Here is a 109,973-nt window from a genome sequence, read left to right as displayed (position 1 = left end):
GGATCCCGAGCAGCGCCGTCGTTTCGACGCCGGCGAGATCGACATGCAGGGGCAGGAGCGTCCGCAGCGGCGCAGCTATCGCGAACAGGCCGAGGCGGCGGGCCACCCCTATGCCCGCGGCTACGGCTTCGAGTCGGATCCCGACCTGTCTGATGTCTTTGCCGACCTGTTCGGCCGGCGCGGCGGGCCGCAGGGCGGGGGGCACGACTTTCACATGCGCGGGCAGGACTACCGATTTGGCCTCGAGGTCGATTTCCTGACCGCCGCGCGGGGCGGCAAGACCCGCATCAGCCTGCCCGAGGGCGGCGATCTCGAGGTCGCGATCCCGCGCGGCGTGCGCGACGGCCAGACCATCCGCTTGCGCGGCAAGGGCGGCGCCGGCATGGGGCAGGGCGGTGCGGGCGACGCGTATCTGACCGTCTCGGTCGCGCCGCATCCCGATTTCCGCCGCGAGGGCGACGACATCCTCGTGGTGCTGCCGATCGGCCTTGACGAGGCGGTTCTGGGCGGCAAGGTCGCGGTGCCGACCATCGACGGGCCGGTGAACATGACCATACCCAAGGGCGCCAGTTCCGGCCGGCGGCTGCGGCTGCGCGGCCGCGGTATCAATGGCGGCGACCAGCAGGTCGAGCTGCGGATCGTCATGCCGCCGAAGGTGGACGACGAACTGGCCGCCTTCTTTGAGGAATGGCGCGGCCGGCATGGCTATGATCCGCGCGCAAGGCCGAAGGCGGGAGGCTAGGTGGATGGTCAGATACTATTCCGAGACCGAGGTGATCACGCTGATCGAGGACCTGTCGCCGCCGCGCCTGAAGGCCTATCTGAGCGCGCGGATCGTGCATCCGGTGACAACGCCGCAGGGACTCGGCTATCGCGACGCCGATCTGGCGCGGCTGCAATTGCTGTGCGATCTCAGCGAGGCCTATGACCTGCCCGAGGATGCGCTGCAGATGGTGATGTCGCTCGTCGACCAGCTGAACACCGCGAGGGGCGACCTGCGGGCGCTGATGCGGGCGGTCTCGTCCGAGCCGGACGAGGTGCGCCGGCGCATCCAGGCCTGCCTGCGCGACGAGCGCGGCTGACACGGGATGTGCCGGGCGCCGCCTGTCGCGGCGCCCGGTCCTTCGGTCAGGCCAGGTCGAAGCGGTCGGCGTTCATGACCTTGTTCCAGGCGGCCACGAAATCCTGCCGGAACTTGCCCGCGGCATCGTCGGCGGCATAGACCTCGGCCAGCGCCCGCAGCTGCGAGTTCGACCCGAACACCAGATCGACGCGCGTCGCCGTCCATTTCGCCTCGCCGGTGACGCGGTCGCGACCCTCGAACAGATCCGGCGATCCCTCGACTGGCTTCCACTCGGTCCCCATGTCCAGCAGGTTGACGAAGAAGTCGTTCGTCAGCTGGCCGGGGCGGTCCGTGAACACGCCATGGCTCGACCCGCCGTGGTTGTTGCCCAGAACCCGCAGGCCGGCCAGCAGCACGGTCATCTCGGGCGCGGTCAGCGTCAGTAGCTGGGCGCGGTCGATCAGCAGCTTTTCTGTGGGAACGCTGTAATCGGTCTTCAGGTAGTTGCGGAAGCCGTCGGCCTCGGGCTCCAGCACCGCGAAGCTGTCGGCATCGGTCTGGTCCTGCGTCGCATCGGTGCGGCCCGGCGTGAAGGGCACGCTGACCGACCCGCCCGAGGCCTGCTCGATCGCGGCGGCGCCGCCCAGCACGATCAGATCGGCCAGCGACACGGCCTTGCCGCCCGTCGCAGCGGCATTGAACGCATCGCGTACGCCTTCCAGCGCGGCGAGGACGCGGGCCAGCTGTTCGGGCTGGTTCGCCGCCCAGTCCTTCTGCGGGGCCAGCCTGATCCGCGCGCCATTGGCACCGCCCCGGCGATCGGAACCGCGGAAGGTCGAGGCAGAGGCCCATGCCGTCTGCACCAGTTCCGGCACCGAGAGCCCGGTGGCCAGGATCTGCTGCTTCAGCGCGGCAATCTCCGGGGCGTCGATCAGCGGGTGATCGGCCGCCGGGACCGGGTCCTGCCAGATCAGGTCCTCGGCCGGCACGTCCTTGCCCAGATAGCGGGCCTTCGGGCCCATGTCCCGGTGGGTCAGCTTGAACCAGGCGCGGGCGAAGGCGTCCCGGAAGGCGGCGGGGTCCTGATGGAAGCGGCGCGAGATCGGCTCGTAGATCGGGTCCATGCGCATCGCCATGTCGGCGGTGGTCATGATCGTCTTGACCTTGCGCGAGGGGTCGTGCGCGGCGGGCGCCATGTGGTCCTGATCCACACCCACGGGCGTCCACTGATGCGCGCCGGCCGGGCTTTTCGTCAGTTCCCACTCATAGCCGAACAGCATGTCGAAATAGCCGTTGTCCCAGGCGATCGGGTTCGGCGTCCAGGCCCCTTCGATGCCCGAGGTGATCGTGTGGTCGCCCGATCCGCTTTCGAACCTGCTGATCCAGCCCAGCCCCTGCGCGGCGATGTCCTCGCCCTCGGGTTCGCGGCCGACCAGCCCGGCGTCGCCCGCCCCGTGGCATTTGCCGAAGGTATGGCCGCCGGCGGTCAGCGCCACGGTTTCCTCGTCATTCATGCCCATACGGCCGAAGGTCTCGCGGATGTCGCGGCCCGAGGCGACAGGGTCGGGATTGCCGTCCGGGCCTTCGGGGTTGACGTAGATCAGGCCCATCTGCACGGCGGCCAGCGGGTTTTCCAGCACGCGCTCGCCGGAATAGCGGCTGTTGGGCTTGTCGCTGGTGGCCAGCCATTCCTCTTCGGTGCCCCAGTAGATGTCCTCTTCCGGTTCCCACACATCGGCGCGGCCGCCGCCAAAGCCGAAGATCGGGCCGCCCATCGATTCGATGGCGCAATTGCCGGCGAGGATCATCAGGTCGGCCCAGCTGAGAGCCGCGCCGTATTTCTGCTTGATCGGCCACAACAGGCGACGGGCCTTGTCGAGATTGGCGTTGTCGGGCCAGCTGTTCAGCGGCGCGAAACGCTGCGTCCCCGAGGTCGCGCCGCCGCGCCCGTCGCCGGTGCGATAGGTGCCGGCGCTGTGCCAGGCCATGCGGATGAAGAACGGCCCGTAATGGCCGTAATCGGCCGGCCACCAGGGCTTGGAATCGGTCATCAGCGCGAACAGGTCGCGCTTGACCGCGTCCAGATCCAGTTTCCGGAAAGCGGCCTTGTAGTCGAAATCGCCGCCCATCGGGTCCGACAGGGCGGTGTTCTGATGCAGGATCCTGAGGTTCAGCTGGTTGGGCCACCAGTCGCGATTGCTTCGCCCGCTGAAGCGATCCTTGCGCATGCCGCCATGGTTCACCGGGCAGGTGCCCGCCGCCAGATCGTTGCCGTCCATCTTCGCCTCCTGAAATGCCTGAGACGGGCCACCCGGGGCCCGCGCGATGACTTAGTCTAGCAAATGCAGCCAATCAGAATAAGTTGATTATTCTGATTGCGACGATAATATTCGCTTATGGCAAACATCACGCTGCGACAGCTGCGCTATTTCGACGCCCTCGCGCTGCACGGGCATTTCGGTCATGCCGCCTCGGCCTGTTCGATCACCCAGCCGGCGCTATCGGTGCAGATCAAGGAACTTGAGCAGGAACTGGGCCTTGCGCTGTTCGAACGCGGGTCGCGGCAGGTGCGGCTGAGCCTGTTCGGCGAGGAATTCGCCCCGCGCGCCCGCGCGATCCTGCGCGCGATGGACGAGTTGGGCGACATGGCCCGCGCGGCCCAGGACCCCCTGGGCGGGCGGCTGCGGCTGGGGATCATCCCCACCATCGCGCCCTATCTGCTGCCGGCGATCATCCGCAGCCTGTCGACCTCGCATCCCGGTCTTGACATCCATGTGCGCGAGACGATGACCTCGCGGCTGTTGCAGGAACTGGCCGACGCCCAGCTTGACGCCGCCATCGTCGCGCTGCCGGTGTCCGAACCGTCGCTGACCGAGGTTGCGCTGTTCGCCGAAAGCTTTGTTCTGGTCCGCCCGCCCGCAGATCAGGGCAAGCCGGTGCCCGACCGCGACAGCCTGCGCGAGATGCGCCTGCTGCTGCTGGAAGAGGGGCACTGCTTTCGCGAACAGGCCCTGTCCTTCTGCAATCTGGGCGCTGCCAGCCCGCGCGAGATGATGGATGGCAGTTCCCTGTCCACGCTGGTCCAGATGGTCGGGGCGGGGATCGGCGTGACCCTTTTGCCGGAAATGGCCGTGCCGGTCGAGACGCGGGCCGCCGAAGTCGCGATCTCGCGCTTTGCCGCGCCGCAGCCGTCGCGCACGGTCGGGATGATCTGGCGCAAGACGACCCCGCTGGCCGAGCGGCTGACCGGCATCTCGCAGGTGGTCAGGGATTGCGGGGCGGCGCTGATCGGGCCGGGCTGCGCGGCATCCTGACCTGCACCATCCCGTCGCGGATGCGCGCCGGAAAGACGATCATCGGCCGGGTCGCCGGCGCGCCGAGGGGCCGGCCGTCGCGGACGTCGAAGGCGCCCTGATGCAGCGGGCATTCGATCAGGTGGCGGTCCAGATAGCCATCGCACAGATCGGCCCCGCCGTGATTGCACAGCGCCAGCGAGACATGGATGCCGCTGGGCGTGTCATAGACCGCCAGCCGCCGCGCGCCCAGCATGGCGGGCGTCACCCAGCCCGTCTCAAGCCGGTCCAGCGCGATCAGGTCGTGCCAGTCGCCATCCTGCGGCGCCGGCCGGTCAGTCACGCGAGCCCGCCCGCAGCCGGGACAGGATGTCGCGATGCGCGCCCAGATAGCCGCCGGGTTCGACATGCAGGTAGTCCTTCAGCTTCTCGTGCAGGCGCGGCAGGGCATGATAGGGCACCGAGGCCGCGTAATGATGTTCGGCGTGGAAATTCATGTTCCAGCACAGGAAGCGCAGCGGCCGCGACACCAGATTGGTGCGCGTGTTCAACCGCATCTCCGCCACGGTCGGCCTGCCGACATGCTCGGTCATGCGGATGAAGCGCATCACCGGTTCGCCCAGGATCAGCGGGACCAGCCAGAACCACAGCGGCGCCCACCAGCCCAGCAGGGGCATCGCCGCAAGGATGGCTGCGTAAACGCCCAGCATCAGCCGCGCCTCGCGGATCACCGCGGCCTCGGCCACCTTCGGGACGAAGCGGCGCTCGGCGGGCGTCAGCCGGCCGGCGGCGTGGCGCAGCAGCTCGGTCAGCTTGCCGCGCCAGTAGGGAATGGCCGACAGATACCACAGATATTCGCCCAGCGTGCGCGGCATCTCGATCAGTTCCGGGTCGTCGCCGGGCAGTTGCGTATGGTTGTGGTGGTCGCAATGCTCATAGCGGAAGAACTGGTGCGGCAGGCCGATCACCAGCCCGCACAGGTTGCCGGCCAGATCGTTCAGCCAGCGGGTGCGGAACACGGTGTAGTGGACGCATTCATGCTGAAGCGAGAAGTGATGCACCAGCACCACGCCATGCAGGAACATCGCGGGGACCAGCCACCAGCTGCCCAGCGCAAGCCAGACCAGTGTCGAGGTTGCGGCCAGAAGCAGGAACCACAGGGCGAGGTGAATCGCGGCCGGGCGATCCGAGCGGGCCATCAGCGCCCGCAACTCGGCGCGGGTCAGACGGCCTTCGGACAGGGCCTGGGTCAGCGGCGTGACGGCGGCTTCGGGCATGGGCCTGATCCCCTTTCATGACCCGCAGGATAGCGCGGACGCAGGCGGATGCCATGCGTCATTCAAGCCGCCGGAACAGCAGCGACAGGCACAGGCACAGCAGCCCGTAGAGGATCGCCGTGGTGATCCAGGCCTCGAAGATGGCGCGGGTCGATGAGACCAGCTCGACCGTGCGATAGGTCAGGTCGTGGACCGAGATCAGCGACACGATGGCCGAGTTCTTGACCAGCGCGATGAACTGGCTGGCCAGCGGCGGAACCACCTTGCGCATCGCTTGGGGCAGCACGACGAAGCGCATCTCGTCGCGCCAGCCCAGCCCGATCGCCCGCGCCGCCTCGCGCTGGCCCTGCGGCACCGACTGGATGCCGGCGCGGACGATCTCGGCCACGAAGGCGGCCTCGAACAGCGCCAGCACGAGGATGCCCGAAACCAGCGAGGGAAAGCGGCGCATGTCCCCGAAGGCGATCTGCCACAGCCAGGCATTCTCGCCCCGCGCGACCTCGCGGGCCCATGCCTCGACCTCCAGCGCGGCGATCAGCTGTTCCGAGAGGAAGAAGTAGAAGATGAAGATGACCACGACCGAGGGGATGTTGCGCAGCAGCTCGACATAGCTGCGCGCCAGCATCCTGACCGTCAGCTGACGGGCGCATCGCGCGATGCCCACGACCACCCCCAGCAGCAGCGCCAGCGCCGCCGCCATCACCGAGATGCGCAGCGTGTTCAGCAACCCCACCATCAGCGTGCCGGGCACCCATCGCCCCGCCTCGTCGTCGAAGCGCAGCAGGTATTGCGGCATGATCTGCCAGCGCCACTTGTAGTTCAGCGCGCCGTCGATCTGCGCCCAGACATGCCAGGCAAACAGCCCGATCAGCGCAAGCAGCAGCCAGTCCAGCCAGTGCAGCCGGGCCAGCCCGCGCCCGATCACTCCGCGACGGGCCCGCCCTGCCGGCGCGGCAGGGCGGGGTGGTCTGGCGTCATTCGACCTGATCGGCCCAGTCCTCGGTGGTGAACCAGTAGTCGTGGCGTTCCTTCAGCCAGCCCGAGCGCCAGTTCTGCGCGATCCAGTTGTTGAAATAGTTCAGCGCGTCGGGATCGCCCTTGCGCAGCACGAAGCCTTCGCCGCTTTCGTCAAAGACCTGGTCGCTGAAGACGGCCAGCGTCTCGGGATGGGTGCGGGCGTCGCGCGAGGGCGTCGGCTCGGCCGACATGGTGGCATGGGCATTGCCGTTCAGAACCTCCTGCGTGGCGGCGCCATCCTCGTCGAACAGCAGCAGTTCGGCCTCGGGGAACAGCCGGGCGATGACGGCGGCCGGTGTGGCGCCGCGCCGGGCGGCGAAGGTGATCGCGGGATCGTTCAGCCCCTCGAGCGTCAGGCCCTCGGTCATCTGCTTATTGGCCACCACCTTCAGCCCCGAATAGGCATAGGGATCGCTGAAATTGACCGTCAGGTTGCGCTGCGGGGTCCAGCTCATCCCCGAGATGATGACGTCGAACTTGCCGGCCACCAGCGCCGGGATGATGCCGTCCCAGGCGGTTTCGACGAATTCCACCTCGACGCCCATGTCCTGGGCCAGCTTGCGGCCGACATCCAGTTCGAAGCCGATCAAATCGCCATTGGTCGCGCGCATCGACCAGGGCACGAACAGCGACAGCCCGATCTTCACCACGCCGCGTTCCTTGATGCCCTCGATGACGCTTTCGCGCGACAGCGCCTGCGTCGCCTCCTGCGCGGTGGCGGCAAGGCCGGTCAGCAGTACCCCGGCCATGGCCAGCGCGCCGGCCAGCAGGTTCCTTCTTTTGTTCATCGGTTCACTCCCGGTTATCGGTTCAGGTTGCGACGGCGAGGCGTCGTTCAAGACGAGACACGCACAGCGACAGAAAAAGGGTCACGAAAAGATACAGCGCCGCAACCGTGAACCAGATCTCGAAGCTGAGATAGGTGTCCGAGATGATGTTGCGCCCGGCGGTGGTCAGTTCCGCGACCGCGATCACCGAGACGATGGCCGAGCTTTTGATCAGGTTCACCGCCTCGCCGGTCATCGGCGGCAGCATCAGCCGCACCGCCTGCGGCAGGATCACGAAGCGGTAGGTCTGCCCGCGACTGAGGCCGATGGCGGCGGCGGCCTCGCGCTGGCCGGTATCCACCGAATTGATGCCGGCGCGCACGATCTCGGACACCAGCGCGGCGTGATAGACGCCGAGGCAGAGGATCGAGGCGAGATAGCGGTCAAGCCCGAAGATCGGCCCCATGACGTAATAAAAGACATAGAGCAGCACCAGCAGCGGCACGTTGCGCACGATTTCCAGATACAGCCGGGCAACGGCGCGCCCGACCACCAGGTCCGACAGCCGCAGCAGTGCGACCACCAGCCCAAGCCCAAGCGCCAGGGAAAAGGCCGCGGCCGACAGCAGAATCGAGGCGCCAAGCCCGGTCAGCAACTCGCCGGCCTGCCAACCGTCCGCGCCGCGCGTCCACAGATATTGCGGAATTCGATACCATTGCCAGTTATAGCCCATCGCCGCCGCGCCGTTCAGCGCCGTGCGGACGATCAGCCCGACCACCAGCAGGTACAGTGCCACCGCCATGATCCGCGAGGCGATGAGCCGGCGCATGGCGCGCGAAACGGACGACGTGCGGCCCCTCACCCGTCAATGCTCCAGGATCTGGTCCAGGAACGCGCGGGCGCGGCGGCTGGCCGGGGCGGTGAAGAACCGCGCGGGCGGGGCGATCTCGACGATCTTGCCGGCCGCCATGAACACCATCCGGTCGGCAACCTTGCGGGCAAAGCCCATCTCATGGGTGACGCAGATCATCGTCATGCCGGTCTGGGCCAGTTCGGCCATCACGTCCAGCACCTCGCGGATCATCTCGGGGTCCAGCGCCGAAGTCGGCTCGTCGAACAGCATGATGGCAGGCTCCATGCACAGGGCCCGGGCGATGGCCACGCGCTGCTGCTGGCCGCCCGACAGCCGCGAGGGCAGCTTGTCGGCCTGTTCGGGGATGTGCACGCGGTCAAGATACTGCCGCGCAAGCGCCTCGGCGGCGGCCCGGTCCATGCCGCGCACGCGCATCGGACCCAGCATCAGGTTGTCCAGCACGGTCAGATGCGGAAACAGGTTGAACTGCTGGAACACCATGCCGACATCCTGCCTCACTGCCCGGATATTGGCGGTCTCGTCGCCCAGTTCGATCCCGTCCACGACGATGCGTCCGGAATCATGCGCCTCGAGCCGGTTCAGACAGCGGATCAGCGTCGATTTTCCCGACCCCGAAGGGCCGCAGATGACCACCCTTTCGCCCCGGTCCACCGACAGGGTCACATCGTCCAGCGCCTTGAATTCGCCGAAATACTTGGTGACGTTCGTCATCTCGATCACGGGCCGGAGCGGCGCCATCCTGCGGATCTCCTGCAATGGTCCTTGCGACATGTTAGCGGCAATCCGGGCGGGACATAAGCCTGTCCGGTGTCGCACAGGTCGCGCGCACGCACAGGCGGGCGGGCCGCGATGATTCGTTCAGATGCTGCAACCTCACGAAAGGCAGGCCGGCCGGCGCGCAGCCCCCGGTTGTCAAGATTGCGGGAATAAAGCGTTCCAAATGAGGGGGTTGCGCCAGGTCGGCAAAAAAACGCTTGTCTCACGAAATCGAGAGAATCACACTGATGCATCAGGTTTCTTTCCCAGTCACGCGCTGCGCCAGCGCACGGTTTACCGTGGAGTTTCCCCATGCCCGATCCCATCCTGAGCATCGCGCCGGCGTCGGCGGTCGAATTTGAATACATCACCTTCTTCGTGACCCTGTCCGAACCGGTTCTGGATGCCGCGACGGTCGAATACCAGGTGCTGTCCGGCAGCGCCGAGCGCAACGACGACGTGGTCAATGGCACAAGCCCGATGAATGGCGTGCTGACCTTCGCGCCGGGAGCGGACAGCGCGACGATCGTCCTGCGGGCCGACTGGGAGTCAACTGATGAGCTTGACGAAAACTTTGTGCTGCGCCTGTTCAATGCCGACGGCGTCAGCCTGGGCGCCAATGTGCACAGCCTGACGACCGTGGGGTGGGTGCTGGACAATGACGGCCCGGGCCTGAACCGCGCGCTTGCCGTCTCGGCCCCGGTGGTCACCGAAGCGGCGGGCGGCAAGGCGATCTTCACCGTCAGCCTGTCCGAGGCCTTCGACACCGACCGCAGCTTCAGCTACCAGACCCATGACGGCACGGCGAAGGCCGGCTCGGACTACACGGCGCGCAGCGGAACGGTCACCTTCCTTGCCGGTCAGACCACCGCGACGATCGAGGTCGATCTGCGCAACGATTCCGTGGCGGAACTGTCCGAACGGTTCGGGCTGTCGATCACCGGGGCGCATAATGTCACCGGCGCAACGGCACTGGCCGAGATCGTCGATACCGATGGGGCCCTGCCGGTGATTTCGGTCGAGGGCACGGCCGCGACCGAATTTGAATACATGATCTACACCATTCGGCTGTCCGAACCCGCGCTGGACGCGGTGACGGTAGACTACAACACTCTATCAGGTTCCGGGGAGCGAAACGGTGCAGTGGTCAGCGGGACCAACGCGCTGTCGGGACAGGTCACCTTCGCCCCGGGCGAGACCACCAAGACCATCAGCCTGCGCGCCAGTTGGGAGTCCGTGGACGAGCTTGACGAAAGCGTCATGCTGCAGCTGTTCAATCCCGTCGGCGCGACCTTCGGCGGCAACATTCACACTCAGACGGCGATTGGCTGGGCCCTCGACAATGACGGGCCGGGCAATAATCGCGCCATGGATGTCAGCGATATCGTGGTGACCGAGGCGGCCGGCGGCAAGGCGATCTTCACCGTCAGCCTGTCCGAGGCCTTCGACACCGACCGCAGCTTTACCTTCACCACCCAGAACGGCAGCGCGAAGGCGGGATCGGATTACGCCGCCAAGTCTGGCAGCGTGACATTCCGCGCCGGCCAGACCGAGGCGACCGTCGAGGTCAACCTGGCGAACAACTCGGTCGCCGAGATCGGCGAGCGGTTCGACCTGGTCGTGAATGGCGCGCATGGCGTGGGCGGGGCGACGGGCACGGCGCTGATTCTCGATGACGATGGCGGCGCACCGATCATCTCGATCGAAAGCTCCACTGCCGTCGAATTCGACTATGTGGTTCACACTGTGCGGCTGTCCAAACCCGCTGCGGATGCGGTGACCGTCGGCTACACGACGCTAGCGGGATCGGCCGTGCCCGGAGCCGACGTGTATGCAGGCACCTCGCCGCTGACCGGAACGGTGACCTTCGCGCCGGGACAGACGACGCAGCAGATCACCCTGCGTGCCTCGTGGGATAGCACCGATCAACTGGACCGCAGCTATTTCGTGCGACTGCAGGACCCCAGCGGGGCAACCTTCGCGGGCGGCAATCGCAGCATCTCGGCGACCGGCTGGGTGCTGGACAATGACGGGCCGGGGCTGAACCGGACCGTCGCCGTCTCGGGCGCCGAGGTGCGCGAGGGACCGGGCGGCAGGGTCGCGGTTTTCGCGGTCGAGATCTCGACCGCCGCCACCTCGGATGTCACGCTGCGCTATCAGACGGTCGAGGGCTCGGCCCGCGCCGGCAGCGACTTTTCGGCGCGGTCGGGCAACATCACCTTCAAGCCCGGCCAGACCCGGGTCGAGATCGAGGTGCCGATCCTCAACGACCTGATCCTCGAGGGCAACGAACAGTTCCTGCTGCGCGTCGTACCGCCCTTTCCCGGCACGCTGTCCTCCAGCGCCACCACGGCGATCGGCACGGCGACCATCCTGGATGGCACGATCCGCGGCACGGCGGCCGACAACACCCTCATCGGCACCAGCGTTGCCGACCGGATCGAGGGCCTCGGCGGCAATGACGTGATCTTCGGCCAGGCCGGCAATGACCTGCTGTCGGGCGGCACGCAGAACGACCGCATCTACGGCCAGGGCGACAACGACCGGCTGTTCGGCGGCGACGGCGCCGACCTGCTGGACGGCGGCGCGGGGCGCGATACCATGGCCGGCGGAACCGGCAATGACCGCTATGTGGTGGACCCGACCGATGTGATCGTCGAATCCGCCAATGCCGGAATCGATCTGGTGATCGCGTCGCATTCGCGGACGCTTGGCAGCGACTTCGAGAACCTCGCCCTGCAGGGTGGCGCAAACCTGAACGGAACCGGCAACGCGCTGGCCAATTCGATCACCGGCAATACCGGTAACAACGTGCTGACCGGGCTTGGCGGTAACGACCTGATGTCGGGCCTGTCTGGCAATGACCGGCTGCTGGGCGGCGACGGCAACGACCTGCTGAATGGCGGCGCGGGGCGCGACACCCTTGTGGGCGGCCGCGGTGACGACCGCTATGTGATCGACGCGAGCGACGTGATCGTCGAGGCGGCCAATGGCGGCATCGACCGCCTTTTCGCGAGCCATTCGGTGCGCCTTGCCGCCGGGATCGAGGACCTGACCCTGACCGGCACTGCAGGGGTAAGCGGCACGGGCAACGGTGCGGCGAACGGCATCAACGGCAATGGCGGCAACAACCGCCTGTCCGGTGCTGGCGGCAATGACCGGCTGGCGGGTCTGGCCGGGAACGACCGGCTGCTGGGCGGGGGCGGCAACGACCTTCTGGATGGCAGTCTTGGCCAAGACTTCATGCGCGGCGGCGGCGGCAGGGACACGATGCGCGGCGGGTCGGGCAGCGACACCCTGGCCGGGGATGGCGGCACCGACCTGCTGTATGCCGGGCTGGACGGCGCGACGCGCGACGTCTTCGTCTTCCGCAAGGAGGGCCACAGCGACACCGGCAGCGGCCGCGACCGGATCTACGAGTTCCGCTCGGGCAGCGACGAGATCGACCTGCGCGGCATCGACGCCAACCGGGGCCAGTCCGGCAACCAGAGCTTCGACTTCAACGGCGGGCGCGCCGATGACTATTCGGTCTGGGTCGTCCGTCAGGGCGGCAACAGCATCGTGCGGGCCGATAACGACGGCGACGGCCGCGCCGATCTGGAGATCCTGATCGCGGGCGTCACACGGCTGGGCGAGGGCGACTTCCTTCTGTGACGGTTTGCCCTTCGTGCCGGCGCGCCTCTGGCGCGGGCGGCGCGCAGCCCCCATCTCGGTGCTGACGCGCGGGTGGAGGTCGCAACGGGGCAGGTGGCAGCATGACCGTCGATCAGGATGTCGAGGCGGCGCGACGGCGCGCGGTCGAGGGCTTCGTGCGGGCACGCTATGGCCCGCGCGGGACGCTGCGGCTGCATCGCGCGGCCTTGGGCCTGGACCTGCTGCGGGCGCCCGTCAACGTGATGCTGTCGCCGGTCTTCCTGCTGTCGCGGCTTATCGCCTGGGGGCTGGGCCGTCTGGGGCTGGCGGGGCCCGCGCGCTGGCTGGCCGCGCGCCAGATCTTCCTGCAATCCGATCTGGCGCGGACGCTGAACCAGGACCTGACCGCCTTTCTCGATGCCATGCAGGCGCAGCGGCTGATCCCGCAGTTGCCGTCCGGTATCCGGCGTCCCATCGTCGATGCCTATACCGAGACGCGCAACGCCGTGGCCGAGATCACCACCTCGCTGATCGTGCTGGGGACCGGGCTTTTCATGTTCGGCGCCGCGACGCCGGGGGTCATCTCGCTGGCCGGACCGCTGGCCGAGCAGCGCGCCCGCAACCGCGCCATCGAGGAGTTCGTGCTGGGCAACGGTCTCGGACGGTTGTGGACCGGGTTGTTCCCGGCCGAGCCGACGACGACGCAGGTGGTGCTGACCGGGTTGGTGCTGGCGGCGCTGGCCTCGCTGGTGACGACCTTCGCGGGGCTGCTGGCCGATCCGGCACAGGTCTGGACCGGCATCCATCGCCGGCGGCTGATGCGGTTGATCGCGCGCATCGACCGGGGCGCCGAGACGCAGGGCCTGGCGGGCGAACACCTGCTGGCGCGCAGCGGCGATCTGGCCGACGCGGTGCTGACGCTGTGGCGCAGCCTGCGCGGCTGATCAGCCGGTGGCGGAGGCGGCAGCGGCGCCCAGGCCGAGCGGACCGCGACCCCGCAGCGCGGGCGCCAGAAAGGGCAGCACATCATCCTTGGTCTGGACGAAATCCGCCTCGGGCCGGGCCAGCAGGGCATCGCGCCGGGACCGAAGATCCTCGGGGCGCAGCGCGGTCAGGAAAGCCGCCAGTGCCTCGGGCGTGGCTCGGTCGATCGTCCAGCCCAGGCCTTGCCGCAGGATCTGCCGGCCCGTCTGTGTGTCCGACAGCGCCAGCGAGGGGCAGCCGCACCAACTGGCTTCGTAGATGCGATTGGGTAGCAGCCAGTCGGAATTGGTGCCGCGCTGCCACATGTCCTGCGCCCAAACCAGATCGCAGCAATCATAGGCGGCGGCCAACCCTTGCGGATAGGCGTAGCGGCCGGTCCAGTCGACATTGCCGCGCGCGGCCAGCGCCGCGGCAAAGCCGTCAAGCGCGTGGTCGTGCAGCGCCCCGGCGATCCTCACGCGCAGCCGGTCGCCCATCAGATCGGCAGTGCGCATCAGCAGGTCGACCGAGGCCTGACAGCGGATCGACCCGACCAGCCCGATGGTCAGCGGCGCGCCGTCCGGGCGGCGGGGCGCCGGGCGCGGAGGGCGGGCACCGGCGTCAAGGCCCAGCCACAGCTTGTTCTCGACCACGGCCGAGGGGCCGCGATAGCGTTGCACCGGCGTGAAATGATTTTCCAGAAATCCGGGCGACGAGACCACCAGCAGTTCGGCCTGCGACAGCACATGCCGCTCGGCGCGGCGCATGATCCGGCCGATCCGGTCTCGGCGGGTCATCAGGTCGTGGATGTCGAGGCACTCATAGACCAGGGGCGCGGCCTGCCGCCCGGCGCGGATCGCGGCCAGGCGGCGTGCCGTCAGGGCGATCATCGCAAGGTCGAGGTTGCGCGCCACGATCAGCCGCGCCCCGGCGATCCGCCGCCAGCCGACCAGCGCCCGCCCGACCGCCCGGGCCGCCCCCGCCGCACGGCCGCGGATGTCGTTGTGCCGCACCAGCCCCAGATCGACATTGCGCCATTCAGGGGTGAAATCGGGGCTGCCCTCGCGCCGCTGGCAGAAGGATGTGACGTCGCAGCCCAGCGCGATCAGCGACCGGATGCGCCGGATCTGCGCGGCCTCGGCAAGATCGAAGCCGAAGACCGCGACCGGCAGTCCGGCGATGGGGGCGCTGTCCGGCATCGGCGTCACACCGGGTCGCGGCCGTACAGCTGCGGCGCCGGCCGGTCCAGCAGGCCCGCGCAGACTCCGCGATGCAGCTGTCCGCGCAGGAACCAGAAATTGCGCCGCGTCTCGTCGCCGGCGGTCAGCCGCTGCATGGTGCGGCACCACCCGGCCTTGGCGGCTGCGGTCAGGAACAGCCGTGCCCGCCCGGCCGGGCCACGCGCGGTGACGATATGCGTCTGGCCCATGCGATAGCGGCGCAGCGACAGCCATTCCAGCGTCTGGCGCGCGGGCGGAACGGGTTCGGTGACGACCGCCCTGGGCGCCGCGACGAAGCGCAGGCCCATGTCGCTGAGCCGCAGGAAGAATTCGGTATCCTCGCCGCCGGTGGTGCCGCGCGACAGGTCGTATCGCTGGTCCTGCCATGCCGTGCCGCGCCAGCGCAGCGCCGCATTGCCGCTGTTGCCGGTGCGCAGCCGCGACCGGCCGCGTTCGGGGTGGCTGGAATGCAGGTCAAGCCGGCTGACCCATTCGGGCGCGTCCTCGGGATAGATCGCGATCACCTTGCCAAAGCCGCCATCCGCGCCGCTGGACAGCACCGCCTCCATCATTTCGACCAGCCAGTCCGGATGGACCGTCTCGTCGTCGTCGAGGCTGGCGATCCAGTCGGCGCCGTGCGCGGTTGCCGCGTCAAGACAGGCGTTCCGTGCCAGCGAGATGTTGCGGGCCGGGGCATGCAGATAGAGGCAGGGGAAGGGAAGGGTGGCTGCGGCCTGCCTCACGACCGCGCGGGCCGTGTCGGTGTCGTCATTGTCGGCGATCACAAGCCGGATATCGGCATCGGCGGGCAGGCGCAGCCTGCCGACCGCCTCGATCGCCTCGCCCACCTGCGGGCGCCGGAAGGTGCACATCAGGATGTCGATCTTCATGGTGCCTTCGGCTCCCTCCTTCTCAGCAGTCCCGTCAGGAATCCCGCCCCCCAGGGCAGATGCATCGCCGCCAGTGCAGGACCGGCCCAAAGCCCGCAGGGGCTGGCGTGGCGCAGTGCCATCCAGGCCGATGCCGCCGCCAGGGCCGACAGATAGACCATCGGCCACAGCGAACCGGCCACCATCATCGCCGGGCTGCCGGCCAGCGCGCCAAGCACTCCCAGGAGCGCGCCAAGCGCCAGCAGCAGCAGGTTGATCGCGGGTGCGACCTGTCGCAGCCGCGGCCGCACGGCGTGCTTGCGAATCGTGCGGGCACGGCCGCGCCCGTAATTCCAGTATTGCCGCGCCAGCGCCGCGGCATCGGGGCGCATCCGGTAGTCGAGGCGCAGGTCCGCTGCCAGCCAGATCCGTCCGCCCTGATCGCGCAGGCGCAGGTCCAGTTCGGCATCCTCGTTGTGGCTGAAGCCGTCGTCATAGCCGCCGATCCGGTGGAACCAGTCAAGGGCCATGCCCGCGTGATGGCCGTGATCGACCTCGCCCGAGCGTCGCCCGCCGCGATGTGCCGACCCGCCCGAGCCAAGCGGCGTGTCGACGATCCAGGCGGCCGCGCGCTGGAAACAGCCCGTCCCGCGCGAATCCATCGGCACGACGACCGACGCCGCGCCGGTCGCTGCCAGCCGGTCGGCCACCCGCATCGCGTAGCCCGGCGGATACAGCGCATGGGCATCTGCGCGCACAAGATAGCGATGGCGCGGCCGGGCGGCGTGCCGCACGGCGCGGTTGATGCCGGCCGATTGCAGGCGCTGCGGATTGTCGATCAGGCTCAGGCGCGGGAAACTGGCCTGCATCCGGGCGACGATGCGCCGGGTGTCATCGACGCTGCCGCCATCGGCGACGACAACATCGACCTCGGCCAGCCGCGGATCGCCCGCCAGCAGCGACCGCAGGCAGGCTTCGATCCCGGCCGCCTCGTTCAGCGCCGGAACGACCAGCAGCACCTCGCGGCCGGTGACGACAGGGGTTGCGACCAGTCTTGTGTCGGGTCCGCGCGCGGTCATGTGGCGGCCCGCGACAGCCGCGGCGCCGGCGCAAGATGGCGCAGCGTCGCGAGGCTGGAATCGATGCCCAGCCGCCGGCGGCACAGCCCGGCCATGATTGCCTGGGACAGCAGATGACCGGCCGCCGCGCCCGCCGCCGCGCCGGTCAGCCCGCTCAGGGCGCTGCCCGCCGCAACGACGCCGACCAGCAGCGCCGCCCCAAGGACATTGCCAGTGAAATCAGCCCGGCCCATGCCGCGCGAGGACAGAAGGACCGAGGCAGGACCGAACAGGATCGACCCCGCCGGAATCGCCATCAGGACCAGCAGGGCGGGCCAGGCGGCACGGTATTCGGCGCCGAACAGGTCCAGCGCCCACCTCCCCAGCAGCGCCAGGAGGACGGCGGCAAGCAGCAGGCCGGCCAGCTTGATCGCGCCCGAGACGGCCAGCATCCGGTCGCGCCGCGCCGGATCGTCGGCGGCCATCGCCCGCGCGATCCGCGGGCTGAAGGCCACGTCGACGGCGACCACGCCGAAATTCACGATGTTCATGATCGACAGCGCCACCGCGAACAGGCTCAGCTGCGCCGAGGGCAGCAACAGCCCGGCCGATGCGATCAGCACAGCCTTGCGGTATTCCGTCATCAACAGGCCGGGCGACAGCCACAGCCCCAGGGACAGCCAGTCGCGCCACGCCGTCGCGGCCGGGCGCCTGCCGGCAAAGGGCGCGAAGGCGACCCGCAACAGGCGGCGCTGGACCAGCACGGTCAGCGCCTCGGACAGGCCGAACAGCGCCGCGACATGCCAGGGCATCAGTTGAAGGCCCAGCAGCAGCGCAAGGCCCAGACCCGCGCTCAGCACCAGCGGGCCTGTCAGAAGCCGGGGCAGCAGGCCCTTGCGCATGACCCCCAGCGCCGTCGCATGCCGCGCGGTCATCCGGGCGACCGCGCACATCACCATCGCCGCGGCGATCGCCAGCGTCAGGGCGGGGCTGGCACCGCCGATGCCGGAGAGGTGCCAGAGGGCGGTCAGCGCAGCGAGGATCGGCAGGCTCGTCAGGATGATCCGCCGGTTGAAGCGCAGGAAGCCCGCGGCCTCGTCCAGCCGACCGGCCTGCATCGCCGGCACCAGGGCGCGCACCGAGCCGCTTTCGACATTCATCGTCAGCAGGATCGACCCGATCTGCGCCATCGCGATTGCCCGAAAGGCGATGCCGGACAGTTCGGGCTGGATCATCCGCACCAGCAGCATCGTCCAGACCAGGGCCAGCAGGTTGGCGCCGATCCGCGCGCCGATCAGCAGCAGGGAATCGACAAGACCCGCCGCACCTTCGCCGGACCGCGCGGCTGTCGTCGCGCGGCCGATCATGTCGAGGCCGATCCCGGTGCTTTGCGGCTGGCAAATGATCCCGCGGCGTGGTCAATGTGGGTGATGCTGCTTGGTTCGCTGATCATCGGATTGTCGGTCGGGGCGTTTGCCTGGGCGATCCTCTTTCTTGTGCTGGATGTCGCTGGCTGGTCGGCCCTGCTGGGGGCCGTCGCGGCAGCGAATGTCGCTGCCGTGGTCGCGCTGCTGATCGCGCGGCGTTGCGGCTGAGCGCGGCTCACTTGCCGGTCGCGCACAGCACGACGCGAACCGTGCGTGCCAGCAGGCCCAGATCGCCGATCAGCGTAAAGCCGCGGGCATAGCGGTCGTCCATGGCGACGCGCGCCGGGTAGCTGATGTCGTTGCGCCCGCTGACCTGCCAGCTGCCGGTCAGCCCGGGACGCAGCGCCAGGTACGAGGCCGACGCATCGCCGTAGTAGCGGTGCAACTCGACTGCCGTCACCGGACGCGGCCCGACCAGGCTCATGTCGCCGCGCAGGACATTGATCAGCTGCGGCAACTCGTCAAGGCTGGTGCGCCGCAGCAGCGCGCCCGTCGCGGTGATTCTCGGGTCGTTTTCCAGCTTGCGATGCGCGTGCCACTCCGCCCTTGCCTGCGGATCGCGGGCCAGCAAGGCTTGCAGTCGCTCATCGGCATCGACGACCATGGTGCGGAATTTCAGGCAGTTGAAGATGCGGCCCTGCCGTCCGACGCGCTGATGCCCGAACAGCATCGGGCCGCGCTGCGTCATCATCAGCGCCGCGATCATCAGGATCATCGGCAGGAACACGATCAGCAGCGCCAGCGCCCCGATGATATCAAGCACCCGCTTGCCACCGCGCGCATAGAGCCCCTCCGGCATGGGAAAGCGGGCCCGGGCATGCGGCGCAGGCCGCGAATCGGCCGTGACGGCAAGTGGCCGGCCATGGGTGTCACGCTGGGGGTGGACGGCGTCGAGGGCCATGGGTGCACTTTCTTGACGACGATGGGTGTCGGATCGCGGCGTCTCGCGACCTCCTTCCGCCATCCAAGATCGCAGCGCCCCGCACCTGTCAATTGATCCACAGCGGTGTCACGAGGCATGGGCAATTTGTTGCTGCATCGCAGAAAAAGCCCCGCGTCAGATGCATTTTAATCAACCTTTAGAGACATGAGGCCCTGACGATCCATCACAGGTTGAAATCAGAAATGTGGCTTCGGACCCTAAGGTTCGGACGGCGCCGCAAATTTCCCGGGTTCCGCACAGGTCCATCACTTCTTGCGCTAACAGGCCCGTCGGCGAATCTTTGCCTGTCGGGTCTGGGAAACAGGCAGTTTCCATGACGGATTTGTGCCGTGCACCTCACAAGACGATGAAAAATAAACTGTATGGTGCAAATTATGACGGCGACACTGCGCCGAAAATCGGCATGGTGCGCGCGAGCGGATGGGCCGGTCCTGTCACCGGACCGCCCCTTCTTTCGCGACGGAACGGGCCAAGCAGCGACGAATGACGATGATGACAGATGACCGCGGCGAACGAATCGTGATGACCGTGTTCGCCCATCCCGACGATGCCGAGCTGTGCTGCTTCGGCCTTCTGGCCAAGCTGCGCAAAAGCGGCTGGCGCGTGGTGCTGGTCATCGCGACGCTTGGCGAGAACGGGGCCGATGCGACGGCATGGAGCCGCGAGGCCGAGGCCCGTGCCGCCGCCGAGGGCCTGGGCGCAGAGATCGTCTTCGGGCAGTTCCGCGACGGCTATGTGCCCCGCTCGGCCGAGTTGGTCGGCTGGGTCGAGGCGTTGCTGGAGGCCTATCGCCCGCAGATGATCATCAGCCATTTCAGCGGCGACAGCCGGACCACGCATCAGGATCACGCCGCCGTCGAGGCCGCCGCCCAGATCGCTGCCCGTCGCGCCTGGTGGCGGCCGACCCTGCTGCTGGCCGAGGGGCTTGATAATGACGTGTCATTCCGCCCCAACTGGTTCGTCGATATTACCGATGAATTTGCTTCGAAGATGATCGCGATCGGCCTGCATGCCTCGCAAGGCGGCAAATACTATATGGCGCCGGATTATCTGGAGGTCAGGGCACGAAAATGGTCGCTGAATTTCCGGATTCCCCCGGGACAGCCGCTGTCGAAATGCTACTGGGAGGCATTTCAGCTGGTCCAGCATGCGATATGAGGCCGGATATGGGCAGTGAGATGCAGGGACGGCGCGTCCCCGACGCGCAGGCGCGCGACCGTGCCGCGATCGACTTCGTGGTGATCGGGGCGATGCGCGCCGGCACCACCACGCTGCACACGCTGCTGACGCGGCACGGCCAGATCGCGATGTCGCGCGACAAGGAAACCGACTTCTTCATCGCCACCAAGAATTACGGCCGCGGCCTCGACTGGTATCACGCGCAATTCGATGCGCAGCGCCCGATCCGCGGCGAGGCCAGCCCGAATTACAGCAAGCGGCGCGATTTTCCCGGCGTGCCCGAAAGGCTGCTACGGCACGCCCCCGAGGCGCGGCTGATCTATGTCGTGCGCGATCCAGTTGCGCGGGCGGTGTCGCAATATGGGCATCAATGGAACATGGGGCTGATCGTAGACAGCCCCGAACAGCTTGCCGGAACCGACGAATATCGCAGCCTGATCGACATCAGCAGCTATGCCCGCCAGATGCAGGCCTGGCTGGACCATGCCCGCTCCGAACAGCTGCTGGTCGTCGATTTCGACCAGCTTGTGGCGCAGCCTCAGCCCCAGATCGACCGCATCCTGTCCCATGTCGGCGCGGCACCGATGATGCTGGGGACCATGGCAGAACATAACTCGGGGGCACAGTTGTCGCGGGTGCCGCGGCCGCTGCTGCGGCTGGCGCAGGGGCCGATGCGGCCGCTGCTGACCCGCGTGCTGGACCAGCGGATGCGGGACCGGCTGCGCAGGCTCAGCGCCGTCGGCCCGCGCCGCAGGCCGCCTGCCTTCCCGCCCGACCTGCTGGCGCGGATGCGCGGCGACCTGGCCGCCGATGCCGCCCGTTTCCGCCAGATGACCGGCATGGACTTCGCGCATTGGTCGGTCTGATCGCATCCCCCCCGGCACAGCCCCTGCGGATAGGCCAGCGGGCCATGTGGCTGGGCTATGACGTGGTGCTGGCGTTGCTGTTCATGGCGACGGCGGCGGACATTCCCTTCCGGTGGGGCGTCAGCCCGCTGGCATGGGCGGTGATCTATGCGGCGGCGACGCTGCGGTTCCTGTCGGTCTGGCCGGGCTTCTTCCGGTTGCTGGCGCGGAACTGGGTCTATCTGCTTTATCCTGCCGTCTGCCTTGTCTCTCTGCTGTGGTCGGCCGCGCGCGGGGCCACCCTGGTCGGCGGCATCCAGATCGCCATGACGATCTGCCTGGCCTGCTATCTCGGTTGGCGATTCGCGCCCCGGCAGCTGCTGATCCTGGCCTTCGTGACCCTGATGATCGGCACCACCGGCTCGATCCTGAACTTCAGCCTGGGGCTGTTCGGCGGCGCGAATTTCAGCGCCGTTGGCGGACTGACCGGGATCTATGCCAACAAGAACACCCTTGGGCACACGGCGCTGATGCTGATGCTGCTGGCGACGACCCTGCTGCTGATGCCGGCAGGCGCCGCGCCGCGCCCGACGCGCTGGCTGGCACCGGCCGCGATCGTCATGGGCGCGGTCGCGGTGGTGATGTCGCGATCGATGACCTCGGTGGTGCTGATGCCGCTGTATCTGGGACTTCTGATGCTGCTGAACCGGCGGCGGCTGCCCGGCTGGATGCGGCACCTGGCGGTTGTCGCGGCCGTGCTGACGCTGGCGCTGGCGCCACTGGCCCTGTCGCTGGCAGGGATCGACCCGATGGCCGCACTGCTGGACGCGACCGGCAAGGACGCCACGCTGACCGGACGCACCGACCTGTGGGCGATCGCCGCGGGCGAGATTGCACGGGTGCCGATGACCGGCCACGGCTTCGGGGCCTTCTGGGCCGCCCCGCAATTCGAATCGCAGCGGTTCGAGGTGCTGCGGGCCGGCGCCACCTCGGCCTCGTTCCACAATGTCATCGCCGATGTCGCGGTCGGCACCGGACTGCCCGGCCTTGTGGCGATCCTTGCGCTGATCGTGACCACGCTGCGTCGCGTCGCCCGCAACTGGCGCATGGATGGCGGGCCGCTGGCAGCCGGGCTGCTGGTCAGCGTCCTGCTGCCGCTGAACCTCGCGCTGGCCGAACCCTACCTCTATCGCCAGCACGAATTCATGCTGAGCTGGCTGGTCATGCTGGGCATCAGCCTGGCGCCGCGCCGACCGAAACCGCCTCAACGAGGACAGGAAAGACCATGAGAGAACTTCCCCCCTTCGCCCGCTTCAAGCAGCGCTCGCGCCTATACGCGGGACGTTCGCTGCGGACCATGGCGGGGCAGAGCCTGCGCCATCCCTGCGTGTTCCTGCATGTGCCCAAATGCGGCGGCACCTCGGTCTCCGAGGCGCTGTATGCGACGGTGCCGCTGCACCGCAAGATCGGCATTCTCGATTCGCCCTCGATCCGACGGGCGCTGGCGATCCAGCAGGCCGGTCGCGACGACCTGTCCTTCCATGACGAAGGCCCGCATGCCGACGAGATCACCCGCTTTCGCGAGGCTCTGGTGCTGATGCACATGGCGCATCAGGCGACGCTGATCCATGGTCACTTCCTGTTTTCCGAGGCTGCGTGGCGGCATTTCGGCGGACGCTATCGCTATGTGACGATCCTGCGCGATCCGGTCGCGCGGACCGTCTCGAACTTTCGGATGGACCAGCGGACCGGCACCTTCACCGGCGATTTCGACGCCTTTCTGGACAGCGCCGAGGGGCGGCGCAAGGCCCTGCACAAGCTGCGATATTTCAGCGGGATGGCGACCGTCGCGCCCGAGGACGAGGCCGGGGCGCTGGCGCTGGCGCGACGCAACATCGAACGGTTCTCGCTGATCGGCTTCCTGGACGACCTGCCCGGATTTGCCGACGGCTTTGCCGCGCTGTTCGGGCCGCGCCCGCGGATTGCCCATTACAACAAGGCCGACGAGGCGCCCTTTGCCATGACCGACGCGCAGCGCGACCGGCTCGAGGCGTTGTGTGCGCCCGACATCGCGCTGTATCACCATGCCCGGCAGGTGGCGCCCGGGCTGGCGGCACGGGCAGCGGGCGCGCAGCGCCCCGAGGAGGCGGCATGATCCAGGATGACACGAAGGGCTGGCGGCGCGATGACGGCCCGCGCGACGACGTGCCCGATGTCGATCTGGCCTCGACCCTGCGGGCGCTGCGCGGCGGCCTTGCACGGCAATGGCGCCTGATCGCGGCGGTGACCTTGGCACTGCTGCTGGCGGTGGGGGCCTATGTGCTGCTGGCCACGCCGCAATATACCGCCCGCGCCGAGGTGGTGATCGACCCGCGCATCGCCAATTCGCTGTCGGGACCCGAGGCGCCGACGCTGCTGCTGTCGGATGCGCTGGTCGTGGACAGCGAACTGAAGGTCATGTCCTCGCGCGAGGTGACGACCGCCGCGGCCGAGGCGCTGGGCCTCTTCGATGCCGTGCCCGAGGAGGACGAGGACGGCGCCTTCGACGCCGTGCGCGAGCTGTTGCAATCGGCGCTGTCGCAGCCCGGCGACGCGGCGGTCCCGCCGCCTTCGGACGCCAACGAGGAAACCAGCCGGCGCGAGATGATCCGCCGCACGTTGATGGAAGGCTTCGACATCCGCCGCGACGGCGGCACCTATGTCATCGGCATTGCCTATACCTCGCCCGATCCGGTCTTCGCGATGCAGGCGGTGAACACGCTGATCGACGCCTATTTCCGGGTGTCGGCCAACGCGTCGCTGGCCGACACCCGGCGGATCGCCAGCTGGCTGGACCAGCGCGTCCAGGTGCTGGCGGGCGAGGTGGAACAGGCCGACCGCGCTGTCGCCGCCTATCGCCGCGAGAACGAGCTGTTCACAATGCGCGAAGGCATCCTGCCCTCCGAGGCGGAACTGACCAGCGCCACGGACCGTCTCATCGGCCTGCGGTCCGACCTGATCGGGATCCAGACGCGGCAGGACAAGATCCGCGACATCGTCGCCTCGGCCTCGGCGGGGGCGCTGATGGACGGAACGTTGGGCGGCGATGTGGCCAGTCCGGCGTTGCGCGATTTCCAGACCCGCTATGCCGGGCTGGTGTCGGAGGAACGCGACCTCGTCACGCGATGGGGCGCGAGCAGCGACATCGTGGCCCGCAACCGCGAGGATCAGGCGCAGCTGCGCGACCTGATGCTGGAAGAGGCCGGCCAGATCGGCGAGCGGATGGACACCCAGCAGGAGGCGATCCGCCGCGAGATCGTCGCGACCGAGGCGCAGGTGGCGCAACTGCGCGAACGCGCCAGCGCCGATGCCGAAAAATCGATCCGGCTGCGCGAGCTCGAACGCGACGCCGAGGCCAAGCGCAGCCAGTATGGCTCGATGCTGCAAGAGATGATCTCGGCGGCGCAGCGCGAAACCTTCCAGCGCGCGCCGGCGCGGGTGATCGCCCGCGCCGTGCCGCCCGACCAGGTGTCGTCGCCCCGCGCCAAGCGGCTGCTGGCGCTGAGCGTCTTTGCCGGCCTGATCCTCGGATCGGGGCTTGGATTCCTGCGCGAGGTGACCGACGACCGGTTGCGGCGGCCGGGCGATCTGCGCGAGGGGCTGGGCCTGCGGCCCCTGGGCTTCATGCCGGGGATCCCCGCGCCAGGGCGCAGGCTGCGCGATCCCTCGGCGCTGCTGCGCCTGCCACCGGGCAATGCCGAGGCGCGGCGAAGCCTGCGCGGGCTGATCGCACGGATGCAGCGGCTGAAGCCCGATCAGGGGGCGCTGGTGACCGGCATCGGCGCGATCTCGCGCGGGGCAGGGCGCGGCGGGCTTGCCGCGCTGCTGGCCGGCAGCATGGCCGAGGCGGGCGAGCGGACCATGCTGATCGACCTTGACCCTGCGACGGGTGGCCCCCTTGCGCAGTTGCCGGGCCGGATCGTTCTGTCGGGGCTTGGCGGGCGGCTGGATGCGGATGCCGAACTGGACCGGCTGGCACTGGCGGCCGAGCCGGACCGCCCGCTGATCGTCGCGCTGGCGGCGGATGCCGACCTGCTGTCGCCCGCGCAGCAACGCGGCCTTGCCGCGCTGCTGACCGCGCTGCGTCCGCACCTGGACCACATCCTGCTGATCCTGCCGCCGCAGTCGGAACGCGCCGAGGCCGAGATCGCCGGCGCGCTTGCCGATCGGGTCGTTCTGGCGCTGCGCTGGGGCGCGACCGGTCAGCCCGAGGCGGCCGAGGCGCTTGCCGCTGCCGGCACCCTGCCCTCGCGGCTGATCGGGGCGATCTTCACGGCCGAGGACCGGCGCGGCTTCGCCCGCTACAACCGCTAGGGGTTGGCGGGGCCGCCGCTGTCGCGCCGCCCCTGCCGCCCGCCGCGGCGCTGCTTCAGCCGGGGCTTGCGGGCGGGCAGTTCGGCCAGGATCAGCGCCCGTGCCGATGCAGGCAGGCTGGCCCATGCGGCGATCTCGTCAAGGCTGCGCAGGCAGCCCACACACAGCCCCTCATGGGGGTGCATCACGCAGATGTTGATGCAGGGGCTTTGGGGTTCGTCCCGGCTCCAGAGGGGTGCGGCGTCGCTCATGCCCGACATCTAGGCCGCCGCCCGCAAGCCCACAAGCCGCCAGGCGACCCGCGCGGGCGGAAAGCGGCGCCGTCTCAGCGCAGGTGCCGCAACCGGTCCAGCGCGCCCTGAAGGATATAGCCCGCCGCCACCTGGTCGATGACCTCGGCGCGGCGCTTGCGCGATGTGTCGGCCTCAAGCAGGGCGCGTTCGGCGGCGACGGTGGACAGGCGCTCGTCCCAGAAGCCGATCGGCAGCGGGGTCAGGGCAGACAGGTTGCGGGCGAAGGCGCGGGTGGACTGGGCGCGCGGCCCCTCGCTGCCGTCCATGTTGCGCGGCAGGCCGAGGATCAGCCCGACCAGCCCGCGCCGCGTCGCCAGCGCCAGCAGGTCGGCCGCGTCCAGCGTGAATTTCCGGCGCCGGATGACGGTCAGCGGCGAGGCGATCTGGCGCAGCGAATCGCTGACCGCGACGCCGATCGTCTTGGTGCCCAGGTCCAGCCCCGCGACCGCGCCCATCGGCGGCAGCACCGCGGCGAAATCGGCGATCTCGGGATGGATCACTCGACCAGCCCCGCCGCCTGTGCCGCGGCCCGGATCGGGGCCAGCGCCTCGGCCGATTGCGCGAAACGGTCCTGCGCCTCGGCCCAGATCTTGCCGGCGTGATCGGCCCGCCCCATCACCGCGAGGGCCGAGATCAGCCGCGCCCATTCCTCGGGCGTGCCGCCGTTCTCCGCCAGTCGCGCTTCCAGCCTCTCGACCATGCCGGCGATCATCTGCTGACGCTCTTCGGGCGTCATGTCCTCGGCGGCCGCCATCGCCTCGGCATCGGGGCCGGGCAGGGCGGGGGCTGCCGGGGCCTCGGGCGGGGTATAGTCGGGCTGGCCGGCCAGCCAAGCCAGATCGGCGATGGTGGCGCGGATCGGCGCGATCCAGGGCGCAGTGGGCGGCCCCTCCTCCAGCAGGCGCCGCCAGATCGGAAAGGCGCGGTCGGGGCGGCCGTTCTGCAATTGCAGCATTCCCAGCAGATAGCGCGACTGCGGCAGGGCCGGATCGGCGCGCAGCGAGCGGGCCAGATAGGCCTCGGCCTCGGGGGTGATCAGCCCGCCCGCGGCCTCCATCATCAGCGCCGCCAGCTGCATCAGCTCGTCGGCGCGGGCCTCGTCGCCGCGCAGATCGACAAGCCGCTGCTGGGCGTCGCGGGCGGCGGCCAGATTGCCAAGGCGCATCTCGCTGGTGGCCAGCAGGGCAAGCCCCTGCGGATCGTCGGGATTGCGCGCCATGGCCTTCCGCAATTCCTCGACCAGGGCGACATAGGACGGGTCGGGATCGGGGGCGGGCTGGCGCGCCGAAGTCCCGGCATCGGCTGCGGCGGCGGCCTCGGCCGCGGCCTGGCTGGGGCGGTCGGCATAGGCGCGTTCGGCCGCGGCGATGCGCCCGGCCAATGGCAGGTCGGGCGCGCCGGGGGCGCCCTCGCGCAGATACAGCGCGACGGCCCCGGCCAGCGCCGCCAGCATCGCAAGCGCGGCCAGCGGTCCGGCATGGCCGCGGGCGCCGGTGCCGGGATCGTCCAGGCGGCGGTCGGCCTCCAGGACCTTACGGCCGATCTCGGTGCGCAGCCGCGCCGCGTCCTCGGCGCCGATCACCCCGCGTTCAAGGTCGCGATCCACCTCGCGCAGCTGGTCGCGATAGACGCGCAGATCATAGGCCGCCGCCGGCAGCGAGTCGCCCGCCGCCCCCCGCGCCCGCCAGACCGGCCCGAGGACCGCGGCGGCCACGGCCAGCACCAGCACCGCGCAGATAATCCAGAACATCGCGTTCCTCCCGTCCGCCCAAGCTGTAGCGGTGTTTCCGCCCGACCGAAAGCGGCGCCGTGCCGCAGCGGCGCGGCGTGGCGGCCGGCCTGCTTCAACTCGCCGCGAGGGGCGATGGCCCGTGATGTCGCAAATTGCCGCGAACTGACGCATCATGTCTTGAGCATGCGGCGGCGGCCCGCCATTCTGGCGCCACCGAACCCGGAGGAACCCCATGACGACTGCGACGCGGTCCGGCCGTTATTCCGTCTTCGCGATCGCCCGCGAGGCGTTTCGCCAGCATCAGGGATGGCAGCGCGCATGGGCCGATCCGCAGCCGAAGGACCGCTACAAGGTGGTGATCGTCGGCGCCGGCGGGCACGGGCTGGCGACCGCCTACTACCTCGGGCGGAATTTCGGCATCACCGATGTGGCGATCCTGGAAAAGGGCTGGCTGGGCGGCGGCAATACCGGGCGCAACACGACGATCATCCGCAGCAACTACCTGCAGGACGCCTCGGCCGCGATCTACAACAAGTCGCTGACGCTTTACGAGACACTGTCGCAGGACCTGAACTACAACATCATGTTCAGCCCGCGCGGCCTGATCATGCTGGCGCAGACCGAACACGAGGTGCGGGGCTACAAGCGCACCGTCTATGCCAACATGCTGCAGGGCGTGTCGACCGAGTGGATCGAGCCGGCCCGCGTCAAGGAGCTGGTGCCGATCATCAATCTCGACGGGCCACGCTATCCGGTGCTGGGCGGGCTGTATCAGGCGCGCGGCGGCACCGCGCGCCATGACGCTGTGGCCTGGGGCTATGCCCGCGCCTGTTCCGACATGGGCATGCATGTGATCCAGAACTGCGAGGTTCAGGGGATCGAGACCGAGGCCGGGCAGGTGCGCGCGGTCAATACCACCAGGGGCCGGATCGGCTGCGACAAGCTGGCCCTTGTGGTAGCCGGTCATTCCTCGCATCTGGCCGACATGGCGGGGTTTCGCCTGCCCATCGAAAGCGTCGCGCTGCAGGCGCTGGTCAGCGAGCCGATCAAGCCCTGCATGGATGTCGTGGTCATGGCCAACACCGTGCATGGCTACATGTCGCAATCCGACAAGGGCGAGATGGTCATCGGCGGCGGCACCGACGGCTTCAACAACTTCACGCAGCGCGGGTCCTGGCATCATGTCGAGGAAACCGTGCGCGCGCTGGTCGAGACCTTCCCGATGATCTCGCGGCTGAAGATGCTGCGGCAGTGGGGCGGCATCGTGGACATGACGGGCGACCGCTCGCCGATCCTGTCCACCACGCCGGTCGGCGGCATCTATGTCAATTGCGGCTGGGGCACCGGCGGGTTCAAGGCGATTCCCGGTTCGGGCTGGGCGATGGCCGAACTGATCGCCAATGGCCGCCCCGGCCCGCTGGCGGCGGCCTTCGGACTGAACCGTTTTCGCGAGGGGCGGTTCATCGACGAGTCGGTGGCCGCGGGCGTGGCGCATTGAGCATGGTTCCGCCACCCGGGCCCCGCAGCGGAACCTTTCGCCGCATCGCGGAATTTCCCTGCCATGCAAATGGCCATCAAGGGGACATGTCATGGCAAACGGATCCAGCAATAACGGGCTCTACTTCATCGTCGGCGGCATCGTCGTGGTGGTGGCGCTGCTGTTCTTCTTCATGTCGGGCGGCGACATGGACACGGCGACCGACGCCACCGCGCCGGCCGGAGACACCACCAACGTCACCGTCGATGCCGCACCCGACGCCGCGCCTGCGGATGCAGCGCCCGCAGACGCCGCCCCGGCCGAGCCCGCGCCCGCGTCGAACTGACCGTCCGGCGCCGGCCGGACTTCGGGACAGCCAGAGCCGGGGGCCGAACGCCCCCGGCTTTCGGCTGTCCGCCGACCGATCTCGGCGCGCCGCATCGGCCGCGCGCCCTGCAAGGAGTGCGCCATGCTTTGCCTGACCTGCCCCTGTTGCGGCGTGATTGCCGAAGAGACCGAGTTCCAGCCGGGCGGCGAGGCGCATCTGAAACGGATCGGCCCCGGCGGCTCCGATGTCGAGTTCGAGGCCTATCTGTTCGCCCGCCGCAACCTGCGCGGCGTGCATTTCGAACGCTGGCGGCACGCCTATGGCTGCGGCAAGTGGTTTCTGGCCGCGCGCGACACTGTCACCCTGCAGGTCTATGCCACCTATCCCGCGCAGACGACCGAGCCGCCCCAGAATGTCGTCGATGCGATCCGCGCCGCCCGGCCCGATTGGACCGCCGACTGGACGTCCGACCCGCACCCTGAACGGAACAGCGCCGAATGACCCGAACGCCCCCCTTCCGGCTGCCCAAGGGCGGTCGCCTGATCGATCGCGCCTTCCAGGTGCCGTTCCGTTTTGACGGCCGTCACCTGCGCGGGCTTGCCGGCGATACGCTGGCTTCCGCGATGCTGGCGAATGGCCAGATGATGATGGGCCGGTCCTTCAAGTATCACCGCCCGCGCGGCCCGGTGGCCTCGGGCGCGGAAGAGCCGAACGCCCTGTTCGGGCTGGGTCAGGGCGGCCGGTTCGAGCCGAACCAGCGCGCCACCACAACGCGGCTGCTGCCCGGCATGGTCCTGCGCAGCCAGAACTGCTGGCCGTCGCTGGATGCCGACATCGGCGAGATCAACACCTGGCTGGCGCCAATGCTGCCGGCTGGCTTCTATTACAAGACCTTCATCCATCCGCGGCCGTTCTGGAAGCACCTGTTCGAGCCGGTCATCCGCCGCAGCGCGGGCCTTGGCCGCGCGCCGGTCGATGCCGACCCCGACCGCTATGAACAGGCCTATGCGCATGTCGATACCGTCGTCGTGGGCGGCGGCATCGCCGGACTGGCCGCCGCGCGCGAGGCCGCCGAGGCCGGCGGCAGCGTACTGGTGCTGGAACAGGACAGGGTCTGGGGCGGGCGCACCCCGGTCGATCATCGGGGCGGGCAGGGGGTCATCGACGATCTGCTGGCCGACCTGCGTGGCCGCCCGAACGTCACCCTGCGGCGCGACACCATGGCCACCGGCCTTTACGACCACGGCTATCTGCTGGCCCGCGAGGCGCTGGCCGATCACGACCCGAACCTGGGCATCCCGCGCCAGCGGCTGTGGCGCATCCGCGCGGGCCGCGTGATCACCGCGACCGGCGCGCTGGAGCGCCCGCTGTCCTTCGCCTGCAATGACGTGCCGGGGGTGATGCTGGCCTCGGCCGTGCGCGATTTCATCGTCGACCACGGCGTGGCACCGGGCCGGCGGATCGTTCTCGTGACCAACAACGACGACGCCTACCGGACCGCGCTGATCGCCGCCGATGCCGGGCTGGAGGTGGCGGCGATCCTCGATGCCCGCGCCGAGGCCGAGGGGGATCTGCCGCAGGCGGCGCGGGCGCGGAACATCCGCGTGCTGACCGGCACCGGCATCGCGAAGGTCAAGGGTAGCCGCCATGTCGAGGGCGTGGCGATCTGCGACCAGTCGGGCGAGGGCAAGCCGAACGGCGGCATCGATTGCGACGTGGTGGCGATGTCGGGCGGCTGGTCGCCGGTGGTGCATCTCTACAGCCATTGCGGCGGCAAGCTGATCTGGGACGAGGCGCAGGCGATGTTCCGCCCAGATCCCGACCGCCCCCCGCTTGGCGCCGATGGCCGGGGGAATGTCTCGGCCGTGGGGGCCGCGAATGGCGATCTGCGCTGCGCGGCCGATCTGGAACGCGCCGAGGGCGCGACGCAGCCGGTCTGGTGCATGCCGGCGCAGGCCCCCTACAAGCTGCGCGCCAAGATGTGGCTGGACTATCAGAACGACGTCAAGGTCAGCGATGTCGAACTGGCCGCCCGCGAAGGCTACGCCAGTGTCGAGCATGCCAAGCGCTATACCACGCTTGGCATGGCCACCGATCAGGGCAAGGTCAGCAACATCAACGGTCTGGCGGTGCTGTCGACGGCGCTGGACCAGCCGATCCCGCAGACCGGCACCACCACCTTCCGCCCGCCCTACACGCCGCTGACCCTTGCCACCATCGCCGCCGACGCGCGCGGCGAGGCGTTCCAGCCGCTGCGCAAGACGCCGATGCATGACTGGCATCGCGGCCACGGCGCCTCGTTCGAGCCGGTCGGCCAGTGGCGTCGGCCCTATTGCTATCCGCGCGCCGGCGAGGATCGCCACGCCGCCGTCACACGCGAGATCCTGGCGGTGCGCGGCGGCGTCGGCACGCTGGACGCCTCGACACTGGGCAAGATCCTTGTCAAGGGGCCGGATGCCGGGCGGTTCCTCGACATGATGTATACCGGCGTCATGTCCAGCCTGCCGGTCGGCAAGTGCCGCTATGGCCTGATGTGCAACGAGAACGGCTTTCTGATGGATGACGGTGTGGTGGCGCGGCTGTCGGACGACACCTGGCTCTGCCACACCACGACCGGCGGCGCCGATCGCATCCACGGGCACATGGAAGACTGGCTGCAATGCGAGTGGTGGAACTGGCAGGTCTACACCGCCAACCTGACCGAGCAATATGCCCAGATCGCCGTGGCCGGGCCGAAGGCCCGCGAGCTGCTGGAGCGCCTGCCCGGCAGCATCGACCTGTCGCCGCAGGCGCTGCCCTTCATGCAATGGGCCGAGGGCGACATCGCCGGCATCCGCGCCCGTCTCTACCGGATCAGCTTTTCGGGCGAACTCAGCTACGAGATCGCGGTGCCGGCGGGTTGCGGGCTGCAACTCTGGGAACGCCTGCACGAGGCCGGTCGCGACCTGGGCATCACCGCCTATGGCACCGAGGCGATGCATGTCATGCGCGCCGAAAAGGGCTTCATCATGATCGGCGACGAGACCGACGGCACGATCATCCCGCAGGATCTGGGCCTGCACTGGGCGATCTCGAAGAAGAAGCCCGACTATATCGGCAAACGCGCGCAGTCGCGCAGCCACATGACCGACGGGTCGCGCTGGCAGCTTGTCGGGCTGGAAAGCCTTGACGGGCGGGTGATTCCCGATGGCGCGCTGGCGGTCGATGCGGGCCGGAACGACAATGGCCAGCGCAAGACCCAGGGCCGCGTCACCTCCAGCTATTTCTCGCCCACGATGAACAAGCCGATCGCGATGGCGCTGGTGCGGCATGGCACCGGGAGGCTGGGTCAGGAACTGGAATTCCCGATGCCCTCGGGCGAGGTGCTGAAGGCCCGGATCGTCGACCCGGTGTTCTACGACAAGGAAGGGAGCCGGCTGAATGGCTGAGGCGCTTGCACAGGTCGCCCGCGTCGAGGGGCTGGGCATGGTGACGATCCGGGCCGATCTGGCCCGTGCCGGCGATGCCATTGCCGAGGCGGCGGGGCTGGCGCTGCCCGAGGCGACGCGGATCGTCACCGACGGCTCTCGCAGCCTGGGCTGGATGTCGCCCGACGAACTGCTGCTGATCCTGCCCGCGCCCGAGACGGCCGAGGCCGTCGCCGCGCTGACCGGGGCGCTGGCGGGCGAACACGCGCTGGTCGCCGACGTCTCGGACGCGAGGGCGGTGTTCGACGTGCTGGGGTGCGATGCCGATGACGTCATCGCAAAGCTTTCGCCCGCCGATCTTGCGGCACTGCCCGAGGACGGGTTGCGGCGCAGCCGCGCCGCCCAGACGGCCGCGGCCTTCTGGCGAATCGCCGGCGGCTGGCGGCTGATCGGCTTCCGGTCCACCGCCGACTACCTGGACCTGGTGCTGCACAACGCCGCGCTGCCGGGCAGCCAGCTGGCGCCGCGCTGATCGCCGCCGACCGTCCGGTGCGGCGCCGGAACCGCCATGCCCCCCTTGCGTTGACCCGGCGAATGCGGGACTGTGCGCCCGAACACGACGCGCCCGCAGCAAGGGTTCAACCCTTTCAGAAAGGACAGGAAAATGGCTTTCACCCTTCCCGATCTTCCCTATTCCCACGACGCGCTGGCCGATGCCGGCATGTCGCGCGAGACGCTGGAATACCACCATGACATTCACCACAAGGCCTATGTCGACAACGGCAACAAGCTGATTGCCGGGACCGAATGGGAAGGCAAGTCTGTCGAGGACATCGTCAAGGGCACCTACCAGTCCGGCGCGGTGGCCCAGAACGGCATCTTCAACAACGCCAGCCAGCACTGGAACCACACCCAGTTCTGGGAGATGATGGGTCCGAACCCCGGGGCCATGCCCGGCGAGCTGGAAAAGGCGCTGACCGAGGCCTTCGGGTCGGTGGACAAGTTCAAGGAGGACTTCGCGGCCGCCGGTGCCGGTCAGTTCGGCTCGGGCTGGTGCTGGCTGGTCAAGGACGCCGATGGCAGCCTGAAGGTCACCAAGACCGAGAACGGCGTCAATCCGCTGTGCTTTGGCCAGACCGCTCTGCTGGGCTGCGACGTCTGGGAACATTCCTATTACATCGATTTCCGCAACAAGCGCCCGGCCTATCTGTCGAATTTCCTCGACAAGCTGGTGAACTGGGAAAACGTCGCCTCGCGGCTCTGATCGCGTGGCGCCCGGCCGATGACGCACGCCCGTCGCGATGGCTCGCGGCGGGCGTCCTGCATTCCGGGCCGCGCCGTGGCGCGGCATTGGCAATTCCGGTGCGGGCGGTATAAGACGGCGTCTGACACGGAAAACTGCGGAACGCGCGATGGCCAACCAGAACGACAGCTTCATCGACGAGGTCACCGAGGATCTGCGGCGCGACCGGCTGTTCGGGCTGTTTCGCCGCTATGGCTGGATCGGGCTGGCACTGATCCTGCTGCTGGTCGGCGGGGTCAGCTATCGCGAATACAGCCAGTCGCGCGCGGCGTCCGAGGCGCAGGGCTGGGGCGATGCGATCCTGGCGGCCGAGGCGTCGGGCGACCCGTCGGCGATGCTGAAGGTGGATGCCGACGGGTCCGAGGGCCGCGCGGCGCTGGCGGCGATGCTGGCGGCCGGCGGCTGGGTCGAGGCCGGCGCCAGGGATGCCGCCGCCGACGCGCTGAAGGGCGTGGTCTCGCAGACCGGCACCGAATCCATCCTGCACGACCTGGCCGAGCTGAAGCTGGTGATGCTGAACGGCCCGGCGATGAACCCCGCCGATCGCGATGCCGCGCTGACGCGCCTGTCGCGCGCCGGTGCGCCGTTCGAGCTGCTGGCGCTGGAGCAGAAGGCGGTGGCCCTTGTCGAGGCGGGGCGGACCGACGACGCGATCACGCTGATCCGCCAGATCCAGCAGAAGGACGGCCTCAGCGAAGCCTTGCGCCGCCGCCTGTCCGAGATGATGATCGCGCTCGGGGTCGAACCCCAGACCAATGACGAAGTGCAAGCCGGCTGAGCCAAGACCGGCCCGAGAGACCGACGAGGGAGAGGCGAGGATGAGCGCCACGCTGCGACTGACCATGGCCCTCGGGGTCACGCTGAGCCTTGCGGCCTGCGCCGAACGCGAAATCATCCTGCCCGGCGAACGGCTGGACCCGCTTGCCGTCACCTCGCCCGACGGCCCCGCCGTCGAGGGGCCGGCGCCGGTCAGTTCGACCGCGCTGGCGCTGGCGGCGCCGGTCACCAACGGCGAATGGAGCCATCGCGGCGGCAACGCCGCCCACCAGCCGGGCCACGTCGCCCTTGGCGCCGGCACCACCCGCATCTGGTCGAACACGATCGGGGCGGGCAATGATCGCCGCCACCGCATCGCTGCCGATCCGATCGTCGCCGCGGGGCGGGTCTTCACGCTGGACAGCCGCGCCCGCGTGACGGCCAGCGCGCTGTCGGGCGGGACCGCCTGGACGACGGATGTGACCCCGCCGCTGGAAAGCCGCGACAGCGCCTCGGGGGGCGGGCTTGCCTACGAGGCCGGCCGGGTCTTCGTGACCACCGGCTTTGGCGAACTGGTCGCGCTGGACGCGGCCTCGGGCGGGGTGCTGTGGCGCCAGCGGGTCGAGGCGCCGGTGGGCGGCGGCCCGGCCGTCGCCAATGGCGTGGTCTATGTCGTGGCGCGCAACAATGTCGGCTGGGCGGTGCGCGCGGCCGACGGCAAGGTGCTTTGGCAGACCAGCGGGCCGTCCTCGCCCTCGGGGGTGATGGGGGTGTCGGTCCCCGCGGTGCAGGGCAACACGGTGGTCTTCGGCTTCTCCTCGGGCCAGCTGCTGGCCGCCGACGCGGCCAGCGGCGGGACGCTGTGGACCGCGCAGGTCGCCGGCAGCCGCGTCGGCCGGGCGATCACCGCGGTGCGCGACATGACCGGCGATCCGGTGATCGCGGGCGGGCGGGTCTATGGCGGCACCTCGGCCGGGCGGATCAACGCGGTCGATCTGACCGCCGGCATCGAGGACTGGTCCTCGCGCGAGGGCGCGAACAGCCCGGTGGTGGTCGCCGGCGGATCGGTCTTCGCGGTGAACGACCAGGCCCAGCTGATCCGGCTGGACGCCGCGACCGGCGGGGTGATCTGGCGCATCGACCTGCCCTATTTCACCGACACGCGCAGCCGCAAGCAGGATCGCATCCATGCCCATTACGGCCCGGTGCTGGCCGGTGGGCGGCTGTTCGTGGCCTCGTCGGACGGGGTGCTGCGGGCCTTCGACCCGGCAACGGGCGCGCTGGTGGGGCAGGGATCGATTCCGGGCGGTGCGGCCGCGGCGCCCGCCGTCGCGGGCCAGACGCTGTATGTGCTGTCGCGCAGCGGCCAGTTGCACGCCTTCCGATGAGCTTTACCCTCGCCATCGTGGGCCGGCCGAATGTCGGCAAGTCGACCCTGTTCAACCGTCTTGTCGGCAAGAAGCTGGCCTTGGTCGACGATCAGCCCGGCGTCACCCGCGATCTGCGCGAGGGCGCGGGGCGGCTGGGCGACCTGCGCTTCGTGGTGATAGACAGCGCCGGTCTGGAAATGGCCGAGGATGACAGCCTGCAGGGCCGGATGCGGCGGCTGACCGAACGCGCCGTGGACGAGGCCGACATCTGCCTGTTCGTCGTCGATGCCCGCGCCGGCGTGACCGCCGCCGATGAATATTTCGCCGAGATCCTGCGCCGCCGCGCCAGGCATGTCATCGTCGCCGCCAACAAGGCCGAGGGCCGGGCCGGCGAGGCCGGTGCGATGGAGGCCTATGGGCTTGGCCTGGGCGAGCCGCTGCGCATCTCGGCCGAACATGGCGAGGGGATGGACGATCTGTACCGGGTTCTGGCCCCGCTTGCCGATCGGGTCGAGGCCGACCGCCCCGCCCCCGTCGCCGCCGAGACCGATGTCGAACTGTCCGAGGCCGATGCCGAATCCGGCGAGGGCGAGGAAGACTGGCGGCCCTCGGCCGCGCGCCCCCTGCAACTGGCCGTCATCGGCCGACCCAATGCCGGAAAGTCCACGCTGATCAACAAGATCATCGGCGAGGACCGGCTGCTGACCGGGCCGGAAGCCGGCATCACGCGCGATTCGATCAGCGTCACGACCGAATTCATGGGCACGCCCATGCGGATCTTCGACACCGCCGGAATGCGCAAGCGGGCCAAGGTCACTGACAAGGTGGAAAAACTTTCCGTCGCCGACGGGCTGCGCGCGGTGCGCTTTGCCGAGGTGGTCGTGGTGCTGCTGGACGTCGCCATCCCCTTCGAGCAGCAGGACCTGCGGATCGCCGATTTCGCCGAAACCGAGGGACGGGCGGTGGTCGTCGCGGCGAACAAGTGGGATCTGGAAGAGGACAAGCCGCAAAAGCTGAACGACCTGCGTGCCAGCTTCGAAAAGCTGCTGCCGCAGTTGAAGGGCGCGCCACTGGTGACGGTCTCGGCGCAGACTGGCAAGGGGCTGGACCGGTTGCACGCGGCGATCCTCAAGGCGCATGAGGTGTGGAACCGCCGCGTCTCGACCGCGCGGCTGAACCGCTGGCTGGCCGCCATGACCGAAAGCCACCCGCCCCCGGCGCCGGGCGGGCGGCGGATCAGGCTGCGCTACATGACGCAGGTCAAGACGCGGCCGCCGGCCTTCATCGTCAAGGCGACCCATACGGACAAGCTGCCCGACAGCTATCAACGCTATCTGGTGAACGGGTTGCGGACCGATTTCGACATGCCGGGAACGCCGATCCGGCTGTTCTTCCGCGATCAGGGCGGCGACAACCCCTTCAAGGCAAAGGCCACCAAGATCACCCAGTCGGGCGCGCTGTCCAAGCACAAGACCCGTCAGCGCCCCAAGGGCAGCTAGGCGCCTAGCTGGCGGCGCTGACCAGCACGGCCGCCATCACCACGATGGCGAGGATCGCCGCGATCGCCGTCATCGGGCTGACCCCCATGGTGGTCATGGCGAGCCCGCAGAAGGCCCAGATCAGCGCCACCGAAACACCGATCCCGCGCCCCAGCAGAATCTGCGCCGCCACGCCGGATCCTGCGGCCGGCAGGATCGCCAGGGTCGCCATCTGCGCCAAGGACATTCCCGCCGGCGCGGCGATCTGGGCGGCCAGCGTCGCGCTGGCCAGTCCGACGCTCCATCCCGCCAGAAAACCAAGGGCAGGGCGACGCTGCGCCACGCCCCTCCAGGCGGCCAGAAAGGCCAGCAGCGCCGCTGCCACCGCCATGACGCCAGCGATTCGGGGCGCCGGCTCCAGCAGCCAGGGCCAGAGGGCCGCCAGCAGCAGCGCGGGCACCAGCATCGGCCAGACCCGCAGCCGCACCACCGCGGCAAGACGCCTGCGGCCGGCGCCTTCCGAGGGGTCGGTCAGCTGGCCCAAGGCGTCGGTCGCGACCGCGACCCAGATCGACATCAGCAGCGCCCACATCACGATGTTCTGGGGGTTGAGGAACAGATGCGGCAGGAATGGCCCCTCGATCCGGGGCAGGGGCAGGCCCGTGGTCAGCGCATCAAGGGCCGGCATCGGGCTGGCAAGCCGCGGATCATCCGGGCGGGTGATCGCGAACAGCGCGCCGCTGGCCAGAAAGCCGGCGGCGGACGCAATTTGCAGAAGGTGCCCCAGTCGTGCCATGCGGGCCAACGCCCGACAGGCTCGCCCGGTTTCGGTCCGAGGTGCCGCGCCGGTTCAGACCAGCGCGCCGTCCGCGCCCAGTCGCGTGGCGCCGCCCAGATAGGGGTGCAGCGCGGCGGGCAGATCGACCGAGCCATCCTCCTGCTGGCCGTTTTCCACCACCGCGATCAGCGCCCGCCCGACCGCCAGCCCCGATCCGTTCAGCGCATGCACGAACTCCGGCTTGCCGCCGCCTTCGGGACGATAGCGCGCATTCATGCGGCGCGCCTGGAAATCGCCGCAATAGCTGACGCTGCTGATCTCGCGATAGCGGCCCTGCCCGGGCAGCCACACCTCGATGTCATGGGTGATCCGGGCGCTGAAACCCATGTCGCCGGTGCACAGCACGACCGTGCGATAGGGCAGGTCCAGCGCCTCCAGCACAGCCTCGGCGCAACGGGTCATGCGCTCATGCTCGGCAAGACCGGTCCCGGCATCGGTGATCGAGACCATCTCGACCTTTTCGAACTGATGCTGGCGCAGCATGCCGGTCGTGTCGCGCCCGGCGCTGCCCGCCTCAGAGCGGAAGCACTGGCTGTGCGCGACCATCCGCCGCGGCAGGCTGGCATGATCGACCAGATCGCCATGCACCGTGTTGGTCAGCGTCACCTCGGCGGTGGGGATCAGCCAGTAGCCGTCGCGGGTCTGATAGCTGTCCTCGCCGAACTTGGGCAATTGCCCGGTGCCGGTCATCATCTCCTCCAGCACCATCACCGGCGTCCAGGTCTCTTCCAGGCCGTGGCGGGTGATGTGGAGATCGATCATGAATTGCGCCAGGGCCCGGTGCAGCCGCGCAAGCCCGCCGCGCAGCAGCATGAAGCGGCTGCCCGACAGCTTGGCCGCGGTCTCGAAGTCCAGCCCGCGGCTGACACCGGCGATCTGGAAATGCTCGACCGGCCGGAAGCCGAAGTCGCGCGGCGCACCCCAGCGGCGCAACTCGACATTGTCCTCCTCGCCGGCGCCGTCGGGCACGCTGTCCAGCGGCAGGTTCGGGATCGTCAGCAGCAGATCACGCAGGCGCCCGTCCAGCAGGGCAGCCTCGGCCTGCATGCGGGCCACATCGGCCTTCTTCTCGGCCACGAGATCGCGCAGCCGCTGGAAGCCGGCCTCGTCACCCCGCCCCTTGGCGGCCGCAACGTCCTTGCTGGCGCGGTTCTGCTCGGCCTGCGCCGCCTCGGCGGCCGCGATCCGGGCGCGCCGCTCGGCATCCAGCTCCAGCAGCGCCGAGGCCATCGCGGCGCCCCCGCGGCGCGTCAGGGCGGCGTCGAACATCTCCGGGTTCTCGCGGATCGCACGAATGTCATGCATGGCAGGCACCGTTGGCTTGGATCAGTTGGCGGCATGCCTAGCGCAAGCGGCGGCCGGACAAAAGCCCGCGCCTGCGGCCGCGCCGCAGTTTCGCGCCCGGCCCGCTCCGCGCGGCGGTTCAGCCCTGGCAGAACAGCCGGTACATGACGCCCACGACCTCGGCCGCGCGCGGGTCCGACACCGAGTAAAGCCGTGCCTTGCCATCGCGGCGGCAGCTGACCAGCCCCTCGGCGCGCAGCCGCGCAAGCTGCTGGCTGACGGCGGCCTGCCGATGGCCCAGCAGCCGCTCCAGCTCGGTCACGGTCTTCTCGCCCGAGGACAGGTGGCACAGGATCATCATCCGCCCCTCATGCGCCAGCGCCTTCAGGAAGGCCGCGGCCTCGGAGGCCCGATGCGCCATGTCGTCCGAGGACGGCTCGGCCGGTGCCGCCTGGGCAAGGCCCGCCCCCTCTCCGGGCGGCGGGAACGCCTCGGGACGGCTCATCGGCGCAGCTCCCGGCGGGAACCGGCCGCCCGTTCCAGCATGGCGGCGATGCGCGCCTCGAACGCGCGCGGCCCGCCATAGCCCTCCAGGCGCGACAGCTCGACCCCCTTGTGCAGCAGAAGAAAGCTGGGTGTGACGCGCGGGCGCGCGGCAAGCACCAGCCCGTCGGGGAACGGGCCATCGAAATCGACCGCCAGGATCGGCGCCGCCCGCCCCGCCGCCGAGCCCGCATAGCCCGGCCCGACCTCGCGCCGCCATGCCGCGCTGCCGGCACATCCCCGCGCCTCGACCACCATCAGCCGCAACGGCCGGGCCGCCCAGTCGATCCGGGCGGGCGCGCCCGGTTGCGGCATCGCCGCGGCGGCCGAGGGGCGGGCCAGCGCGCCCAGCGCCATGCCGAGACCGGCAAGCAGGACGGATCTTCGTGCGGTCTCACGCGGCATCGGCAGCCTCCTCCGGGACGGCGATGCCGGGCTTCTAGTCAGGCCGCCCGCGATGGGCAAGCGGGTCCGGGGCATCCCCGTGACCCAGCCTAGCACGCCATCCCGCGAATCCGTAGCACGACCGGCCCTGCCCCCCGCGCCCTTGGCATTTTGCCTTGGTCCAAATATCCACGGGGGTGCGGGGGCAGTCGGCCCCCGCTTGCGACGGGGCCGCATGGACGAACTTCTCGAATCGCTGATCCGGGGCGAGCGGCGGGCGCTGTCGCGGGCCATCACACTGGTCGAATCGACCCGCCCCGACCACCGCCGGCGGGCGGTCGAACTGCTGGCGCGACTGCCCGACCGGCAGGCGCTGCGGATCGGGCTGTCGGGAACCCCGGGGGTCGGGAAATCGACCTTCATCGAAGCGTTCGGGGGGCTGCTGACCGGGCAGGGGCTGAAGGTCGCGGTCCTCGCCGTCGATCCGTCCTCGACACGCTCGGGCGGGTCGATCCTGGGCGACAAGACGCGGATGGAGACGCTCTCGCGCGATCCCAACGCCTTCATCCGGCCGACCCCCTCCAGCGCCCAGCTTGGCGGCGTCGCGCGCCGCACGCGAGAGGCGATCCGGCTCTGCGAGGCGGCCGGCTATGACATCGTCCTGATCGAGACGGTCGGCGTCGGCCAGTCCGAGACGCTGGTGGCCGAGATGTCGGATCTCTTCGTGCTGCTGCTGGCGCCCGCGGGCGGCGACGAATTGCAGGGGGTCAAGCGCGGCATCATGGAAATGGCCGACCTGATCCTCGTGAACAAGGCAGATGGCGAGTTGCTGGCCGCGGCCCACCGCACCGTTGCCGACTATGCCGGCGCGCTGCGCCTGCTGCGCAGGCGTCCGCAGGACCCCGACGGGTTTCCCAAGGCCGTGCCGGTCTCGGCCGCGACCGGCGAGGGGCTGGCGGCCGCATGGTCCGAGATGCGGGCCCTGGTCGACTGGCGCCGCGCCGAAGGGCATTTCGCTGCCGCCCGCGCCGCGCAGGATCGCCACTGGTTCCTGGCCGAACTGCGCGGCGGGCTGCTGGCGCGTCTCGACCAGCCCGAGTTGCGGGCCGAGATCGCCCGCCTCGGAACCGAGGTCGCGGCGGGCCGTCTGGCCCCCGGCGCGGCCGCCGCGAAGGTGCTGGCCCAGCTGGACGTCAACCCGCCGCCCGCCGCCGCCGATGCTGGCCCGCACGAATGAGATGCCCGATTTTCGTGCCCGCCGCGCGGCGCGAATCGGCTAGAACAGGGGCATGACACAGGACCCCGCCATGCTTGAGCCTCCCGATGCCGACCGGCTCTATGCCGCATTGCTTGCCCGCGACCCCGCCTTTGACGGCCGCGCCTGGGTCGGCGTCGCCACCACCGGCATCTTCTGCCGCCTGACCTGTCCGGCGCGCAAGCCGCGCCCCGAGAACTGCCGCTGGTTCGCCGATCCGCGTGCCGCCCAGCAGGCCGGTTTCCGGCCCTGCCGGCGCTGCGACCCGCTGGCCGGGGCGGCGGACGGGACACCGGACGCGGCGGCGGGCGGGCAGGGTCTGGCACGGCGCCTGATGGCGATGATCCGCGCCGATCCGTCGCGGCGCTGGTCCGAGGCCGATCTGGCAGGGCTGGGGCTGGACCCCTCGACCGTGCGTCGCGCCTTCCGCCGGCAGTTCGGGCAGAGCTTCCTGCAGATGGCGCGCGGCGAACGGCTGCGCGAAAGCCTCAGGACCCTGTCGGGCGACCGCGACCTGATCGAGGCCCAGCTGGACGCGGGCTTCGATTCGGCCTCGGGCTTCCGCGCGGCCTTCGCGCGGCTTTTCGGCCACCCGCCGCATCTGATGCGCGGGCCCGCAGATCTGGCCGCCGACTGGATCGACACGCCGCTGGGCGGAATGATCGCGATCGCCGATGACGCGGCGCTGCACCTTCTGGAATTCACCGACCGCAAGGCCCTGCCCGAGGGGCTGCGACGCCTGTCGGCCCTTTGCGGCGGGCGCATCGGGCTGGGCCGCCGCGCGGTGACCGACCAGCTGGAAACCCAGCTGGATGCCTTCTTCGCCGGCCGCCAGCCGCGATTCTCGGTGCCGCTGCGCCTGCACGGCACCGGTTTCCAGCGCCGTGTCTGGCAGCAGTTGCAGACGATCCCGGCCGGCCAGACCCGCAGCTATGCCGGGCTTGCCGCCGAGATCGGCCAGCCTTCGGCGACGCGCGCGGTGGCGCGGGCCAATGCCACCAACCGGCTGGCGCTGGTGGTGCCGTGCCACCGGGTGATCGGCGCCGATGGCAGCCTGACCGGCTATGCCGGCGGGCTGTGGCGCAAGCGCCGCCTGATCGAGGCCGAGCGCGCCTATGCCGGCTGATCCCCGGTCCGGGCCCGCGGCGCAGCCGGGGCTTGACGCCGCCGCCCGCGCGCTGTAACCACCCGCGAACGGAATTCCGGGCGCTGCCTCGCGGCGCCCTTTCACATTGGGCCGGACCCTCCGCCGGGGAGGCCCGCCAAGCTTGAGACGAAGGATTACATCATGTCGCGCGTCTGCGAACTGACCGGCAAAGGCCCGATGACCGGCAACAATGTCAGCCACGCCAACAACAAGACCCGTCGCCGGTTCCTGCCGAACCTGAACGAAGTCACGCTGACCTCGGAAAAGATGGGCCGCGGCTATTCGCTGCGCATCTCGGCGGCCGCGCTGCGCTCTGTCGATCATCGCGGCGGCCTCGATGCCTTCCTGGCCAAGGCCCGCGACAGCGAGCTGTCGGACCGCGCGCTGAAGATCAAGCGCGAGATCGCCAAGCATGACGGCCCGGCCGAACTGCAGGCCTGAGACCGTCGGCCCCGCCCCCGCACGGCCCCGCTCCGGCGGGGCTTTCGCGTTTGCGCACAAGCGTGACCGCCGCGGCCCGATCCGCGCAGTCTGGTCGCGTCAGGGAGGCCGCCCGATGCTGCATGCGACCACGACCTGTCCCGACCTCGCGGCCGCCCATCACCCGGCCTCGTCGCGCCTGTCGCGCAGGCCCGCGCGGCAAGCTGATCGTCCAGCATTCCTAGTGCCGACCCAACGAGACCAACCATGAAACTCCTGCTTTCCACCGTTGCTGCGGCGCTGCTGCCGCTTGCCGCCTTTGCCCATGACGGCTTGCATGTCGAGGACGCCTATGCCCGCAGTTCCAACCCGGTGACAGGCGCGGTGTTCATGACCATCGTCAACCACCGCGAGGTCCCCTGCCAGCTGACCGGCGCCGCCTCGGACGCGGCCGAGCGGGTCGAGTTGCACACCCACCGCGAGGAGGGCGGCGTGATGAAGATGATGAAGGCCGAGGAGGGCTTCGCCATCCCCGCCCTTGGCCGGCACGCGCTGGCGCGCGGGGGCGATCACGTGATGCTGCTGGGCCTGCGCGAAAGGCTGACCGACGGCGCCGCGGTCGCGCTGACGCTGGATTTCGGCGACTGCGGCAGCCTTGAGGTGCTGGCGCCCGTGGACAACCGGCGCATGCCCGCCGCCGACGGCGATCTGGGCGGCAAGTCGAACTGACGCCTAGCCTGCCCCGCCTGTATCCTGGTCGCGATCAAGCCGATCCAGCAGGCGCAGCACCAGCGGCCCCAGCCCCTCGACGATGATCCGCACGCCCGATGCGGTCGGATGCACGCCGTCGGGCTGCAGGGCCTGTGCCAGCCGGTCCGGCGCCAGCGCCGCGAGCGGCGCGAAGAGGTCGGGCCACAGCAGCGTGCCGTGGCGTTCCGCAAGACGCGGCCAGATGGCGGCCCAGCCCGGCTGGCGGGCGGGATCGGGCGCGCGGACGCCAACCAGAAGGACCGGCCTGCCGCCGGCCGTGGCACGGGCCAGGATCGCGTCCAGATTGGCCTCGGCCTGTTCGGGCGCGAGCCCCATCAGCATGTCGTTGCCGCCAAGGGCGACGATCGCCGCATCGGGCCTGCGAAGCAGCGACCAGCCGATCCGCACCCGCCCGCCATAGGTGCTGTCGCCCGAAAGCCCAGCGTTCAGCAGCCGCACCGGGTGCCCGCGCGCCGCCAGCCAGCCCGACAGGACCGGGACCAGCCCCTCGTCGGGCGCCAGCCCGTAGCCGGCGGTCAGGCTGTCTCCGAAGGCCAGAAGCCGCGGCGGGGCAGGCAACGCGGCGCCCGCGCCGCAGGGCGCGAGGGCCGCCATCGCCCCCAGCATCAGCACATCGCGGCGCGCGATCCTCATGGTGCCGATCTCAGGCGCAGGGCATTCCCGACGACAAAGACCGAGGACAGCGCCATCGCCCCGGCAGCCAGCATCGGCGACAGGCTGGGACCGCCCAGCGGCACCAGCGCCCCCATCGCCACCGGGATCAGCGCGACATTGTAGGCGAAGGCCCAGAACAGGTTCTGGCGGATGTTGCGCATCACCGCGCGCGACAGCCGGATGGCCCGCACCACGCCCGAGGGATCGCCCGAGATCAGCACCGCGTCGGCGGATTCGATGGCGATGTCGGTGCCGCTGCCGATGGCGATGCCCGTCGCCGCGCTGGCCAGCGCGGGGGCGTCGTTGATGCCGTCGCCCACGAACACGGTCGCCGCGCCCAGATCGCGGATCGCGGCCTGCTTGTCGTCGGGGCGCAGCCCGCCGCGCGCCTCGTCGACGCCAAGCCGCGCGGCCACCGCCTGCGCGGTGGTCTCGGTATCGCCCGACAGCATGACCGTGCGCAGCCCCAGCCCGCGCAGGGCGCGGATGGTCGGGGCCGCCTCGGGCCGTTCGGGATCGGCCAGCCAGAGGCTGGCGCGGTGGCGGCCATCGAGGGCCAGATGCACCGGTGTCGCACCCTCGTGGGCGGCGTCCTCGGCCTGTCGGACCAGGTCAGGTTCGGCCGTGATGCCAGCCTCGGCCAGCGCCGCGCGGTTGCCCAGCAGCAGCGCATGTCCCTCGACCGTCGCGGTCAGGCCGCGCCCCGACGCCGCCTCGACCGACTGCGCGTCGGGCAGGCTCAGGCCGCGATCCTGCGCCGCGGCCAGGACGGCCGCCGCCAGCGGATGTTCGGATCGCGCCTCGGCCGCGGCGGCAAGGGCAAGCGCGCGATCCTCCGAGAGGCCGGCGACCGCGATTCCGACCAGTCGCGGCTGGCCAAGCGTCAGGGTGCCGGTCTTGTCGAAGCCCACGATCCGCGCATCGGCCAGCCGCTGGAGGGCGTCGCCGCGGCGAAACAGCACCCCCAGTTCCGCCCCGCGGCCCGTCCCGACCATGATCGACACCGGCACGGCCAGACCCATCGCGCAGGGGCAGGCGATGATCAGCACCGCGACCGCGGCAACCAGCGCCTCGGCCAGCCCCGGCCCCAAGGCCAGCCACAGAAGCAGCGTGACCAGCGCCAGCGCCATCACGGCGGGCACGAAGATGCGGGTGACGCGATCGACGATCGCCTGCACCGGCAGCTTGGTGGCCTGCGCGGCCTCGACCATCGCCACGATGCGCGCCAGCGCGGTGTCGGCGCCCGTCGCGGTGACACGAAAGGTCAGGGCGGCGTTGCCGTTGACGGTGCCGCCGGTGACCGCGTCGCCCGGTGCCTTGGCCGCGGGCACCGGCTCGCCGGTCAGCATCGATTCGTCGATCGCGCCGCGCCCCTCGGTGATCTCGCCATCGACGGCGACACGCTCGCCCGGCGCAAGCCGGACCAGATCGCCGCTGCGCAGCTGGTCCAGCGGCACCTGCACCGGCACGCCATCGCGCAGCACGGTGGCGTGATCGGGGGCCAGGGCCATCAGCCGGGCGATCGCCGCGCCGGCCTGGCCCTTGGCCCGCGCCTCGAGCCAGCGGCCCATCAGGATCAGCGTCACAATGACCGCCGCCGCCTCGAAATAGACCTGCCGCGAGGCGGGCGGCACGATCTGCGGCAGCAGCGTGACCACCGCCGAATAGGCGAAGGCCGCGCCGGCGCCCAGAGCCACGAGGCTGTTCATCTCGGGGCTGCCGCGCAGGAGGGCGGGAATGCCCACGCTGAAGAAGCGGCGCCCCGGCCCGGCCAGCACGGCGCCCGTCAGCAGCATCTGCGCGATCCACAGCGGCGTCTGGCCCGCCAGCCCGACCAGCGCGTGATGAAGACCCGGGATCAGGTGGCCGCCCATCTCGGCCAGAAAGACCGGAAGGGTCAGGACCAGTGCCCACAGGAAGGACCGCCGCAGCGCCGCGGCCTCGTCGCGGCTCCGGTTTCGGGACGGGGCCGCGGGCCGGCCGCCTTCGGCCGCTTGCGGCCTTGCCGGATAGCCGGCCGCGCTGACCGTGCCGGCCAGCGCCTCGGGGCCGACGCCCGGCGCATGGGTGACGGTGGCGCCGTGGGTGACCAGGTTGACGACGGCCTCCGCCACATCGGGGCGGGCAAGCAGCGCCCGCTCGACCCGGCCGGCGCAGGAGGCGCAGGTCATTCCGTCGATGGCAAGACGGGTGGTCGCAAGGGCGGGCGGATAGCCCGCCTCGCGCAGCGCCCCGGCCACATCGGCCAGACTGGCGCCGGCCAGATCCAGATGGGCGCGGCGGGTGACCGGGTTCACGCTGATCCGGCTGACGCCCGGAACCGGCGCAAGGCTGCGCTCGATCCGGGCCGCGCAGCTGGCGCAGCTGATGCCGGGGATGTCGAGATCAAGTTCGGTCGAGGATGTCATGTCCATGTTCCCAGATCATGCGTTGCAGTGAAGGCATGGCGGGAACGGCGGGGGGCGCCTGTGGACGGTCCGGCGCGGCATGGGGGATCTGGGTGCGCAGCGGCCGCTGCATCTGGTGCAGGTAGCGGCGCTGCCGTGACGACCGCGCGGCCAGGCGCGGCCGGTCAGCCAGATGGCAGCGGCAGGCACGATCGCCACGCGCCCTGCACAGATGCGCGGGGCGTGGTGCCGGGGCGCGCAAGGCGCGGGCATGACAGCAGGCGGTGGGCGATGTCTTCACGGGTGCCATGCCCAACAGATGTGGCCGAATGACGCCGCGATCAAGGCCGAATTCCGGCCATACGCCCTCTTGAGTTGCCATCGCGCGCGGTTGTCCTGTATTTTGCCGGGCAATGAACAGAGAAAACGCATACAGGACAACCCAAGCATGAACCGTCGTCAGATGATCTTGATGGCCCTGCCGTTGATCGCCGCGCCATCGCTGGTGCTTGCGCAGGCCACCCCCGCCCCGGCTCAGACCCGCGATCCCTATGCCCCGACCGAGGTCGCCATCCGCGAGGATTTCGAGGTCGGCAGCATCGTCGTGGTCAGCAAGGACTTCTTCCTCTACCATGTCGTCGCGCCGGGCCGCGCGGTCCGCTATGGCGTGGCCGTTGGCAAGGACGAGCTGGTCTGGAAGGGCCGGGCCACCATTGGCCGCAAGGTTGAATGGCCCAGCTGGACCCCGACGCAAGAGATGATCAAGCGCAACCCGGGCCAATACGGCAAATGGGCCGGCGGGATGCCGGGGGGGCCGCAGAACCCCCTCGGCGCGCGGGCGCTGTATCTCTACAACGCGGCGGGTCAGGATACCGCGATCCGCATCCACGGCACGACCGAGCCGAACTCGATCGGCCGCGCGGTGTCGAACGGCTGCCTGAGGATGCGCAACGAGGCGGTGATGACGCTGTTCGACCAGGTGCCGCTGGGCACGCCGGTCTACGTCTACTGAGGACGGCCCCTACTGAGGGCGGCCCCGGGCCGGCCGTTCGCCCCTTTGTGAACGGGCGGGCGGCCATTCCGGGTTAGGCAGGCGGCGATCTGCACGGAGGACCGCCGATGACCCGCATGACCGCCCGCGATTTCCCGCAGGAACTGCTGGAACTTTACGACTTCTACGCCCACGGCCGGATCACCAAGCGGCAATTCCTGGACCGCGCCGGCAAGTTCGCGGTCGGCGGCGTGACGGCGCTGGCGCTGCTGGACATGCTCAGCCCGGACTACGCGCTGGCCCAGCAGGTCAGCTTCAACGATCCCGAGATCCTGCCCGAATACATCACCTACCCCTCGCCGCAGGGGCATGGCGATGTGCGCGGCTATCTGGTGCGTCCTGCGGGCGCCGAGGGCAGGTTGCCCGCCGTTCTGGTCATCCACGAGAATCGCGGCCTGAACCCCTATATCGAGGATGTCGCGCGCAGGCTGGCCAAGGCGGGCTACATGGCGCTGGCGCCGGACGGGTTGTCCTCGGTCGGCGGCTATCCGGGCAATGATGCCGAGGGGCGCGAATTGCAGCAATCCGTCGATCCCGAAAGGCTGATGAATGATTTCTTCGCCGCCGCCGAACATCTGATGGCGCGCGAGGATTCGACCGGCAAGGTCGGGGCGGTCGGTTTCTGCTATGGCGGCGGGGTGTGCAATGCGCTGGCGGTGGCCTATCCCGAACTGGCGGCCTCGGTGCCCTTCTATGGCCGGCAGGCTGCGGTCGAGGACGTGCCGAAGATCGCGGTGCCGCTGCTGCTGCATTATGCAGAACTGGACGAGCGCATCAACGAGGGCTGGCCCGCCTATGAGGCGGCGCTGAAGGCCCACGACAAGCCCTACGAGGCGCATGTCTATCCGGGCGTCAATCACGGCTTTCACAACGACTCGACGCCGCGCTATGACAAGGCCGCCGCCGATCTGGCCTGGCAGCGGACCCTGGACTGGTTCGGACGCTATCTGGCCTGATCGTCGCGCAGGAAGCGGCGCAGCACCCGCTCCAGCTTGGCGGCGCCAAGGGGGGCCATGGCCTTGGTGTGGTCGTGGCTGATCGCCTCGTTGCTGAGGCCCGCGCCCATGTTGGTGATGACCGAGATCGCCGCGCAGCGCAGCTTCAGGAACCGGCCGAGGATGATCTCGGGCACGGTGGACATGCCCACCGCGTCGGCGCCAAGGATGCGCGCCGCCCGGATCTCGGCCGGGGTCTCGAAGCTGGGGCCGGAAAACCAGCAATAGACGCCTTCGGGCAGGTCCACGCCCTCGGCCAGCGCCGCGGCGGCCAGCGCCGCGCGCATCCCGGCGTCATGGGCATCGGTCAGCGGCACGAAGCGGGCATCGCTCGGCTCTCCGATCAGCGGGTTGGCGCCGGCGAAGGCGATGTGGTCGTTCAGCAGCATCAGCCCGCCCGGCGGAATGTCGGCGCGCAGCGACCCCGCCGCATTGGTCAGGATCAGCCGGTCGCAGCCAAGCGCGGCCAGCACCTCCAGCGGCAGGCGCATCGCATCGGCGCGGCCATGCTCGTAGTAATGCGACCGGCCGCCGAACACCGCGACCCGACGCCCTTCAAGCTGGCCGATCACCAGCTGCGGCACATGGCCCGACACGCCGGCATGGGGGAAACCGGGCAGGTCGTCATAGGCGATCGCCACGCCCTCGACCTGCGCGGCCAGATGGCCCAGCCCCGAGCCGAGGATCAGCCCGAATTCCGGGGCCCGGTCGCCCGCCCGGTCGCGGATCAGGGCGGCAAGCTCAGCGCTCTTTGACATAGGGTTCTCCGCCCGCGCGGGGCGGGATGGCGCGGCCGACGAAGCCCGCAAGGATGATGACGGTCAGGATGTAGGGCAGCGCGTTCATGAACATCGAGGGGATGGTGACGATCCCCAGGTCGAGGTTCGGATAGCGGTTGGCGATCGCTTCCAGCAGCCCGAACAGGAAGGTCGCGCCCAGCGCGCTCCAGGGGCGCCATTTCGCGAAGATCAGTGCGGCAAGGGCGATGAAGCCGCGGCCCGCGGTCATTTCCTTGACGAAGCCCGCTGACAGGCCGGTGGCCAGATAGGCGCCGGCGATGCCGCACAGCACGCCGCAGATGGCGATGGCGGCAAAGCGCAGCCGCGTGACCGAGACGCCGGCCGTATCGACCGAGGCCGGGTTTTCGCCCACCGCGCGCAGGCGCAGGCCAAAGCGCGTGCGCGCCAGCACCCACCAGGTCAGCGGCACCATCGCGAAGGCCACATAGACAAGGATCGTGTGGCCCGAGATCAGCTCGGCATAGATCGGGCCGATCACCGGCACCTCGCGCAGGCTGTCGGCGAAGGGCAGGGTGATCTCGCCAAAGCGTCCATCGCCCGACAGCGCAGGCGTGCGCCCGCCCAGCCCGAAGATCTTCTGGCCCAGCAGCACCGTCAGCCCCGAGGCCAGGAAATTGATCGCCACGCCGGAAATCAGCTGGTTGCCCATGAAGGTGATCGAGGCCGCGCCGTGGATCAGCGACAGCGCCAGCGACCCGCCGATCCCCGCGACCAGCCCCAGCGAGGCGCTGCCGGTGGCATAGGCGACCGAGGCGGCGGTGAAGGCCGCCATCAGCATCTTGCCTTCAAGCCCGATGTCGAAGACGCCCGAGCGTTCGGAATACAGCCCCGCAAGGCAGGCCAGCAGCAGCGGCGTCATCAGCCGCACGGCGGAATCGAGGATCTGGATGGCGGTTGCGAAATCCATCACGCCGCCCCCCGCTTGCGCCGCGACAGGAACAGCCGTTCCAGCGGCATCCGCACCATGTTGTCCAGCGCGCCGGTAAACAGGATCACCAGCGCCTGGATGACGATGATCAGCTCGCGCGGGATCGAGGTCCACAGCGCCAGTTCGCCCCCGCCCTGATAGAGAAACCCGAACAGCAGCGCCGCCAGCAGCACGCCCAGCGGGTGGTTGCGGCCCATCAGTGCCACCGCGATGCCGATGAAGCCCGCGCCCTCGACCGCGTTCAGCACCAGCCGCTCGGATTCGCCCATCACGTTGTTGATGGCCATCAGCCCGGCCAGCCCGCCCGAGATCAGCATGGCCAGCACGGTGATCCTGACCGGGCTGATCCCGGCATACAGCGCGCCGGGCTCGGACCGCCCGAAGGCGCGGATCTCGTAGCCGAGGCGCGTGCGCCAGATCAGCAGCCAGACCAGCAGGCAGGCGATGATCGCGACGATGAAGGTGACGTTGACCGGCGTGTTCTTGCCCCATTCGAGGCCCATCCCCAGCGCGATGTCCGACAGCTTCGGCAGATGTGTCGCCTCGGGGAAACGCCCCGAGGCCGGGTCCATGCTGCCCACCGGGCGCAGCAGGTTGACCAGCACATAATTCAGCAGCGCGGCGGCGATGAAGTTGAACATGATCGTGGTGATGACGATATGGCTGCCGCGTCTGGCCTGAAGCCAGGCCGGGATCAGCGCCCAGGCCGCCCCGAACATCGCCGCGCCCGCCATCGCCACCGGCAGCGCCAGAATCCAGTGCGGCAGCGGCAGATACAGCAGCACCAGCGCCACCCCCAGCCCGCCCATCGCCGCCTGCCCCTCGCCGCCGATATTGAACAGGCTGGCATGATAGGCGACCGCGACGGCCAGTCCGGTGAAGATGAAGTTGGTGGTGTAATACAGCGTGAACCCCCAGCCATAGCTGGACCCCAGCGCGCCATCGACCATGGTTTTCAGCGCCAGCCACGGGCTTTCCCCGATGGCCAGGATCACCAGCGCCGAGATCGCCATGGCCAGCAGCAGCGAGATCAGCGGGGTCAGGATCACATCCGCCCATTTCGGCATCTTGTCCATCAGCCGGCCCTTCCTGTTGCGCCGGGCGCGCCGCCCATCCGGTGGCAAAGGTCAAGAAACGCGCCCGCATCGGCAATCTGCTCGAGACCCAGCGGATCGCCCGTCCCGGCGATCCGCCCCGGTGTGCGGGCCCGCGGGATGACGCCGTTGCCGCCCTGATAGCCGCGCACCACAAGGATGTCCTCGGATCGCGGTGTGCCGTTTCGCGCCTCGCCGAAGCAGCGGCTGCGATCGGCCAGCGTCGCAAAGCCGATGGCGACCTGCCCCTGCCAGTCCAGGCCCGCATCCGCCGCGATGGCGAGGTGCCGGAACGCTTTCATGCCGTGTCCCCTGCCGCCTCGGCATGGGGTGGCGTTCCGGGCGGAATCCCCGCGTCGTCAGGCACATGCGCGGTGTCGGTGATGCCCGCCATCAGCAGGCCAAGCTCTCCGGTCGTGGTCTGGCCGGGAAGGCGTTCACCCATGATCCGACCATCGAACATCACCGCGATGCGGTCCGACAGCGACAGGATCTCGTCCAGTTCGACGCTGACCAGCAGCACCGCCTTGCCGGCATCGCGCAACTCGACGATGCGCTTGTGGATGAACTCGATGGCGCCGATATCGACTCCGCGGGTCGGCTGGCCGATCAGCAGCAGGTCGGGATTGCGCTCGATCTCGCGGGCGACGACAATCTTCTGCTGGTTGCCGCCGGAAAAATTGCGCGCGGCAAGGTGACAATTCGGCGGCCGAACGTCGAAGCGGGCGATCTTGCCCTCGGCATCCTTGCGGATCGCGTCGTTGTCCATCAGCCAGCCGCGATTGTATTTGGGGGCGTGGTGATAGCCGAAGGCGACATTCTCCCAGGCCGCGAAATCCATGATCAGCCCCTCGACCTGCCGATCCTCGGGGACATGGCCGATCCCCCGCGCGCGCCGGGTGGCGGCGTCGGAGCGTGTGCCGGTCAGGTCAAGCTCCTGCCCGTGCACGCGGATGCTGCCGCTGACCCTGCTGCCCTTTTCGGGGTAGCCGCCCAGCAGTTCCAGCAATTGCGTCTGGCCATTGCCGCTGACCCCGGCGATGCCCAGGATCTCGCCCGCGCGGATGTCAAAGCCGATGCCGCGCAGCCGTTCGACCCCGTCGGCATCGACCAGCCGCAGGTCGCGCACCTCGAGGACGGGCGCGCCGGGCCGGGCAGGGGCCTTGTCGACATTCAGCAGCACCTTGCGGCCCACCATCAGTTCGGCCAGCTCCTCGGGGCTGGTCTCGGCGGTGCGGACCGAGGCGACCATCTCGCCGCGCCGCATCACGCTGACATTGTCGGTGATCTCCATGATCTCGCGCAGCTTGTGGGTGATCAGGATGATCGTCTTGCCCTCGTCGCGCAGCCCTTCGAGGATGCGGAACAGGTGATCGGCCTCGGCCGGGGTCAGCACGCCGGTCGGCTCGTCGAGGATCAGGATATCCGCCTGCCGGTACAGCGCCTTGAGGATTTCCACGCGCTGCTGGTGGCCGACCGACAATTCCTCGATGGTTTCGTCGGGGTCGACGTTCAACTGGTATTCGGCGGCCAGTTGCTTCAGCACCCCGCGCGCCTTGGCCAGCGAGGGACGCAGCAGCCGCCCGTCCTCGGCGCCGAGGATGACGTTCTCCAGCACGGTGAAGTTCTGCACCAGCTTGAAATGCTGAAAGACCATGCCGATGCCGGCGCGGATCGCGGTCTGGCTGTCGGAAATGGTAATGGGCTGGCCGTTCACCAGAATCTCGCCGCTGTCGGGCTTGTAGAATCCGTAGAGGATCGACATCAGCGTGGACTTGCCCGCGCCATTCTCGCCGATGATGCCGTGGATCGTGCCCCGCGGCACGGCCAGGTCGATGTTGCGGTTGGCCTGGACCGGCCCGAAGGCCTTCGAGATCCCGCGCAACTCGATCGCAGGGGGGGCGGCCCCGTCAGGCCGCCCCCCCGCCGGTTCGCTGGCGCCGGCCATGCCTACTGGACCGGGCAGGTGCTGTCGGTCGCGTAGTCGTGCACCTTGATCTCGCCCGAGGCGATCTTGGCTGCCGCGTCGTCGACTGCGGCCTGCATCTCGGCCGTCACCAGATCCTTGTTGTTGTCGTCGATCGCGACGCCCACGCCGCCGGCGGCAAGGTCCATCACGGTGACGCCCGGTGCCAGGTCGGTGCCGGCCGTGAAGGCGTCGAAGACGGCATTGTCCACCCGCTTGACCATCGAGGTCAGCACCTTGCCCGGATGCAGGTGGTTCTGGTTGCTGTCCACGCCGATCGACAGGATGCCCTCGTCGGCCGCCGCCTGCAGCACGCCGATGCCGGTGCCGCCGGCGGCGGCATAGATCACGTCGGCGCCCTGCGATTTCTGCGCCTTGGCAAGCTCGCCGCCCTTCACCGGGTCGTTCCATGCCGCGGGCGTGGTGCCGGTATAATTGATCAGCAGCTTGCCGTCCGGCTTGACCGCCTTGAAGCCCTGCGCATAGCCGCATTCGAACTTGTGGATCAGCGGAATGTCCATGCCGCCGATGAAGCCGACCGTGCCGCTCTGCGAGGCCATCGCGGCCATCACCCCGGCCAGATAGCTGCCCTGTTCCTCGGTGAAGACGACCGACTGGACGTTGGGCTGGTCCACCACCATGTCGATGATCGCGAATTTCGTGTCCGGGTAATCGGGGGCGACCTTGTTCAGGACGTCGCCGAAGGCAAAGCCGGTCATCACGATGGGGTTGGCGCCGGTCTCGGCCAGCCGGCGCAGGGCCTGTTCGCGCTGCGCCTCGGACTGCATCTCCAGTTCCTTGTAGGCGCCGCCGGTCTCCTCGACCCAACGCTGCGCGCCGGCATAGGCCGCCTCGTTGAAGGACTTGTCGAACTTGCCGCCCAGATCGTAGATCAGTGCCGGGTCGGCCAGCGCCGCGCCGGAGGCCAGCGCCGCCAGCGCGCCCCCGGCCAGCAATCTCGTCATCACACCCATGGTCAGCCTCATCCTGTTGGCGCGGACGATTCAGGCCGCCCGCATGATGGCCCGATTAGGGCGCAACGCCGGAAAGCGGTCAACCGTCTTCTGCGTGATTTCAAAGCGCAAGGCGCAGCACCCTGGCGTCGTGCCCCGGACCGAAATAGTCCCGCCGCAGCCCCGCCTCGCGCCAGCCGAGGCCGGCATACAGCGCCAGCGCCGGGGCATTGTCGCAGGCGACCTCCAGGAATGCGGCGCGGGCAGCGCGGGCGCGTGACGTGGCGGCAAACGCCTCGGTCAGCTGTCGGCCCAGCCCCGCCCGGCGGGCATCCGGGGCGACCGCCAGGGTCAGCAGCTCGGCCTCTTCGGCGATGGCCCGGCCGATCAGGAAGCCGCCGGTGCGGTGGTGCAGGAAGACGCCCGGCAGCGCCAGCATCGCCGCGATCTCCGCGGCCGACCAGGGCCGGGGCCGGTCGGTGAAGCAGCGCCGGTGCAGGCCCGCAAGCTGGTCGGGCGTCACGGCAGCAGCACCGGCGCCGGCTCGGGCGCCGGGGCGGCGTCGGCCGGGCGCAGATACAGCGGCGCCGGCCGGGGGCAGGGCAGGTGCCGCCGCGCCATCGCCAGCCGGGCGATGGCCTCGGCCACGGGAAGGGGCGGCGCAGCCGGCGCGGGGCCGGGCGGCAGCGCGCCGGCCGCAGCTTGCTGCGGACGGCCCCCCCCGGCCCCCAGCGCGACATCGGCATCCGGCGCGGCGCCGAAATCCTGCCAGATCACCTGATCGCGCCGCGCGGGCAGCACCACCCGGCACGGCCTGGGCAGCCCGAGGGCCGCCGCTTCGGTGGCGCTGATCCCGATTGCCGGGATGCCCAGCGCCAGCGACAGCCCGCGCGCCGCCGCCACCGCCACACGGATGCCGGTGAAGTTGCCGGGACCGATGCCGACGCCGATGGCGGCCAGCGCGTGCCAGCCAAGCCCGGCCGCGTCCAGCAATTCGTGAAGCAGGGGAAACAGCCGTTCGGCCTGGCCGCGCTCCATCGCCTCGTGACGGCTGTCCAGCAGCCGCTCGCCCGACAGCAAAGCGGCCGCGCAATGCGCGGCCGATGTGTCGAAGCCCAGGACCAGTGGCTCAGGCAACGGGGCGAACCTCGATCACCTCCGGGATATAGTGGCGCAGCAGGTTCTCGATCCCCATCTTGAGGGTCAGGGTCGAGGACGGGCAGCCCGCGCAGGCGCCCTGCATGTGCAGGTAGACCACGCCGCGGTCGAAGCCGTGGAAGGTGATGTCGCCGCCGTCCTGCGCGACCGCCGGGCGCACGCGCGTGTCCAGCAGCTCCTTGATCTGCACGACGATCTCGGCATCCGGCCCGCTGTGGTCGGCATGGCCGGCGCCGGCCGGGGCATCGCCCTCGATGGCCGGGGCGCCCGACTGGAAATGCTCCATGATCGCGCCCAGCACCGATGGCTTCAGGTGATCCCAGGGCTGGTCGTCCGCCTTGGTAACGGTGACGAAGTCGCGTCCGAGAAACACCCCCCCAACCCCCTCGATGGCGAAGATGCGCCGGGCCAGCGGCGAGGCCGCGGCGTCGCCGGCGGTCGGGAAGTCGGCCGTGCCGCTGCCCAGGACGGTCTCGCCCGGCAGGAATTTCAGCGTGGCGGGGTTCGGCGTGGTCTCGGTCTGGATGAACATGGCGGGCGCTCCTTTGTCCTGCATATGGCCATCGCGGGCCGTCGGGTCAAGCCGCCGCGCGGTCGTGGCCCGGCCCGCGCGGCGGCCCGCGCGGCGGCCGGTCAGGTGATCGCCTCCAGCCGTTCCTTCGGGATGTCGCCCGGCACGATGGTGATCGGGCAGGCCAGCGTCGCCGCCTCGCGCAGCAGCCGCGTCAGGACCGGGTTCTGGCCCGACTTGTCGCTGTCCAGCCCCAGCACGACGACGCCGATCTCGGGGTCCTCGGCGATCTGGGCGATCAGCTCCTCGGCCGGGTCGCCTTCGCGGATGACCAGTTCCGGCTCGACCTTGGGGCGGGTCCTCATCCATTTGGCGAAGACCTCGAAATGCGCCTCGATGCGTTCCTGCGCCTCGGCGCGCATCACGTCGGCCACGCCGAAGCCGAAGCCGTGCTGGATGTCGTCGGCCGGAATCACCGACAGGATGACCACGCCGCCGCCCGTGCTGGCCGCCCGCATCGCGGCAAAGCGCATGGCGTTCAGGCATTCGCGGCTGTCGTCCAGCAGCACCAGGAATTTGCGCATGTCTTCGCCGCCTTGGGTCGATTTCCGCCGATACAGTGGCCGAACTGCCATGCCCACGCAAGTGTTTGCGCCCGATCGCCGAGGCGCGGTTTTCTTGCCCGGAATGATGTGCTACCGCGAAAAACGACGCATCAACAAACCTATCGGACGGCATCGTGACGATCCACCACGACTGGGACAAGACCTCGGCACAGCGCCTGACGGCGCTGACCGCGCCGAAGCTGGCCTGGTTTCTCAACCGGACCGCGTCCGCCACGATCCAGCCGATGCCACTGTCCAAGCGGCTGTTCGATATCGGCCTTGCGCTGCTGTTGCTGCTGCCCCTGTCGCTGGTGATGGCGGTGGTGGCGCTGATCCTGCTGGTCGTCCAGGGCCGCCCGATCTTCTATTCCGCGCAGCGGATGCGGGCGCCGGGCAGCGCCTTCACCCAGCTGAAGTTCCGCACCATGCTGCGCCAGGATGGCGATTTCGGCGCCACCGGGGCGCACAAGCACTGGCGCATCACGCCCATCGGGCATTTCCTGCGCCGCTCGCGCATCGACGAATTGCCGCAGCTTTTCAACATCCTGAAGGGCGACATGAGCTTTGTCGGACCGCGCCCGCCCCTGCGTGAATATGTCGAGCGGTTCCCCGCCATCTATGGCCAGGTGCTGAAAAGCCGTCCCGGCGTCACCGGGCTGGCCACGCTGATCTATCACCGCCACGAGGATCGTATCCTCGCCCGCTGCACCAGCGCCGAGGCGACCGAGGCCGCCTATTACCGCCGCTGCCTGCCCGCCAAGCTGAAGATCGACCTGATCTACCAGCGCCATCGCGACCTCAGCCTGGACCTGTGGATCCTGTGGAGCACGGTCAAGATCGTGGTCTCGCGCCGCGACGAGCGGCCGCGCCGCCGCAAGGCGCAGGCGGTCGCGGCGCTGCGCCGAACGCGTCAGGCGCTGAAGGGATCGGCCGGGTAGCCCACGCCCGTCAGGTACAGCCCCTGCGGCGGGCAGACCGGCCCGCAGGCGGCGCGGTCGCGCGCGGCCAGCGCCAGGGCCACCCGCTCGGGCGGCCAGGATCCGGCGCCGACCCGTTCCAGCGTGCCGACGATCGACCTGACCTGATTGTGCAGGAAGGATCGCGCCCGCAGCGAGAACCGGTATTCCCGGCCATGCGGGACCGGCAGGTCCTCGATGGTGATCTCGTCCAGCGACTTCACGGGGCTCTGCGCCTGGCAGAGGGATGACCGGAAGGTGGTGAAGTCGTGCCGTCCGACCAGATGCGCCGCCGCCTGCCGCATCGCCGCGGTGTCTAGCGGGTTCAGCACCTGCCAGACCTGTCCGCGCGCATGGGTCAGCGGCGCGCGCCGCGCCACCAGCCGGAACAGATAGCGCCGCTCGACGGCCGAGAAGCGGGCGTGGAAATCCGCCGGCACCGGCGCCGCGGCCAGCACCGCGACCGGTGCCGGCTTCAGGTGGAAGTTCAGCGCCTCGGCCAGCCGGAACGGGTCCCAGGCGCGCGCCAGATCGGCATGGGCGACCTGCCCGCTGGCGTGGACCCCGGCATCGGTGCGACCGGCCGCGGCGATCCGAGCCCCGGCCGCATAGGCCGGGTCCAGCCGGCCCAGGGCGGTCTCGACCGCCTGCTGCACCGAGGGCTGGTCGGCCTGCGCCTGCCAGCCCGCGAAGGGCCGGCCGTCATATTCGATCTTCAGCGCGAAACGCGGCATCGAGCCTCAGCGACGCCCGGCGGTCACGCCCTGCCGGGGCGACAGCACCTCGTCCAGACGGCGGGCATCCTCGCTGAGCGGCGTCGTCCCGCCGTCCACGGGGCGCACGCCCTCGCGCGCCAGCCGTTCGCGCAGCACCTCGATCTCGATCTTCAGGTCGCTGCGGTCGGCGTCCAAGAGCTTGCCGGACTGCGCGCTGAAATCCTTTTCCAGGTCATCAAGGAACGCCTCGTAGGCCGCCCGGCTTTTGGCGTCGCCGTGGCGGGCATAGAGGCTGGCGAACTTGTCGGTCGCCTCGCTGGCGCCCTGAAGGTAGATGCCCAGATAGCGACGCGTGGCCGACAGGTCGCCGGGATTGTCGCGGACGCGCTCGAACAGCCGGCGCACCGTGCCCGCAAACCGCGCCACGCGGTCATCGAGGCGGCGGTCGCCCAGGCCTCCGATCGCCTGCTGGATGCGCGCCAGATGCGCCTCGCCCTCGTCGATCATCCGCGCCGCGCGGTCCTGCTGGAAGCCGCCGTCCCCGTCGATGCCCTTGTCGCGCATCGGATCGGCCCCGAAGGCCAGCCAGTGCAGCGCGAAGCCGGCAAGGCCGATGACCGCCGCGCCGGCGATCGCGCCGGGTTCGGCCGCGCCCAGGCCCAGTCCCAGCCCGGCCAGCAGGCCGCCCAGCAGCTTGCGCGGGACGGCGGGCCGTCGCGCCACGCGGCGCAGGTCATAGGCGGCCTCGGCGGCCAGCCCCTCGCGGGTCAGCCACATGGCCGTCGCGATCAGCCCGAAACCGGCAAGGCTGCCGACCATTCCCAGCGGCGGCTGGAAGAAGGCCGCGATCAGGAAGGGCGAGGCCGCGATGGTGACCCATTTGGGGCGCGTCGCCAGCCGGTGCCGCAACGACGGCGGAAGGCCGCCGCCGTCGGAACCGGGCGAATGCGGGCCGCGGAACCTGCCAGCCACCCGCGCGCCCTCAGCCCGCACCGGCCAGCGACGCATACAGCGTCACCAGCACCAGCAGGTAGAAACTGAGCCTTTGCATGGCGTTTCGGGTCATGCGCTGCCTTTCGGTGACGAGGCCGAACGGCCTCTGATGGTCCTTATATCGGGGCCGTCGGCCCCTTTGCAAAGACCCGCGGCGCGGATTGCGCCATCACGCGGGCCGGGCCGCCTGCAGAAGCGACTCGATCTGCGGCCACAGCAGGTCCAGCGCCTCTTCGGGCGCGCGGCGCGAAAAGACCGCATCTCGGGTCCTCCATGTGTAAAGTCCGAAGATCGCGTCCGCCAGCCTTGCGGGGGCCAGCGTCGCCGCGATCTCGCCGCTGTGCTGCGCCTCGGCGACGAGATCGGCGACAAGGCCCTTGAAGATCGCGCGGGTGGCGCGGTTGCGGGTCTCGGTCTCGTCGGACCATTGCCAGGAATAGCCCTGCACCACCTGCAGGATGCGCGGGTCCGACAGGTCGCCCCGCGCCCAGACCAGCAGCATGTCGCGCAACCGCCGCAGGGGCGGGCCGCCGCCCTCGACGATGGCGCGGCTTGCGGCCTCCTGCGCGTCATTGAGGCTTTCCACGAGGGCATAGGCAAGGCCGGCCTTGCCCTCGAAATAGGTGTTGATCAGCGATGCCGAGACGCCGGCCTTGCGCGCGATCTCGGTCACCGACACCCCGTCATAGCCGTGCTGCCCGAACAGCGCATGCGCCGCGGCCATCAAGGCCTCGCGCGTCTCGGTGCTGCGCGCGGCGCGGGCGGCACGGCCATCTTCGGTCAGTTTGTAGGGGCGCGGCATGGGATCATGATGAAAATTTCTGTCGAAAAGGTCAACCAGCCCCGCCGCGGCCTTGATTTGCGCGGATCCACTCCATATTGAAAATTTCAATCGAAAAATTTATTGGAGAATCGAGATGTCCACCCGGCCCGGCGGGGAAGGCCCCCTGCGGCAGATGCTGCATCGCCTGAAAGAGGCGATTATCGGCCGCGAGGTCGAGGACGAGCAGTGGAGCCTCGATCGCGAGCACTATCCCAACGGCATCTGGATCGCGGTCCTCGTTGTGGTCAGCGCGGCAGTGGTCGTGGCGCTGGTCCTGTCGCTGGCCATGTCGGCACTGGGCATCTAGCCCCGGGGCCCGGCCGCTGCGGCGTGCGTTCAGCCGGGCCGGCGCAGCCCCGGCAACAGCCGTGACAGCGCGTCCAGCAGCGGGCGCGGATCGTCCAGGACCAGCCTGACCGGCAGCGCCAGCACCTTTGGCCGGAAGCCGCGCGGCAGGCGGGCGGCATCCTTTTCCGTGGTCACAAGCTGGGCGCCGGCCAGCCGCGCCTCGGTTTCCAGCCGCGTCAGCAGCGCGGGGGTGAAGGTCTGGTGATCCTCCAGCGCCTCGGCGCGGATCACCCGCGCGCCCAGATCGCGCAGGGTGGCGAAGAATTTCTCGGGATGGCCGATGCCCGCGAAGGCCAGCACGCGGTGGCCGCGCCAGTCGATGCCGGTCTGCAGCGGGGCCAGCCGGCCGCGCAGATGCGGCAGGTCCGGCGCGGGCGAGGCAAAGCCCGCCTGCGCCTCGGCCGGGCCGATGGACAGCAGCAGGTCGGCCCGCGCAAGCCCCGCCGCCACGGGTTCGCGCAGGGGGCCGGCGGGCAGGCACAGCCCGTTGCCAAAGCCCTTCGCGGCATCCACGACGATCAGCGACAAATCATGCGCCAGCGCCGGATCCTGAAAGCCGTCATCGAGAATCACCGCCTGCGCGCCCGCCGCGACTGCCGCGCGGCATCCGGCCAGCCGGTCGTCGGCGACCCAGACCGGTCCGAAGGCCGCCATCAGCAAGGGTTCGTCGCCGGTGGTGGCCGCGTCGTCGCGACGCTCGTCCACGCGCAGCGGGCCCTTGGCCGTGCCGCCATAGCCGCGCGAGACGACATGCGCGGCGATGCCCGCATCCTGCAGCAGCTGCAGCAGATGGATGACCGTCGGCGTCTTGCCCGTCCCGCCGGCGTTCAGGTTGCCGACGCAGATCACCGGCACCGGCAGCCGCGCGTGCCCGCCCTGCGCCAGCCGCCGCGCGGTGGCGCGCGCATAGGCGGCGCCCAGCGGCGCCAGCAGCCGCGCCGCAAGGGTCGGCGGGCGGCGATACCAGAAGCCGGGCGCCCGCCTCATCGTGTCGCCCCGCGCAGCGCGTCCAGCACCGGCCCGGCGATGCGCTGCGCGACATCGGCGCCGCCGGTGCTGACCGCCCAGGCCGCGCTGGCCAGCGCCGCGACCAGGTCGGGCTGCGTCAGTTCGGCGATCGTCGCGGCCAGCGCCTCGGCATCGCCGACCATCCGCGCTGCGCCCGCCCCGTCAAGCTGCTGCCATTCGGTCGGGTGCCGCCCGGTCGCCGGCCCGTGCACGATGGCCGAGCCGAGGGCGGCTGGCTCGAAGGGGTGGCGCGCCTCGTCGACCTCGCCGCTGAGGGTGCCGCCCATGTAGGTGACCGGGGCCAGCCGGTACCACAGGCCCATCTCGGTCGGACCGTCCGTGATCAGCGCGTGGATTTCCTCGGTCGGTTCCTCGTCGAGGCTGCGGCGCGCCACCAGCAGCCCCTCGGCCTCGAGTTGCGCGGCCAGCGGATCGACCCGCGCCGGGTCGCGCGGCGCCAGGAACAGCAGCGCGCGATGCGACTGGCGCATGGCGGCGCGATGGGCGGTCAGCACCGCCTGCTCCTCGGATTCGGGGACCGAGGCGGCCAGCCAGGCGTGCCGTCCGCTCAGCAGCTGGGCAAAGCCGCTGCGTTCGGCCTCGGTGCAGCGCAGCGGTTCGCGGATCTCGGCGACCGGCCCGGTCAGCACCACCCGGGCCGGATCGGCGCCCATGCGGATCGCGATGCGGTGGCTTTCGGGATCGGTGACCAGCACCGCCCCGGCGCTTTGCAGAAGGCGGCGGCGCATCGCCGCGCGCAGCCCCCAGCCGGTCTCGGGGGCGGTCAGCCGCGCCTCGGCCAGCATGACGGGCAGGCGGCGCTGCGCGGCGGCGGCGATCAGCGCCGGGGGCAGGTCGGCGCCCAGCAGCAGCAGCGCCGCGGGCCGCGCCTCGTCCAGCAGCGTCTGCGCGGCACCCGAATTGTCGGCCAGCGGCAGCGGCGGCAGGCCGCGCGTGTCCAGCACCCGCAGCTTCGGCATCCCGCGCCGCAGCCGGGCCAGGACCTGCGCCGCCGCGGTCTCGGCCGCGGCCGAGACATGCATCAGCAGCAGCGGGCCATCGCCCGGCGGCAGCTCGATGCGGGCCGAGGCCGGGTCCGGCCGGCTGCGCAGATGCAGCCAAAGCCCCAGCCTGCCAAGCCCGCCGCCCGCCATCAGCCGTTCAGGGCCACGGTCGGGCCGACCTCTTTCTCCTCGTCCACCAGCCGGTGCAGATGCGCGATGAAATAGCGGGTCTGCGCGCTGTCCACGGTGCGCTGCGCCTCGGCCTTCCAGGCGCGGTGCGCGCTGGCATAGTCGGGGAAGATGCCGACGACATGGATCGCATCGACATCGCGGAACTGCGTGCCCTGCGGATCGGTCAGCTCGCCGCCGAAGACGAGGTGAAGACGCTGGCTCATGGGACCTCCTGGGGATCGCCTGTCGGGGATGCCCGCAGCCTATCGCGGCGACGCAGCAAGATGAAGCGGCTTTGCATCAAAAGCCCCGCGCTTGGGCGTTGCGTTGCGGGCGCTGCCGCGCTATCCGGCAGCCACGGGTTCTCCGGGGGCATGCGATGGTGTGGCGCGCGCCTTCGGGACCCCCGCTGCCGCCGCGCCGGCGGCGGTCACAGCCCCGCCATCTCCAGGATCACGGCCCATTCGGCCTCGCTCACCGGCTGCACCGACAGGCGGCTGTTGTTGACCAGCACCATGTCCTTCAGCCGCGGCTCGGCCTTGGCCTCGTCCAGCGTGACGGGGCGCGGCAGGGGCCTGACCGCGCGGATGTCGACGCATTCCCATTTCGGGTCGGCGGCGGTGCTGTCGGGATGGCTCTCGGCCGCGACCTCGACGATGCCGACCGCCGCCTTGCCGATGTTGGAATGATAGAACAGCCCCAGATCACCGCGCTTCATGGCGCGCATGTTGTTGCGGGCCTGATAGTTGCGCACGCCGTCCCATTCCTCGCCGCGCTCGCCGCGCGCCACCAGGTCGTCCCAGCCGAACACGTCGGGTTCGGACTTGAACAGCCAGTAGGCCATCAGCCGATCACCTTCTTCCACTCGATCACCTCGACGCTGTCGAACAGCCCGGCGCCCTTGTAGGGGTCGTTGGCGGCCCAGTCGCGGGCGGTTGCCAGGTCCTCGGCCTCGAGGATCAGCAACGAGCCGCACATCGCGCCCTCGTCCAGCAGCGGGCCGGCCATGCGCACGATGCCGCTGTCGCGGATGAAGCCAAGATGGGCCTCGCGGGTATCGAGGCGGGTCTGCAGCGCACCGGGCTTGTCCCGGCAGATCACGGCGAACAGGGGCATCATTCCTCCTTCAGGGGTCGGCTCATCAGCTTCTCGACGGCCTTTTCGACCGAAACGCCGCCATCGGCAAGCCGCGCGACCATCGCGGCCACCGGCATGTCCTCGCCCAGCCGCCCGGACAGCGCGGCGACGGCGCGGGCGGTGGCCGCGCCCTCGACGGTGGTGGCGGCATCGAAATCCTCGGCGGCGCCAAGCGCCCGGCCAAAGCGGAAGTTGCGCGATTGCGGCGAGGTGCAGGTCAGCGTCAGGTCGCCCAGGCCCGACAGCCCGGCCAGCGTCTCGGGGCGGGCCCCCAGCCGCACGGCCAGCCGGGTCATCTCGGCGAAGCCGCGGGTGATGATCGCGGCGCGGGCGCTGTCGCCCAGCCCGGCGCCGATCACCACGCCGGCCGCGATGGCGATGACGTTCTTCAGCGCGCCGCCCAGTTCGGCGCCGGTCACGTCGGTGGTCCGGTAGAGGCGCAGCACCGGCGTCGACAGCGCATGTTGCAGCGCAAGGCCCGCATCGGGCCGGGCACAGGCCAGCGTCAGGGCGGTGGGCAGGCCGCGGGCGATGTCGGCGGCGAAGGACGGCCCGGTCAGCACCGCGACCGCGGCCGAGGGACAGGCCTCGCCCAGAAGCGCCGAGGCGCCGGTCAGCCGCGTGAGGTCGATCCCCTTGGCGGTGCTGACCAGCCGTTTTCCGTCCAGCAGCGCCGCATGATCGGCCAGAAAGCCCGCCAGCAGCTGCGCGGGCAGCGCCAGCAGGATCGTGTCGGCCGCGGCCGCGGCGGCGCGCAGATCCGCACCGGTCCGCACCGCCTCGGGCAGCGCGACCCCCGGCAGGCGCGGGTTGATCCGCCCCCAGCCGACATCGCGCCCCCACAGCGTCACCGGCCCGTTCGCCGACAGCGCCACCGCCAGCGCCGTGCCGAAGGCCCCCGCGCCCAGAATCGCCACGCTCATGCCTTGGCCCCCTTCCTGCCGCTGCCCAGCATCGGTGCCGCACGACCGTCCAGCGGCCAGCGGGGCCGCGCGGCCAGGTCCATGCCGTCGCGCTGGCCAAGGCGGAACAGCTCGATCCCCGCCCAGGCGATCATCGCGCCATTGTCGGTGCAAAGCCGCAGCGGCGGCGCCAGGAAGGCCGCTCCGGCGGCCTTGGCGACCTGCTCCAGCGCCCCGCGCACCGCCCGGTTCGCGGCGACCCCGCCCGCCACGGCCAGCACCGGCACCGGCGCGCGGTCCAGCGCGCGGCGCGCCTTTTCGGCCAGCACCTCGGCCACGGCCGCCTGGAACGCCGCGCAAAGATCGCGCCGGTCGCGGCTGCGCAGCCCGCCCTGTTCCTCGACCAGCCGGTCGCGCAGCCGCAGCGCCGCGGTCTTGAGCCCCGAAAAGGACAGGTCGCAGCCCGGCCGGTCCAGCAGCGGGCGCGGCAGATCGAAGCGGTCGGCATCGCCCCCGGCGGCCTCGGCCTCGACCGAGGGGCCGCCGGGCTGGGGCAGCGCCAGAAGCCGCGCCAGCTTGTCGAAGGCCTCGCCCGGCGCGTCGTCGATGGTGCCGCCAAGCCGGGTGAAGGCGCGCGGCCCCTCGACCCGCAGGAACTGGCAATGCCCGCCCGAGACCAGCAGCATCAGATAGGGAAACGGCGTCGCATCGGTCAGCCGCGGGGTCAGCGCGTGGCCGGCAAGATGGTTAACGCCGATCAGCGGCAGCCCGGTCCCGGCGGCGATGCCCTTGGCGCACATCACCCCGGCCATCACCCCGCCGATCAGCCCCGGCCCCGCCGTCACCGCGACCCCCGACAGGTCGCGCAGGCCCAGCCCGGCCTCGGCCAGCGCCTGTTCCACGGCCAGGTCAAGCCGCTCGGCATGGGCGCGGGCGGCGATCTCGGGGACGACGCCGCCGAAATCGGCATGCAGCGCGGTCTGGCTGCTGACGACCGAGGACAGGATGCGCCGGTCGCCCGCCACGATGGCGGCGGCGGTGTCGTCGCAACTGCTTTCGATGCCGAGAAAGATGAGGTCGTCCATGCTCTTGCCGGGCGGGGAAGGGAGGCTTACCCCTGATGGCCTAGCACCGGCCACGGGGGTTGCCAATGGACAGGCGCGCCGCGCCCACGCTTCTGCTGACCCGGCCCGAACCCGATTCGGGGCGGCTGGCGGCGCTGCTGCCGGGCATGGCCGCGCTGGTCTCGCCGATCCTGCGGATCGTCCCGGTCGCGCATGACCGGGCGCGGCTGGACGCGGCCGAGGGGCTGGTCTTCACCTCGGGCCATGCGGTCGCGGCGGCCGGGGCGGGGCGCGGGCGCCCGGCCTTCTGCGTCGGTCCGCGCACCGCGCAGCTGGCCGGCGCGGCGGGCTTTCGGGTGATCGAGGGTCCGGGCGATGCCGAGGGGCTGCGCGATCTTGTCGCGGGCTCGGCGCTGCGGCTGCTGCATCCGCATGGCCGCCACCTCGCCCGCGACCTGCCGGTCGAGGGGGTGGTGGTCTATGACCAGATCCCGCAGGACCTGTCGCCCGCGGCGCTGCGGCTGCTGGCAGGCGCCGCGCCGGTGGTGCTGCCGGTGATGTCGCCGCGCTCGGCCACGCTGCTGGCGGGCATGGCCGGCGCGGCGCGTGCGCCGCTGTGGCTGGCGGCGATCAGCCCGGCGGCGCTGGAAGGCTGGACCGGACGGCAGGATCGCCGGACCGTCGCCGCCGCGCCGCGGATCGAGGCGCTGGCCGCCGCGATCGGCGCAATGTGCGGCGTGGAACAATCCTGATCACGGCGGGTTGAGCAGAAGCCCGCGCGTCATTAGGCTGCGTTCACGCTGCGGCGGCGGGCACGCCGGGACAGGCGAGGACGGGGACAGCATTGTGAAAAAGCCAGACGAGAAGAAACCCTCGAGCGACAGCAAGTCCGAAGGATCCGAAAAGCCCGCGGCGGCGACGGCCGAAACGGTGGCAAAAACCGGGGATGCGACGGGTCGCAAAGCCGCCGCCGCGCCCGGCACGCTGGCCTCGTCGGCGACCGGGCCGGGCGACGGCGCCTCGGCGCGGGCCGGCGCGGGCAGCGCCGAACCCATCGAATCATCGCTGCTGGGCACCGGCAAGGACGGGCGGCCCGCAGCCGCGCCGAAGTCCGCCGCGACCGATGCGGGGACCGATGCGGGCAAGCCGGCCGCGAAGGCCGCCCCGGCCGGTTCCGCCCCCGCCGCCTCTGCGACGGCCGCCGCCGCCGCCGCCGCCGGGGCCGGAGCCGGGGCCGGGGCGAAGGACCCGGCATCCCCGACCCCGACCGGCAAGCCCGCCGCCGAGGCCACGAAGCCGGGCACCGGGGCCGCGAAACCGGCCGCCGACGCGGCCGCGCAGCCGCCGTCCCTTCCCGCCGACGCCGGACCCAGGGGCCCGCTGAAGGACACCCCGCCCGAGGCGATCCTGCGGGACACGCCCGCGGCAAGCCCCGCCCCGACCCAGAACGTCACCGTCCGCAAGGCCGGCTTCTGGCCCACAGCCCTTGGCGGCGCGGTGGCTGCGGGCCTTGGCGCCGCGGCGGCCCTCTGGGCGCTGCCGCATCTGCCCGCGGGCTGGCTGCCCGCCGATCCCGCCGCCGAGGCCGCACCCGCCATCGATGCCGAGGCGATCCGCGCCGAGGCCGTCAGCGCCGCCGAGACGGCGGCCCGCGACGCGGCCCGCCTGGCCGCGCGCGAGGAAATCGACGCGCTGCTGACAGAGATCGCGGGCCAGCCCTTCACCCCCGCCGAGCCCGGCAGCGACCCTGCCCCCGCCGAGTCCGGCACCGCCACCGCCGAGGCCCCGGCGGAACCCGCAACCGGCACCGCTGCGGAAACCGCGCCGGAAGCCCCCCCTGCCGAACAGGTCGCGCTGGTCTCGGCCGAGGATCTCGCGGCGCTTCAGGCCCGCCTCGACGAACAGGCGGCCCGGATCGAGGAACTGGCCGCCCGGCCCAGCATCGATCCTGCGGTCGCCGAGCGGGTGCAGTCGCTGGCCGATCAGGCCGGCGCGCTGGAACAGCAGATCCAGTCCGCAGCCGAGAACGCCCAGTCCGAGATCACCGCCGCGCAGGCCGAGGCGCAGAAGCTGCAGGAGGCCGCCGAGGAAAGCACCCGCCGCGCCGAGGCGGTCGCCGCCATCACCGCGCTGCAGGCGGCGCTGGACCGTGGCGTGACCCCGGACGAGGCGCGCCAGACGCTGGAAGGCGCCGGGCTGGACGCGCCCGAGGCGCTGACCCGCGAGGTGCCCAGCCTCGAAAGCCTGCAGGCGGGCTTCGGCGAGGCCGCGCGGGCCGGCCTGCGCGCCGCGCTGCGCAACGACAGCGCCGAGGGCGGCGGCAACCTGCTGACCAATTTCCTGCGCGCCCAAACCGGCGCCCGCTCGGTCACCCCGCGCGAGGGCGACGATCCCGACGCGATCCTGTCGCGCGCCGATGCCGCGGTCGAGGCGGGGCGCATCGACGCGGCGCTGACCGAGGTCGCGGCGCTGCCCGACCCCGCCCGCGAGGCGCCCGCGATGGCCGCCTGGATCGCCGATGCCACGGCCTATCGCGATGCGCAGGCGGCCCTGTCCGACCTGTCGGCCAATTCGAACTGAGGGCCCGGTCATGATCCTGTCGCTTCTGAAAATCCTGTTCTTCTTCGCGGTCGTCCTGGCCATCGCCCTCGGCGCCGTCCAGCTGTCCGAAACCGGCCAGACCCTGCGCCTCGAATATGGCGGCACGGAATATGTGCTGACCCCGGTCAAGGCCCTGGTCGCGCTTCTGGTGCTGATGGTCGCCGCCTGGCTGGTGCTGCGGCTTCTGGGCCTCGCGCTGGCCTTCCTGCGCTTTCTCGCGGGGGACGAGACGGCGATCAACCGCTATTTCGCCCGCTCGCGCGAGCGCAAGGGATACGAGGCCCTGGGCGAGGGGATGCTGGCCGTGGCCTCGGGCGAGGGCAAGCTGGCCCAGGACAAGGCGGCGAAGGCGCGCAAGTATCTGGACATGCCGCATGTGACCAACGTGCTGGCCGCGCAGGCCGCCGAGGTCGCCGGCGACCGCAGCCAGGCCGAGGCCGCCTATCGCACCCTGCTCGAGGATGACCGCACCCGCTTTGTCGGCGTGCGCGGGCTGATGCGCCAGAAACTCGACGCCGGCGACACGGCGACCGCGCTGCTGCTGGCGCAAAAGGCCTATGCGCTGAAGCCGCGCCACAAGGAGATCCAGGACACGCTGCTCGAGCTTGAGATGCGCGAGCATGACTGGAAGGGCGCGCGCAAGCTGCTGAAGGAAAAATCCCGCCAGGGCGAACTGCCCAAGGACGTGCATCTGCGCCGCGACGCGGTGCTGGCGCTGCAGGAGGCCAGCGAGGTTCTGGCCTCGGGCAATTCGATCAGCGCCCGCGAGGCGGCGATCTCGGCCGCCAAGGCCTCGCCCGACCTGATCCCGGCGGCGGTGCTGGCCGCGCAAAGCTATACCGAGGCCAAGGACTACCGCAACGCCTCGCGGATCCTGGAAAAGACCTGGTCGGTGCGCCCGCATCCCGACATCGCCGCCGCCTATGCCGCGATTGTCCCCGACGAGACGCCGAACGCCCGCCTCACGCGGTTCGAGCGGCTGATCGGCAAGAACCCCTCGGACGAGGAATCGCGCCTGCTGAAGGCCGAACTGCTGCTGGCGGCCGAGGATTTCCCCGGAGCCCGGCGTGCGCTGGGCGATCTGGCGCAATCCCACCCCACCGTCCGCACCCTGTCGATCATGGCGGCCGTCGAACGCGGCGAGGGCGCAGATGACAGCGTGGTGCGCGGCTGGCTGGCCAAGGCGCTGACCGCCTCGCGCGGGCCGCAATGGGTCTGCGACACCTGCCACAACGTGATGGCCGACTGGGGTCCGGTCTGCGACAGCTGCGGCGGCTTCGACACGCTCAGCTGGCGCGAGCCCGAGATGCGCCGCAGCGCCGCCACCGCGGGCACCGCGGGGCCCGAGATGCTGCCGCTGCTGGTCGGCAGCCCGGCCACCACGCCGGATGCCGCGGCCGCCGATGCCCCGCCCGCCGATGGCGCGGCCACCGATGCCGCGGCCGCGCCCGCCCCGGCGGCCCCCGCCGCACGGACGGCGCCCCCGGCCGACAGCCCGCGCAGCACCCGCATCGAGATCGCCGACGTGGCCCCCGGCATGGTGCCGCGCGAACAGGATTTCGTCGAGATCGAGCCGGCCACCACCGACACCTCGCCCGAGCGCCCGGTGGATGGCAGCCGCGCCCGCACGGCCCCGCCCGACAGCGCCGCCCCGCTGGCCGGCACTCCCGTGCCCGACAGGGCCGTGTCCCGCAAGCCCGTGCCCGACCGGACCGCGACGGCCGGCACCGCCGATGCCGAGCCGGTGCCTGTCCGCCCCGATGTCGAGCCGCCTTCCGAGGGCGCCTGGCAGGGCGACCGGGCGCGCGGCTGAGGCCGGGCCGGGTCGCGGGCGCGCGCCGCGTCGCCCCCCGGTGCCGCGGGCCAAAAATCCGCGGCGGGCTCTTTTCCTTGGCCGCGGAACCTGCTATCCGCCGCCGCACGATCTGTTGCCGGTGTAGCTCAGCTGGTAGAGCACGTCATTCGTAATGATGGGGTCGGGGGTTCGAGTCCCTTCACCGGCACCAGGATCGAAACGCGCAAGGGGCCGGTCCGCCAGGACCAGCCCCTTTGCCTTTCTTGCGCCCTTGGCGGGTCCGGTCGCGCGGTGCGATCCCGGCGCTAATAGGGCTGCGGCGGATCCTCGGGCAGCGGCAGCCCCGGGGCTTCCTGCCAGACGCTGCGGCCCAGATGGCCGATGTCGGCGATGGCCCGGCCGGCGATCGTGACCGTCTCGCAGCGCGTCAGATCAAGCGGCGGCATAGCGGACCACCCAGACCATCGGATCGCCGGCATGGGCCGCCAGCGCGGCGCGGTATCCGTCCTCGTCCCAGGGCTCGAAGCCCAGCACCCGCAGCCCCGGCGCGGCCAGCGCCGCGTCCTGCCAGCTGCCGTCGGCCGACCGGCACAGGGCCCGGCCCTCGGCGGTGATCGCCTGGCTGGGGCCGTAATCGGGATCGTTGACGCCATGCGCGGGGTCGGCCAGCTGCGCGGCGGTGACCTGCCCGTGCAGCATCCGGCCGCCGAACCAGACCTCGTTGTGGCGGCGCGCATTGCGGGTGCCGTTGCTTTCGACCACCCGCTGCGGATGGACGCCCGTCAGGTCGCCGCCCAGCCGGAAATCGCAGCCCGTCACGCCCGATCCGGTCAGATGCACCAGATGCGGACGTTCGGCGGTGCGGGCGCCGCCCTTGATCTGCGCGTCGATCCGCGCCCGGCGCAGCGTGCCATCGGCGCGCAGGAAACAGCGCGGCAGGCTGCGCGGCCCGCCATAGCCGAAGCCCTGGTGTTCCAGCCGGCCGCCGCCGGCCTCGTCCAGGTCGCCGTGGAAGGTGATCCCGGTATCGCCCGACAGGTGCAGGCCGGGACCCCAGCTGTCCTGGGTCGAGACATTCGACATCGTCAGCGCGGCCGTGCCCTTGTCGGGCAGGTGGATGCCCGCGCCGATCACCTCGGCGTCGCGCTGCATGCCGGTGAACCACATCTTCGAATTGGTCAGGCGCAGGTTGCCCGCGCGGGCGGTGATGATGCAGCCGCTGTCGCCATGCAGATAGCTGGTCAGGTCCGACACGAAGCAGTCGGGGCTGTCCAGATACAGGCCGGTGACCGCGCATTTGCGCAGCTCGACCCCGCGGATGAAGTTCTCGCCGCGCCCCGACATGCGGATGCCGCAGCCCGCGACATTGGTGATGGTGACGTTGTCCAGCCGGTTATGCGCGTCGCTGCCCGCCTCGCGCGCGGCCGAGGGCCCCGCCGGCCCCGCCGCCGGGGTGTCAAAGGCCACCGCGCATTGCGTCATGCGGTGCGGATCATAGGACCAGTTGCCGCCCTCCCGGTCGGCGGCATGGTTGCGCAGGGTCCAGCCCCCATCAAGGATCAGGTCGGCCAGCAGCGTATAGCCGTTGCCACCCTCGCGGCCGCTGACCGGGGGGCAGGCCAGCAGGTCGACGAAGGGCTCGCTGTCCAGCCGGGGCTGCAGGCGCTGGCGCAGCCGCGAGGAATGCTTGCCCGCGCCGCGCATCGAGGCGCCGAGGCGCCAGACCAGCGTGCCGGCCACGTCGATCGCCCCGGCGGGCAGCTGGATGAGCCCGCCCGTCGCCGCCGACCAGTCGATCGCGTCCTGCATCAGTCGCAGGTTCTGCCGGGCCACCGCGTCGCTGACCACGGCGTCGAACCCCTGCACGAGGACGCCGAAATGGCGGATGTCGGTGGCGGCGGCATGGCCCGTGGGCAACAGCGCGTCCTGTCCCCCGACGCGCACCGAGGCGCTGTGCAGAAAGGGCGTCGCCAGTCCCGCCGCGGGCAGGCTCAGGCTTGGCGAGGCGGCGGCCAGGCGCATCGCCTCGGCGGCCATCGCCTCGACCGCAAGGAAGCGGTCGTGGACGGCATCGGCGGTCTGGCCGGTGTCAGTGTCAGTGTCGGTGTCGGTGTCGGTGTCGGTCTCGATCTCTGGCATGATGCATCCCTGCGCCTGGACTCGGGACGGCAAGGATTGCGCAAGGAAGGTTAACGAAGTCGAGGCCGGGCGCACGTTGCTTGTGGCGAAGGCGCACCGGCGCGCCGATCCACGCGTTTCGCCGCAGGCCGGTGAAAAGGATCTCGTGATTGACACGGCGCGGATCGCCGGCCGCCGGTCGTGACCCTGCCGGATGACGCAGCGCGTCTGCGTTGCTTCGAAGACCCGCACTCCCCTCAGATTGTTTTCGACGACTTGTTCCGCCCAGCCGCCAACTTCAGCTGACTCGCCGCGCTGAGCGACATCATTGGCAGCTACCTGCCTGGGCGTCGGGATGCGACGGCATTGGAGAGCCGGGTGCTCAGCGAGCATTAGGGCGTGCCCGCACAGATTCCCCGAACGAATTCACCGACGTGCCATTTGTGCTATGATCGCTCTTGCTGTGGCGGATAATCAGGAGGCGCAGAGATGACCATTTCCCGGCGCAAGGCACTTTTCGGAACATCCGTAGCATTTGCGGCAGTGGGCGGCCGACATGTCGCGGCACAAGAGGCCGATATTCTTGCGCAAAGGCTTGAATTTGAACCCGCCTTCGAGGGGGCGGCCTTGGCGCTGGATGCTGCGACAGACAGTTTCATGGGCGTTGACAATGGTGGCGAGGTTAACGCCGAGGCGGCTTCTGAACAGCTTCGTGCCGCACTGGCGACGCTGGCCGAGGTCGGCGTCGGGGCGGAGGCGGCCTTGGTCGCGCGTACCGAACAGGCCGATCTCGTGGCGGATATCCTGGCGAACGAGGTCGATCTCGCTCCCGATCCCGAAGCCGTGGAAGACCTCCGCAATGCCGAGGCCCAGGCAGATGCCGACACTTGGCAGAGGGCGTTCACCGACATTCTTGCGCAGGCTTTCGGCATCGATCCGCAACTAGGCCCACAGCTTCGCGACGCACTCATCGCGCTCGACACGGCGCAGGACCTTCCTCGGCTTGCCGAGGCGGTGCGCAAAGGCGATTGGTGGGCCGCGTTGCGGATCACACGCAGAATTGTCGCGAAAATTGTGTCCAGGGCCGGGCTGTCGGCGCTGTCCGAGCGACTGGGCGAGGACGCCTACCGGCAGATTCTTCGCGCGCTCGCCAGGCGGGCCGTCCCCTACCTTGGTTGGGGCGCCTTCGCGCTTTCGCTGGCACTGGCGATCTGGGAAAACCGCGAACGCCTTGGCAACTTGGCCGACTGATCCGTCAGACCAGCCGGCCCTCGTCCATCGCCGCCCGCACGAAGCCTGCGAACAGCGGCGCGGGGGCGAAGGGCTTGGATTTCAGCTCGGGATGCGACTGCACGCCGATGAACCAGGGGTGGTGCGGATATTCGATCACCTCGGGCAGCTTGCCGTCTGGCGACATCCCCGAGAATGACAGCCCGGCCGCCTCCAGCGCCTCGCGATAGGTGGCGTCGACCTCATAGCGGTGCCGGTGCCGGTCCTCCATCTGCAGCGCGCCGCCATAGATCTCGCTGATCTTCGAGCCCTCGGCCAGCATCGCCGTATAGGCCCCCAGCCGCATCGTGCCGCCCTTGTCGTCGCCGAGCTTGCGGTTGACGGTGTAGTTGCCCTGCACCCACTCCTTCAGGTGATAGACGACCGGGGTGAAGCGGGTCTTGCCGGCCTCGTGGTCGAATTCCTCGGAGCCCGCATCCGGCATCCCGCCCAGATTGCGCGCGGCCTCGATCACCGCCATCTGCATCCCCAGGCAGATGCCCAGATAGGGCACGTTCTTCTCGCGGGCGTATCGGGCGGCGGCGATCATCCCCTCGGTGCCGCGCTCGCCGAAGCCGCCGGGCACGATGATGCCGTGATAGCCGTCCAGCAGATGCGCGCCCTCGCCCTCCAGCTTCTCGCTGTCCACCCAGTCGGCCTTGACGCGGACCCGGTTGGCCATGCCGCCATGGGTCAGCGCCTCGGCGATGGATTTGTAGGCATCCTCAAGCTGGGTGTACTTGCCCACGACCGCGATGTTCACCTGGCCCTCGGCATTGTCCAGCCGGTCCATCACGTCCTCCCATTTCGACAGGTCGGGACGCGGGGCGGGGCTGATCGCGAAGGCGTCCAGCACGGCGCGGTCCAGCCCGGCGCGGTGATAGGCAAGGGGCGCCTCGTAGATCGACTTCAGGTCATAGGCCGGGATCACCGCATCGGGGCGGACATTGCAGAACAGCGCGATCTTGGCGCGTTCCTTTTCGGGGATCGGGTGTTCCGACCGGCAGACCAGCACGTCGGGCGCAAGGCCGATCGACTGCAATTCCTTGACGCTGTGCTGGGTCGGCTTGGTCTTCAGCTCGCCCGAGGCCGCCAGATAGGGCAGCAGCGTCAGATGCATCAGGATGCACTGCCCGCGCGGGCGCTGATGGGTGAACTGGCGGATCGCCTCGAAGAAGGGCAGCCCCTCGATATCGCCGACCGTGCCGCCGATCTCGCACAGCATGAAATCGACCTCGTCCTCGCCGATGGCGAGGAAGTCCTTGATTTCGTTGGTCACATGCGGAATGACCTGAATGGTCTTGCCCAGGTATTCGCCGCGGCGTTCCTTTTCCAGCACGTTGGAATAGATCCGCCCCGATGACACGCTGTCGGTGCGCCGGGCGCTGACCCCGGTAAAGCGTTCGTAATGGCCGAGGTCCAGGTCGGTCTCGGCGCCGTCATCGGTGACGAAGACCTCGCCATGCTCGAAGGGCGACATCGTGCCGGGATCGACGTTCAGATAGGGGTCCAGCTTGCGCAACCGCACCGTGAAGCCGCGCGCCTGCAACAGCGCCCCCAACGCCGCCGAGGCCAGCCCCTTGCCGAGGGAAGAGACCACGCCGCCGGTGATGAAGATGTAACGCGCCATGTGGCCCCCGTGATGTGCGAATCGCCTGATCTGCGGGCCGCCGGAACGGCCCTGACCACGGGACCCGAGATATAGATGATTCGCCCCGTGGCCGCAATGGACCGCAAGTTGATGTGGGGAAGAATAATTCCTCCCCTAATTGTAGTGTCGCCTCAGTTCGCCGGTGCAGGCTCTGCCGGTGCGTCGGCCGGGGCCTCTGCGGGCGCCTCTGCGGGTGCCTCCGCCGGCGCCTCTGCGGCGGGCGGGGCCACGCCGTCGGCTGCGGGGGCCTGCACATCCGCGGCCGGTGCGGTCGCTGCGGGCGCGGTCGCCGCGGGCGCCGCGGCCTCGGGCTGCGCGGCCGCCGGGGCCTCGGGGGCGGGCGGGGTCAGCGGGTCGCCGCCGGTGCTGGGCGGGGGCGTGTAGGCCGGCAGCGTCGGCAGGGTCGATCCCGACCCCTGCTGCTGCGCCGGCACGCCAAGCTGATCCATGATCGAGCTGTTGCTGGCGTCGCGCGCGGCAATCACCGTCAGCCCGATCGAGGTGCAGAAGATCGCGATGCCGAAGATCCAGGTCAGCCGGGTCAGCGCGTTGGCGGCCTGACGCCCGCTCATCACGCCGCCGCCGCCGCCGCCGCCCATGCCAAGGCCGCCGCCTTCCGAACGTTGCAGCAGCACGACCCCGGTCAGCAGGACCGCCAGGATCAGATGGATGGTCAGCACGACGTTCTGCACGGAATTCGGCCTTTCATTTGCGGACGCGCCTATCTAGTCACCGGCGCAGGTGATGGCAAGCGAAGTGTCCCATGCCGGCGATGATGATCCAGGGCACCGGCTCGAATGTCGGCAAGTCGATGCTGGTGGCGGGGCTGTGCCGCGCCGCGCGGCGGCGCGGGCTGTCGGTCGCGCCCTTCAAGCCGCAGAACATGTCCAACAACGCCGCCGTGACCGCCGACGGCGGCGAGATCGGCCGCGCCCAGGCCCTGCAGGCGCGCGCCTGCGGGCTTGACCCGGTGACCGACATGAACCCGGTGCTGCTCAAGCCCGAGACCGACACCGGCGCGCAGGTCGTGCTGCAGGGCCGCGCCATCGCCCGCGCCGAGGCCCGCGACTATGCCGCGCTGCGCCCGCGCCTGCTGGCCGGGGTGCTGGACAGCTTTGCCCGGCTGCGCGCCGGCCACGATCTGGTCATCGTCGAGGGCGCGGGCAGCCCGGCCGAGGTGAACCTGCGCGCCCGCGACATCGCCAACATGGGCTTTGCGCGGACGGCGGGGGTGCCGGTGGTGCTTGCCGGCGACATCGACCGGGGCGGGGTGATCGCCCAGATCGTCGGCACCCGGGCGGTGATCGACCCGGCCGATGCCGCGATGATCCGGGGCTTCCTCGTCAACAAGTTCCGCGGCGATCCGCGGCTGTTCGACGAGGGCTACCGGCTGATCGCGCAGCGCACCGGCTGGCCAGGCTTCGGCGTGCTGCCCTGGTTCGCCGAGGCCCATCGCCTGCCCGCCGAGGACGCGGTGGACCTGCGCGCCAGCCGTGGGGCGGGGCTGCATGTGGTCTGCCTGACGCTGTCGCGGATCGCCAATTTCGACGATCTCGACCCGCTCGCGGCCGAGCCGGGCGTGCGGCTGACCATGCTGGGGCCGGGCCGGGCGATCCCCGGCGACGCCGATCTGGTGGTGATCCCCGGCACCAAATCGACCCGCGGCGATCTGGCCTTCCTGCGCGCGCAGGGCTGGGACATCGACCTTGCCGCCCATGTCCGCCGCGGCGGGCATGTGCTGGGCATCTGCGGCGGCTACCAGATGCTGGGCCGGATCATCCGCGATCCGCTGGGCAGCGACGGCCCGGCCGGCGAGACGCCGGGTCTGGGCCTTCTGGACGTCGAGACCGTGATGGCCGCCGACAAGCGGCTGGACCGCATCGCGGGCATCGCGCTTGGCCAGCCGGTCTCGGGCTACGAGATCCACATGGGCCGCACCGCCGGTCCCGACTGCGCCCGGCCCTTCGCGCATCTGCCCCATCCCGACGGCGCGATCAGCGCCGATGGCCGAATCGCCGGCAGCTATCTGCACGGGCTGTTTTCGGATGACGGCTTCCGCGCCGCCTGGCTGGCCCGCCTCGGCGCCGCCTCGCAACCCGGCTTCGAGGCCGGGGTCGAGGCCGCGCTGGACGCCCTGGCCGACCATCTCGAGGCGCATCTGGACGTGGCAGGCCTCTTGGCCGTTGCGCGACAGGGTTAACGCAGCGTGCGTTGTCGGTGTACAGGCTGTGCACGCCCTGTGCACGGCTTGTGACCCCTCGGTGCTGGACGAAAGCGGGGCTTCGCGCTACCTGAGGGGCATGACCCAGACCAAGCCGCCCCTGACCCTGTATCTGGCCGCGCCGCGCGGTTTCTGCGCGGGCGTGGACCGCGCCATCAAGATCGTCGAAATGGCCCTGCAGAAATGGGGCGCCCCGGTCTATGTCCGCCACGAGATCGTCCACAACAAGTATGTGGTTGATTCGCTTCGTGAAAAGGGCGCGGTCTTTGTCGAGGAGCTGGATGAATGCCCCGATGACCGGCCGGTGATCTTCTCGGCCCATGGCGTCCCCAAGGCCGTCCCGGCCGAGGCGCAGCGGCGCCGGATGGTCTATGTCGATGCCACCTGCCCCTTGGTCAGCAAGGTCCATATCGAGGCCGAACGCCACCACGCGGCGGGCCTTCAGATGGTCATGATCGGCCATGAAGGCCACCCGGAAGTCCTTGGAACCATGGGACAATTGCCGCCGGGCGAGGTGATCCTGGTGGAAACGGCCGAGGATGTCGCGGCCATCGCCCCGCGCGATCCGGCCCGGCTGGCCTATATCACCCAGACCACCCTGTCCGTCGATGACACCGCCGCCATCGTCGCGGCGCTTCAGGCCCGCTTTCCGGCGATCATCGGCCCGGCCAGGGAAGACATCTGCTATGCCACCACCAACCGCCAGGCGGCGGTCAAGGCGGTCGCCCCGCGGATCGACGCGCTGCTGGTCATCGGGGCTGAAAATTCCAGCAATTCCAAACGCCTGGTCGAGGTTGGCCGGGCCGCCGGCTGCGCCTATTCGCAGCTTGTCCTGCGCGCCGACCAGATCGACTGGCGGGCCATCGAGGGCGCCCGCGCCGTCGGAGTGACGGCCGGCGCCAGCGCCCCCGAAGTGCTGGTCAACGAGGTCATCGACGCCTTCCGCGCGCGCTATGACGTGGCCTTGGAAATCGTCGAGACCGCGCAGGAAAACGTCGAATTCAAGGTGCCGCGCGTGCTGCGCGAACCGGCCTGACCCGCGACCCAGGGACACCAGATGCGGCTTTATTCCATGCCCTCCTCGGGCAACAGCTACAAGGTCAGGCTGCTCATGGCGCTGACCGGCCGTGCGGTGCAGGTCGTCGATTGCGAATACGGCTCGGACGCGCTGGCGGGTGCCAAGGCCGGTGGCGCGCTGCCCTATGGCAAGGTGCCGGTGCTGGTGCTGGATGACGGGCAGATGCTGGCGGAATCGAACGCCATCCTGTGGTATCTGGGCGAGAGCACGGGCTTCGTTCCGGCCGATCCGGTGACCCGCGCGCAGATGCTGGGCTGGATGTTCTGGGAGCAATATAATCACGAGCCGGTCATCGCCGTGCGGCAGGCTCTGGTCAGCTATCCGCATCGCGCCGCCGAGGCGACGCCGCAGCGTCTGGCGAACCTCCTGGATCGCGGCCACGCGCTGTTGCAGGTGATGGAGGATCGGCTGTCGGGCCATGACTGGCTGGTGGGCGATGCCACAAGCCTCGCCGACCTCTGCCTCTATGCCTATACCCATACGGCCGGCACGCGCGGCGGCTACTGGATGGACCGCTTTCCCGGCATCGCGGCATGGCTGGCCCGCATCGAGGCGCTGCCCGAATATGCGGGGCTGTCGGCGTGACTCGGCTCTTCGCCTGGACTGATGGCGCCTGCAGCGGCAATCCCGGCCCCGGCGGCTGGGGCGTGCTGATGCGGGCGCTGGACGGTGAATCGATCGTCAAGGAACGCGAATTGCAGGGCGGGGAACCGGCGACCACCAACAACCGGATGGAGCTGATGGCCGCCATCTCGGCGCTGGAGGCGCTGTCACGGCCCAGCCGGATCGTCGTCGTGACCGACAGCGCCTATGTGAAGAACGGCGTCAGCCAGTGGATTCACGGCTGGAAGAAGAACGGCTGGCGCACCGCCGACCGCAAGCCCGTCAAGAATGTCGAGCTGTGGCAGCGGCTGGACGAGGCCCAGCGCCGCCATGAGGTCGAGTGGCGCTGGATCAAGGGCCATGCCGGTCACGCCGAGAACGAACGCGCCGACGAACTGGCCCGCGCCGGCATGGCGCCGTTCAAATGACCTTCCAGACCCTGCTGGCGGCGCTGGACTACGGCTCGGTGCTGATCTTCGCACTGACCGGGGCACTGGTCGCCAGCCGGGCGCAGCTGGATCCGGTGGGCTTTGTCTTCATGGCCGCGCTGACGGCGGTGGGCGGCGGCACGCTGCGCGACCTGCTGCTGGACCGCGAGGTGTTCTGGGTGATCCAGCCGGCCTATGTGACGCTGGCGGCCGGGGCGGCGCTGCTGGTGTTCTGGACCGCGCATCTCTTTGAAAGCCGCTATCGGCTGCTGATCTGGCTGGACAGCGTGGCGCTGGCCGTGGCGGTCGCGGCGGGTGCGGGCGTGGCCATCGAGGGCGGCTTCGGGCCGGTCATCGTCATCATCATGGGCGTGGCGACCGGCACCTTCGGCGGCCTCATGCGCGACGTCGTCGGCAACGAGGTGCCGCTGGTTCTGAAACAGGGGCAGTTGTATCTGACCGCGGCCTTTGGCGGCGCGGCGGTGGCGGTCGCGCTGATCTGGCTGGGCTTGCAGCGCGGCGAGGCATTGATCGCCTGCGCCGTGGCGGTCTGGGTGCTGCGCGCGGGCAGCCTGACATGGGGCTGGCGGCTGCCGGTCTATCGGCCGCGCCCGCCGCGCACGCGCGGTTAACGCAGCACGGGCGGGCCCTCGGCCGGCTGGCGCAGATCCTCGACCCCCATGCGCAGCCCGCGCCCGATGCGGTGGGCCAGCGCCGACCAGCCGGCTGCCGTCTGGGAGGGCACGCAGCGGCGCAGCGTCTCGTCGAACAGCGCCAGCCAGATCGGGAAATGCTGGGCGCGCACATCGCCCGCCGCCATGTGCACCTGCATCGGATTGCCGTCATAGCCCGGCTGATACAGGATCGCCTTCTTCCAGAACCGCGCGATCTTGGCCTCATGCGCGGGCCAGTCGCCGATATGGCGGTTGAAGACCGGGCCCAGAACCTCGTGGCGGCGTACGGCGCCATAGAACACCGCGATCACGCGGTCGATCTGGTCCTCGGTGATGTCGAATCGGGGCTGCATGGCGAGGGCACCTTCCGCCCGCCCGCCGCCGCCCGCAAGGCGACCTTCTGACGCTGGCCGAATTGCGTGCGGGGGTGTGGTCGGGCGCTTGCAGCCCCAAGGCTGCCTTCCTATAGAGGGCGGCATGGAATTTCCGGCGTTCGGACATCGAATTAGCGGCCCGGCGGCGTAAGGTCTTGCGCCGCCGGGTCAGCCATGTCCGAACGATTGACGAAGGAACGCCCCGATGAGCGCCGATCCCCGCGCCGAAGCCCCCGACTACCGCGATACCGTCTTTCTGCCGCAGACCGACTTTCCGATGCGCGCCGGCCTGCCCGCGCGCGAGCCCGACTGGCTGTCCCGCTGGGCGCGGATCGGCGTTTATGACCGGCTGCGCGAACGGGCAGCAGGGCGGGTGCCGTTCATCCTGCATGACGGCCCGCCCTATGCGAACGGGCATCTGCATATCGGCCACGCGCTGAACAAGACGATCAAGGACATCATCGTGCGCAGCCACCAGATGATGGGCCGCGATGCGCGCTATGTGCCGGGCTGGGACTGCCACGGCCTGCCGATCGAATGGAAGATCGAAGAGAAATACCGCAGTGAGGGCCGCGACAAGGACGCCGTCGACGTGATCGAGTTCCGGCAGGAATGCCGCCGCTTTGCCGAGGAATGGGTCGGCATCCAGCGCGACGAGTTCAAGCGCCTCGGCATCACCGGCGCCTGGGACCGCCCCTACCTGACCATGGACTACCACGCCGAGGCGGTGATCGCGGCGGATTTCATGAAGCTGCTGATGAATGGCAGCCTCTATCAGGGGTCCAAGCCGGTGATGTGGTCGCCGGTCGAAAAGACCGCGCTGGCCGAGGCCGAGGTCGAATATCACGACCACACCAGCCACACGATCTGGGTTCGGTTCAAGCCTCGGATGGTTGCCCGAGGCGACGACCCGGAGCTGCGCGGTCGCGATGATCTGCGCGCGGCCAGCGTGGTGATCTGGACCACGACGCCTTGGACTATCCCGCAGAACCGCGCGGTGGCCTATAATCCGGCGATCGCCTATGGCCTCTACGAGGTCGGCGGGACGGGCGAAAATGCCACGGCGCAGACTGGCGAAAGGCTGGTTCTGGCCGATGCACTGGCCGAGAGCGTCAGGGCCTCGGCCAAAATCGAGGACTGGAAGCGGATTCGGGATGTTCCGGCTTCGGAACTGGAAGGGCTGACCCTCGCCCATCCCTTGCGCGGGGTCGAGGGCGGCGAAGGCGAATGGGATTACGACGTGCCCATGCTGCCCGGCGATCATGTCACCGATGAGGCGGGGACCGGCTTTGTCCACACCGCGCCCAGCCACGGCGATGACGACTATCAGCTTGGCCTGAAATACAGGCTGCCCATGACCTACAACGTCGAACCCGATGGCAGCTATCGCAAGGACCTGCCGCTGTTCGGCGGCGAGGCGATCGTGGCGCCCGACGGCAAGGACGGTCCGGCCAATGTCAGTGTCATCAAGCAACTGGCCTGGGCCGGTGCGCTGCTGGCCAAGGGCAAGATCAAGCACAGCTATCCGCATAGCTGGCGGTCCAAGGCGCCGCTGATCTATCGCAACACCCCGCAATGGTTCGCCGCCATCGACACGCCGCTGGCCGACGGCATGGGCGATTACGGGGCCACGATCCGGGCGCGTGCGCTGACCAGCATCGACAAGCTGGTGAAATGGTGGCCGCAGACCGGCCGCAACCGCATCCACAGCATGGTCGAGAACCGCCCCGACTGGGTGCTGTCGCGCCAGCGCGCCTGGGGCGTGCCGCTGACCGCCTTCGTGAAGAAGGGCGCACGGCCCACCGACGACGACTTCCTGCTGCGCGATGCGCGGGTGAACGACCGCATCATCGCCGCCTTCGAGGCCGAGGGCGCCGATGTCTGGTATCGCGCCGGCTTCAAGGCACAGATGCTGGACGGAATCGCCGATCCCGACGCCTACGATCAGGTGATGGACGTGCTGGACGTGTGGTTCGACAGCGGCTCGACCCACGCCTTCGTGCTGCGCGACCGCGAGGATGGCGCGGCCGACGGCATTGCCGATCTGTATCTGGAGGGCACCGACCAGCATCGCGGCTGGTTCCAGTCCTCGCTGCTGCAGGCCTGCGCGACCAGGGGCCGCGCGCCCTATCGCAACGTCGTCACGCATGGCTTCACGCTGGACGAGAAGGGCATGAAGATGTCCAAATCGCTTGGCAACACCATCGTGCCGGCCAAGGTGATCGAACAATACGGCGCCGACATCCTGCGGCTGTGGGTGGCGCAGGCCGACTATACCGCCGATCAGCGCATCGGACCCGAGATCCTGAAGGGGACCGCCGACAGCTATCGCCGGCTGCGCAACACGCTGCGCTTTCTGCTGGGTGCGCTGTCGGGCTTCGACAAGGCCGAGACGATCGCACCCGCGCAGATGCCCGAACTGGAACAATGGGTGCTGCACCGGCTGGCGCAGCTGGATCATCAGGTGCGGCAGGGCTATGCCGCCTTCGATTTCCAGGGCGTGTTCCAGACGCTGTTCCAGTTCTGCACGGTCGATCTGTCGGCCTTCTATTTCGACATCCGCAAGGACGCGCTGTATTGCGACGCGCCCGGCAGCACGCGGCGCCGGGCGGTGCGGACGGTCATGGACATCCTCTATCACCGGCTGGTGACATGGCTGGCGCCGATCCTGCCCTTCACCATGGAGGATGTATGGCTGTCGCGTTTCCCGTCCGAGGACGACAGCGTGCATCTGCATGATTTCGCGACCACCCCCGCCGACTGGCTGAACGAGCCGCTGGCCGCGAAATGGGACCACGTCCGCCGCGCCCGCCGCGTCGTCACCGCCGCGTTGGAGGTCAAGCGCGCCGACAAGACGATCGGTGCCAGTCTCGAGGCCGCGCCGGTCGTCCATGTCGAGGATGCCGAGATGCTGGCGGCGCTGAAATCGGTGAACTTCACCGACATGTGCATCGTCTCGGACCTGTCGCTGACCGGCGATCCGGTCCCGAACGAGGCTTTCCGCATGGCCGAGGCGCCGGGGCTGGGCGTTGTCTTCGAACTGGCCGAGGGCGAGAAGTGCCAGCGGTGCTGGAAGATCCTGCCTGATGTCGGCAGCCACGATCATCCGGGGGTCTGCGCCCGCTGCGACGCGGTTCTGGATCAGGCGTGATCCCCGGCCGTCAGACCAGCCACCAGCCCTTCTGCTTCAGCTGGTTGCGGATCGGCTGTTCCTTGCCGGGCAGGGCGTTGCGATCGAACATCGGGCGAACCTTGTCGCGGCCCTTGCCCTGATAGATCAGCTTGCGCGCCGGGTCCCAGTCGCGCAGGCGCTTCTTGATCCGGTTCCCCGCGACGGCCTCTTCCAGGGCGGCCAGCACCGCGTCGGATTCGCGGGTGTATAGCAGCGGAAGGTTGCGGTAATGGCAGGTGACCGCACCGTCCAGGCCGTTCAGGCCGGGGCCGGGCCGACCGCCGCCGAAGGAATGGATCACCAGCGGCAGAACCGCCTGGTCCAGCCAGGGATCGAGGCTCTGGCAGGCCAGTTCGTCGCCCGGCTCGTCGCGCAGGGCCAGCGCCCAGTTCTGGAACCTGCGCCCGAACTCTGCCGGGTCGGGCCCGAAGAACCATCCCGCGTTGAAGTAGAGATAGCGTTCCCAGTGCTCGTCCGGCTGGTCCCGGTCCAGCGAACTGTCGAAATCCAGCCCGAAGCGGTCATAAAGCGATTTCCAGATGCCGCCATAGCCCGGGCCGTAAAGCGGCGGGATGGGCCATGTCGCCTCGCGCCGCATCGAGGCCGAGGGCCGGGCAGGATCAAGGGCCAGGCTGTCCAGCGGCCCGGTGATCAGCGTGTCGGTGTCGAGAAACAGGAAAGGCTCGCAGGCGGGCAGGGCGAACAGCGCCTCGATCTTGTTGCCATAAGGGTAGGATGCCCCGAAATGCCGCGCCGTGAAGGGCAGGATTTCGGCGCCAAGGCTTTCCAGGAGGGCGCGGGTCTCGGGCGCGATACGGGTCTCGTGCCCGGCCCAGGCGCCCTCGGGCTGCGGCTCGGCCACGAACAGCCGTCCTTGCCAGTCGGGCGAAAACCGGCGCAGGCTGGCGGCAAGGATCAGGGACTGGAATTCCAGCCGCCCGGCCTGCGCCACGACCAGCAGGTTGACCGTGGATGCGCCGCCCGACATCGCGCCCTCTTTCGTGCCAGCCATCCGTCGCGCGCCCCGTGTTCCCGGCCTGATCCTCGGCGCGACCCTAGCCGCAGGCGCCGGGACTTGGAAGTGGCGCCCCGGCCGCCGCCTGCGTGGCAAGCCATGCCCGGAATGCCCGCAGCGGGGCGAGGTCGTCCTTCTCGGGCGGCCAGACCAGCCAGTAGGCGCCCGGACCCGGCACCGCCTCGCGCAGGATCGGCCGCAGCCGACCCTCGGCGATCTCGGTCCGGGCCAGATAGTCGGGCAGCAGCGCGATGCCGATGCCCGAGATCGCGGCCTGGATCATCATCGAGAACTGGTCCATCAGCATCGCCTGTGCGGCGGGCGGCGGCTCGGCGCCTTGCGCGGCGAACCAGGCCGCCCAGGCGGTCGGGCGCGTTTCCAGTTGCAGCAGAACCTGCCCGTCCAGATCGCGCGGGCCACGGACCGGCCGATCGGCCAGCAGACCGGGCGCGGCGCAGGCGGTCAGCGTCTCGTCGAACAGCCTGAGGTGCCGCGCCGCGGGCCAGTCGTCCTGGCCAAAGCAGATCATCGCGTCGAAGGGCTCGGCGTCAAAGCTGAAGCGGGCAAACCTCGTGGCGAGGTTGACCAGCACTCCCGGATTGGCCGACAGGAAATGCGGCAGCCGGGGCGCCAGCCAGCGCGTGCCGAAGGTCGGCAGCACCGCCAGGTTCAGCGTGCCGCCATCGGGATTGGCGATCAGCGCCATGCTGGCGCGCTGCACCATGTCCAGCGCGGCCGAGACATCGCGGAAATAGCGCTGCGCGGCCTCGGTGGGGATCAGCCGGCGGCGATCGCGGCGGAACAGCGGCCGGCCCAGCTGCGCCTCGAGGGTCTGGATCAGCCGGCTGACGGTGCTTTGCGTCAGCGACAGGTCCTGCGCCGCCGCCGTCACCGAGCCGCAGCGCATCACCGCGTCGAAGGCCATCAGCAGGCTGAGATTGGGCAGAAAGCGGCGCTGGCGCAACATCATTCATTCCATGCATGATCGGATGCGGATTATCCGTTTTCCGCGCCGGTTGCAAAGCCCTATGGCTTGCGGCCAGAATGACGGCTCATTCCGCGCAGCAAGGAGGTTCTCATGTCCGCCACGTCGCACCGAGGTCAGCCCTTTTCCTGGTCGGACCCGTTCCTTCTGGACGACCAGATGACCGCGGAAGAGCGGATGATCCGCGACAGCGCGGCGGCCTTCGCGGCCGAAAGCCTGGCCCCCCGCGTCGAGGACGCCTATCTTCACGAACGCACCGATCCCGCGATCTTCCGCGAGATGGGCGCGGCGGGGATGCTGGGCGTCACCGTGGCCGAGGAATATGGCGGCGTCGGCGCCTCTTACGTGGCCTACGGCCTTGTCGCCCGTGAGATCGAGCGGATCGACAGCGGCTATCGCAGCATGGCCTCTGTCCAGTCCTCGCTGGTGATGTTCCCGATCGAGGCTTATGGCAGCGAGGATCAGAAGCGCCGCTATCTTCCGCGTCTTGCATCGGGTGAATGGATCGGCTGCTTCGGGCTGACCGAACCCGATGCCGGCTCGGACCCGGGAGGCATGAAGACGCGGGCCCGCAAGACCGATGCCGGCTATGTTCTGAACGGCTCGAAGATGTGGATCTCGAACAGCCCGATCGCGGATGTCTTTGTCGTCTGGGCCAAGTCCGATGCGCATGGCGGCAAGGTGCGGGGCTTCGTGCTGGACAAGGGCATGAAGGGGCTGTCCGCCCCGAAGATCGCCGGCAAGCTGAGCCTGCGCGCCTCGATCACCGGCGAGATCGTGATGGAGAATGTCGAGGTCGGCGAGGAGGCATTGCTGCCCCATGCCGAGGGCATGGCCGGACCGTTCGGCTGCCTGAACCGGGCGCGCTATGGGATCAGCTGGGGCGTGATGGGCGCGGCCGAGGATTGCTGGTTCCGCGCCCGCCAATACGGGCTGGACCGGCACCAGTTCGCGCGACCGCTGGCCGCGACGCAGCTGTTCCAGAAGAAGCTGGCCGACATGCAGACCGAAATCGCGCTTGGCCTGCAGGCCAGCCTGCGGGTCGGGCGGCTGCTCGACGAGGGCCGCTTCGCGCCGGAAATGATTTCCATCGTCAAGCGCAACAATTGCGGCAAGGCGCTGGACATCGCGCGGCAGGCCCGCGACATGCATGGCGGCAATGGCATCCAGATCGGCTATCACGTCATGCGCCACGCCCAGAACCTCGAGACGGTGAACACCTATGAGGGCACGCATGACGTCCATGCGCTGATCCTGGGTCGTGCGCAGACCGGGTTGCAGGCCTTTGGCTGAGCCGCCGCTGAAGGGGCTGCGCGTCGTCGAACTGGCGCGGATCCTGGCCGGTCCCTGGCTGGGCCAGACGCTGGCCGACCTGGGTGCCGAGGTCATCAAGGTCGAGGCGCCCGAGGGCGACGACACCCGCCGCTGGGGTCCGCCCTTCATCCAGCGCCCGCGCCCCGACGGCACGACCGAGACGGTCGCCGCCTATTTTCACGCCGCCAACCGCGGCAAGACGTCGGTGATCTGCGATTTCAACGATGCGGCGGATCTGGACCGGCTGAAGGCCCTGATCGACAGCGCGGATGTGCTCATCGAGAATTTCAAGGTCGGCGGGCTGGCGCGATTCGGGCTGGATCATGCCAGCCTTGCGGCGCGCAATCCGGGCCTCGTCTATGCCTCGATCACCGGCTTCGGGCAGGACGGCCCACGGGCCGCGCAGCCGGGTTATGATTTCCTGATCCAGGGGATGTCGGGCATCATGGACCTGACCGGCGCGCCCGATGGCGAACCGCAGAAGGTCGGGGTTGCCTGGATCGACATCTTCACCGGACTTTACGGTGCCATCGCGGTCCAGGCGGCGCTGGCCGAGCGCACGCGGTCGGGGCAGGGGCAGCATCTGGACCTGTCGCTGCTGGATTGCGGCGTGGCGGTGCTGGCCAATCAGGCGACCAACTTTCTTCTGGGCGGGCACGAGCCACATCGCCTTGGCAATGCCCATCCCAACATCGTGCCGTATCAACTGTTCCCCGCCGCCGACGGGCACCTGATCATCGCCTGCGGCAATGACCGGCAATTTGCGGCACTGTGCCGGGCGCTCGGCCTGCCCGATCTGGCGGGCGACGCCGATTTCGCCACCAATGCGCTGCGCGTGGTGCATCGCGACCGGCTGACCGCGATCCTGGCCGAGGCGACATCGCGCCGCAGCCGCGCCGACCTGATTGCGGCGCTGGAAGGCGCAGCGGTCCCCGCGGGGCCGGTCAACAGCGTCGGCGAGGCCCTGTCCGAGCCGCAGGTTGCGGCCCGCGGCCTGCGCGTGGCGCCCGAAGGCATCGACGGGTTGCGCACCCCGATCCGCTTCTCGCGCAGCGAACTGGCCGCCGACCGCGCCGCCCCCGCGCTGGGCTGCGGCGCCTGGCGGTTCTCGCGGGACTGAGGCCGCAGGCGCGGCGGCCCGGTGCGCGGCACCCGCCTTTTGATCCGCGCGCGCGATGCCCACCAGCCTGGCATCCCCGCGATTTCCTGGCGATTCGACCTCGGGACGCTGCCGGGTCCGGCCTGCCACCCAAGGACAGCTGCCGCCTTTTCCGACCTGCGCACAGCTTCCCGTGAACCACTTCAGCCAGGGCGGCCCGTTCCTGGGAGACGAGACCCCGAACGAACTGCCGGCCTTGGCCGAATGAGGCGGTGCAGGGCGAGGGGCAGACCCCCGCCGATCTCGCCGCCTTTCTGCCCGACGCAATCCAGATCAGGATCCCGATGTCACACCTGATCCTGCCGCCCTTGTTCTGGCTGGCCACCATGCCGACGCTCGCCGACCAGGCCTCTGTCATCATCGGCGGCCGCGGCTGTCCGATCATCATCGACAGCGATGCCCCTGCCAAAGGCCCGCTGGTGGACGGTGGATGCGAACTGAGGCCGGGCGCGTGCTGTCCGGGCGTCAACCTCGACGGCGCCGGTCTGCGCGATGTCAGTCCGCGGCAGGCCGAATTGCAGCGGCCTGATGCCGCTGGCGCCGACTGACCGCCATCAGCACCGAGGCATCCCGCGCGCCCAACGGCCCGGATGGTCGGGGCCACCATCGTCGCCGCGAACCTGTCCGGGTCCAGGTTCTGCAAGGGGATCTGGCCGAGCAATTCCGGGTCACGCGCGGCGTCCGCCTCGGCGTTGCCAGCGAGGATGCGATTTTCGGGGCCTCCCTTCTCGACGACCGGGGCGCGGCGCATTAGCCTTGGCCGCGACGGGCAGGGAGGCGGCATGGGCGGGCCCACCTTCAGGGACATCGCGGCGCGCGCGGGCGTCGGCACCGCCACGGTCGAGCGGGTGCTGAACGGGCGGGGCGGCGTGCGGCCGGACACCACCGAAAAGGTGGTGCTGGCAGCGCGCGCGCTGGGCTATCCGCGGCTGCTGCCCGACCGGCATCGCGGGCTGCTGCGCGTCGAGGTGCTGATGGTGCGGCCCGAAACGACCTTTTTCCGGCGACTGTCGCACGCCTTCGAGCGCATCGCCGCGACTCTGAACCCGCTGGTGGTGCTGCAACGCAGCTTCACCGACGAGATGAACCCGGCCGAGATCGCCCGCCGCATCGCCGCCACCGGGACGCGCCGGGCCGCGCTGATCGTGACGGTGCCCGACCATCCGCTGATCCGCGCGGCCGTCGCAGGGGTCGCCTCGTCGGGCGTGCCGGTCGTGAACCTCGTGAACCCCGCCGCCGACCGGATCGGGGCGTTTGTCGGCATCGACAACTATGCGGCCGGGCGCAGCGCCGCGCGCTTCATGGCGCGGATGGCCCGCAGGCCCGGCCCCGCCATCGCGCTGTGTCATCCGATCTACCGGCTTCACCGCGAACGCATCCGCGGCTTCTCGGACGGGATCGCCGCCCATCCCGACAGCGCGGTGCATTTCGCCTGGCTGGGCTTTGGCCTCGACGACGACGCACGCAGCGCCGACCTGCTGTTCCACGCCCTTCGGCGGCACCCCGACCTGGCCGGCATCTACAATTCGGGCGGCGGCAACGCGGCCCTGCTGGAGGTGCTGCGCCACGATCCGCGCGGGCAGGACCTGTTCTTCGTCGGCCACGAACTGACCGACGCGACCGGCCGGGGCCTGACCGAGGGGCTGATGGACATCGTGCTGGACCAGGCGCCCGAGGCACAGGCCCGGCGCGCGCTGGATGTCGTTCTGCATCGGATCGGACTGACCGACATCGCGCCCGACAAAAGCCCGATCCGCTTTGTCACCTTCACGGCCGACAGCGTTTGATCTGATCAGATCAACGCGGCTTTGGCCCTGCCGCGCCTGGCCTGATACCTCTTGCTGCAGAAGGGGTGCCGCCCGACGGGCCCGCCCCGGGGGATCTGCCATCGACAGGAGGGGTGCATGGACGATCTGAAATTCGGCAAGCGCAACAAGCGCGGCGACTGGGCGCCCGACGCGCCGATCGAGACCGCGCCGCTGTTCGACTTTCCGCCGCGGCTGAAGGCCGTCCTGCATTGGCTGCCGCATTACTTCTTTCCGTGGAACGCGATCTTCGCCGCCTCGGCCGTGGCCTACTGGGCCTGGGTCGTGCCCTCGGTCGAGACGATGCAGAGCATCTCGATCGGCTGGGCTGCCTGGCTCTACGCCGTGAACGCGGCCTGCGTGTTCCTGTTCTACGGCGCGTTCGAGTTGCATCTCTATGTGCTGCGCCGCCAGCAGAACCGCTTCAAGTACAACGGCAAGTTCCCGTCAGAGCAGCGCAGCAAGGCCTTCTGGTTCGAAAGCCAGAACATCGACAACATGCTGCGCACCTTCCTGTCGGGGGTGACAATCTGGACCGGCATCGAGGTGGTGATGCTGTGGGCCTATGCCAATGGCTACGCCCCGTGGCTGAGCCTTGCCGAGAACCCCTGGACGCTGGCGCTGGTCGCGCTGGTGGTGCCGATCATTCACGAGTTCCACTTCTTCTGCGTGCATCGGCTCATCCACACGCCCTTTCTCTACAAATGGGTGCATTCGGTTCACCACAATTCGGTCAACCCCTCGCCCTGGTCGTCGCTGTCGATGCATCCGGTCGAACATCTGCTGTATTTCGGCACCGCCTTCTATCACCTGATCCTGCCGTCGAACCCGGTCATCATGCTGTATCAGCTGCATTTTGCGGGTTTCGGCGCAATTCCCGGCCATGTCGGCTTCGACAAGGTCGAGGTGACGGATGACAAGGCGATCGATAGCCACGCCTATACCCATTACCTGCATCACAAGTATTTCGAGGTGAACTACGGCGATGCGCTGATCCCCTTGGACAAATGGTTCGGCACCTTCCACGACGGCACCCCCGAGGGCGAGGCGCGGATGCAGGAACGCTATCGCAAGCGCAAGGAAAGACTGGCCGCCCGCAAGGCCCGCCTCGAAGCGAAAGGAGCCACCCAATGACCGACACGACCACCTGGATCACCGCCTGCCGCCTGGACGACATCGAACAGGAAGGCGCGCTGCGCTTCGACCATCAGGGCCGCAGCTATGCCCTGTACCGCGCGCCCGACGACAGCGTCTGGTGCACCGCAGGCCTCTGCACCCACGAGGCGGTGCATCTGGCCGACGGGCTGGTGATGGATTTCGAGATCGAATGCCCGAAACACTCCGGCGCCTTCGATTACCGCACGGGCGAGGCGCTGCGCCTGCCCGCCTGCGAAAATCTGAAGACCTATCCCGCCAAGATCGTCGACGGCGAGGTTCGCGTGGCGCTGGGCTGAGGCCCGCGCCGCAACCGGGCCGTCATGGCCTCCGGCCGAATGATCGGGTGAGCCGGCACCCCTTGGGAGGAAACCAATGAAAGCCAGTTTCGTCGCGGCCACCGTCGCCGCCCTGACCGCCGCTGCCGCACAGGCCGAGAATATCGGCGTGTCGATGCAAAGCTTCGACAACAACTTCCAGACCCTCCTGCGCCTTGGGCTGGAAAAGCGGGCAGGCGAGACCGAGGGCGTGACCCTGCAGGTCGAGGATGCCCAGGCCGATGTCGCCAAGCAGTTGAACCAGGTCAACAACTTCATCGCGGCGGGCGTCGATGCGATCATCGTGACGTTGGCCGACACCTCGTCCGCACCGGCACTGACGGCGGCTGCCGAGGGCGCCGGTATCCCCTTGGTCTACCTGAACCTCGAACCTGCGAACCTCGCGTCCTTGCCCAACACCCAGGTCTATGTCGGCTCGCGCGAGACGGATTCGGGGCGTCTGGGCGGCGAGGCCGGCTGCGCGCTGCTGTCGGCGGCGGGCAAGGCGGGCGACGGTCAGGTCTATATCCTGATGGGCGATCTGGTCCATGACGCGGCGCGCGCCCGTACCGCCGCGGTCAAGGAGGCGCTGGCAACGGGTGACTGTGCCGGAACGACCGTCGCCGACGAGCAATCGGCCGGCTGGACCCGCAACATGGCGCTGGACCTGACGACCAACTGGCTGACTGCCGGCAATCCCATCGATGCAATCTTCGCCAACAATGACGAAATGGCCATCGGCGCGATCCATGCGTTGAAATCGGCAGGCACCGACATGGACGAGGTGGTCGTGGTCGGCATCGACGCGACGCAGGACGGGCTGGCCGCGATGAAGGCCGGCGATCTGGATGTCACCGTCTTCCAGAACGCCGGCGGCCAGGCCGCCAGCGCGCTGGATGCGGCCGTCGCGCTCGCGCGGGGCGAGGCGGTCGAAAAAGAGGTGATGGTCCCGTTCGAACTGGTCACACCCGAGAACATGGCCGATTTCGCCGCGATGAACTGACCGGACGGCCGGCGCCGGCGACGGCGCCGCCCCTGCCAGACGGAGGCTGACATGGACGCAATGGTGATCATCGGGGCGGGCGAATGCGGCACCCGGGCGGCGTTCGCGCTGCGCGAGCAGGGCTGGGACGGGGCGATCACCCTGATCGGTGCCGAAGCGGGGCTGCCCTACGAGCGTCCGCCCCTGTCCAAGCCCCTGGCTGGCGCCGTTCACCGGAAGCCGATCTGCGACGACGCGGCTCTGCGCGCGGCGCGGATCGACTATCTGCCGGGTGTCTCGGCCACGGCGGTCGATGCGCCCGGCAGGTCCGTCCGTCTGTCGGATGGGCGCCGACTGCCCTGGCACCGGCTGCTGATGGCGACCGGCGCGCGACCGCGGCGGCTGGCCTGCCCCGGCGCAGGGCTTGCCCGCGGCTTCCGCAGCGACGCTGACGCCGCGCGGATCTTCGCCGGCGGCACCGCAGGTGCGCGCGTGGCGATCATCGGCGCGGGCCTGATCGGCATGGAACTGGCGGCCGCGCTGCGCGTCCGCGGCGCCGAGGTCGCGGTCGTCGAGTCCGCAGCCGCGCCGCTTGGTCGCGCCGTGCCACCGCACCTGGCGGCCCGGCTCCACGCCCGCCACCTCGCCGAGGGCGTCACCTTCCATCTGGGCGCCGGCGTCGCCGCGCTTGAGGAGGGCGGTGTCATTCTGGCCGACGGACGGCGAATCCCGGCCGATCACATCGTCGCGGCGATCGGGGTCAGTCCCGACACCGCGCTGGCCGAGGCTGCGGGGCTGGATTGCGCGAACGGCATCCTGACCGATCGGTTCCTGTGCACCAGCCATGCGGGCATCCTGGCCGCCGGCGACTGCGCCAGCGTCAGGGACGAGGCCGGCGTGGCGCGGCGGTCTGAAAGCTGGCGCGACGCCCGCCTTCAGGCCGAGACCGCGGCCCGCAACATGCTGGGTGCGTCCCAGGCCCATGTCGCGCGGCCGTGGTTCTGGTCGGACCAGTTCGACCTTGGCCTTCAGATCGCCGGCCGGCCCTCGACCGATCAGGCGATGGTGCGCCGGATCATCGCGCAGGATGCAGAGCTGAGCTTTCATCTGGACGGCGGCCGGCTGGTCGCCGCGGCCGGGCTGGGGCCGGGCAACTGCGTGGCAAGGGATATCCGGCTGGCCGAGATGCTGATCGAGGCGGATGCGCGGCCCGACCCCAGCGCGCTGGCCGATCCCGCCATCACCCTCAAGGCGCTGCTGCGCACGGCCAAGGCTGCGTGATGCAGCGGCTTGCGATCTTCCAGTCGCTCTGGGCGATGGAGCGGCGGCAGCCCGATGGCCGGGAACGCAGCCTGGACGAAAGCATCGCGATGATCGCCGAGGCGGGGTTTGACGGGATCAGCGCGCATTACACCAACCGCCGCGATGTCGAGACGCTGAACGCCGCCATCGCCGGGACCGGCCTCGGAATCGAGGCCGTGTGCTTTCCCCGCAGCGTCGACGAGTTGCGCCCGACGCTGGATCTGGCGGCCGCGTTTCCGGTGAGCCATGTCAACCTGCAACCCGACCTGCGCCCGCGCCGTGTCGAGGAGTGCCTGCCGCTGCTGGACGGCTGGATCGGGCTTGCCGACCGCGCGGGGATACCGGTGCTGATCGAGACGCATCGCGACCGCATGACCTGCGATCTGCACTTCACGCTGGACCTGCTGGACCACCGCCCCGACCTGCCGCTGCTGGCCGATCTGTCGCATTTCCTGGTCGGCCGCGAATTTCCTTACCCCGTCGGCGACGAGAACCACGCCCTGATCCATCGCATCCTGCGCAATGCCTGGGCCTTTCACGGCCGCGTCGCCTCGCGCGAGCAGATCCAGATCGAGATCGGCTTTCCGCAGCATCGCCCCTGGGTCGATCTGTTCCGCGACTGGTGGACGCTGGGCTTCCGCGACTGGCGCCGCCGCGCGGGCCCTGCGGCCGAACTGGTATTCACCTGCGAGCTGGGGCCCGCCCCCTATGCGATCACCGGGCCTGACGGCACCGACCTGTCCGACCGCTGGCAGGATTCGCTGACGCTGGCGGGGATCGCGCGGCAGGCATGGGCTGCCGCCTGAAATGCCTCGCGGGTCAGGGCCGGATGCCGACGGGCGATCGCAAGGCGCGGTTGTCGACCACGCCCCAGACCGGATGCCTGAGAGGCAGGATCCAGGGATCGCCCGCCAGCGGCGACCGGGCAATCGCGGTCAGGTCGACGGTCGGGTCCACGAAGGCCTGCGCGGGCCGCCCGTTCAGCGATTTGCGGATCGCCGCGCGCACTGCGACGTCGCCATGCCCCGCATCCCGCCACACCGCTTCCAGATGCCCGGCGAACTGGTGGATCATGTCCGGACGCACCAGCATCTTGCCGGCCTGTCGCGCGGTCAGGTAGTCGGTGGGCCGGACGGTCCATTCCTGTTCGTCCGAGGTGACGACGAACACCCCGTCGGCCTGACGGTCATGGAGGCGCATCCGCCACGAGAAACGGTGTCCCTCGCCGCTCCACCGCAGGTCGCTTGCAAAGATTGCCGCCCGCAGCGGCAGCGCCAGCTGGACCGCGATCCAGGCAGCCATGGCCAGCAGGGCGACCGCCGGCAGCCTTCGCGGCGCGGCTGGGGGCGGCGGCTGATGCGGGGGGACCGGCCTGAACCAGGCCATCAGCCGGCGGGCTGCACGGCGCGGCCAGTCGGGGGAAAAGAAGATGGTGGTCGCGGCGATGGTCAGCCAGGGAAAGATGCCGATGTTGAACAGGATCGCGTTCGCGGCGTGAAAGACGTAGTAGACCGCGAAGATCGCAAGCCGGCTGCGCCGCCACAGCAGCAGGGTGGCGCCGATCAGATGCAGCGCGGTGGTTCCCCAGGCGGCCGCGATGATCGCCGCGTCATGCTGAAACAGGAAGCCCAGGGGAAACCCGCCCGCCCGATCCCGCAGCCACAGGCCCAGAGGCTCGCCCGCCAGCCAGTCGGGCGTCAGCTTCGCGAGACCGGCAAAGACCAGCATGATCTCCATCTGGGCGCGCAGGATGAACACCGCGGCATAGGGCACCTGCGCGCCGCGCAGCGCCGGACGAAAGCGCGCGTCCAGGGACAGGGTGCGATGGGCCGGCAGGACGCACATCAGCATCAGCAACAGGATGACGAGGTAGAAGTGGTTCAGATACTCGGCCTTGTCGAGCAGGAAGAAGTAGCCGAACAGCAGTGTCAGCACGACGATCGCGACGCGATAGAACAGCCCCAGCATCACCAGGATGGCGGCAAGGCCCATCGCCAGCCACGCCGCATGGATCCAGGGCGGCGGCAAGGGCGTCACCCAGCCGAAGCCCCCATAGGCAAAGTGGAAATCTGGCTCGACCCAGTAGCGGAAGACCCGGTCGTGACGGATGAAGCGCCAGCAGTCCCAGGCCAGCAGCGCGCCAAGTGCGATGCGCACCATCGCCAGCGACACCCCCGACACCGGCTGCGACAGCGTCGCCGACGCCCGCCCGGCCAGCGATGCGGCGATTGCCCCGAACCTCATTTCCGACGATCCTCCTTTCCTGCCTGCCCGTGGAATTGCGCGTGGCGTGGCACGTTATTCCTGCGACCGGCGCAATCGAACATCTGGGGGTCATGACCAAGGGCATCACGATCATCTATGACGGGCAATGCCCTTTCTGCGCCTCCTATGTTGCGATGATGCGGCTGCGCGAGACGGTCGGCCCGGTCGCATTGCTGGATGCGCGCGGCGGCGATCCGCGTGTCGCCGCGGCGCTGCGTTCGGGGCTGGACCTTGATGCGGGGATGGTCGCGATCTGGCAGGGCCGGCAGTTCCACGGCCCCGAGGCGGTGCATCTGCTGGCGGTGTTGTCGGGACCCGCGGGGCTGTTGAACGGGTTGCAGCGACGGCTGTTTTTGTCGCCCCGCCGTGCCGCGCGGGTCTATCCGCTGCTGGCGCGGGGCAGGCGGCTGTTTCTGCGCCTTTCCGGCAGGCCGCCCATCTCTGGGCCGGCCGGAACCGCGCCGGACCGGGAATAGGATCCGGCCCCCTGCGTAGTCGCCGCGTGCTTCCTCGCGAAGCGGCAACCCACAGGAGCGACTGATGCAGTGTCTGAAAACCCTCACGGCGGCGGGCCTCGTGCTGGCCGCGATCACCACCGCGCCGGCGCCCGCGCAGGCGGATGTCGACCGGCTGCTGCGGATCATCAACGGCCATATCCTGACCGGCCATTCGGTCCGGGACGGCGGATACCGCCTGCGCGGCTGGCAGGGCGAGGATGACGATGGCTACCGGCACGGCCGCGACGACGATGACGATGGTGGCGACCGCCGGGGGCGCGGCCGATGGGACCATGATGACGACGGCGATGATGGCAATGATGACGACGACTGATGCCGCCATAAATTGCATACAAAAACAAAAATAACCTACAAAATGGATAATCTGTGGCAAGCGCGGGTCTGCCCGTGCTAGGCTTCCGGTCGACACCGGGATCATTCGAGGGAGGAAACCGAATGTTCGATCGACGCAAGACGCTTGGGCTGTTTGCGGCCAGCGCGCTGGCAATGGCGCTGGCGATGCCCGCATCGGCGCAGGACAAGCCGAAGCTGCGCTTTTCCGCCGTGTTCTCGGAACAGGACATCCGCGCCGACATGATGAAGCAGCTGGCCGAGGCGGTCGGCGACAGTGCCGAGATGGAGCTGTATTACGGCGGCACCCTGTTCAAGCAGACCACCGAGATCATCGCGATCCAGCGCGGCAACCTCGAAATGGGCAATGTCGCGCCGCAGGACATCGCCACGCAGATCCCGGCCTTCTCGATCCTGACCTCTGCCTATCTGTTCCGCGATGCGGCGCATATGCGCGACTTCTTCAACAGCGAGGCCGGCGCCGAGATGAAGGCCATGGCCGAGGATCAGCTGGGCATCCACATCCTCGGGCCGACCTATTTCGGCACCCGCCAGGTCGGGCTGAACATCGACAAGCAGATCACGACGCCCGCCGACATGTCCGGGGTCAAGCTGCGGATGCCGGGCGGCGATGCCTGGCAGTTCCTGGGCCAGGCGCTGGGCGCCAACCCGACGCCGATGGCCTATGCAGAGGTCTATACCGGGCTTCAGACAGGCGCCATCGACGGGCAGGACAACCCGCTGCCGAATGTCGAGAACATGAAGTTCTACGAGGTGATGAAGCAGATCGCGATGACCTCGCATCTGGTTGGCTATGACCTTCTGGTGATCTCGCAGAAGGTCTGGGACGAGATGGGTGCAGAGCAGCAGGCAGCCTTCCAGCAGGCCGCCGACGCCGCCATCGACTGGAGCCAGGCCCAGCATCTCGCGCGCGAGGAGGAACTGGCCAAGAGCTTTGCTGATAGCGGGCTGAAGATCTATACCCCAGACATCGACGCCTTCCGGGCCCATGCGCAGCAGATGTATCTGGACTCGGACATCTCGAAGGACTGGCCCGAGGGGATGCTGGAGCGCATCAACGCGATGTGACGGGACCCGATGCGAGGCGACGCGATCTGACGTGACGGGCAGGGCGTGGCGTGGCGCAGGCCCGCCGCGCCGCTGCCGCAGGCCCGGGAGGAATTCATGGACCGCATGACGCGAATCGCGGGGTGGTTGCACCGGCGCGCCGAGAACGTCGCCGCGCTGATGCTGGCGGTGATGTTCGCCGCCTTCATCGTGCAGATCGCCTCGCGCTATGTGTTCAACCTGCCGGTCGGCGGGGCGAACGAGCTGACCATCACCATGTGGCTGTGGGTCGTGCTGTGGGGTGCGGCCTTCGTGCTGCGCGAGCGCGACGAGATCCGCTTCGACATCGTCTATGGCAGCGTCGGCCCGGGCGCGCGGCGGGTGATGACGCTCATCGCCTCGGCGGCGCTGGTGGCGCTGTATGGCTATTCGCTGCCGGCCGTGTGGGACTATGTGACCTTCATGAAGATCCAGAAGACCTCGTATCTGGACATCCGCTATGACTGGCTGTTCTCGATCTACGTCATCTTCGCCGTTGCGGTGCTGATCCGCTATGCTTGGCTCTTCGTTGGCGCCCTGGCCGGCCGGCGCACCGGCGAGATCCAGCGCGGAGACGGCCAGACATGAGCCTGACCGATCCGTTCACCCTGTCGATCATCTCGATCGTGCTGCTGTGCCTGCTGGGGCTGCCGATCGGACACGCGATGATCGCCTCGTCGATCCTGTATCTGATGCTGGCGGGCCTCGACATGGGCACCGCGGCCGAGCAGCTGCTGAACGGCATGTATTCCAGCTACATCCTGCTGGCAGTGCCGCTGTTCATCGTCGCGGCCGAACTGATGAATGCGGGCTCGATGACGCTGCGCCTGCTGGCCTTCTGCAACGCCTTCGTCGGGCGCTTTCCCGGCGGGCTCGCGCTGGTCAACGTGGTGCAGTCGATCATCTTTGCGGGCATGTCGGGATCGGCGATCGCCGATGCGGCGGGTTCGGGCAAGCTGATGCAGAAGATGATGACCCAGGGCGGCAAGTATCCCGCCGCCTTCGCCGCCGCGCTGACCGCCTCGACGGCGGTGATCGGGCCGATCATTCCGCCCTCGATCCCGATGATCGTCTACTCGCTGGTCTCGGATGCCTCGATCGGCTACCTGTTCCTGGCCGGGGTGCTGCCGGGCCTGCTGATGGGGCTGGTGCAGGCGGTGATCGTCATCGCCTCGGCGCGGCGCCGCAATTTTCCGGTCGAGGACCCGGTGCCGCTGCGCGACCTGCCGAAGGTCACCTTCCAGGCCTTCCCGGCCCTGATGATGCCGATCGTGCTGCTGGGCGGGATCTATGGCGGCGCCACCACGCCGACCGAGGCCGCGGCCATCGCCGCCCTCTATGCCCTGCTGATCTCGGCCTTCTTCTACCGTTCGATCAGCTGGAGCAGCGCCTATCAGTCGGTGCTGGCCAGCGCCCGGACGACGACCTCGATCGGGATGCTGATCGCCGGGGCGCTGGTCTTCAACTATGTCGTCACGGTCGAGAACATTCCCGCAGCCCTCAGCCAGTGGCTGGCCGGGTTCGAGATGTCGCCGCTGCAGTTCCTGCTGGTGGTGAACGCGGTCCTGCTGGTGCTGGGCTGCCTGCTGGAGGGCACCACGATCCTTCTGATCGTCGTACCGGTGCTGATCCCGACCGCCAGCGCCCTCGGCATCGACCTGGTGCATTTCGGCGTGGTCTGCGTGGTCAACATCATGCTGGGGCTGATCACGCCCCCCTATGGGCTTCTGCTGTTCGTGATGTGCAACATCTCGGGCTGCCCGCTAGGACGGATCGTGCGCGAGATCATGCCCTTCCTTCTTGCGCTGCTTGTCGCGCTGGCGGTCATCACGCTGGTGCCGGATCTGTCGCTGTGGCTGCCGCGGCAACTGGGATACCAGGGGTGAGCCGATGACCAAGCCCATCCACGTCCTGAACGGGCCAAACCTCAACCGTCTGGGCCTGCGCGAGCCGGAAATCTACGGGCCGACCACCCTCGCCGAGGTCGAGCGGATCTGCCGCGAGGCGGCGGGCGAGGCCGGGCTGGTGTTCAGGCAGACCAATGCCGAATACCAGATGATCGACTGGATCCACGAGGCCATCGACGCCTCGTCGGCGCTGCTGATCAACCCTGCCGCCTGGACCTTCTACTCGATGGCGGTGATGGACGCGCTGAAGATGTATCCGCATCCTCTGGTCGAATATCACATCAGCAATGTCCACCGCCGCGAGTCGATCTATCACCGGTCGCTGGTCTCGCCGGTCGCGACGGTGGTGATGGCTGGCGGCGGGGCGCGCGGCTATGGCCATGCGCTGCGGCTGCTGCGCGATCTGGTGGCCGACCGCGCGGCCGCCTAGCCGGGGATTCTGCCCGAGGCGATCACATGCTCCATTCCGGCGCGAATATGCCGGACCAGCAGGGCGCCGGCATCCTCGGTGCGCCGCGCAAGGGCCAGGTCGCGCAGCTGGGCGTGATCCTCGGCCACGGCGGCGCCGCGGAAATCCAGCGCCAGCAGGTGATAGCGGATATACCGGTCGAAGATGTTGCCATGCGTCGCCATCAGCGTCGGCATGTCGCAAGCCGACACCAGCGCGCGATGGAAGTTCCAGTCGTAATGCACCCATTGCGCCACCGCGTCCGCCTCGCCGCCCATCAGGCCGTGTTCGACCGACCGCAGCATGTGATGGGCCGACACGACCTCGGCCTCCCACGGCAGGCGGCCCTGCGCGAATGACTGGCGCATGGCGTGACATTCCAGCATGATCCGCATCTCGGCCAGTTCGCGCAGCTCGCGGACACGGACCGGCGCGACCTCGAAGCCGCGCTGGCCCTCGGCGATGACGAGGCTTTCGGCCACCAGCCTGTTCAGCATCTCGCGCAGGGTCGTGACGCTGGCGCCATAGGCCTCGCGCATCCGTTCCAGCCGCAGGCGCTGGCCCGGTTTCAAACGGCCGCGCAGGATGTCGCCGCGGATCGACTGAAGCAGCGTCTGGCCGATGGTGGCGGTTCCGCCCGGCGGGCCATCGTCACGGATCATCATGGGTCACCCCGGCGATTTCATGGCGCCATACCATAGAACGGAAAATCGCCCATGAATATCGCAAACCCGTGCGCGGCCCCGACATCGGCGGCCCGAGGCGGGCCCGGGCTGTTGCAAGCACGGGGCGGCTCGGTTAACTGCGACGCAGGGGTGCGCGGCCGAAGGAGTTTCGCATGGCGAGCAAGGTGTTCGTGATTGGCTTCAACAAATGCGGCACGACCAGCCTGACGCAGCTGTTTCGCAAGTCAGGCCACGCGGCGATCCATTGCCGCTATCAGGTGGCCAAGGGCCAGAAGGCCAACCTGGCCGAGCAGATGTTCCTGAACCGCAGCGCCGGCAACCCCCTGCTGCGCGGCATCGACGGCAGGGTCATGTACAGCGACATGGAATCCAACACCCAGCACTGGTATCTCGCGGCCTTCACCCTGTTCCCCGAGCTTGACGCCCAGTATCCGCGCAGCCGCTTCATCCTGAACCTGCGCGACCGGGCGAAGTGGCTGCGCTCGCGCACGCACCACAACAACGGCACCTACATGCGCAAGTTCCTGGCCAGCAGCGGCCTTGCCAGCGAGGACGAGGTGCGCGCGCTGTGGGCGCGGCAATGGGACACGCATCTGGCGAATGTGCGCGCATATTTCGCGGACAAGCCGGGCAAGCTGGTCGAATTCGACATTGCCGAGGACCCCATCGAGAAGATCTGCGACTTCCTGCCGGACCTCAAGCTGGACCCCGCCCATTGGGGCAAGTTCAATGCCAACGCGGCGCTGGAAGAACCGGCGGCCTGAGCCTGCCGCGGCAACCCCGGACCGACATCAGAAGAAATGATCGCCGTGACCACGACCGACCTGCCGTCCTCTCCCGCCCCGGCCGCCGCCTTCGACGCCATCCGGGCCGACCGGGCGACGCCGCGCAGCTATTTCGTGATGGGCGAACGCGCCTCGGGGACGAACTACCTGCAATGGGTCATCCGCGAGAACATGCAGGTTCGCCCCATTGCGCTTGAATACTGGAAGCACGGCTTTCCGACCTTCGACATGATCCCCGAGCATCTGCTGATCGTCGTCAGCTACCGGAACGCGCTGTCCTGGCTTCTCAGCCTGTATACCAGCCCCTGGCATGCCAGCCCGCAGATGCAGGCGCTTGGATTTTCCGAATTCATCCGCTGCCCCTGGGAGACGGTGATCGACAACCGCTTCATGCGCCGCAGATACCAGGGCACGCCGATGATCGGCAGGCCCCTGCAGGCGGATCGCCACCCGATCACCGGCCGCGCCTTCGAGAATGTGCTGCGGATGCGCACCGCCAAGATGCAGGCGCTGGAGGGGCTGCGCAACCGCCGCTGCAACGTCGTCTATACCCGTCAGGAGGACGTGCTGAAGGACACCGGGGCCTGCCTCGATGCGCTGTGCCGCAGCTTTGGCCTGTCGCGCCGGCAGGCGGAGCTGAGCCTTCCCACCAAGCGCCTCGGCGGCTGGCCCGAAGGGATGAAGCGCGAGGCCCCCAAGCGGATCTCGGATGACGACCTTGCCTTCATCAGGAGCCAGCTGGATCTGGGGTTCGAGGCACGGCTGGGCTACCACTATTGAGGCCGCGCATGCCGGCGCGCGACCTCGCGGGCCGGCAATGCCGCATGACTGTTCTTTTGCGGTTGACGGCCGGCGCGCAAATCGACAACCTGCCCCAACGTCAGGGGAGTCCCGCCACGGGGACTGAGAGGCTGACAGGGGTGCCGATCCGTTCGGTCCCCGGTGAAGCGACCCTTTGAACCTGACCCAGTTGACACTGGCGTAGGAAGACCGAAGGGCATTCCCCATGGCATCGCTCCGGGGGCCTTTTCGGGCCGGTCGAGCCCCGTTCCGGGGCCGCGGGCCCCTTTCTGCTTCCTGTCTCGGCCCGGGTCTTTCGCGAGGAAGGACCACAGATGACCAGCCCGAAGATTTCCACCGGCCCGCTGCCGGCATCGTCCAAGATCCATCTGGGCGGCAGCCTGCACGACATCCGCGTGCCGATGCGGTCGATCGCCCTCACGGGCGAGCCGCCGCTGACGGTCTATGATGCGTCGGGTCCCTATACCGATCCCGATGCGCAGATCGACATCGCGCGCGGGCTGCCCGACATCCGCGGTGGCTGGCAGCGCCTGCGCGGCGAGGTGGCGCCGACCGCCGCGCGCCCGGTGCAGCCGGCTGACAACGGTTTTGCGACCGGCGCGCGGCTGACGCCTGCCTTTCCCGTGCGGCGCGACCCGCTGCGGGCGACCGGCGGCCGCGCCATCACCCAGCTTGCCTATGCCCGCGCCGGCATCGTCACCCCCGAGATGGAGTTCGTCGCCATCCGCGAGAACGAGGGCCGCATTGCCGCCCACAGCCGCGACGGCGAGGGCTTCGGCGCCACGCTGCCCGATCTGGTCACCCCCGATTTCGTGCGCGCCGAGATCGCGGCCGGTCGCGCCATCATTCCCGCCAACATCAACCACCGAGAGCTTGAGCCGATGATCATCGGCCGAAACTTCAAGGTGAAGATCAACGCCAATATCGGCAACTCGGCCGTCACCTCGTCGATGGAGGAGGAGATCGAGAAGATGGTCTGGGCCATCCGCTGGGGTGCGGACACGGTGATGGACCTGTCCACCGGTCGCAACATCCACAACATCCGCGACTGGATCATCCGCAACGCGCCGGTGCCGATCGGCACGGTGCCGCTTTATCAGGCACTGGAAAAGGTCGGCGGCGTCGCCGAGGATCTCGGCTGGGAGATCTTCCGCGACACGCTGATCGAACAGGCCGAACAGGGCGTGGACTACTTCACGATCCATGCCGGGGTGCGGCTGGCGCATATCCCGCTGACCGCCCGGAGGGTCACGGGGATCGTGTCGCGGGGCGGCTCGATCATGGCGAAATGGTGCCTGCACCATCACCGCGAAAGCTTCCTGTATGACCGCTTCGACGAGATCTGCGAGATCATGCGCGCCTTCGACGTCTCCTTCAGCCTTGGCGACGGGCTGCGCCCCGGCTCGATCGCGGATGCCAATGACGCCGCCCAGTTCGCCGAGTTGCACACCCTGGGCGATCTGACCCGGATCGCGTGGGAAAGGGATTGCCAGGTGATGATCGAGGGGCCGGGCCATGTGCCCATGCACAAGATCAAGGCCAACATGGACGAGCAGCTGAAGCATTGCCACGAGGCGCCCTTCTACACGCTTGGCCCGCTGACCACCGACATCGCGCCGGGCTATGATCACATCACCAGCGCCATTGGCGCGGCGATGATCGGCTGGTTCGGCACCGCGATGCTGTGCTACGTCACGCCCAGGGAACATCTCGGCCTGCCCGACCGGGACGACGTGAAGACCGGGGTGATCGCCTACAAGTTGGCTGCCCACGCGGCGGATCTGGCCAAGGGCCATCCCGGCGCACGGGCCCGCGACGACGCGCTGTCGCGGGCGCGGTTCGAGTTCCGCTGGCAGGATCAGTTCAACATCGGCCTCGATCCCGACACCGCGCGGGCGATGCATGACGAGACGTTGCCCGCCGAGGCGCACAAGGTCGCGCATTTCTGTTCGATGTGCGGGCCTAAATTCTGCTCGATGAAGATCAGCCATGACATCCGCGCAGAGGCCAGGCGCCAGCAGGGTCTGACCGACATGGCCGAACGCTTCCGCGAGGGCGGCGCGATTTATGTGCCGGTGGCGGGGCCGGATGCCGAGCCGGTCGCGTGATCTCGGTTCTGGGGCAGGGCGTCGCCGGGCTGTGCGCCGCGACCGTGCTGGCCGAACGCGGCCTGCCGGTCGAGGTGATCGCGCCCGCCGCCGAGCCGCTGCCGGCGTCCTCGCTGGCCGGCGGGATGCTGGCGCCGTTCTGCGAGGGTGACGGCGCGCCGCAGGTGGTGGTGGCGCGCGGGCAGGGCGCGGCAGACTGGTGGGGGTCGCGTGTGCCGGGCGTGGTGCGGCGCGGCACGCTGGTTGTCGCCGCGCCGCGCGATGCGCCCGAGCTGGACCGCCTGGCCCGCGCCACGACCGGCCATGGCTGGGCCGATCCCGCCGCGCTGGAACCCGCGCTGCAGGGCCGCTTTGCGCGCGGGCTGTTCTACCGGGCCGAGGCGCATCTGGACCCGCGGGTCGCGCTGGATGCGCTGAGGGGGCGGCTGCTGGCGTCCGGCGTGGCGTTTCGGGACGGCCCGCCGCGCGGGCGGATCGTGGATTGCCGCGGGATGGGCGCGGCGCCTGACCTGCCCGACCTGCGCGCGGTGCGTGGCGAGATGCTCGAGCTGCTGGCCCCGGAAGTCAGGCTGTCGCGCAGCCTGCGCCTGCTGCACCCGCGCTTTGCCTGCTACATCGTGCCGCGCGGGGCGGGCCGCTACATGATAGGGGCGACGATGGTGGAAAGCGCGCGGCTAGGCGGCGTCACCGCCCGCGCGGTGGTCGAGCTGCTGTCGGCCGCCTACAGCGTCCATCCCGGCTTTGCCGAGGCCGAACTGCTGGCCACCGGCGCGGGCCTGCGTCCCGCCTTCCCCGACAACACGCCCGCGATCCGCCGCTGCGGCGACCGGCTGCACCTGAACGGCCTTTATCGCCACGGCTTCCTGATGGCGCCGGCGCTTGCCGGCGATCTTGCCGACATCCTCACAAGGGACCCTGCCCATGCAGATTGATCTGAACGGCGAAGGTATCGCCACCGGGGCCGGCACGCTGGCCGAACTGCTCTGCGAACGGTGCTTCGACGCCGACAGCGTGGCGACCGCGCTGGATGGCGTCTTCGTTCCGCGCCCGCTGCGGGCCGTGACGCCGCTGCATCCCGGCGCGCGGGTCGAGGTGCTGTCGCCGATGCAGGGGGGCTGAATGTTCTACGGCTTCACACCGGCCTCGCGCCTGATGCTGGGCACGGCGGGCTACCCCTCGCCCGCGCTGCTGCGCGACGCCATCGCGGCCTCGGGCGCGGGCATCATCACCCTGTCGCTGCGCCGCGAGGGCGGCGAGGGTGCGGGGTTCCGCGACCTCCTGCGGGCCTCGGGCTGCCGGCTGCTGCCCAACACGGCCGGCTGTCACAGCGCCGCCGAGGCGATCACCACCGCCCGCATGGCACGCGAATTGCTGGGCACCGGGTGGATCAAGCTGGAGGTGATCGGCCATGCCGACAGCCTCCAGCCCGATCCCTTCGCGCTGCTCGAGGCGGCGCGGGTCCTGTGCGCCGAGGGGTTCGAGGTCTTCCCCTACATGACCGAGGACCTGATCCTTGGCGAAAGGCTGGTCGAGGCCGGCTGCCGCGTGCTGATGCCCTGGGGCGCGCCGATCGGATCGGGGCAGGGGCTGCGCCATGCCGAGGCATTGCGGGCGATGCGGGCGCATTTCCCCGATGTGCCGCTGGTGATCGATGCGGGCATCGGCGCCCCCAGCCAGGCGATGCGAGCGATGGAGATGGGCTTCGACGCGGTGCTGCTGAACACGGCGGTCGCCCGCGCGCTGGACCCGGTCGGCATGGCGCGGGCCTTCGGACAGGCGGTCGAGGCGGGGCGCCTTGCACATGAGGCGGGCCTGATGCCGCCGCGCGACATGGCGGTGCCCTCGACCCCGGTCCTCGGCATGGCGCGGCTGGGGTGATGAGGCTGGACCCGTTCTATCCGATCGTCGGCGGCGTGGACCTTCTGGCGCGGCTGCTGCCGCTTGGCCTGCGGCTGATCCAGCTGCGCGCCAAGGACCTGCCCGAGCCCGAGTTGCGCCGCCAGATCGCTCGGGCGCGCGACCTGTGCCGCGCTCATGGCACGCTGCTTGTGGTGAACGATCACTGGCGCATCGCCCTGGATCTGGGCTGCGAGGCGGTCCATCTGGGGCAGGAAGACATGGACGGCGCGGATTTCGCGGCCCTGCGCCGCGCCGGCATCGCCTTCGGCCTCTCGACCCATGACGGGGCCGAACTGGACCGCGCGCTGTCGCATCGGCCCGCCTATGTGGCGCTTGGGCCGGTCTGGCCCACGCGGCTGAAGAGGATGGCCTGGGCGCCGCAGGGGCTTGCGCGGGTCCGCGCGTGGAAGCGTCTTGCCGGGCCGGTGCCGCTGGTCGGCATCGGCGGCGTCACGCCCGAGAGGCTGCCCGCCCTGTTCGCCGCCGGTGCAGACAGCGCCGCCGTCGTCACCGACATCGCGATGGCCCCGCAGCCCGAGGCGCGCTGCCGGGACTGGATCGCCGCCACCCGGAGCCTTGCGCCATGAGATATGATCGCCAGACGATCCTGCCAGAGATCGGCCCCCAGGGCCAGGCGCGGTTTGCCGCCGCGCATGTGCTTGTCGTCGGGGCGGGGGGGCTTGGCTCGGTCCTGCTGCCGCTGCTTGCGGGGGCGGGGGTGGGGCACCTGCGCATCATCGATCCCGACCGGGTCGAGGAAAGCAACCTGCACCGCCAGATCCTCTATCGCACCGCCGATATCGGCCGGCCCAAGGCGCGCGTCGCCGCGGCCGCGCTGACGGCGCTGAACCCCGGCTGCCGGGCCAGCGCGCTGGTCGCCCGGATGGATCCGGCGCTGGCGCGGGCCGAGGTGCCGCGGGCCGATCTGGTGGTCGACGCCGCCGACGCTTTCGTCGTGACCTATGCCCTGTCGGACCTGTGCGCCGCCCTTGGCAGGCCGATGATCAGCGCCTCGGTGCAGGGCCGGGCCGGACATGTCGGCGGTTTCTGTGGCGGTGCGCCCTGCTATCGCACGCTGTTTCCGGACCTGCCCGCCCGTCTGCAAAGCTGCGCAACCGCGGGGGTGATGGGACCGGCGGTCGCTGCGCTGGCGGCGATGCAGGCGCAGATGGTGCTGTCGGTGCTGCTGGGTCACAGCCCCTCGCCGCTGGGCCAGTTCATGACGCTGGACCTTGCCAGCTGGCGATGCTCGGGCTTTCGCTTCGACGGCGCCGCCGCCCCTGAACAGCCCGGCCCGCAGGTCCTTTCCCGCGCCGACCTGGCGTCCGGCGATCTGGTGGTCGAATTGCGCAGCGCCGCGGAATGCCCGGTCCCCCCGGTGCCGGGGGCGATCAGGGTCGCGCCCGGGGATCTGCCCACGATGTCGGTCGGGCAGTCGGGCCGGGTGGTGTTCTGCTGCGCGACCGGCTTGCGGGCATGGCGGGCCGCCCGTGCGCTGGCGGCCCGCAGCGAGGTGCCGGTAGCGGTGCTGTGCCCGTGATCCGGCCGGTCCTTTTCGTTGGCGGGCTTGATTCCAGCGGCGGGGCGGGCCTTCTGCGGGATGCCGCGACGGCGGCGGTGCTGGACCAGCCCGCCCGTGTCGCGGCGACGGCTGTGACGGCGCAGGGCACCGGCGGGGTCGCGGCCGTCCATCCGGTGCCGCCGGGCACCGTCGCGGCGCAGATCGGCCTCGCCGCGCAAGAGGGGCTGGCCACCGTCAAGATCGGCATGCTGGCCACCGCCGCGACCGTGGCCGCCGTCGCATCCGCCTTGCCGCCCGGTGTTCCGATGGTCCTCGACCCCGTGCTGCGTGCCAGTTCGGGCGGGGTGTTGCTGAAACCGGACGGGCTGGCCGCGCTGCTGGCGCTGCTGGTGCCGCGCGCCGCGCTGCTGACACCCAACATCCCGGAACTGGCGGCGATCGGCGGCGCGCTGGGTCTGCCGTCCGGCGCGGCCGAGGATCTTGTGGTGCAGGGGCTGCTGGACGCGGGATGCGGCGCCGTCCTTGTGAAGGGCGGCCACCGCGACACGCCCGCCATCTGCGAGGATCGTCTTTATCGCGGCGGCCATGACCCCGTGGCGATGCGGGCACCCCGGCTTGCCCGCACGTTGCGGGGGACCGGCTGCCACCTGGCCAGCGCGATCGCGGTGCATGTGGGCCGCGGCGCCGGCATGGCCGAGGCGGTGGCGCTGGCCCGCGACCATCTGCGCGCCCGCTTCGAGGCCGGGTGAGGCCGGGATTTCTTCATGATTGCACATCGCGGCAAACAGCCTGTAGCATCGGATGCAGCGCATTGGCGCAAGCATCTCAGGGGGCGCAGGGGGAGGCTGCGCATCCAGCCGGTGATTGCGGGTGAGGAGGGACCGTTTCGTGCCGCCCGCATGGGGGGCAGAACGTGCTTCATCCGCCGGGTCCCGGCCGGAATGGCCGAAGGGGGCAGCCGCGCAACCTGATCGAAGGAAGGCCATTTCATGACCACTGCCGCTGTCCTTGCTGCCGCATCCTCTCCGTCCG

Annotated in this window: 113 protein-coding genes and 1 tRNA gene (1 of these 114 running past the window's edge); 64 read left to right on the top strand and 50 right to left on the bottom strand. The window is 69.7% G+C overall.

The window, feature by feature from the left end; genetic code table 11:
- Together Q5Y72_RS10575 and Q5Y72_RS10570 are read left to right on the top strand one after the other, a co-directional pair.
- Positions 1-742 carry the 3' portion of a DnaJ C-terminal domain-containing protein gene (locus Q5Y72_RS10575; protein WP_305963387.1) on the top strand. It extends 167 nt beyond the left edge of the window, so the window shows 742 of its 909 coding nt (coding positions 168-909); its start codon lies off the left edge, out of view; its stop codon occupies positions 740-742.
- 4 nt (positions 743-746) lie between these two features.
- Complete coding sequence (locus Q5Y72_RS10570) at positions 747-1,082, top strand: hypothetical protein (RefSeq protein WP_305963386.1); 336 nt, start codon at positions 747-749, stop codon at positions 1,080-1,082.
- Between the two features lie 46 nt (positions 1,083-1,128).
- On the opposite strand, the gene katG is transcribed toward Q5Y72_RS10570, so the two are convergent.
- Positions 1,129-3,342, bottom strand: a complete 2,214-nt coding sequence (katG, locus tag Q5Y72_RS10565) for a catalase/peroxidase HPI (RefSeq protein WP_305963385.1) — start codon at positions 3,340-3,342, stop codon at positions 1,129-1,131.
- Between the two features lie 117 nt (positions 3,343-3,459).
- Between katG and Q5Y72_RS10560 the strand changes: the two genes are divergently transcribed.
- Positions 3,460-4,377, top strand: coding sequence for a hydrogen peroxide-inducible genes activator (locus Q5Y72_RS10560; protein WP_305963384.1), 918 nt, complete (start codon positions 3,460-3,462; stop codon positions 4,375-4,377).
- Here Q5Y72_RS10560 and Q5Y72_RS10555 read toward each other — a convergent pair.
- From Q5Y72_RS10555 to Q5Y72_RS10530, 6 genes are read right to left on the bottom strand one after another with little or no spacing between them, the layout of a single operon-like run.
- Positions 4,328-4,699: a non-heme iron oxygenase ferredoxin subunit gene (locus Q5Y72_RS10555; RefSeq protein WP_305963383.1), complete on the bottom strand. Its 372-nt coding sequence runs from the start codon at positions 4,697-4,699 to the stop codon at positions 4,328-4,330. The two genes, Q5Y72_RS10560 and Q5Y72_RS10555, sit on opposite strands and share 50 nt — an antisense overlap.
- A complete protein-coding gene (locus Q5Y72_RS10550) occupies positions 4,692-5,633 on the bottom strand; it encodes a fatty acid desaturase family protein (protein ID WP_305963382.1) in 942 nt (313 codons plus the stop codon). The genes Q5Y72_RS10555 and Q5Y72_RS10550 overlap by 8 nt, the downstream gene beginning before the upstream one ends.
- A gap of 58 nt (positions 5,634-5,691) precedes the next feature.
- Positions 5,692-6,558 carry an amino acid ABC transporter permease gene (locus tag Q5Y72_RS10545; protein WP_305963380.1) on the bottom strand — a complete coding sequence of 289 codons (867 nt, stop codon included), beginning with the start codon at positions 6,556-6,558 and terminating at the stop codon, positions 5,692-5,694.
- A gap of 49 nt (positions 6,559-6,607) precedes the next feature.
- Positions 6,608-7,438, bottom strand: coding sequence for a transporter substrate-binding domain-containing protein (locus Q5Y72_RS10540; protein WP_305963378.1), 831 nt, complete (start codon positions 7,436-7,438; stop codon positions 6,608-6,610).
- 22 nt (positions 7,439-7,460) lie between these two features.
- Entirely contained in the window at positions 7,461-8,246 is a 786-nt protein-coding gene (locus Q5Y72_RS10535; protein WP_305963377.1) for an amino acid ABC transporter permease, read from the bottom strand.
- Between the two features lie 36 nt (positions 8,247-8,282).
- Positions 8,283-9,029 carry an amino acid ABC transporter ATP-binding protein gene (locus Q5Y72_RS10530; RefSeq protein WP_305963376.1) on the bottom strand — a complete coding sequence of 249 codons (747 nt, stop codon included), beginning with the start codon at positions 9,027-9,029 and terminating at the stop codon, positions 8,283-8,285.
- Positions 9,030-9,359: 330 nt separating this feature from the next.
- Between Q5Y72_RS10530 and Q5Y72_RS10525 the strand changes: the two genes are divergently transcribed.
- A complete protein-coding gene (locus Q5Y72_RS10525) occupies positions 9,360-12,701 on the top strand; it encodes a Calx-beta domain-containing protein (RefSeq protein ID WP_305963375.1) in 3,342 nt (1,113 codons plus the stop codon).
- 101 nt (positions 12,702-12,802) lie between these two features.
- Entirely contained in the window at positions 12,803-13,624 is an 822-nt protein-coding gene (locus Q5Y72_RS10520; protein WP_305963374.1) for a DUF6635 family protein, read from the top strand.
- Here the strand turns inward: Q5Y72_RS10520 and Q5Y72_RS10515 are convergent, their stop codons facing one another.
- Genes Q5Y72_RS10515 through Q5Y72_RS10500 form a run of 4 tightly spaced genes read right to left on the bottom strand, consistent with a single transcriptional unit; the run spans position 13,625 to position 18,157 of the window.
- Positions 13,625-14,842 (bottom strand): glycosyltransferase family protein, encoded by a 1,218-nt coding sequence (locus tag Q5Y72_RS10515; RefSeq protein ID WP_305963373.1) that lies wholly within the window; start codon positions 14,840-14,842, stop codon positions 13,625-13,627. It lies immediately after the preceding gene.
- Positions 14,843-14,847: 5 nt separating this feature from the next.
- A complete protein-coding gene (locus tag Q5Y72_RS10510; RefSeq protein ID WP_305963372.1) occupies positions 14,848-15,753 on the bottom strand; it encodes a glycosyltransferase family 2 protein in 906 nt (301 codons plus the stop codon).
- Positions 15,750-16,811 carry a glycosyltransferase family 2 protein gene (locus Q5Y72_RS10505; protein WP_305963371.1) on the bottom strand — a complete coding sequence of 354 codons (1,062 nt, stop codon included), beginning with the start codon at positions 16,809-16,811 and terminating at the stop codon, positions 15,750-15,752. The genes Q5Y72_RS10510 and Q5Y72_RS10505 overlap by 4 nt, the downstream gene beginning before the upstream one ends.
- The gene (locus Q5Y72_RS10500) at positions 16,808-18,157 is read right to left on the bottom strand and encodes a polysaccharide biosynthesis protein (RefSeq protein ID WP_305963370.1); all 1,350 of its coding nucleotides are present in this window, start codon (positions 18,155-18,157) and stop codon (positions 16,808-16,810) included. The genes Q5Y72_RS10505 and Q5Y72_RS10500 overlap by 4 nt, the downstream gene beginning before the upstream one ends.
- A 63-nt stretch (positions 18,158-18,220) precedes the next feature.
- Between Q5Y72_RS10500 and Q5Y72_RS10495 the strand changes: the two genes are divergently transcribed.
- Positions 18,221-18,385 carry a hypothetical protein gene (locus Q5Y72_RS10495; protein ID WP_305963369.1) on the top strand — a complete coding sequence of 55 codons (165 nt, stop codon included), beginning with the start codon at positions 18,221-18,223 and terminating at the stop codon, positions 18,383-18,385.
- A 7-nt stretch (positions 18,386-18,392) separates the two neighbouring features.
- On the opposite strand, the gene Q5Y72_RS10490 is transcribed toward Q5Y72_RS10495, so the two are convergent.
- On the bottom strand, positions 18,393-19,118 hold the full coding sequence (locus Q5Y72_RS10490; protein ID WP_305963368.1) for a sugar transferase: 726 nt from the start codon (positions 19,116-19,118) through the stop codon (positions 18,393-18,395).
- Positions 19,119-19,652: 534 nt separating this feature from the next.
- Here Q5Y72_RS10490 and Q5Y72_RS10485 point away from each other — a divergent pair.
- Genes Q5Y72_RS10485 through Q5Y72_RS10465 form a run of 5 tightly spaced genes read left to right on the top strand, consistent with a single transcriptional unit; the run spans position 19,653 to position 25,537 of the window.
- Entirely contained in the window at positions 19,653-20,318 is a 666-nt protein-coding gene (locus tag Q5Y72_RS10485; RefSeq protein ID WP_305963367.1) for a PIG-L deacetylase family protein, read from the top strand.
- A gap of 8 nt (positions 20,319-20,326) precedes the next feature.
- The gene (locus tag Q5Y72_RS10480) at positions 20,327-21,205 is read left to right on the top strand and encodes a sulfotransferase domain-containing protein (RefSeq protein WP_305963366.1); all 879 of its coding nucleotides are present in this window, start codon (positions 20,327-20,329) and stop codon (positions 21,203-21,205) included.
- A 44-nt stretch (positions 21,206-21,249) separates the two neighbouring features.
- Positions 21,250-22,473: an O-antigen ligase family protein gene (locus Q5Y72_RS10475; protein WP_305963365.1), complete on the top strand. Its 1,224-nt coding sequence runs from the start codon at positions 21,250-21,252 to the stop codon at positions 22,471-22,473.
- Positions 22,470-23,339 carry a sulfotransferase family protein gene (locus Q5Y72_RS10470; RefSeq protein ID WP_305963364.1) on the top strand — a complete coding sequence of 290 codons (870 nt, stop codon included), beginning with the start codon at positions 22,470-22,472 and terminating at the stop codon, positions 23,337-23,339. The genes Q5Y72_RS10475 and Q5Y72_RS10470 overlap by 4 nt, the downstream gene beginning before the upstream one ends.
- Complete coding sequence (locus Q5Y72_RS10465; RefSeq protein ID WP_305963363.1) at positions 23,336-25,537, top strand: GumC family protein; 2,202 nt, start codon at positions 23,336-23,338, stop codon at positions 25,535-25,537. Before Q5Y72_RS10470 ends, Q5Y72_RS10465 begins: the two co-directional genes overlap by 4 nt.
- On the opposite strand, the gene Q5Y72_RS10460 is transcribed toward Q5Y72_RS10465, so the two are convergent.
- From Q5Y72_RS10460 to ccmI, 3 genes are all read right to left on the bottom strand, one after another.
- Complete coding sequence (locus tag Q5Y72_RS10460; protein WP_305963362.1) at positions 25,534-25,788, bottom strand: DUF1289 domain-containing protein; 255 nt, start codon at positions 25,786-25,788, stop codon at positions 25,534-25,536. The two genes, Q5Y72_RS10465 and Q5Y72_RS10460, sit on opposite strands and share 4 nt — an antisense overlap.
- A gap of 74 nt (positions 25,789-25,862) precedes the next feature.
- On the bottom strand, positions 25,863-26,330 hold the full coding sequence (gene ruvX / locus Q5Y72_RS10455) for a Holliday junction resolvase RuvX (protein WP_305963361.1): 468 nt from the start codon (positions 26,328-26,330) through the stop codon (positions 25,863-25,865).
- Positions 26,327-27,580 (bottom strand): c-type cytochrome biogenesis protein CcmI, encoded by a 1,254-nt coding sequence (gene ccmI, locus Q5Y72_RS10450; protein WP_305963359.1) that lies wholly within the window; start codon positions 27,578-27,580, stop codon positions 26,327-26,329. The genes ruvX and ccmI overlap by 4 nt, the downstream gene beginning before the upstream one ends.
- A gap of 214 nt (positions 27,581-27,794) precedes the next feature.
- Between ccmI and Q5Y72_RS10445 the strand changes: the two genes are divergently transcribed.
- The 9 genes from Q5Y72_RS10445 (at position 27,795) to der (ending at position 37,702) form a co-directional block, all read left to right on the top strand.
- A complete protein-coding gene (locus tag Q5Y72_RS10445; RefSeq protein ID WP_305963358.1) occupies positions 27,795-29,060 on the top strand; it encodes a sarcosine oxidase subunit beta family protein in 1,266 nt (421 codons plus the stop codon).
- A 91-nt stretch (positions 29,061-29,151) separates the two neighbouring features.
- Positions 29,152-29,385, top strand: coding sequence for a hypothetical protein (locus Q5Y72_RS10440; protein ID WP_305963357.1), 234 nt, complete (start codon positions 29,152-29,154; stop codon positions 29,383-29,385).
- Between the two features lie 123 nt (positions 29,386-29,508).
- Positions 29,509-29,868 carry a sarcosine oxidase subunit delta gene (locus Q5Y72_RS10435; protein WP_305963356.1) on the top strand — a complete coding sequence of 120 codons (360 nt, stop codon included), beginning with the start codon at positions 29,509-29,511 and terminating at the stop codon, positions 29,866-29,868.
- The gene (locus Q5Y72_RS10430) at positions 29,865-32,795 is read left to right on the top strand and encodes a sarcosine oxidase subunit alpha family protein (protein WP_305963355.1); all 2,931 of its coding nucleotides are present in this window, start codon (positions 29,865-29,867) and stop codon (positions 32,793-32,795) included. Before Q5Y72_RS10435 ends, Q5Y72_RS10430 begins: the two co-directional genes overlap by 4 nt.
- Positions 32,788-33,306 carry a sarcosine oxidase subunit gamma gene (locus Q5Y72_RS10425; RefSeq protein WP_305963354.1) on the top strand — a complete coding sequence of 173 codons (519 nt, stop codon included), beginning with the start codon at positions 32,788-32,790 and terminating at the stop codon, positions 33,304-33,306. Before Q5Y72_RS10430 ends, Q5Y72_RS10425 begins: the two co-directional genes overlap by 8 nt.
- A 132-nt stretch (positions 33,307-33,438) precedes the next feature.
- Positions 33,439-34,038 carry a superoxide dismutase gene (locus Q5Y72_RS10420; protein WP_305963353.1) on the top strand — a complete coding sequence of 200 codons (600 nt, stop codon included), beginning with the start codon at positions 33,439-33,441 and terminating at the stop codon, positions 34,036-34,038.
- 148 nt (positions 34,039-34,186) lie between these two features.
- Positions 34,187-34,855: a tetratricopeptide repeat protein gene (locus Q5Y72_RS10415; protein ID WP_305963352.1), complete on the top strand. Its 669-nt coding sequence runs from the start codon at positions 34,187-34,189 to the stop codon at positions 34,853-34,855.
- A 40-nt stretch (positions 34,856-34,895) separates the two neighbouring features.
- Positions 34,896-36,221 (top strand): PQQ-like beta-propeller repeat protein, encoded by a 1,326-nt coding sequence (locus Q5Y72_RS10410; RefSeq protein ID WP_305963351.1) that lies wholly within the window; start codon positions 34,896-34,898, stop codon positions 36,219-36,221.
- Entirely contained in the window at positions 36,218-37,702 is a 1,485-nt protein-coding gene (der, locus tag Q5Y72_RS10405) for a ribosome biogenesis GTPase Der (protein WP_305963350.1), read from the top strand. Before Q5Y72_RS10410 ends, der begins: the two co-directional genes overlap by 4 nt.
- A gap of 4 nt (positions 37,703-37,706) precedes the next feature.
- Here the strand turns inward: der and Q5Y72_RS10400 are convergent, their stop codons facing one another.
- From Q5Y72_RS10400 to Q5Y72_RS10385, 4 genes are all read right to left on the bottom strand, one after another.
- A complete protein-coding gene (locus Q5Y72_RS10400) occupies positions 37,707-38,477 on the bottom strand; it encodes a hypothetical protein (RefSeq protein ID WP_305963349.1) in 771 nt (256 codons plus the stop codon).
- A gap of 54 nt (positions 38,478-38,531) precedes the next feature.
- Positions 38,532-39,824 (bottom strand): serine--tRNA ligase, encoded by a 1,293-nt coding sequence (serS, locus tag Q5Y72_RS10395; protein ID WP_305963348.1) that lies wholly within the window; start codon positions 39,822-39,824, stop codon positions 38,532-38,534.
- Positions 39,825-39,942: 118 nt separating this feature from the next.
- Positions 39,943-40,308, bottom strand: coding sequence for an ArsR/SmtB family transcription factor (locus Q5Y72_RS10390; RefSeq protein WP_371930806.1), 366 nt, complete (start codon positions 40,306-40,308; stop codon positions 39,943-39,945).
- Positions 40,305-40,751: a hypothetical protein gene (locus Q5Y72_RS10385; RefSeq protein ID WP_305963347.1), complete on the bottom strand. Its 447-nt coding sequence runs from the start codon at positions 40,749-40,751 to the stop codon at positions 40,305-40,307. The genes Q5Y72_RS10390 and Q5Y72_RS10385 overlap by 4 nt, the downstream gene beginning before the upstream one ends.
- A 214-nt stretch (positions 40,752-40,965) precedes the next feature.
- Here Q5Y72_RS10385 and meaB point away from each other — a divergent pair, with 214 nt between their 5' ends.
- The 4 genes from meaB to Q5Y72_RS10365 all read left to right on the top strand — a co-directional run bounded on the left by meaB (position 40,966) and on the right by Q5Y72_RS10365 (position 44,281).
- Positions 40,966-41,967 carry a methylmalonyl Co-A mutase-associated GTPase MeaB gene (meaB, locus tag Q5Y72_RS10380; RefSeq protein ID WP_305963346.1) on the top strand — a complete coding sequence of 334 codons (1,002 nt, stop codon included), beginning with the start codon at positions 40,966-40,968 and terminating at the stop codon, positions 41,965-41,967.
- A gap of 70 nt (positions 41,968-42,037) precedes the next feature.
- Positions 42,038-43,111 (top strand): bifunctional transcriptional activator/DNA repair enzyme AdaA, encoded by a 1,074-nt coding sequence (locus Q5Y72_RS10375; protein ID WP_305963345.1) that lies wholly within the window; start codon positions 42,038-42,040, stop codon positions 43,109-43,111.
- A 162-nt stretch (positions 43,112-43,273) separates the two neighbouring features.
- Positions 43,274-43,573 carry a 50S ribosomal protein L28 gene (rpmB, locus tag Q5Y72_RS10370; RefSeq protein WP_305963344.1) on the top strand — a complete coding sequence of 100 codons (300 nt, stop codon included), beginning with the start codon at positions 43,274-43,276 and terminating at the stop codon, positions 43,571-43,573.
- Positions 43,574-43,819: 246 nt separating this feature from the next.
- Complete coding sequence (locus Q5Y72_RS10365; protein ID WP_305963343.1) at positions 43,820-44,281, top strand: copper chaperone PCu(A)C; 462 nt, start codon at positions 43,820-43,822, stop codon at positions 44,279-44,281.
- 3 nt (positions 44,282-44,284) lie between these two features.
- On the opposite strand, the gene Q5Y72_RS10360 is transcribed toward Q5Y72_RS10365, so the two are convergent.
- A complete protein-coding gene (locus Q5Y72_RS10360; RefSeq protein ID WP_305963342.1) occupies positions 44,285-44,956 on the bottom strand; it encodes an arylesterase in 672 nt (223 codons plus the stop codon).
- The gene (locus Q5Y72_RS10355) at positions 44,953-47,391 is read right to left on the bottom strand and encodes a heavy metal translocating P-type ATPase (protein WP_305963341.1); all 2,439 of its coding nucleotides are present in this window, start codon (positions 47,389-47,391) and stop codon (positions 44,953-44,955) included. The genes Q5Y72_RS10360 and Q5Y72_RS10355 overlap by 4 nt, the downstream gene beginning before the upstream one ends.
- Before the next feature lie 421 nt (positions 47,392-47,812).
- Between Q5Y72_RS10355 and Q5Y72_RS10350 the strand changes: the two genes are divergently transcribed.
- Complete coding sequence (locus Q5Y72_RS10350; protein WP_305963340.1) at positions 47,813-48,376, top strand: L,D-transpeptidase; 564 nt, start codon at positions 47,813-47,815, stop codon at positions 48,374-48,376.
- A gap of 107 nt (positions 48,377-48,483) precedes the next feature.
- Entirely contained in the window at positions 48,484-49,371 is an 888-nt protein-coding gene (gene yghX / locus Q5Y72_RS10345; RefSeq protein ID WP_305963339.1) for a YghX family hydrolase, read from the top strand.
- Here yghX and Q5Y72_RS10340 read toward each other — a convergent pair.
- The 10 genes from Q5Y72_RS10340 to Q5Y72_RS10295 all read right to left on the bottom strand — a co-directional run bounded on the left by Q5Y72_RS10340 (position 49,359) and on the right by Q5Y72_RS10295 (position 57,404).
- A complete protein-coding gene (locus tag Q5Y72_RS10340) occupies positions 49,359-50,168 on the bottom strand; it encodes a purine-nucleoside phosphorylase (protein ID WP_305963338.1) in 810 nt (269 codons plus the stop codon). The two genes, yghX and Q5Y72_RS10340, sit on opposite strands and share 13 nt — an antisense overlap.
- Complete coding sequence (locus Q5Y72_RS10335) at positions 50,152-51,117, bottom strand: ABC transporter permease (protein WP_305963337.1); 966 nt, start codon at positions 51,115-51,117, stop codon at positions 50,152-50,154. Before Q5Y72_RS10335 ends, Q5Y72_RS10340 begins: the two co-directional genes overlap by 17 nt.
- Positions 51,117-52,214 carry an ABC transporter permease gene (locus tag Q5Y72_RS10330; RefSeq protein WP_305963336.1) on the bottom strand — a complete coding sequence of 366 codons (1,098 nt, stop codon included), beginning with the start codon at positions 52,212-52,214 and terminating at the stop codon, positions 51,117-51,119. The genes Q5Y72_RS10335 and Q5Y72_RS10330 overlap by 1 nt, the downstream gene beginning before the upstream one ends.
- The gene (locus tag Q5Y72_RS10325) at positions 52,214-52,534 is read right to left on the bottom strand and encodes a hypothetical protein (RefSeq protein WP_305963335.1); all 321 of its coding nucleotides are present in this window, start codon (positions 52,532-52,534) and stop codon (positions 52,214-52,216) included. The genes Q5Y72_RS10330 and Q5Y72_RS10325 overlap by 1 nt, the downstream gene beginning before the upstream one ends.
- A complete protein-coding gene (locus tag Q5Y72_RS10320) occupies positions 52,531-54,180 on the bottom strand; it encodes an ABC transporter ATP-binding protein (RefSeq protein ID WP_305963334.1) in 1,650 nt (549 codons plus the stop codon). The genes Q5Y72_RS10325 and Q5Y72_RS10320 overlap by 4 nt, the downstream gene beginning before the upstream one ends.
- Positions 54,181-54,182: 2 nt before the next feature.
- Positions 54,183-55,172 carry a BMP family lipoprotein gene (locus tag Q5Y72_RS10315; RefSeq protein WP_371930805.1) on the bottom strand — a complete coding sequence of 330 codons (990 nt, stop codon included), beginning with the start codon at positions 55,170-55,172 and terminating at the stop codon, positions 54,183-54,185.
- A 100-nt stretch (positions 55,173-55,272) separates the two neighbouring features.
- On the bottom strand, positions 55,273-55,674 hold the full coding sequence (locus Q5Y72_RS10310) for a GNAT family N-acetyltransferase (protein WP_305963333.1): 402 nt from the start codon (positions 55,672-55,674) through the stop codon (positions 55,273-55,275).
- Complete coding sequence (gene tsaB, locus Q5Y72_RS10305) at positions 55,671-56,288, bottom strand: tRNA (adenosine(37)-N6)-threonylcarbamoyltransferase complex dimerization subunit type 1 TsaB (protein WP_305963332.1); 618 nt, start codon at positions 56,286-56,288, stop codon at positions 55,671-55,673. The genes Q5Y72_RS10310 and tsaB overlap by 4 nt, the downstream gene beginning before the upstream one ends.
- The gene (locus tag Q5Y72_RS10300) at positions 56,281-56,841 is read right to left on the bottom strand and encodes a NifU family protein (RefSeq protein WP_305963331.1); all 561 of its coding nucleotides are present in this window, start codon (positions 56,839-56,841) and stop codon (positions 56,281-56,283) included. Before Q5Y72_RS10300 ends, tsaB begins: the two co-directional genes overlap by 8 nt.
- Before the next feature lie 101 nt (positions 56,842-56,942).
- The gene (locus Q5Y72_RS10295) at positions 56,943-57,404 is read right to left on the bottom strand and encodes a universal stress protein (RefSeq protein WP_305963330.1); all 462 of its coding nucleotides are present in this window, start codon (positions 57,402-57,404) and stop codon (positions 56,943-56,945) included.
- A gap of 155 nt (positions 57,405-57,559) precedes the next feature.
- Between Q5Y72_RS10295 and Q5Y72_RS10290 the strand changes: the two genes are divergently transcribed.
- The gene (locus Q5Y72_RS10290) at positions 57,560-58,363 is read left to right on the top strand and encodes a sugar transferase (RefSeq protein ID WP_371930804.1); all 804 of its coding nucleotides are present in this window, start codon (positions 57,560-57,562) and stop codon (positions 58,361-58,363) included.
- On the opposite strand, the gene truA is transcribed toward Q5Y72_RS10290, so the two are convergent.
- The 3 genes from truA to Q5Y72_RS10275 form a co-directional block, all read right to left on the bottom strand.
- The gene (gene truA, locus Q5Y72_RS10285) at positions 58,336-59,115 is read right to left on the bottom strand and encodes a tRNA pseudouridine(38-40) synthase TruA (protein ID WP_305963329.1); all 780 of its coding nucleotides are present in this window, start codon (positions 59,113-59,115) and stop codon (positions 58,336-58,338) included. The two genes, Q5Y72_RS10290 and truA, sit on opposite strands and share 28 nt — an antisense overlap.
- 6 nt (positions 59,116-59,121) lie before the next feature.
- Entirely contained in the window at positions 59,122-60,069 is a 948-nt protein-coding gene (locus Q5Y72_RS10280) for a 5-bromo-4-chloroindolyl phosphate hydrolysis family protein (RefSeq protein ID WP_305963328.1), read from the bottom strand.
- 190 nt (positions 60,070-60,259) lie between these two features.
- A complete protein-coding gene (locus Q5Y72_RS10275) occupies positions 60,260-60,892 on the bottom strand; it encodes a TetR family transcriptional regulator (protein ID WP_305963327.1) in 633 nt (210 codons plus the stop codon).
- Between the two features lie 115 nt (positions 60,893-61,007).
- Here Q5Y72_RS10275 and Q5Y72_RS10270 point away from each other — a divergent pair, with 115 nt between their 5' ends.
- Positions 61,008-61,220, top strand: coding sequence for a hypothetical protein (locus Q5Y72_RS10270; protein ID WP_305963326.1), 213 nt, complete (start codon positions 61,008-61,010; stop codon positions 61,218-61,220).
- Between the two features lie 29 nt (positions 61,221-61,249).
- Here Q5Y72_RS10270 and lpxK read toward each other — a convergent pair whose 3' ends face one another.
- From lpxK to tsaD, 7 genes are all read right to left on the bottom strand, one after another.
- On the bottom strand, positions 61,250-62,248 hold the full coding sequence (gene lpxK / locus Q5Y72_RS10265) for a tetraacyldisaccharide 4'-kinase (RefSeq protein WP_305963325.1): 999 nt from the start codon (positions 62,246-62,248) through the stop codon (positions 61,250-61,252).
- The gene (locus Q5Y72_RS10260) at positions 62,245-63,423 is read right to left on the bottom strand and encodes a 3-deoxy-D-manno-octulosonic acid transferase (RefSeq protein ID WP_305963324.1); all 1,179 of its coding nucleotides are present in this window, start codon (positions 63,421-63,423) and stop codon (positions 62,245-62,247) included. The genes lpxK and Q5Y72_RS10260 overlap by 4 nt, the downstream gene beginning before the upstream one ends.
- On the bottom strand, positions 63,423-63,668 hold the full coding sequence (locus tag Q5Y72_RS10255) for a DUF4170 domain-containing protein (protein WP_305963323.1): 246 nt from the start codon (positions 63,666-63,668) through the stop codon (positions 63,423-63,425). Before Q5Y72_RS10255 ends, Q5Y72_RS10260 begins: the two co-directional genes overlap by 1 nt.
- Positions 63,669-63,874: 206 nt before the next feature.
- Positions 63,875-64,288 (bottom strand): EVE domain-containing protein, encoded by a 414-nt coding sequence (locus Q5Y72_RS10250; protein ID WP_305963322.1) that lies wholly within the window; start codon positions 64,286-64,288, stop codon positions 63,875-63,877.
- Positions 64,288-64,563 (bottom strand): YciI family protein, encoded by a 276-nt coding sequence (locus Q5Y72_RS10245; protein ID WP_305963321.1) that lies wholly within the window; start codon positions 64,561-64,563, stop codon positions 64,288-64,290. Before Q5Y72_RS10245 ends, Q5Y72_RS10250 begins: the two co-directional genes overlap by 1 nt.
- The gene (locus tag Q5Y72_RS10240; protein WP_305963320.1) at positions 64,560-65,504 is read right to left on the bottom strand and encodes an NAD(P)H-dependent glycerol-3-phosphate dehydrogenase; all 945 of its coding nucleotides are present in this window, start codon (positions 65,502-65,504) and stop codon (positions 64,560-64,562) included. Before Q5Y72_RS10240 ends, Q5Y72_RS10245 begins: the two co-directional genes overlap by 4 nt.
- Positions 65,501-66,568, bottom strand: coding sequence for a tRNA (adenosine(37)-N6)-threonylcarbamoyltransferase complex transferase subunit TsaD (gene tsaD / locus Q5Y72_RS10235; RefSeq protein WP_305963319.1), 1,068 nt, complete (start codon positions 66,566-66,568; stop codon positions 65,501-65,503). The genes Q5Y72_RS10240 and tsaD overlap by 4 nt, the downstream gene beginning before the upstream one ends.
- Before the next feature lie 65 nt (positions 66,569-66,633).
- On the opposite strand from tsaD, the gene Q5Y72_RS10230 reads away from it, so the two are divergent.
- From Q5Y72_RS10230 to Q5Y72_RS10215, 4 genes are all read left to right on the top strand, one after another.
- Complete coding sequence (locus tag Q5Y72_RS10230) at positions 66,634-67,299, top strand: uroporphyrinogen-III synthase (RefSeq protein ID WP_305963318.1); 666 nt, start codon at positions 66,634-66,636, stop codon at positions 67,297-67,299.
- Between the two features lie 94 nt (positions 67,300-67,393).
- Positions 67,394-69,127 (top strand): COG4223 family protein, encoded by a 1,734-nt coding sequence (locus Q5Y72_RS10225; RefSeq protein ID WP_305963317.1) that lies wholly within the window; start codon positions 67,394-67,396, stop codon positions 69,125-69,127.
- A gap of 10 nt (positions 69,128-69,137) precedes the next feature.
- Complete coding sequence (locus Q5Y72_RS10220; RefSeq protein ID WP_305963316.1) at positions 69,138-70,961, top strand: heme biosynthesis protein HemY; 1,824 nt, start codon at positions 69,138-69,140, stop codon at positions 70,959-70,961.
- Between the two features lie 117 nt (positions 70,962-71,078).
- A tRNA-Thr gene (locus Q5Y72_RS10215) sits at positions 71,079-71,154 on the top strand.
- A gap of 94 nt (positions 71,155-71,248) precedes the next feature.
- Here the strand turns inward: Q5Y72_RS10215 and Q5Y72_RS10210 are convergent.
- Together Q5Y72_RS10210 and Q5Y72_RS10205 are read right to left on the bottom strand one after the other, a co-directional pair.
- Positions 71,249-71,389: a hypothetical protein gene (locus Q5Y72_RS10210; RefSeq protein WP_305963315.1), complete on the bottom strand. Its 141-nt coding sequence runs from the start codon at positions 71,387-71,389 to the stop codon at positions 71,249-71,251.
- A complete protein-coding gene (locus Q5Y72_RS10205) occupies positions 71,376-73,082 on the bottom strand; it encodes a right-handed parallel beta-helix repeat-containing protein (protein WP_305963314.1) in 1,707 nt (568 codons plus the stop codon). The genes Q5Y72_RS10210 and Q5Y72_RS10205 overlap by 14 nt, the downstream gene beginning before the upstream one ends.
- On the opposite strand from Q5Y72_RS10205, the gene Q5Y72_RS10200 reads away from it, so the two are divergent.
- Positions 73,081-73,266 (top strand): hypothetical protein, encoded by a 186-nt coding sequence (locus tag Q5Y72_RS10200; protein ID WP_305963313.1) that lies wholly within the window; start codon positions 73,081-73,083, stop codon positions 73,264-73,266. The genes Q5Y72_RS10205 and Q5Y72_RS10200 overlap by 2 nt on opposite strands.
- 284 nt (positions 73,267-73,550) lie before the next feature.
- Positions 73,551-74,312: a hypothetical protein gene (locus Q5Y72_RS10195; RefSeq protein ID WP_305963312.1), complete on the top strand. Its 762-nt coding sequence runs from the start codon at positions 73,551-73,553 to the stop codon at positions 74,310-74,312.
- 4 nt (positions 74,313-74,316) lie between these two features.
- Here Q5Y72_RS10195 and pyrG read toward each other — a convergent pair whose 3' ends face one another.
- Together pyrG and secG are read right to left on the bottom strand one after the other, a co-directional pair.
- A complete protein-coding gene (gene pyrG / locus Q5Y72_RS10190; RefSeq protein ID WP_305963311.1) occupies positions 74,317-75,960 on the bottom strand; it encodes a CTP synthase in 1,644 nt (547 codons plus the stop codon).
- A gap of 152 nt (positions 75,961-76,112) precedes the next feature.
- The gene (secG, locus tag Q5Y72_RS10185; protein ID WP_305963310.1) at positions 76,113-76,673 is read right to left on the bottom strand and encodes a preprotein translocase subunit SecG; all 561 of its coding nucleotides are present in this window, start codon (positions 76,671-76,673) and stop codon (positions 76,113-76,115) included.
- Between the two features lie 71 nt (positions 76,674-76,744).
- On the opposite strand from secG, the gene Q5Y72_RS10180 reads away from it, so the two are divergent.
- The 5 genes from Q5Y72_RS10180 (at position 76,745) to Q5Y72_RS10160 (ending at position 80,943) form a co-directional block, all read left to right on the top strand.
- Entirely contained in the window at positions 76,745-78,181 is a 1,437-nt protein-coding gene (locus Q5Y72_RS10180; protein ID WP_305963309.1) for a cobyric acid synthase, read from the top strand.
- Between the two features lie 100 nt (positions 78,182-78,281).
- Entirely contained in the window at positions 78,282-79,238 is a 957-nt protein-coding gene (gene ispH, locus Q5Y72_RS10175) for a 4-hydroxy-3-methylbut-2-enyl diphosphate reductase (RefSeq protein WP_305963308.1), read from the top strand.
- Between the two features lie 21 nt (positions 79,239-79,259).
- A complete protein-coding gene (locus Q5Y72_RS10170) occupies positions 79,260-79,865 on the top strand; it encodes a glutathione S-transferase family protein (RefSeq protein WP_305963307.1) in 606 nt (201 codons plus the stop codon).
- Positions 79,862-80,311 (top strand): ribonuclease HI, encoded by a 450-nt coding sequence (gene rnhA, locus Q5Y72_RS10165; protein ID WP_305963306.1) that lies wholly within the window; start codon positions 79,862-79,864, stop codon positions 80,309-80,311. The genes Q5Y72_RS10170 and rnhA overlap by 4 nt, the downstream gene beginning before the upstream one ends.
- A complete protein-coding gene (locus Q5Y72_RS10160) occupies positions 80,308-80,943 on the top strand; it encodes a trimeric intracellular cation channel family protein (protein WP_305963305.1) in 636 nt (211 codons plus the stop codon). The genes rnhA and Q5Y72_RS10160 overlap by 4 nt, the downstream gene beginning before the upstream one ends.
- On the opposite strand, the gene Q5Y72_RS10155 is transcribed toward Q5Y72_RS10160, so the two are convergent.
- On the bottom strand, positions 80,940-81,338 hold the full coding sequence (locus tag Q5Y72_RS10155) for a group III truncated hemoglobin (protein ID WP_305963304.1): 399 nt from the start codon (positions 81,336-81,338) through the stop codon (positions 80,940-80,942). The genes Q5Y72_RS10160 and Q5Y72_RS10155 overlap by 4 nt on opposite strands.
- 226 nt (positions 81,339-81,564) lie before the next feature.
- Between Q5Y72_RS10155 and ileS the strand changes: the two genes are divergently transcribed.
- Entirely contained in the window at positions 81,565-84,510 is a 2,946-nt protein-coding gene (gene ileS / locus Q5Y72_RS10150) for an isoleucine--tRNA ligase (RefSeq protein ID WP_305963303.1), read from the top strand.
- Between the two features lie 10 nt (positions 84,511-84,520).
- Here the strand turns inward: ileS and Q5Y72_RS10145 are convergent, their stop codons facing one another.
- On the bottom strand, positions 84,521-85,543 hold the full coding sequence (locus Q5Y72_RS10145; RefSeq protein ID WP_305963302.1) for a GT-B fold glycosyltransferase domain-containing protein: 1,023 nt from the start codon (positions 85,541-85,543) through the stop codon (positions 84,521-84,523).
- 43 nt (positions 85,544-85,586) lie between these two features.
- Positions 85,587-86,516, bottom strand: a complete 930-nt coding sequence (locus Q5Y72_RS10140) for a LysR family transcriptional regulator (protein ID WP_305963301.1) — start codon at positions 86,514-86,516, stop codon at positions 85,587-85,589.
- A 108-nt stretch (positions 86,517-86,624) separates the two neighbouring features.
- Here Q5Y72_RS10140 and Q5Y72_RS10135 point away from each other — a divergent pair, with 108 nt between their 5' ends.
- The 9 genes from Q5Y72_RS10135 (at position 86,625) to Q5Y72_RS10095 (ending at position 95,371) form a co-directional block, all read left to right on the top strand.
- Entirely contained in the window at positions 86,625-87,824 is a 1,200-nt protein-coding gene (locus Q5Y72_RS10135; RefSeq protein WP_305963300.1) for an acyl-CoA dehydrogenase, read from the top strand.
- A complete protein-coding gene (locus Q5Y72_RS10130; protein WP_305963299.1) occupies positions 87,817-88,965 on the top strand; it encodes a CaiB/BaiF CoA transferase family protein in 1,149 nt (382 codons plus the stop codon). Before Q5Y72_RS10135 ends, Q5Y72_RS10130 begins: the two co-directional genes overlap by 8 nt.
- Before the next feature lie 251 nt (positions 88,966-89,216).
- Positions 89,217-89,552: a hypothetical protein gene (locus Q5Y72_RS10125; protein WP_305963298.1), complete on the top strand. Its 336-nt coding sequence runs from the start codon at positions 89,217-89,219 to the stop codon at positions 89,550-89,552.
- A gap of 234 nt (positions 89,553-89,786) precedes the next feature.
- The gene (locus Q5Y72_RS10120; protein WP_305963297.1) at positions 89,787-90,791 is read left to right on the top strand and encodes a LacI family DNA-binding transcriptional regulator; all 1,005 of its coding nucleotides are present in this window, start codon (positions 89,787-89,789) and stop codon (positions 90,789-90,791) included.
- A 117-nt stretch (positions 90,792-90,908) separates the two neighbouring features.
- Positions 90,909-91,943, top strand: a complete 1,035-nt coding sequence (locus tag Q5Y72_RS10115; protein WP_305963296.1) for a sterol desaturase family protein — start codon at positions 90,909-90,911, stop codon at positions 91,941-91,943.
- The gene (locus Q5Y72_RS10110) at positions 91,940-92,263 is read left to right on the top strand and encodes a MocE family 2Fe-2S type ferredoxin (RefSeq protein WP_305963295.1); all 324 of its coding nucleotides are present in this window, start codon (positions 91,940-91,942) and stop codon (positions 92,261-92,263) included. The genes Q5Y72_RS10115 and Q5Y72_RS10110 overlap by 4 nt, the downstream gene beginning before the upstream one ends.
- Positions 92,264-92,339: 76 nt before the next feature.
- Complete coding sequence (locus Q5Y72_RS10105; RefSeq protein ID WP_305963294.1) at positions 92,340-93,284, top strand: substrate-binding domain-containing protein; 945 nt, start codon at positions 92,340-92,342, stop codon at positions 93,282-93,284.
- 51 nt (positions 93,285-93,335) lie between these two features.
- Complete coding sequence (locus tag Q5Y72_RS10100; protein WP_305963293.1) at positions 93,336-94,544, top strand: NAD(P)/FAD-dependent oxidoreductase; 1,209 nt, start codon at positions 93,336-93,338, stop codon at positions 94,542-94,544.
- Positions 94,544-95,371, top strand: a complete 828-nt coding sequence (locus Q5Y72_RS10095) for a sugar phosphate isomerase/epimerase family protein (RefSeq protein WP_305963292.1) — start codon at positions 94,544-94,546, stop codon at positions 95,369-95,371. Before Q5Y72_RS10100 ends, Q5Y72_RS10095 begins: the two co-directional genes overlap by 1 nt.
- 13 nt (positions 95,372-95,384) lie before the next feature.
- On the opposite strand, the gene Q5Y72_RS10090 is transcribed toward Q5Y72_RS10095, so the two are convergent.
- Complete coding sequence (locus tag Q5Y72_RS10090; RefSeq protein WP_305963291.1) at positions 95,385-96,809, bottom strand: HTTM domain-containing protein; 1,425 nt, start codon at positions 96,807-96,809, stop codon at positions 95,385-95,387.
- Positions 96,810-96,901: 92 nt separating this feature from the next.
- Between Q5Y72_RS10090 and Q5Y72_RS10085 the strand changes: the two genes are divergently transcribed.
- The 6 genes from Q5Y72_RS10085 (at position 96,902) to Q5Y72_RS10060 (ending at position 101,122) form a co-directional block, all read left to right on the top strand.
- Positions 96,902-97,306 carry a DCC1-like thiol-disulfide oxidoreductase family protein gene (locus Q5Y72_RS10085; RefSeq protein WP_305963290.1) on the top strand — a complete coding sequence of 135 codons (405 nt, stop codon included), beginning with the start codon at positions 96,902-96,904 and terminating at the stop codon, positions 97,304-97,306.
- A gap of 64 nt (positions 97,307-97,370) precedes the next feature.
- Positions 97,371-97,661 carry a hypothetical protein gene (locus Q5Y72_RS10080; protein ID WP_305963289.1) on the top strand — a complete coding sequence of 97 codons (291 nt, stop codon included), beginning with the start codon at positions 97,371-97,373 and terminating at the stop codon, positions 97,659-97,661.
- 122 nt (positions 97,662-97,783) lie between these two features.
- Positions 97,784-98,767 (top strand): TRAP transporter substrate-binding protein DctP, encoded by a 984-nt coding sequence (dctP, locus tag Q5Y72_RS10075; RefSeq protein ID WP_305963288.1) that lies wholly within the window; start codon positions 97,784-97,786, stop codon positions 98,765-98,767.
- Between the two features lie 96 nt (positions 98,768-98,863).
- A complete protein-coding gene (locus Q5Y72_RS10070; RefSeq protein WP_305963287.1) occupies positions 98,864-99,373 on the top strand; it encodes a TRAP transporter small permease in 510 nt (169 codons plus the stop codon).
- On the top strand, positions 99,370-100,671 hold the full coding sequence (locus Q5Y72_RS10065) for a TRAP transporter large permease (RefSeq protein ID WP_305963286.1): 1,302 nt from the start codon (positions 99,370-99,372) through the stop codon (positions 100,669-100,671). Before Q5Y72_RS10070 ends, Q5Y72_RS10065 begins: the two co-directional genes overlap by 4 nt.
- A gap of 4 nt (positions 100,672-100,675) precedes the next feature.
- Positions 100,676-101,122 carry a type II 3-dehydroquinate dehydratase gene (locus Q5Y72_RS10060; protein WP_305963285.1) on the top strand — a complete coding sequence of 149 codons (447 nt, stop codon included), beginning with the start codon at positions 100,676-100,678 and terminating at the stop codon, positions 101,120-101,122.
- Here Q5Y72_RS10060 and Q5Y72_RS10055 read toward each other — a convergent pair.
- Positions 101,119-101,802, bottom strand: a complete 684-nt coding sequence (locus Q5Y72_RS10055) for a GntR family transcriptional regulator (RefSeq protein ID WP_305963284.1) — start codon at positions 101,800-101,802, stop codon at positions 101,119-101,121. The genes Q5Y72_RS10060 and Q5Y72_RS10055 overlap by 4 nt on opposite strands.
- A gap of 176 nt (positions 101,803-101,978) precedes the next feature.
- On the opposite strand from Q5Y72_RS10055, the gene Q5Y72_RS10050 reads away from it, so the two are divergent.
- The 9 genes from Q5Y72_RS10050 to Q5Y72_RS10010 all read left to right on the top strand — a co-directional run bounded on the left by Q5Y72_RS10050 (position 101,979) and on the right by Q5Y72_RS10010 (position 109,690).
- Positions 101,979-102,590, top strand: a complete 612-nt coding sequence (locus tag Q5Y72_RS10050; RefSeq protein WP_305963283.1) for a sulfotransferase — start codon at positions 101,979-101,981, stop codon at positions 102,588-102,590.
- A 45-nt stretch (positions 102,591-102,635) separates the two neighbouring features.
- Positions 102,636-103,391: a hypothetical protein gene (locus Q5Y72_RS10045; RefSeq protein WP_305963282.1), complete on the top strand. Its 756-nt coding sequence runs from the start codon at positions 102,636-102,638 to the stop codon at positions 103,389-103,391.
- A 335-nt stretch (positions 103,392-103,726) separates the two neighbouring features.
- Positions 103,727-105,520, top strand: a complete 1,794-nt coding sequence (gene thiC, locus Q5Y72_RS10040; protein WP_305963281.1) for a phosphomethylpyrimidine synthase ThiC — start codon at positions 103,727-103,729, stop codon at positions 105,518-105,520.
- Positions 105,517-106,452, top strand: coding sequence for an FAD-dependent oxidoreductase (locus Q5Y72_RS10035; RefSeq protein ID WP_305963280.1), 936 nt, complete (start codon positions 105,517-105,519; stop codon positions 106,450-106,452). Before thiC ends, Q5Y72_RS10035 begins: the two co-directional genes overlap by 4 nt.
- Positions 106,442-106,639, top strand: coding sequence for a sulfur carrier protein ThiS (gene thiS, locus Q5Y72_RS10030; RefSeq protein WP_305963279.1), 198 nt, complete (start codon positions 106,442-106,444; stop codon positions 106,637-106,639). The genes Q5Y72_RS10035 and thiS overlap by 11 nt, the downstream gene beginning before the upstream one ends.
- On the top strand, positions 106,640-107,398 hold the full coding sequence (locus tag Q5Y72_RS10025) for a thiazole synthase (protein ID WP_305963278.1): 759 nt from the start codon (positions 106,640-106,642) through the stop codon (positions 107,396-107,398).
- On the top strand, positions 107,398-108,006 hold the full coding sequence (locus tag Q5Y72_RS10020) for a thiamine phosphate synthase (RefSeq protein ID WP_305963277.1): 609 nt from the start codon (positions 107,398-107,400) through the stop codon (positions 108,004-108,006). The genes Q5Y72_RS10025 and Q5Y72_RS10020 overlap by 1 nt, the downstream gene beginning before the upstream one ends.
- The gene (locus Q5Y72_RS10015) at positions 108,003-108,959 is read left to right on the top strand and encodes a HesA/MoeB/ThiF family protein (protein WP_305963276.1); all 957 of its coding nucleotides are present in this window, start codon (positions 108,003-108,005) and stop codon (positions 108,957-108,959) included. The genes Q5Y72_RS10020 and Q5Y72_RS10015 overlap by 4 nt, the downstream gene beginning before the upstream one ends.
- Positions 108,956-109,690, top strand: coding sequence for a bifunctional hydroxymethylpyrimidine kinase/phosphomethylpyrimidine kinase (locus Q5Y72_RS10010; RefSeq protein WP_305963275.1), 735 nt, complete (start codon positions 108,956-108,958; stop codon positions 109,688-109,690). Before Q5Y72_RS10015 ends, Q5Y72_RS10010 begins: the two co-directional genes overlap by 4 nt.
- Positions 109,691-109,973: the final 283 nt, after the last annotated feature.

Origin of the sequence: Paracoccus spongiarum (assembly GCF_030732095.1) — a bacterium.
GTDB classification, from domain to species: domain Bacteria; phylum Pseudomonadota; class Alphaproteobacteria; order Rhodobacterales; family Rhodobacteraceae; genus Paracoccus; species Paracoccus spongiarum.
Note: the sequence above shows the minus strand (reverse complement) of the source record. Positions and strands in the feature narration are given on the sequence as shown.

Coding starts and splice junctions, on each gene's coding strand:
- Q5Y72_RS10570 (WP_305963386.1), top strand. CDS start 747: ATGGTCAGATACTATTCCGAGACCGAGGTGATCACGCTGATCGAGGAC.
- katG (WP_305963385.1), bottom strand. CDS start 3,342: ATGGACGGCAACGATCTGGCGGCGGGCACCTGCCCGGTGAACCATGGC.
- Q5Y72_RS10560 (WP_305963384.1), top strand. CDS start 3,460: ATGGCAAACATCACGCTGCGACAGCTGCGCTATTTCGACGCCCTCGCG.
- Q5Y72_RS10550 (WP_305963382.1), bottom strand. CDS start 5,633: ATGCCCGAAGCCGCCGTCACGCCGCTGACCCAGGCCCTGTCCGAAGGC.
- Q5Y72_RS10540 (WP_305963378.1), bottom strand. CDS start 7,438: ATGAACAAAAGAAGGAACCTGCTGGCCGGCGCGCTGGCCATGGCCGGG.
- Q5Y72_RS10535 (WP_305963377.1), bottom strand. CDS start 8,246: ATGCGCCGGCTCATCGCCTCGCGGATCATGGCGGTGGCACTGTACCTG.
- Q5Y72_RS10530 (WP_305963376.1), bottom strand. CDS start 9,029: ATGGCGCCGCTCCGGCCCGTGATCGAGATGACGAACGTCACCAAGTAT.
- Q5Y72_RS10525 (WP_305963375.1), top strand. CDS start 9,360: ATGCCCGATCCCATCCTGAGCATCGCGCCGGCGTCGGCGGTCGAATTT.
- Q5Y72_RS10520 (WP_305963374.1), top strand. CDS start 12,803: ATGACCGTCGATCAGGATGTCGAGGCGGCGCGACGGCGCGCGGTCGAG.
- Q5Y72_RS10515 (WP_305963373.1), bottom strand. CDS start 14,842: ATGCCGGACAGCGCCCCCATCGCCGGACTGCCGGTCGCGGTCTTCGGC.
- Q5Y72_RS10510 (WP_305963372.1), bottom strand. CDS start 15,753: ATGAAGATCGACATCCTGATGTGCACCTTCCGGCGCCCGCAGGTGGGC.
- Q5Y72_RS10505 (WP_305963371.1), bottom strand. CDS start 16,811: ATGACCGCGCGCGGACCCGACACAAGACTGGTCGCAACCCCTGTCGTC.
- Q5Y72_RS10500 (WP_305963370.1), bottom strand. CDS start 18,157: ATGATCGGCCGCGCGACGACAGCCGCGCGGTCCGGCGAAGGTGCGGCG.
- Q5Y72_RS10495 (WP_305963369.1), top strand. CDS start 18,221: ATGCTGCTTGGTTCGCTGATCATCGGATTGTCGGTCGGGGCGTTTGCC.
- Q5Y72_RS10490 (WP_305963368.1), bottom strand. CDS start 19,118: ATGGCCCTCGACGCCGTCCACCCCCAGCGTGACACCCATGGCCGGCCA.
- Q5Y72_RS10485 (WP_305963367.1), top strand. CDS start 19,653: ATGACAGATGACCGCGGCGAACGAATCGTGATGACCGTGTTCGCCCAT.
- Q5Y72_RS10480 (WP_305963366.1), top strand. CDS start 20,327: ATGGGCAGTGAGATGCAGGGACGGCGCGTCCCCGACGCGCAGGCGCGC.
- Q5Y72_RS10475 (WP_305963365.1), top strand. CDS start 21,250: ATGTGGCTGGGCTATGACGTGGTGCTGGCGTTGCTGTTCATGGCGACG.
- Q5Y72_RS10470 (WP_305963364.1), top strand. CDS start 22,470: ATGAGAGAACTTCCCCCCTTCGCCCGCTTCAAGCAGCGCTCGCGCCTA.
- Q5Y72_RS10465 (WP_305963363.1), top strand. CDS start 23,336: ATGATCCAGGATGACACGAAGGGCTGGCGGCGCGATGACGGCCCGCGC.
- Q5Y72_RS10460 (WP_305963362.1), bottom strand. CDS start 25,788: ATGAGCGACGCCGCACCCCTCTGGAGCCGGGACGAACCCCAAAGCCCC.
- ccmI (WP_305963359.1), bottom strand. CDS start 27,580: ATGTTCTGGATTATCTGCGCGGTGCTGGTGCTGGCCGTGGCCGCCGCG.
- Q5Y72_RS10445 (WP_305963358.1), top strand. CDS start 27,795: ATGACGACTGCGACGCGGTCCGGCCGTTATTCCGTCTTCGCGATCGCC.
- Q5Y72_RS10440 (WP_305963357.1), top strand. CDS start 29,152: ATGGCAAACGGATCCAGCAATAACGGGCTCTACTTCATCGTCGGCGGC.
- Q5Y72_RS10435 (WP_305963356.1), top strand. CDS start 29,509: ATGCTTTGCCTGACCTGCCCCTGTTGCGGCGTGATTGCCGAAGAGACC.
- Q5Y72_RS10430 (WP_305963355.1), top strand. CDS start 29,865: ATGACCCGAACGCCCCCCTTCCGGCTGCCCAAGGGCGGTCGCCTGATC.
- Q5Y72_RS10425 (WP_305963354.1), top strand. CDS start 32,788: ATGGCTGAGGCGCTTGCACAGGTCGCCCGCGTCGAGGGGCTGGGCATG.
- Q5Y72_RS10420 (WP_305963353.1), top strand. CDS start 33,439: ATGGCTTTCACCCTTCCCGATCTTCCCTATTCCCACGACGCGCTGGCC.
- Q5Y72_RS10415 (WP_305963352.1), top strand. CDS start 34,187: ATGGCCAACCAGAACGACAGCTTCATCGACGAGGTCACCGAGGATCTG.
- Q5Y72_RS10410 (WP_305963351.1), top strand. CDS start 34,896: ATGAGCGCCACGCTGCGACTGACCATGGCCCTCGGGGTCACGCTGAGC.
- der (WP_305963350.1), top strand. CDS start 36,218: ATGAGCTTTACCCTCGCCATCGTGGGCCGGCCGAATGTCGGCAAGTCG.
- Q5Y72_RS10400 (WP_305963349.1), bottom strand. CDS start 38,477: ATGGCACGACTGGGGCACCTTCTGCAAATTGCGTCCGCCGCCGGCTTT.
- serS (WP_305963348.1), bottom strand. CDS start 39,824: ATGCATGACATTCGTGCGATCCGCGAGAACCCGGAGATGTTCGACGCC.
- Q5Y72_RS10390 (WP_371930806.1), bottom strand. CDS start 40,308: ATGAGCCGTCCCGAGGCGTTCCCGCCGCCCGGAGAGGGGGCGGGCCTT.
- Q5Y72_RS10385 (WP_305963347.1), bottom strand. CDS start 40,751: ATGCCGCGTGAGACCGCACGAAGATCCGTCCTGCTTGCCGGTCTCGGC.
- meaB (WP_305963346.1), top strand. CDS start 40,966: ATGGACGAACTTCTCGAATCGCTGATCCGGGGCGAGCGGCGGGCGCTG.
- Q5Y72_RS10375 (WP_305963345.1), top strand. CDS start 42,038: ATGCTTGAGCCTCCCGATGCCGACCGGCTCTATGCCGCATTGCTTGCC.
- rpmB (WP_305963344.1), top strand. CDS start 43,274: ATGTCGCGCGTCTGCGAACTGACCGGCAAAGGCCCGATGACCGGCAAC.
- Q5Y72_RS10365 (WP_305963343.1), top strand. CDS start 43,820: ATGAAACTCCTGCTTTCCACCGTTGCTGCGGCGCTGCTGCCGCTTGCC.
- Q5Y72_RS10360 (WP_305963342.1), bottom strand. CDS start 44,956: ATGAGGATCGCGCGCCGCGATGTGCTGATGCTGGGGGCGATGGCGGCC.
- Q5Y72_RS10355 (WP_305963341.1), bottom strand. CDS start 47,391: ATGGACATGACATCCTCGACCGAACTTGATCTCGACATCCCCGGCATC.
- Q5Y72_RS10350 (WP_305963340.1), top strand. CDS start 47,813: ATGAACCGTCGTCAGATGATCTTGATGGCCCTGCCGTTGATCGCCGCG.
- yghX (WP_305963339.1), top strand. CDS start 48,484: ATGACCCGCATGACCGCCCGCGATTTCCCGCAGGAACTGCTGGAACTT.
- Q5Y72_RS10340 (WP_305963338.1), bottom strand. CDS start 50,168: ATGTCAAAGAGCGCTGAGCTTGCCGCCCTGATCCGCGACCGGGCGGGC.
- Q5Y72_RS10335 (WP_305963337.1), bottom strand. CDS start 51,117: ATGGATTTCGCAACCGCCATCCAGATCCTCGATTCCGCCGTGCGGCTG.
- Q5Y72_RS10330 (WP_305963336.1), bottom strand. CDS start 52,214: ATGGACAAGATGCCGAAATGGGCGGATGTGATCCTGACCCCGCTGATC.
- Q5Y72_RS10325 (WP_305963335.1), bottom strand. CDS start 52,534: ATGAAAGCGTTCCGGCACCTCGCCATCGCGGCGGATGCGGGCCTGGAC.
- Q5Y72_RS10320 (WP_305963334.1), bottom strand. CDS start 54,180: ATGGCCGGCGCCAGCGAACCGGCGGGGGGGCGGCCTGACGGGGCCGCC.
- Q5Y72_RS10315 (WP_371930805.1), bottom strand. CDS start 55,172: ATGGGTGTGATGACGAGATTGCTGGCCGGGGGCGCGCTGGCGGCGCTG.
- Q5Y72_RS10300 (WP_305963331.1), bottom strand. CDS start 56,841: ATGTTCATCCAGACCGAGACCACGCCGAACCCCGCCACGCTGAAATTC.
- Q5Y72_RS10295 (WP_305963330.1), bottom strand. CDS start 57,404: ATGCGCAAATTCCTGGTGCTGCTGGACGACAGCCGCGAATGCCTGAAC.
- truA (WP_305963329.1), bottom strand. CDS start 59,115: ATGCCGCGTTTCGCGCTGAAGATCGAATATGACGGCCGGCCCTTCGCG.
- Q5Y72_RS10275 (WP_305963327.1), bottom strand. CDS start 60,892: ATGCCGCGCCCCTACAAACTGACCGAAGATGGCCGTGCCGCCCGCGCC.
- Q5Y72_RS10270 (WP_305963326.1), top strand. CDS start 61,008: ATGTCCACCCGGCCCGGCGGGGAAGGCCCCCTGCGGCAGATGCTGCAT.
- lpxK (WP_305963325.1), bottom strand. CDS start 62,248: ATGAGGCGGGCGCCCGGCTTCTGGTATCGCCGCCCGCCGACCCTTGCG.
- Q5Y72_RS10260 (WP_305963324.1), bottom strand. CDS start 63,423: ATGGCGGGCGGCGGGCTTGGCAGGCTGGGGCTTTGGCTGCATCTGCGC.
- Q5Y72_RS10255 (WP_305963323.1), bottom strand. CDS start 63,668: ATGAGCCAGCGTCTTCACCTCGTCTTCGGCGGCGAGCTGACCGATCCG.
- Q5Y72_RS10250 (WP_305963322.1), bottom strand. CDS start 64,288: ATGGCCTACTGGCTGTTCAAGTCCGAACCCGACGTGTTCGGCTGGGAC.
- Q5Y72_RS10245 (WP_305963321.1), bottom strand. CDS start 64,563: ATGATGCCCCTGTTCGCCGTGATCTGCCGGGACAAGCCCGGTGCGCTG.
- Q5Y72_RS10240 (WP_305963320.1), bottom strand. CDS start 65,504: ATGAGCGTGGCGATTCTGGGCGCGGGGGCCTTCGGCACGGCGCTGGCG.
- tsaD (WP_305963319.1), bottom strand. CDS start 66,568: ATGGACGACCTCATCTTTCTCGGCATCGAAAGCAGTTGCGACGACACC.
- Q5Y72_RS10230 (WP_305963318.1), top strand. CDS start 66,634: ATGGACAGGCGCGCCGCGCCCACGCTTCTGCTGACCCGGCCCGAACCC.
- Q5Y72_RS10220 (WP_305963316.1), top strand. CDS start 69,138: ATGATCCTGTCGCTTCTGAAAATCCTGTTCTTCTTCGCGGTCGTCCTG.
- Q5Y72_RS10210 (WP_305963315.1), bottom strand. CDS start 71,389: ATGCCGCCGCTTGATCTGACGCGCTGCGAGACGGTCACGATCGCCGGC.
- Q5Y72_RS10200 (WP_305963313.1), top strand. CDS start 73,081: ATGATGCATCCCTGCGCCTGGACTCGGGACGGCAAGGATTGCGCAAGG.
- Q5Y72_RS10205 (WP_305963314.1), bottom strand. CDS start 73,082: ATGCCAGAGATCGAGACCGACACCGACACCGACACCGACACTGACACT.
- Q5Y72_RS10195 (WP_305963312.1), top strand. CDS start 73,551: ATGACCATTTCCCGGCGCAAGGCACTTTTCGGAACATCCGTAGCATTT.
- pyrG (WP_305963311.1), bottom strand. CDS start 75,960: ATGGCGCGTTACATCTTCATCACCGGCGGCGTGGTCTCTTCCCTCGGC.
- Q5Y72_RS10180 (WP_305963309.1), top strand. CDS start 76,745: ATGCCGGCGATGATGATCCAGGGCACCGGCTCGAATGTCGGCAAGTCG.
- ispH (WP_305963308.1), top strand. CDS start 78,282: ATGACCCAGACCAAGCCGCCCCTGACCCTGTATCTGGCCGCGCCGCGC.
- Q5Y72_RS10170 (WP_305963307.1), top strand. CDS start 79,260: ATGCGGCTTTATTCCATGCCCTCCTCGGGCAACAGCTACAAGGTCAGG.
- Q5Y72_RS10160 (WP_305963305.1), top strand. CDS start 80,308: ATGACCTTCCAGACCCTGCTGGCGGCGCTGGACTACGGCTCGGTGCTG.
- Q5Y72_RS10155 (WP_305963304.1), bottom strand. CDS start 81,338: ATGCAGCCCCGATTCGACATCACCGAGGACCAGATCGACCGCGTGATC.
- ileS (WP_305963303.1), top strand. CDS start 81,565: ATGAGCGCCGATCCCCGCGCCGAAGCCCCCGACTACCGCGATACCGTC.
- Q5Y72_RS10145 (WP_305963302.1), bottom strand. CDS start 85,543: ATGGCTGGCACGAAAGAGGGCGCGATGTCGGGCGGCGCATCCACGGTC.
- Q5Y72_RS10140 (WP_305963301.1), bottom strand. CDS start 86,516: ATGATGTTGCGCCAGCGCCGCTTTCTGCCCAATCTCAGCCTGCTGATG.
- Q5Y72_RS10135 (WP_305963300.1), top strand. CDS start 86,625: ATGTCCGCCACGTCGCACCGAGGTCAGCCCTTTTCCTGGTCGGACCCG.
- Q5Y72_RS10120 (WP_305963297.1), top strand. CDS start 89,787: ATGGGCGGGCCCACCTTCAGGGACATCGCGGCGCGCGCGGGCGTCGGC.
- Q5Y72_RS10115 (WP_305963296.1), top strand. CDS start 90,909: ATGGACGATCTGAAATTCGGCAAGCGCAACAAGCGCGGCGACTGGGCG.
- Q5Y72_RS10110 (WP_305963295.1), top strand. CDS start 91,940: ATGACCGACACGACCACCTGGATCACCGCCTGCCGCCTGGACGACATC.
- Q5Y72_RS10105 (WP_305963294.1), top strand. CDS start 92,340: ATGAAAGCCAGTTTCGTCGCGGCCACCGTCGCCGCCCTGACCGCCGCT.
- Q5Y72_RS10100 (WP_305963293.1), top strand. CDS start 93,336: ATGGACGCAATGGTGATCATCGGGGCGGGCGAATGCGGCACCCGGGCG.
- Q5Y72_RS10095 (WP_305963292.1), top strand. CDS start 94,544: ATGCAGCGGCTTGCGATCTTCCAGTCGCTCTGGGCGATGGAGCGGCGG.
- Q5Y72_RS10090 (WP_305963291.1), bottom strand. CDS start 96,809: ATGAGGTTCGGGGCAATCGCCGCATCGCTGGCCGGGCGGGCGTCGGCG.
- Q5Y72_RS10085 (WP_305963290.1), top strand. CDS start 96,902: ATGACCAAGGGCATCACGATCATCTATGACGGGCAATGCCCTTTCTGC.
- Q5Y72_RS10080 (WP_305963289.1), top strand. CDS start 97,371: ATGCAGTGTCTGAAAACCCTCACGGCGGCGGGCCTCGTGCTGGCCGCG.
- dctP (WP_305963288.1), top strand. CDS start 97,784: ATGTTCGATCGACGCAAGACGCTTGGGCTGTTTGCGGCCAGCGCGCTG.
- Q5Y72_RS10070 (WP_305963287.1), top strand. CDS start 98,864: ATGGACCGCATGACGCGAATCGCGGGGTGGTTGCACCGGCGCGCCGAG.
- Q5Y72_RS10065 (WP_305963286.1), top strand. CDS start 99,370: ATGAGCCTGACCGATCCGTTCACCCTGTCGATCATCTCGATCGTGCTG.
- Q5Y72_RS10060 (WP_305963285.1), top strand. CDS start 100,676: ATGACCAAGCCCATCCACGTCCTGAACGGGCCAAACCTCAACCGTCTG.
- Q5Y72_RS10055 (WP_305963284.1), bottom strand. CDS start 101,802: ATGATCCGTGACGATGGCCCGCCGGGCGGAACCGCCACCATCGGCCAG.
- Q5Y72_RS10050 (WP_305963283.1), top strand. CDS start 101,979: ATGGCGAGCAAGGTGTTCGTGATTGGCTTCAACAAATGCGGCACGACC.
- thiC (WP_305963281.1), top strand. CDS start 103,727: ATGACCAGCCCGAAGATTTCCACCGGCCCGCTGCCGGCATCGTCCAAG.
- thiS (WP_305963279.1), top strand. CDS start 106,442: ATGCAGATTGATCTGAACGGCGAAGGTATCGCCACCGGGGCCGGCACG.
- Q5Y72_RS10025 (WP_305963278.1), top strand. CDS start 106,640: ATGTTCTACGGCTTCACACCGGCCTCGCGCCTGATGCTGGGCACGGCG.
- Q5Y72_RS10020 (WP_305963277.1), top strand. CDS start 107,398: ATGAGGCTGGACCCGTTCTATCCGATCGTCGGCGGCGTGGACCTTCTG.
- Q5Y72_RS10015 (WP_305963276.1), top strand. CDS start 108,003: ATGAGATATGATCGCCAGACGATCCTGCCAGAGATCGGCCCCCAGGGC.